This window comes from Adlercreutzia sp. ZJ304 (assembly GCF_011039075.1).
Taxonomy (GTDB): domain Bacteria; phylum Actinomycetota; class Coriobacteriia; order Coriobacteriales; family Eggerthellaceae; genus Adlercreutzia_A.
Genome location: NZ_JAAKEG010000006.1, coordinates 1 through 115,343 on the forward strand (window position 1 = coordinate 1; position 115,343 = coordinate 115,343).

106 protein-coding genes, 2 tRNA genes and 3 pseudogenes (1 of these 111 running past the window's edge) are annotated in these 115,343 nt (G+C 46.9%); 32 read left to right on the forward strand and 79 right to left on the reverse strand.

The window, feature by feature from the left end; translation table 11 throughout:
• Positions 1-650: pseudogene (locus G7Y46_RS04235) on the forward strand (hypothetical protein); the annotation flags it as partial.
• 165 nt (positions 651-815) lie between these two features.
• Here G7Y46_RS04235 and leuB read toward each other — a convergent pair.
• The 5 genes from leuB to G7Y46_RS04260 are packed head-to-tail and all read right to left on the reverse strand — an operon-like array spanning position 816 to position 6,213.
• A complete protein-coding gene (gene leuB, locus G7Y46_RS04240) occupies positions 816-1,922 on the reverse strand; it encodes a 3-isopropylmalate dehydrogenase (protein WP_165062385.1) in 1,107 nt (368 codons plus the stop codon).
• Positions 1,919-2,413 carry a 3-isopropylmalate dehydratase small subunit gene (gene leuD, locus G7Y46_RS04245; protein ID WP_165062384.1) on the reverse strand — a complete coding sequence of 165 codons (495 nt, stop codon included), beginning with the start codon at positions 2,411-2,413 and terminating at the stop codon, positions 1,919-1,921. The genes leuB and leuD overlap by 4 nt, the downstream gene beginning before the upstream one ends.
• A gap of 55 nt (positions 2,414-2,468) precedes the next feature.
• Positions 2,469-3,734: a 3-isopropylmalate dehydratase large subunit gene (gene leuC, locus G7Y46_RS04250; RefSeq protein ID WP_165252721.1), complete on the reverse strand. Its 1,266-nt coding sequence runs from the start codon at positions 3,732-3,734 to the stop codon at positions 2,469-2,471.
• Between the two features lie 52 nt (positions 3,735-3,786).
• Positions 3,787-5,724 carry a PH domain-containing protein gene (locus G7Y46_RS04255; protein WP_241157045.1) on the reverse strand — a complete coding sequence of 646 codons (1,938 nt, stop codon included), beginning with the start codon at positions 5,722-5,724 and terminating at the stop codon, positions 3,787-3,789.
• Complete coding sequence (locus G7Y46_RS04260) at positions 5,725-6,213, reverse strand: PH domain-containing protein (RefSeq protein ID WP_165252723.1); 489 nt, start codon at positions 6,211-6,213, stop codon at positions 5,725-5,727. It abuts the gene before it with no gap.
• A gap of 112 nt (positions 6,214-6,325) precedes the next feature.
• Between G7Y46_RS04260 and G7Y46_RS04265 the strand changes: the two genes are divergently transcribed.
• A tRNA-Leu gene (locus tag G7Y46_RS04265) sits at positions 6,326-6,409 on the forward strand.
• 25 nt (positions 6,410-6,434) lie between these two features.
• On the opposite strand, the gene G7Y46_RS04270 is transcribed toward G7Y46_RS04265, so the two are convergent.
• The 11 genes from G7Y46_RS04270 to G7Y46_RS04320 all read right to left on the reverse strand — a co-directional run bounded on the left by G7Y46_RS04270 (position 6,435) and on the right by G7Y46_RS04320 (position 17,610).
• Positions 6,435-7,322 carry a peptidoglycan-binding protein gene (locus tag G7Y46_RS04270; protein WP_165252725.1) on the reverse strand — a complete coding sequence of 296 codons (888 nt, stop codon included), beginning with the start codon at positions 7,320-7,322 and terminating at the stop codon, positions 6,435-6,437.
• Between the two features lie 4 nt (positions 7,323-7,326).
• Positions 7,327-8,382: a polyprenyl synthetase family protein gene (locus tag G7Y46_RS04275; protein WP_165252935.1), complete on the reverse strand. Its 1,056-nt coding sequence runs from the start codon at positions 8,380-8,382 to the stop codon at positions 7,327-7,329.
• A gap of 34 nt (positions 8,383-8,416) precedes the next feature.
• Positions 8,417-9,364, reverse strand: coding sequence for a Ppx/GppA family phosphatase (locus tag G7Y46_RS04280; protein WP_241157046.1), 948 nt, complete (start codon positions 9,362-9,364; stop codon positions 8,417-8,419).
• A 107-nt stretch (positions 9,365-9,471) separates the two neighbouring features.
• Positions 9,472-10,275 (reverse strand): septum formation initiator family protein, encoded by an 804-nt coding sequence (locus tag G7Y46_RS04285; RefSeq protein WP_165252729.1) that lies wholly within the window; start codon positions 10,273-10,275, stop codon positions 9,472-9,474.
• Positions 10,276-10,375: 100 nt separating this feature from the next.
• Positions 10,376-10,756, reverse strand: a complete 381-nt coding sequence (locus tag G7Y46_RS04290) for a metal-dependent transcriptional regulator (RefSeq protein WP_165062377.1) — start codon at positions 10,754-10,756, stop codon at positions 10,376-10,378.
• A 59-nt stretch (positions 10,757-10,815) separates the two neighbouring features.
• Entirely contained in the window at positions 10,816-11,034 is a 219-nt protein-coding gene (locus G7Y46_RS04295) for a hypothetical protein (protein WP_165252730.1), read from the reverse strand.
• 23 nt (positions 11,035-11,057) lie between these two features.
• Positions 11,058-13,421, reverse strand: coding sequence for a ferrous iron transporter B (locus tag G7Y46_RS04300; RefSeq protein WP_165252732.1), 2,364 nt, complete (start codon positions 13,419-13,421; stop codon positions 11,058-11,060).
• A gap of 69 nt (positions 13,422-13,490) precedes the next feature.
• The gene (locus tag G7Y46_RS04305; RefSeq protein ID WP_165062374.1) at positions 13,491-13,724 is read right to left on the reverse strand and encodes a FeoA family protein; all 234 of its coding nucleotides are present in this window, start codon (positions 13,722-13,724) and stop codon (positions 13,491-13,493) included.
• A gap of 15 nt (positions 13,725-13,739) precedes the next feature.
• On the reverse strand, positions 13,740-14,018 hold the full coding sequence (locus G7Y46_RS04310; RefSeq protein ID WP_241156015.1) for a FeoA family protein: 279 nt from the start codon (positions 14,016-14,018) through the stop codon (positions 13,740-13,742).
• Between the two features lie 78 nt (positions 14,019-14,096).
• Positions 14,097-16,712, reverse strand: coding sequence for an HAD-IC family P-type ATPase (locus tag G7Y46_RS04315; RefSeq protein ID WP_165252734.1), 2,616 nt, complete (start codon positions 16,710-16,712; stop codon positions 14,097-14,099).
• A gap of 259 nt (positions 16,713-16,971) precedes the next feature.
• Complete coding sequence (locus G7Y46_RS04320) at positions 16,972-17,610, reverse strand: SGNH/GDSL hydrolase family protein (protein WP_165252736.1); 639 nt, start codon at positions 17,608-17,610, stop codon at positions 16,972-16,974.
• Positions 17,611-17,739: 129 nt separating this feature from the next.
• On the opposite strand from G7Y46_RS04320, the gene thrC reads away from it, so the two are divergent.
• Positions 17,740-19,314 carry a threonine synthase gene (gene thrC, locus G7Y46_RS04325; protein ID WP_165252738.1) on the forward strand — a complete coding sequence of 525 codons (1,575 nt, stop codon included), beginning with the start codon at positions 17,740-17,742 and terminating at the stop codon, positions 19,312-19,314.
• A gap of 16 nt (positions 19,315-19,330) precedes the next feature.
• Positions 19,331-19,669: a LysR family transcriptional regulator gene (locus G7Y46_RS04330; protein WP_165062370.1), complete on the forward strand. Its 339-nt coding sequence runs from the start codon at positions 19,331-19,333 to the stop codon at positions 19,667-19,669.
• 188 nt (positions 19,670-19,857) lie between these two features.
• On the opposite strand, the gene G7Y46_RS04335 is transcribed toward G7Y46_RS04330, so the two are convergent.
• From G7Y46_RS04335 to G7Y46_RS04395, 12 genes are all read right to left on the reverse strand, one after another.
• Positions 19,858-20,208: a DUF192 domain-containing protein gene (locus G7Y46_RS04335; RefSeq protein ID WP_165252740.1), complete on the reverse strand. Its 351-nt coding sequence runs from the start codon at positions 20,206-20,208 to the stop codon at positions 19,858-19,860.
• A 29-nt stretch (positions 20,209-20,237) separates the two neighbouring features.
• Positions 20,238-20,756 (reverse strand): hypothetical protein, encoded by a 519-nt coding sequence (locus tag G7Y46_RS04340; protein WP_165252742.1) that lies wholly within the window; start codon positions 20,754-20,756, stop codon positions 20,238-20,240.
• Between the two features lie 14 nt (positions 20,757-20,770).
• Entirely contained in the window at positions 20,771-21,223 is a 453-nt protein-coding gene (locus tag G7Y46_RS04345) for a hypothetical protein (RefSeq protein WP_241157047.1), read from the reverse strand.
• Entirely contained in the window at positions 21,223-23,280 is a 2,058-nt protein-coding gene (locus G7Y46_RS04350) for a molybdenum cofactor biosynthesis enzyme (RefSeq protein WP_165252744.1), read from the reverse strand. Before G7Y46_RS04350 ends, G7Y46_RS04345 begins: the two co-directional genes overlap by 1 nt.
• Before the next feature lie 95 nt (positions 23,281-23,375).
• A complete protein-coding gene (locus G7Y46_RS04355) occupies positions 23,376-23,876 on the reverse strand; it encodes a TadE/TadG family type IV pilus assembly protein (RefSeq protein WP_165252746.1) in 501 nt (166 codons plus the stop codon).
• Complete coding sequence (locus G7Y46_RS09130) at positions 23,860-24,321, reverse strand: hypothetical protein (protein ID WP_241157048.1); 462 nt, start codon at positions 24,319-24,321, stop codon at positions 23,860-23,862. Before G7Y46_RS09130 ends, G7Y46_RS04355 begins: the two co-directional genes overlap by 17 nt.
• Positions 24,322-25,257 carry a type II secretion system F family protein gene (locus G7Y46_RS04370; protein WP_165252750.1) on the reverse strand — a complete coding sequence of 312 codons (936 nt, stop codon included), beginning with the start codon at positions 25,255-25,257 and terminating at the stop codon, positions 24,322-24,324.
• A gap of 5 nt (positions 25,258-25,262) precedes the next feature.
• The gene (locus G7Y46_RS04375; protein ID WP_165062364.1) at positions 25,263-26,231 is read right to left on the reverse strand and encodes a type II secretion system F family protein; all 969 of its coding nucleotides are present in this window, start codon (positions 26,229-26,231) and stop codon (positions 25,263-25,265) included.
• Entirely contained in the window at positions 26,204-27,532 is a 1,329-nt protein-coding gene (locus tag G7Y46_RS04380; protein ID WP_165252752.1) for a CpaF family protein, read from the reverse strand. Before G7Y46_RS04380 ends, G7Y46_RS04375 begins: the two co-directional genes overlap by 28 nt.
• Entirely contained in the window at positions 27,529-28,914 is a 1,386-nt protein-coding gene (locus tag G7Y46_RS04385) for a P-loop NTPase (RefSeq protein WP_165252754.1), read from the reverse strand. Before G7Y46_RS04385 ends, G7Y46_RS04380 begins: the two co-directional genes overlap by 4 nt.
• A gap of 1 nt (position 28,915) precedes the next feature.
• Entirely contained in the window at positions 28,916-29,719 is an 804-nt protein-coding gene (cpaB, locus tag G7Y46_RS04390) for a Flp pilus assembly protein CpaB (RefSeq protein ID WP_165252756.1), read from the reverse strand.
• Between the two features lie 314 nt (positions 29,720-30,033).
• Positions 30,034-30,108: transfer RNA gene (locus tag G7Y46_RS04395), tRNA-Val, on the reverse strand.
• Positions 30,109-30,524: 416 nt separating this feature from the next.
• Between G7Y46_RS04395 and G7Y46_RS04400 the strand changes: the two genes are divergently transcribed.
• On the forward strand, positions 30,525-32,288 hold the full coding sequence (locus tag G7Y46_RS04400) for an MFS transporter (RefSeq protein ID WP_165252758.1): 1,764 nt from the start codon (positions 30,525-30,527) through the stop codon (positions 32,286-32,288).
• A gap of 129 nt (positions 32,289-32,417) precedes the next feature.
• On the opposite strand, the gene G7Y46_RS04405 is transcribed toward G7Y46_RS04400, so the two are convergent.
• Complete coding sequence (locus tag G7Y46_RS04405) at positions 32,418-33,071, reverse strand: hypothetical protein (protein WP_165062358.1); 654 nt, start codon at positions 33,069-33,071, stop codon at positions 32,418-32,420.
• Between the two features lie 112 nt (positions 33,072-33,183).
• On the opposite strand from G7Y46_RS04405, the gene nagA reads away from it, so the two are divergent.
• Positions 33,184-34,338 (forward strand): N-acetylglucosamine-6-phosphate deacetylase, encoded by a 1,155-nt coding sequence (gene nagA, locus G7Y46_RS04410; protein WP_165252760.1) that lies wholly within the window; start codon positions 33,184-33,186, stop codon positions 34,336-34,338.
• A 305-nt stretch (positions 34,339-34,643) separates the two neighbouring features.
• Here the strand turns inward: nagA and G7Y46_RS04415 are convergent, their stop codons facing one another.
• The 7 genes from G7Y46_RS04415 to coaD all read right to left on the reverse strand — a co-directional run bounded on the left by G7Y46_RS04415 (position 34,644) and on the right by coaD (position 40,685).
• Positions 34,644-35,570 carry a pyridoxal kinase gene (locus G7Y46_RS04415; protein WP_165252762.1) on the reverse strand — a complete coding sequence of 309 codons (927 nt, stop codon included), beginning with the start codon at positions 35,568-35,570 and terminating at the stop codon, positions 34,644-34,646.
• An 11-nt stretch (positions 35,571-35,581) separates the two neighbouring features.
• The gene (locus G7Y46_RS04420) at positions 35,582-35,809 is read right to left on the reverse strand and encodes a DUF6724 family protein (RefSeq protein WP_241156012.1); all 228 of its coding nucleotides are present in this window, start codon (positions 35,807-35,809) and stop codon (positions 35,582-35,584) included.
• Between the two features lie 21 nt (positions 35,810-35,830).
• Positions 35,831-36,478 (reverse strand): hypothetical protein, encoded by a 648-nt coding sequence (locus G7Y46_RS04425; RefSeq protein WP_165252764.1) that lies wholly within the window; start codon positions 36,476-36,478, stop codon positions 35,831-35,833.
• 57 nt (positions 36,479-36,535) lie between these two features.
• Positions 36,536-37,903 (reverse strand): histidine kinase, encoded by a 1,368-nt coding sequence (locus G7Y46_RS04430; protein WP_241157049.1) that lies wholly within the window; start codon positions 37,901-37,903, stop codon positions 36,536-36,538.
• A gap of 14 nt (positions 37,904-37,917) precedes the next feature.
• Positions 37,918-38,817, reverse strand: a complete 900-nt coding sequence (locus G7Y46_RS04435) for a sulfite exporter TauE/SafE family protein (protein ID WP_165252766.1) — start codon at positions 38,815-38,817, stop codon at positions 37,918-37,920.
• 33 nt (positions 38,818-38,850) lie between these two features.
• The gene (locus G7Y46_RS04440; protein ID WP_346773615.1) at positions 38,851-40,122 is read right to left on the reverse strand and encodes a glycosyltransferase; all 1,272 of its coding nucleotides are present in this window, start codon (positions 40,120-40,122) and stop codon (positions 38,851-38,853) included.
• A 74-nt stretch (positions 40,123-40,196) separates the two neighbouring features.
• Complete coding sequence (gene coaD, locus G7Y46_RS04445) at positions 40,197-40,685, reverse strand: pantetheine-phosphate adenylyltransferase (RefSeq protein ID WP_165062353.1); 489 nt, start codon at positions 40,683-40,685, stop codon at positions 40,197-40,199.
• 103 nt (positions 40,686-40,788) lie between these two features.
• Here coaD and G7Y46_RS09135 point away from each other — a divergent pair.
• Positions 40,789-41,019, forward strand: a pseudogene (locus tag G7Y46_RS09135) (HypC/HybG/HupF family hydrogenase formation chaperone); the annotation flags it as partial.
• A 130-nt stretch (positions 41,020-41,149) separates the two neighbouring features.
• On the forward strand, positions 41,150-42,244 hold the full coding sequence (gene hypD, locus G7Y46_RS04455) for a hydrogenase formation protein HypD (RefSeq protein ID WP_165252772.1): 1,095 nt from the start codon (positions 41,150-41,152) through the stop codon (positions 42,242-42,244).
• A 66-nt stretch (positions 42,245-42,310) separates the two neighbouring features.
• Here hypD and hypF read toward each other — a convergent pair whose 3' ends face one another.
• Together hypF and G7Y46_RS04465 are read right to left on the reverse strand one after the other, a co-directional pair.
• The gene (gene hypF / locus G7Y46_RS04460; RefSeq protein ID WP_165252941.1) at positions 42,311-44,833 is read right to left on the reverse strand and encodes a carbamoyltransferase HypF; all 2,523 of its coding nucleotides are present in this window, start codon (positions 44,831-44,833) and stop codon (positions 42,311-42,313) included.
• Positions 44,826-46,622 (reverse strand): glucose-6-phosphate isomerase, encoded by a 1,797-nt coding sequence (locus G7Y46_RS04465; RefSeq protein ID WP_165252774.1) that lies wholly within the window; start codon positions 46,620-46,622, stop codon positions 44,826-44,828. The genes hypF and G7Y46_RS04465 overlap by 8 nt, the downstream gene beginning before the upstream one ends.
• A 121-nt stretch (positions 46,623-46,743) precedes the next feature.
• Here G7Y46_RS04465 and G7Y46_RS04470 point away from each other — a divergent pair, with 121 nt between their 5' ends.
• The 3 genes from G7Y46_RS04470 to G7Y46_RS04480 all read left to right on the forward strand — a co-directional run bounded on the left by G7Y46_RS04470 (position 46,744) and on the right by G7Y46_RS04480 (position 48,985).
• A complete protein-coding gene (locus G7Y46_RS04470) occupies positions 46,744-47,472 on the forward strand; it encodes a flavin reductase (RefSeq protein WP_165252776.1) in 729 nt (242 codons plus the stop codon).
• A 172-nt stretch (positions 47,473-47,644) separates the two neighbouring features.
• A complete protein-coding gene (locus G7Y46_RS04475) occupies positions 47,645-48,559 on the forward strand; it encodes a helix-turn-helix domain-containing protein (protein WP_165252778.1) in 915 nt (304 codons plus the stop codon).
• A gap of 63 nt (positions 48,560-48,622) precedes the next feature.
• Positions 48,623-48,985 (forward strand): nitrous oxide-stimulated promoter family protein, encoded by a 363-nt coding sequence (locus G7Y46_RS04480; protein ID WP_165252779.1) that lies wholly within the window; start codon positions 48,623-48,625, stop codon positions 48,983-48,985.
• 267 nt (positions 48,986-49,252) lie between these two features.
• Here G7Y46_RS04480 and G7Y46_RS04485 read toward each other — a convergent pair whose 3' ends face one another.
• From G7Y46_RS04485 to G7Y46_RS04520, 8 genes are all read right to left on the reverse strand, one after another.
• The gene (locus G7Y46_RS04485) at positions 49,253-49,591 is read right to left on the reverse strand and encodes a 4Fe-4S dicluster domain-containing protein (RefSeq protein ID WP_165062346.1); all 339 of its coding nucleotides are present in this window, start codon (positions 49,589-49,591) and stop codon (positions 49,253-49,255) included.
• A 12-nt stretch (positions 49,592-49,603) separates the two neighbouring features.
• Positions 49,604-51,850, reverse strand: a complete 2,247-nt coding sequence (locus tag G7Y46_RS04490; protein ID WP_165062345.1) for a molybdopterin-dependent oxidoreductase — start codon at positions 51,848-51,850, stop codon at positions 49,604-49,606.
• A 112-nt stretch (positions 51,851-51,962) separates the two neighbouring features.
• Positions 51,963-53,258, reverse strand: a complete 1,296-nt coding sequence (locus G7Y46_RS04495; RefSeq protein ID WP_165252780.1) for an MFS transporter — start codon at positions 53,256-53,258, stop codon at positions 51,963-51,965.
• 302 nt (positions 53,259-53,560) lie between these two features.
• Positions 53,561-53,857, reverse strand: a complete 297-nt coding sequence (locus G7Y46_RS04500; protein ID WP_165062343.1) for a ferredoxin family protein — start codon at positions 53,855-53,857, stop codon at positions 53,561-53,563.
• The gene (locus G7Y46_RS04505; protein ID WP_165252781.1) at positions 53,854-55,146 is read right to left on the reverse strand and encodes an FAD-dependent oxidoreductase; all 1,293 of its coding nucleotides are present in this window, start codon (positions 55,144-55,146) and stop codon (positions 53,854-53,856) included. The genes G7Y46_RS04500 and G7Y46_RS04505 overlap by 4 nt, the downstream gene beginning before the upstream one ends.
• Positions 55,147-55,268: 122 nt before the next feature.
• The gene (locus tag G7Y46_RS04510) at positions 55,269-56,756 is read right to left on the reverse strand and encodes an FAD-dependent oxidoreductase (protein WP_165252782.1); all 1,488 of its coding nucleotides are present in this window, start codon (positions 56,754-56,756) and stop codon (positions 55,269-55,271) included.
• A gap of 55 nt (positions 56,757-56,811) precedes the next feature.
• A complete protein-coding gene (locus G7Y46_RS04515; RefSeq protein ID WP_165252783.1) occupies positions 56,812-57,717 on the reverse strand; it encodes an electron transfer flavoprotein subunit alpha/FixB family protein in 906 nt (301 codons plus the stop codon).
• Positions 57,718-57,763: 46 nt separating this feature from the next.
• Positions 57,764-58,498, reverse strand: a complete 735-nt coding sequence (locus G7Y46_RS04520; RefSeq protein WP_165252784.1) for an electron transfer flavoprotein subunit alpha — start codon at positions 58,496-58,498, stop codon at positions 57,764-57,766.
• Between the two features lie 234 nt (positions 58,499-58,732).
• Here G7Y46_RS04520 and G7Y46_RS04525 point away from each other — a divergent pair, with 234 nt between their 5' ends.
• Positions 58,733-59,632, forward strand: coding sequence for a LysR family transcriptional regulator (locus tag G7Y46_RS04525; RefSeq protein ID WP_165252785.1), 900 nt, complete (start codon positions 58,733-58,735; stop codon positions 59,630-59,632).
• Between the two features lie 144 nt (positions 59,633-59,776).
• Here G7Y46_RS04525 and G7Y46_RS04530 read toward each other — a convergent pair whose 3' ends face one another.
• Positions 59,777-60,115, reverse strand: coding sequence for an oxidoreductase (locus G7Y46_RS04530; RefSeq protein WP_165252786.1), 339 nt, complete (start codon positions 60,113-60,115; stop codon positions 59,777-59,779).
• Between the two features lie 15 nt (positions 60,116-60,130).
• On the reverse strand, positions 60,131-62,362 hold the full coding sequence (locus tag G7Y46_RS04535; protein ID WP_165252787.1) for a molybdopterin-dependent oxidoreductase: 2,232 nt from the start codon (positions 62,360-62,362) through the stop codon (positions 60,131-60,133).
• A 485-nt stretch (positions 62,363-62,847) separates the two neighbouring features.
• On the opposite strand from G7Y46_RS04535, the gene hdcA reads away from it, so the two are divergent.
• Together hdcA and G7Y46_RS04545 are read left to right on the forward strand one after the other, a co-directional pair.
• Positions 62,848-63,798, forward strand: coding sequence for a histidine decarboxylase, pyruvoyl type (gene hdcA / locus G7Y46_RS04540; protein WP_165062335.1), 951 nt, complete (start codon positions 62,848-62,850; stop codon positions 63,796-63,798).
• Positions 63,799-63,861: 63 nt separating this feature from the next.
• Positions 63,862-65,466 carry a basic amino acid/polyamine antiporter gene (locus G7Y46_RS04545; RefSeq protein ID WP_165252788.1) on the forward strand — a complete coding sequence of 535 codons (1,605 nt, stop codon included), beginning with the start codon at positions 63,862-63,864 and terminating at the stop codon, positions 65,464-65,466.
• 157 nt (positions 65,467-65,623) lie between these two features.
• On the opposite strand, the gene G7Y46_RS04550 is transcribed toward G7Y46_RS04545, so the two are convergent.
• The 4 genes from G7Y46_RS04550 to G7Y46_RS04565 form a co-directional block, all read right to left on the reverse strand.
• Positions 65,624-65,809 carry a hypothetical protein gene (locus tag G7Y46_RS04550; RefSeq protein WP_165252789.1) on the reverse strand — a complete coding sequence of 62 codons (186 nt, stop codon included), beginning with the start codon at positions 65,807-65,809 and terminating at the stop codon, positions 65,624-65,626.
• 21 nt (positions 65,810-65,830) lie between these two features.
• Positions 65,831-66,274: a helix-turn-helix domain-containing protein gene (locus G7Y46_RS04555; protein ID WP_241157050.1), complete on the reverse strand. Its 444-nt coding sequence runs from the start codon at positions 66,272-66,274 to the stop codon at positions 65,831-65,833.
• Between the two features lie 78 nt (positions 66,275-66,352).
• A complete protein-coding gene (locus G7Y46_RS04560) occupies positions 66,353-67,087 on the reverse strand; it encodes a DUF6179 domain-containing protein (protein WP_165252791.1) in 735 nt (244 codons plus the stop codon).
• Complete coding sequence (locus G7Y46_RS04565; protein ID WP_165252793.1) at positions 67,071-67,637, reverse strand: DUF6323 family protein; 567 nt, start codon at positions 67,635-67,637, stop codon at positions 67,071-67,073. The genes G7Y46_RS04560 and G7Y46_RS04565 overlap by 17 nt, the downstream gene beginning before the upstream one ends.
• A gap of 235 nt (positions 67,638-67,872) precedes the next feature.
• Between G7Y46_RS04565 and G7Y46_RS04570 the strand changes: the two genes are divergently transcribed.
• A complete protein-coding gene (locus tag G7Y46_RS04570; RefSeq protein WP_206214169.1) occupies positions 67,873-68,439 on the forward strand; it encodes a CDP-alcohol phosphatidyltransferase family protein in 567 nt (188 codons plus the stop codon).
• Here the strand turns inward: G7Y46_RS04570 and G7Y46_RS04575 are convergent.
• Positions 68,417-69,781 carry a sigma 54-interacting transcriptional regulator gene (locus tag G7Y46_RS04575; protein WP_165252795.1) on the reverse strand — a complete coding sequence of 455 codons (1,365 nt, stop codon included), beginning with the start codon at positions 69,779-69,781 and terminating at the stop codon, positions 68,417-68,419. The two genes, G7Y46_RS04570 and G7Y46_RS04575, sit on opposite strands and share 23 nt — an antisense overlap.
• A 15-nt stretch (positions 69,782-69,796) precedes the next feature.
• Positions 69,797-71,137, reverse strand: coding sequence for a sigma 54-interacting transcriptional regulator (locus G7Y46_RS04580; RefSeq protein WP_165252797.1), 1,341 nt, complete (start codon positions 71,135-71,137; stop codon positions 69,797-69,799).
• Between the two features lie 447 nt (positions 71,138-71,584).
• Here G7Y46_RS04580 and G7Y46_RS04585 point away from each other — a divergent pair, with 447 nt between their 5' ends.
• The 11 genes from G7Y46_RS04585 (at position 71,585) to G7Y46_RS04635 (ending at position 84,641) form a co-directional block, all read left to right on the forward strand.
• Positions 71,585-72,856: an MFS transporter gene (locus G7Y46_RS04585; RefSeq protein WP_165252798.1), complete on the forward strand. Its 1,272-nt coding sequence runs from the start codon at positions 71,585-71,587 to the stop codon at positions 72,854-72,856.
• An 84-nt stretch (positions 72,857-72,940) separates the two neighbouring features.
• On the forward strand, positions 72,941-75,271 hold the full coding sequence (locus tag G7Y46_RS04590; protein ID WP_165252800.1) for a molybdopterin-dependent oxidoreductase: 2,331 nt from the start codon (positions 72,941-72,943) through the stop codon (positions 75,269-75,271).
• On the forward strand, positions 75,264-75,599 hold the full coding sequence (locus G7Y46_RS04595) for a 4Fe-4S dicluster domain-containing protein (protein ID WP_165252802.1): 336 nt from the start codon (positions 75,264-75,266) through the stop codon (positions 75,597-75,599). Before G7Y46_RS04590 ends, G7Y46_RS04595 begins: the two co-directional genes overlap by 8 nt.
• A gap of 237 nt (positions 75,600-75,836) precedes the next feature.
• The gene (locus tag G7Y46_RS04600; RefSeq protein WP_165252804.1) at positions 75,837-77,246 is read left to right on the forward strand and encodes an AMMECR1 domain-containing protein; all 1,410 of its coding nucleotides are present in this window, start codon (positions 75,837-75,839) and stop codon (positions 77,244-77,246) included.
• A 38-nt stretch (positions 77,247-77,284) separates the two neighbouring features.
• The gene (locus G7Y46_RS04605; protein ID WP_165252806.1) at positions 77,285-78,667 is read left to right on the forward strand and encodes an MmgE/PrpD family protein; all 1,383 of its coding nucleotides are present in this window, start codon (positions 77,285-77,287) and stop codon (positions 78,665-78,667) included.
• A 34-nt stretch (positions 78,668-78,701) separates the two neighbouring features.
• Positions 78,702-79,013, forward strand: a complete 312-nt coding sequence (locus G7Y46_RS04610) for a zinc ribbon domain-containing protein (RefSeq protein WP_165252808.1) — start codon at positions 78,702-78,704, stop codon at positions 79,011-79,013.
• Between the two features lie 34 nt (positions 79,014-79,047).
• The gene (dctP, locus tag G7Y46_RS04615; protein WP_165252810.1) at positions 79,048-80,136 is read left to right on the forward strand and encodes a TRAP transporter substrate-binding protein DctP; all 1,089 of its coding nucleotides are present in this window, start codon (positions 79,048-79,050) and stop codon (positions 80,134-80,136) included.
• A gap of 45 nt (positions 80,137-80,181) precedes the next feature.
• Complete coding sequence (locus tag G7Y46_RS04620; RefSeq protein ID WP_165252812.1) at positions 80,182-80,748, forward strand: TRAP transporter small permease; 567 nt, start codon at positions 80,182-80,184, stop codon at positions 80,746-80,748.
• Positions 80,749-80,826: 78 nt separating this feature from the next.
• Complete coding sequence (locus G7Y46_RS04625) at positions 80,827-82,137, forward strand: TRAP transporter large permease (protein WP_165252814.1); 1,311 nt, start codon at positions 80,827-80,829, stop codon at positions 82,135-82,137.
• 1,693 nt (positions 82,138-83,830) lie between these two features.
• On the forward strand, positions 83,831-84,040 hold the full coding sequence (locus G7Y46_RS04630) for a hypothetical protein (protein ID WP_165252816.1): 210 nt from the start codon (positions 83,831-83,833) through the stop codon (positions 84,038-84,040).
• Between the two features lie 64 nt (positions 84,041-84,104).
• On the forward strand, positions 84,105-84,641 hold the full coding sequence (locus tag G7Y46_RS04635) for an ORF6N domain-containing protein (protein WP_206214170.1): 537 nt from the start codon (positions 84,105-84,107) through the stop codon (positions 84,639-84,641).
• Positions 84,642-84,685: 44 nt separating this feature from the next.
• On the opposite strand, the gene G7Y46_RS09210 is transcribed toward G7Y46_RS04635, so the two are convergent.
• The 3 genes from G7Y46_RS09210 to G7Y46_RS04650 all read right to left on the reverse strand — a co-directional run bounded on the left by G7Y46_RS09210 (position 84,686) and on the right by G7Y46_RS04650 (position 86,416).
• Positions 84,686-84,799 carry a hypothetical protein gene (locus G7Y46_RS09210; protein WP_241157056.1) on the reverse strand — a complete coding sequence of 38 codons (114 nt, stop codon included), beginning with the start codon at positions 84,797-84,799 and terminating at the stop codon, positions 84,686-84,688.
• 164 nt (positions 84,800-84,963) lie between these two features.
• A complete protein-coding gene (locus G7Y46_RS04645; protein WP_165252820.1) occupies positions 84,964-85,182 on the reverse strand; it encodes a hypothetical protein in 219 nt (72 codons plus the stop codon).
• Between the two features lie 133 nt (positions 85,183-85,315).
• Complete coding sequence (locus G7Y46_RS04650; RefSeq protein ID WP_165252822.1) at positions 85,316-86,416, reverse strand: hypothetical protein; 1,101 nt, start codon at positions 86,414-86,416, stop codon at positions 85,316-85,318.
• Positions 86,417-86,583: 167 nt separating this feature from the next.
• Here G7Y46_RS04650 and G7Y46_RS04655 point away from each other — a divergent pair, with 167 nt between their 5' ends.
• Positions 86,584-86,931: a hypothetical protein gene (locus G7Y46_RS04655; RefSeq protein ID WP_165252824.1), complete on the forward strand. Its 348-nt coding sequence runs from the start codon at positions 86,584-86,586 to the stop codon at positions 86,929-86,931.
• A 24-nt stretch (positions 86,932-86,955) separates the two neighbouring features.
• On the opposite strand, the gene G7Y46_RS04660 is transcribed toward G7Y46_RS04655, so the two are convergent.
• From G7Y46_RS04660 to tnpA, 7 genes are all read right to left on the reverse strand, one after another.
• Positions 86,956-87,534, reverse strand: coding sequence for an AAA family ATPase (locus G7Y46_RS04660; protein ID WP_165252826.1), 579 nt, complete (start codon positions 87,532-87,534; stop codon positions 86,956-86,958).
• Between the two features lie 21 nt (positions 87,535-87,555).
• Positions 87,556-87,741 carry a hypothetical protein gene (locus G7Y46_RS04665; protein ID WP_165252828.1) on the reverse strand — a complete coding sequence of 62 codons (186 nt, stop codon included), beginning with the start codon at positions 87,739-87,741 and terminating at the stop codon, positions 87,556-87,558.
• A complete protein-coding gene (locus tag G7Y46_RS04670) occupies positions 87,738-88,271 on the reverse strand; it encodes an AAA family ATPase (protein WP_165252830.1) in 534 nt (177 codons plus the stop codon). The genes G7Y46_RS04665 and G7Y46_RS04670 overlap by 4 nt, the downstream gene beginning before the upstream one ends.
• 122 nt (positions 88,272-88,393) lie before the next feature.
• On the reverse strand, positions 88,394-91,654 hold the full coding sequence (locus G7Y46_RS04675) for an N-6 DNA methylase (protein WP_165252832.1): 3,261 nt from the start codon (positions 91,652-91,654) through the stop codon (positions 88,394-88,396).
• A gap of 5 nt (positions 91,655-91,659) precedes the next feature.
• Complete coding sequence (locus G7Y46_RS04680) at positions 91,660-93,501, reverse strand: N-6 DNA methylase (RefSeq protein ID WP_165252834.1); 1,842 nt, start codon at positions 93,499-93,501, stop codon at positions 91,660-91,662.
• Positions 93,498-95,261 (reverse strand): DNA methyltransferase, encoded by a 1,764-nt coding sequence (locus G7Y46_RS04685; RefSeq protein WP_165252836.1) that lies wholly within the window; start codon positions 95,259-95,261, stop codon positions 93,498-93,500. Before G7Y46_RS04685 ends, G7Y46_RS04680 begins: the two co-directional genes overlap by 4 nt.
• Before the next feature lie 745 nt (positions 95,262-96,006).
• Positions 96,007-96,462: an IS200/IS605 family transposase gene (gene tnpA, locus G7Y46_RS04690; RefSeq protein WP_165252838.1), complete on the reverse strand. Its 456-nt coding sequence runs from the start codon at positions 96,460-96,462 to the stop codon at positions 96,007-96,009.
• 244 nt (positions 96,463-96,706) lie between these two features.
• On the opposite strand from tnpA, the pseudogene G7Y46_RS04695 reads away from it, so the two are divergent.
• Positions 96,707-97,824: pseudogene (locus G7Y46_RS04695) on the forward strand (IS1249 family transposase).
• A gap of 591 nt (positions 97,825-98,415) precedes the next feature.
• Here the strand turns inward: G7Y46_RS04695 and G7Y46_RS04700 are convergent.
• The 6 genes from G7Y46_RS04700 to G7Y46_RS04725 all read right to left on the reverse strand — a co-directional run bounded on the left by G7Y46_RS04700 (position 98,416) and on the right by G7Y46_RS04725 (position 103,336).
• Positions 98,416-98,898, reverse strand: a complete 483-nt coding sequence (locus G7Y46_RS04700; protein ID WP_165252840.1) for a restriction endonuclease subunit S — start codon at positions 98,896-98,898, stop codon at positions 98,416-98,418.
• Complete coding sequence (locus tag G7Y46_RS04705) at positions 98,888-100,813, reverse strand: N-6 DNA methylase (RefSeq protein ID WP_165252842.1); 1,926 nt, start codon at positions 100,811-100,813, stop codon at positions 98,888-98,890. Before G7Y46_RS04705 ends, G7Y46_RS04700 begins: the two co-directional genes overlap by 11 nt.
• 67 nt (positions 100,814-100,880) lie before the next feature.
• Entirely contained in the window at positions 100,881-101,276 is a 396-nt protein-coding gene (locus tag G7Y46_RS04710; RefSeq protein WP_165252844.1) for a hypothetical protein, read from the reverse strand.
• A gap of 66 nt (positions 101,277-101,342) precedes the next feature.
• Positions 101,343-102,053, reverse strand: coding sequence for a hypothetical protein (locus tag G7Y46_RS04715; RefSeq protein ID WP_165252846.1), 711 nt, complete (start codon positions 102,051-102,053; stop codon positions 101,343-101,345).
• Positions 102,054-102,092: 39 nt separating this feature from the next.
• Positions 102,093-102,293, reverse strand: a complete 201-nt coding sequence (locus G7Y46_RS04720; RefSeq protein WP_165252848.1) for a hypothetical protein — start codon at positions 102,291-102,293, stop codon at positions 102,093-102,095.
• A 386-nt stretch (positions 102,294-102,679) separates the two neighbouring features.
• Entirely contained in the window at positions 102,680-103,336 is a 657-nt protein-coding gene (locus G7Y46_RS04725) for a hypothetical protein (protein ID WP_165252850.1), read from the reverse strand.
• Positions 103,337-104,061: 725 nt separating this feature from the next.
• Between G7Y46_RS04725 and G7Y46_RS04730 the strand changes: the two genes are divergently transcribed.
• Positions 104,062-105,363: a site-specific integrase gene (locus G7Y46_RS04730; protein WP_165252852.1), complete on the forward strand. Its 1,302-nt coding sequence runs from the start codon at positions 104,062-104,064 to the stop codon at positions 105,361-105,363.
• Positions 105,364-105,498: 135 nt separating this feature from the next.
• Here G7Y46_RS04730 and G7Y46_RS04735 read toward each other — a convergent pair whose 3' ends face one another.
• A complete protein-coding gene (locus G7Y46_RS04735) occupies positions 105,499-106,359 on the reverse strand; it encodes a nucleotidyl transferase AbiEii/AbiGii toxin family protein (RefSeq protein ID WP_165252854.1) in 861 nt (286 codons plus the stop codon).
• Positions 106,356-106,955 carry a type IV toxin-antitoxin system AbiEi family antitoxin domain-containing protein gene (locus tag G7Y46_RS04740; protein ID WP_165252856.1) on the reverse strand — a complete coding sequence of 200 codons (600 nt, stop codon included), beginning with the start codon at positions 106,953-106,955 and terminating at the stop codon, positions 106,356-106,358. Before G7Y46_RS04740 ends, G7Y46_RS04735 begins: the two co-directional genes overlap by 4 nt.
• Positions 106,956-107,508: 553 nt before the next feature.
• On the opposite strand from G7Y46_RS04740, the gene G7Y46_RS04745 reads away from it, so the two are divergent.
• Positions 107,509-108,000, forward strand: a complete 492-nt coding sequence (locus tag G7Y46_RS04745; protein WP_165252858.1) for a hypothetical protein — start codon at positions 107,509-107,511, stop codon at positions 107,998-108,000.
• Positions 107,975-108,247 carry a hypothetical protein gene (locus G7Y46_RS04750; RefSeq protein WP_165252860.1) on the forward strand — a complete coding sequence of 91 codons (273 nt, stop codon included), beginning with the start codon at positions 107,975-107,977 and terminating at the stop codon, positions 108,245-108,247. The genes G7Y46_RS04745 and G7Y46_RS04750 overlap by 26 nt, the downstream gene beginning before the upstream one ends.
• On the opposite strand, the gene G7Y46_RS04755 is transcribed toward G7Y46_RS04750, so the two are convergent.
• From G7Y46_RS04755 to G7Y46_RS04765, 3 genes are read right to left on the reverse strand one after another with little or no spacing between them, the layout of a single operon-like run.
• Positions 108,244-109,023 (reverse strand): glucose 1-dehydrogenase, encoded by a 780-nt coding sequence (locus G7Y46_RS04755; protein WP_165062932.1) that lies wholly within the window; start codon positions 109,021-109,023, stop codon positions 108,244-108,246. The genes G7Y46_RS04750 and G7Y46_RS04755 overlap by 4 nt on opposite strands.
• Before the next feature lie 38 nt (positions 109,024-109,061).
• Positions 109,062-109,673, reverse strand: a complete 612-nt coding sequence (locus tag G7Y46_RS04760) for a VOC family protein (protein WP_165062931.1) — start codon at positions 109,671-109,673, stop codon at positions 109,062-109,064.
• A gap of 35 nt (positions 109,674-109,708) precedes the next feature.
• A complete protein-coding gene (locus G7Y46_RS04765) occupies positions 109,709-110,215 on the reverse strand; it encodes a hypothetical protein (protein ID WP_165062930.1) in 507 nt (168 codons plus the stop codon).
• Positions 110,216-110,443: 228 nt separating this feature from the next.
• Here G7Y46_RS04765 and G7Y46_RS04770 point away from each other — a divergent pair, with 228 nt between their 5' ends.
• Entirely contained in the window at positions 110,444-110,659 is a 216-nt protein-coding gene (locus G7Y46_RS04770) for a hypothetical protein (protein WP_165252862.1), read from the forward strand.
• Positions 110,660-110,751: 92 nt separating this feature from the next.
• Here the strand turns inward: G7Y46_RS04770 and G7Y46_RS04775 are convergent, their stop codons facing one another.
• The 4 genes from G7Y46_RS04775 to G7Y46_RS04790 all read right to left on the reverse strand — a co-directional run.
• On the reverse strand, positions 110,752-111,204 hold the full coding sequence (locus tag G7Y46_RS04775) for a VOC family protein (protein ID WP_165252864.1): 453 nt from the start codon (positions 111,202-111,204) through the stop codon (positions 110,752-110,754).
• A 34-nt stretch (positions 111,205-111,238) separates the two neighbouring features.
• Positions 111,239-111,820 carry a TetR/AcrR family transcriptional regulator gene (locus G7Y46_RS04780; protein WP_165062927.1) on the reverse strand — a complete coding sequence of 194 codons (582 nt, stop codon included), beginning with the start codon at positions 111,818-111,820 and terminating at the stop codon, positions 111,239-111,241.
• A 76-nt stretch (positions 111,821-111,896) separates the two neighbouring features.
• On the reverse strand, positions 111,897-112,697 hold the full coding sequence (locus tag G7Y46_RS04785) for a 4Fe-4S dicluster domain-containing protein (protein WP_165252866.1): 801 nt from the start codon (positions 112,695-112,697) through the stop codon (positions 111,897-111,899).
• A gap of 1 nt (position 112,698) precedes the next feature.
• Positions 112,699-115,343, reverse strand: the 3' portion of a protein-coding gene (locus G7Y46_RS04790; RefSeq protein ID WP_165252868.1) for a molybdopterin-dependent oxidoreductase. Its footprint extends 25 nt past the window's final position; 2,645 of the gene's 2,670 nt are visible here — the last part of the coding sequence; its start codon lies off the right edge, out of view; its stop codon occupies positions 112,699-112,701.

Genomic DNA, 115,343 nt, shown 5'->3' on the forward strand with positions numbered 1-115,343 from the left:
TTCAACAAAGAGCAGATATCGCTAGGAGATATAGATATTATCAAGCATCTATTGATACTACATCGCTTGATAAAGGAGCAGACTACGATAAGCTACCCACAAGCTATATTATCTTTGTTTGCAATCACGACCCTTTCAAAGCAGGACTTCCAATTTATGAAATAGAACCAATATGTAGACAAGACACATCTTTAGATATAGACAGCGGTATACACTGGATTGCCCTTAACTGCAAAGACTATGCAAAGACAAAGGATAAGCACCTACTTTCTTTTATGGAGTATGTCTCCACTGGTAAAATAGACCATAGAGACAAACTAGTTACATCTATTGCTAGTGCAGTAGATAAAGCCAATAAAGATAGAGAGTGGGTGAATAAGGTGTTTTCTGTAAGTACAATAGGAGAAGATTGGGAGCGAGAAGTACGTATAGCCCGCAGAGCTGCTCTAAAAGAGGGAGAAGAACGTGGGTTAGAGCGCGGAATCTTGCAAGGACGTGCTGAAGGCTTACAACAAGGGCGAGTAGAAGCTGAAATGCGTTATGCAGAACTCACTAAACTACTTCTCTCTAAAAAGCGTGAAAACGACCTATTCAAGGCATCCGAAGACCCAGCCTATCGTGAGCAACTTTTTACCGAGTTTAATATATAGAACAATTTATCAACATAGACTAAAAACTATGTTTGACCGCGAATTGGCTGCTATTTCTTAGCAGCTATTAACCTGATTGATTGCTTTTAAACGAGAATGTGCTATAGCATGCTAGGCACGCTATAGCACATTCTGCTATTGGTAAATTATGCCTAGTAGAGCCTATTAAATGGCAGCTATCACCAAATCTCCCATGCGTTCGGTGCCTACTATTTGGTCTTTCGGGGTATCGGCATCGGCAATGTCCCCCGTGCGCCAACCCGCATCCAAAACCGCCGTAACAGCACGACGAATATCGTCTGCAGCATCCTGCATATCGAAACTGTAGCGCAGCATCATTTCGCACGAAAGTATTTGCGCAAGCGGATTCGCTATGCCCTTGCCCGCAATATCGGGAGCGCTGCCGTGGCTAGGCTCATAAAGCGCAGTACCGTCGCCCAAACTAGCACTTGCCAACATACCCAGCGACCCAGTAATCTGCGCCGCCTCATCCGACAAAATGTCACCAAACATGTTCTCGGTTACAACCACATCAAAATCGGCTGGACGGTTTATCAACTGCATTGCCGCATTGTCCACCAAAATGTCTTCCAACTGCACGTCGGCATAATCGCGGTCGTGTATGTCGTGCACAATTTCGCGCCACAGGCGGCTAGTCTCAAGCACATTCGCCTTGTCAACCGAGTGCACGCGACCGCGCCTTTTGCGCGCTGCCTCGAACGCCTGACGCGCAATGCGCTCTATTTCGTACTCGCGATATTCCAGCGTATCGTAGGCGCGTTGCCCGTCAGCGCCGCCCACACCCGCGCCCGCCTCATCATAAAAGCGTTCGCGCTTGCCAAAATACAAACCACCAGTCAACTCGCGCACTATCATCATGTCCACGCCATCTATAACTTCCGGCTTTAACGTAGAAGCCTGCGAAAGCGCGCCAAAAATTTGCACAGGACGCAAGTTCGTGTACAAACCAAGCCCCTTGCGAATTCCCAGCAAACCCTGTTCCGGGCGCGGTCTATTCGGGTCTGTAGTATCCCACTTCGGACCACCCACAGCTGCCAACAGCACAGCATCGCTTTCGCGCGCCACCTTAAGCGTTTCCTCGGGCAGCGCAGTATCGCATGCATCAATAGCGCAACCACCTATAAGCGCCTCGGTATATTCAAACTGCACGCCGTATTTCTGACCCACAGCATCAAGCACTTTCACGCCCTCGGCAATAATTTCTGGTCCAATGCCGTCGCCCGGTAGAAGACAAATTTTATAGGATGTCATTTAGCCAACTTCTCCTTCCAGCGGTTCACCAGCCCGCCCTTCTCTATTATTTCGGCAATGAACGGCGGGAATGGCTGCGCTTGGAAAACTTGACCAGTAGTCTCGTCGGTTATAGTGCCTGTTTCTGTGTCTACGCTTACTGTGTCGCCTTCGCTAATAGCATCTACCGCTTCGGGGCATTCCAAAATTGCAAGCCCAGTGTTAATAGAATTGCGGTAAAAAATGCGCGCGAACGACTTTGCAATAACCGCATCAACGCCCGCAGCTTTTATGGAAATAGGTGCATGTTCGCGTGAACTGCCGCAACCAAAATTTTCATCAGCCACAATTATGTCGCCCTGCTTTACACGCTGCACAAATGTTGTGTCCAAATCTTCCATGCAGTGAGCCGCTAATTCTTGCGGGTCAGACGTATTCAAATAGCGCGCAGGAATTATTACGTCGGTATCTACATCGCGCCCGTAGCGAAAAACTGTTCCTTTGAATTTCACCTTAAATCCTCCAAATCAAATTCGGATAGCCGAAAACAACCAAACGACCCAGCCGCTAGTCTAAATCTTCGGGAAGCCCAATGTGCCCCAGTACAGCGCTTGCTGCTGCCACCGCAGGAGAAGCTAGATACACCTCGCTAGTTGGGTCGCCCATGCGTCCCACAAAATTGCGATTAGTGGTAGCTATGGCGCGTTCTCCAGCCGCCAAAATTCCCATATAGCCACCAAGGCATGGTCCACACGTAGGTGTGCTTACAGCGCAATTTGCATCTAGGAAAATATCGGTTAGACCCTCTTCTATACACTGTCTATACACCTGTTGGGTAGCCGGAATAATTATGCAGCGCACATCGGGGTGAACCTTGCGCCCTTTAAGCACAGCCGCAGCCTGACGCATGTCATCAAGCCTGCCATTCGTGCAGCTGCCTATAACTGCCTGATCTATCTTCACGTCGCGCGCTTGCGCCACAGGGCGCGTATTGCTAGGCAAATGCGGGAAAGCCACAGTGGGAACTATGTCGGCAGCATCTATTTCTATTACTTGCGCGAACTGCGCATCGGGATCGGAATAATACGCCGTATATGGACGCTCAACACGGCTGTCCATATATGCACGCGTAACATCGTCCACAGGAATAAGCCCTGCTTTGCCACCCGCCTCTATAGCCATGTTGGAAATTGACAGGCGCTCATCCATTGGAAGCGCTTCTATGGCGCTGCCGGTAAATTCCATTGCTTTATACAGCGCACCGTCTACACCGATTAAACCAATTATGTGAAGAATAACGTCTTTACCAACAACGCCCGGTGCCAGCTTGCCATTCACTACAAACTTGATGGTTTCGGGAACCTTAAACCACGCCTTACCGGTAGCCATGCCCACGCCCGCATCGGTAGAACCCACACCGGTGCTAAATGCACCCAGCGCGCCGTATGTACATGTGTGGCTGTCGGCGCCAATAATAAGATCGCCCGCGCCCACAACGCCTTGCTCGGGCAAAAGCGCATGCTCAACACCCATGCAACCCACTTCGTAATAGTGGCTAATACCCTGCTCACGTGCGAAATCGCGCACAATTTTCGCCTGTTCGGCACTCTTAATATCTTTATTGGGAACGTAATGGTCGGGCACTAGCACCACGCGGTTTGCATCGAAAACCTTGTCGGATATTTGCTTGCTAGTTTTAATAGCAATTGGCGCCGTAACATCGTTTGCCAGCACTATATCCAAATCACACTCGATAAGCTGTCCGGGCTCCACTTCCTCAAGCCCGGCGTGAGCGGCTAAAATTTTCTCAGCCATAGTCATAGCGCGCGCCATAAGCAACCTCCATTTTCGCTGTAATTCGTGTTGGTGATTGTATCACTTGATACTACTGCAGCGGTTGTGCCGACTGCACCTGCGAAGGATGCGGCTGTAACCAATTCAGCCAATCATCGGCATCTTCACACGCAACATCTTTCATGTCTACGCTGGTTCCACCCACGCCCGCAGCAGTACGTACATTGATAGTAGCTACATTAGATATGCGTTGGAATGGATTTGTCTTAGTAAACCCATACTGAATCTTATTGCGCGGGAAACTGCGCTCTTCGCGCGACAGCCCACCGTTTATCATTTTCATAAAACGCTCGTTCACCGCAAACCCCGATTCGCGCGCCCACTTCACAGCGCTAATCGCCTCAAGAACAAACACCACAGCCGCTATAACATAAAGCCCTATAGCTATCGCGTTTGTAAAATTTAAAAATGCAATGTCGTCCGAACTAGACGCAGCACCTGACACAAACGACAAATTTATTGCTATTTGAACTATTGCTGTGCAAACCGCCAACCAAAAACCGCCACCCTGCCAAATGCAGCGCCGTATTATGGCACGGCGAAGTGCCACAGGCGCAACAGGCGTGCGACCCTGCGGCACAGCAGCATATTCGGGCACTATCCCCTGCAAAATTCCGGGCACATCTGATAGCTTGCAGAACGGATGAATAACCACACCATGCGTATTCAGGCTACTATTCTGCGAAGTGTCATCGGCGCTGTTGGTATCTATCTTGTCTAGCGACACTTCGCAATAACCTATAAGTCGTCTAATGACCGACTGCTTCACCACAACAGCCTGCACGCGCTGAATGCTTATGCTCTGGCGCGTATGTTGCAGCAGCCCCCGCTCAACCTCGACACGATCGCCTATGCGGCGCGCGCGGAAACCACCAAAACTGATGCATTGCCCCGCTGCAGCAATTATCCAAATAACAACTAGAAACCCTACTATTCCCGCAATGGATATCGCAATGCCAAAACCAAACATGGGGTTTACAACCTGCGAAGTGAACGAATTTATCGCCATGTCGGTCTGGCTTGGGAAAATTTGCGACGCTAGCCCTACTATCTGACTGATAATGCTAATAAAACCAATTATCAACAGAACAAACGACGTATTATTTGAAAGCCCTGCCAAGAAAAGCTGCTTATTCGTAAGACCATATTGGAATGAAGGCCTCATTTCGACTTGAGGCACCTGAGACTCGTCGGCGAACACTCCCCCAATTTCATCCCAAGCCTGCTTGCCCACATCTAGCACATTGCCCTGCTGGTTGTACACAGGCGCAGCAGAAACAGCACCAGCCGCAGATGGCACTTGCGCCGCTTGCGGCTGCAAAGCCTGACGCTTGCGTGCATACAGTTCAGATGTTAACCACTCCGCCTGCGCTTTTGTTAAGTACGGCACCGTAACTGCCTTATTTGCCGCACCACCTGCCGTGTCTATAAAAACATTGCGCACTCCAAAAAGGCGCTGTATCAAACTTGCGCGCGCGTCTACAGATTGCACGCGATCGTAGGGAACATGAACACGCTTCTTGGTTATTATTCCGCTATATAAACTGAATTCATTCGGTCCAAGTGTGAAATAAAGCCGCTTATAAGCTAGAAAATGCACAAGCACAATAACGCCTACCAGCAATAAAAACAACAACCCTATACCGCCAACAATGGCTCCCATGGTTGCTAGTTCGAAAACTCCACCATCTTCAATAATGGATATCAAAGATGAGAACATGCTAATAATTAGTACAAACAATATTGCCAATGTACTGCGTATAGTACCTAGCCATATATAGCTATGGTGTACTCCGTAGTGCTGCAATTCTGAACTTGCAGGCGTTGCAGCCGTTGCAGACACGGCAGGTGTTGCAGCCGCGGCAGGCGCGGCAGGCGTTGCAGCCGTTACAGGCGCGTCAGGCGTTACAGCCGTTTCATTTGCTGCTTCAGGTGTATTCATATTGGGTGTCTCTGTTGTAGGTTGCATTTATACGTCCTCGCGCGCTATACGGGCAAGTTCAGCCGCGCGGTCACGCAGCTGCTCGGCATGCTCGGTGTTTATTCCGGGAATCTCGTGTTCGCCAGCAGCTGTAGCCACGGTAACACTGGAAAGTCCAAACGCGCGCAAAATAGGCCCTTGGCGCGTATCGGTATTCTGCACACGTATAAATGGAATAACATAGCGCTTGCGCCAAACGATTCCCTTTGCAATGTCAAGAAAATCGTCGTTTAGTTGATAACGCCAACGCATGTAGCGAATGGGCGGAAGCACTATCAAAAATATAACCAGCAACGCCAAAAATACTATAGCTTCAACTGCAAGTACCATAAATACCCAACTTGCAGGCTCTACTGCTGCCACAATAGCAAATGGTACAAAGCAGCATAAAAACGATATTACGATCCAAATGGCATCGTTTATTCGCCAAACGCTTTTGATGCGAGGATCTAATTGGCTGGATGGAAGTTCACGCATTTTTATCCTTTGATCGAATACTATCTGCCAAGATTCTATCATTGCAACCGTAAGCAAGGAACAACTCTAGCCATTAGCTTTGAACCTGCTAAAATATGGGTGCTGCTGAAGTGGGAGTGTGGTGGAATGGCAGACACCGGGGACTTAAAATCCTCTGCCGCAAGGCGTGCGGGTTCGAATCCCGCCACTCCTACCAGCTTTTCAGAAGTCGAAATTGCAAGCTACAAAACAGCACAAAGCGCGTCTAGCAGCGTTATAGCAAAGTGCTGGGCGGTACGCTCTTCACCCGCATCCATCCAGCTTCTCCCGGGAAGAACTACCTTTATACGCAGCGGTTTGTTAGCCCGCGCCGCCTGAATAGCGCCCGACAGGCGCCTCTGCAGCGTTTCCTCGTTTTCATAATCTACAACCGGCACAGTATCTTCCGCCGCGCTTAGCGCCACTTCCACAAGCAGCATATCTTCGCTAGGCGCAACCGAAAGAGTGTCGGCACTTACTATGTGTGAAGCAGGGTTTGTGGCTATAGCCAAGTTCGACATACGCTGCGCCACCGACCGGGTGAATTCGCACGTGCCATACAAACATAGCGCATTGGCTTCCAACACATCTGCCGCACGCGCAAAACCAAGATTGCGCACTTCGTGCAGCGGCTCTTTGCCCGCCCAAGAGTGCTCCAAATTGCGCAGCGCTGCAAACGTGTAGGCACCTGCTATGCCATCCGATGGCAGACCCAAGTTCACCTGAAACTTCCGCAGCGCGTTTTCGGTATGTGCACCAAATATGGCATCTTCCGATCCGCTGGAAAACCCAAGCGCGCCTAAAGCCTGCTGCAATTCCAAAACATCGTTACCGTGCAAGTAAGGCATGCGCAAATACAGCGTGCGGTCACCCATGTGATACGATGCGTCAACCAACGCCGACCACACCTTTGAATCGACCTCGTCGCTTGCTTGCATACCAGCCTGTTCGCAGAACTTCCGCAGCGCCACCAGCGTTACGTCATCAAAAGTGCCCGACACATCACTTTCGTCTAAAAGCCCAAGCATCGCCAAGCGCTCTTGCACATCTTCAACAGCTGCCCCAGAATCGCCTTTTCGAATGGAGTTCATATGTCTACATCAGCCTCCGCACAAACCAATCAGCCATCGACTCTAACATGTCGCGCGCTTGGCTAGGCGAAATAGTTTCCTTCAAACGTTCTTTTGCGGCGCTAGTCAAGTTTTCGGCGAAATTGCGAGCGTATTCTATAGAACCCGAATCTTCCATCAATTCAACCGCTTCGGCAAGCACTTTAGGGTCGCGCTCTTTTGAAGACAACACTTCAATTAAGCGGACGCGCTGATTATCCTGCAAATTCTGCAACGCATGTACCACCATAAGCGTGCGCTTACCCTCGGTTATATCGCTGCGAAAATCTTTATTCGCAGATTCTTCAGCACCTATCAAATTCAGTAAATCATCTTGAATTTGGAAAGCAAGACCGGTGTCTAGACCATAGTCGCGCAGCGCCTGTATTTCGCATTCCGTACCGCCACCTATAATTGCGCCTATAGCCAGTGGCACCGCGCCCGAATAATGCGCGGTTTTATGTATTGCCATAACCAAATAATCTTCAGGCGTAATGTCGTAGCGCTCATCGCGCGCCCATCCTATGTCTAGCGCCTGACCTTCTACCGTGCGCCGCGTCATATTAATAAGCTCTGTCACCACGCGAATTTTTGTAGCGTCATCTAGCGTAGAGTCGTTCATAACGGTGCCATTTACCAACGCAAGAGCTAAGTCGCCCATGTTGATAGCCAGCCCCGTGCCCTGCGTTAAATGCAAGCACGGCTCGCCGCGACGCAGCGTGGCTTCATCTGCTATATCGTCATGAATTAGCGCTGCAGTATGAAAGTGCTCCATAGCTGCCGCTGCCGACATTGCCAAGTCTACGTTGCCACCAACAGCCAAACATGCCGTAAAGCAGATAAGCGGACGATGCCGCTTACCACCATTTTGGCTATATGTCAGCAATGGGTCGTATAGATACTTATTCATATCGGGGTGCGTTCCCCTAGGAATGTAGCTGTTAACTAAATCGCCTACCTTACCAGCGTAGTTGTCCAGATATTCCTCAAACGACACCACTTGGCTATCTACCGACTTTAATATTTCGCTGATCGTTTCCATTTTCTCCAACTTATGCGGCTTATACGCCTTAGCCTTATGCAGCATTGGCGCAGCGAATAACAATGCCACTAAGTATATCCGATTCGCTAACGGTAAACGCCGTTTGTCGGGCGGCGTGCATAACCTCTTCCAGAATAAGCATTCCTGCCACTATAACCGGCGCACGATTAGGATCTAAGCCAACTACTTGCTGCCGCTCTTGCAAAGGCAACGCTTGCAGGCGGGTAGTAATTTCGCGAAGTTGAGCTAGCGTAACGCAAGCCATATCTACCCTTGAGGAATCGTATTCACGCATAGCTTCGCGAATGCTTACAGCAGTTGTGGCAGTACCGGCTACCGCTATCATTCGGTCGAGCGGCTGGCAGATACAAGCCTGCACATTGCGAAACCAATCGCAAAATTCATTAGACATCCATGCGCGCGCAGCTTCTATTTCTGAGGGTGCCGGCGGATCGCTAAGTAAAAAGCGCTCGGTAGCGCGACGGCATCCTACGTTAAACGAATGCGAGAACTTAGGCTTTTCGCCCGCCAGTCCAATGGATATTTCAGTAGAGCCGCCTCCAACATCTACAACCATAACATGCTGATGCACAAAGCGCGAAGTAGCGCCCGCAAAAGTTAGCGCCGCCTCTTCTTCGCCGCTGATAACTTGCAATTGCAGACCCAGCCCAGCTAGCATATCGTAAAATTCTGCTGCATTTTCAGCGTCGCGTGCAGCTGATGTAGCCACCACCATTGTTTGACGCACGGGATTTTCGGATGTATCGAAATTTTCACGAATAGAAAGAAAGTTTGTAAGCGCAGCCTTCACGCGCTGCATTGCCTGCGATGTCAAAATATGAGTGGCATCTACGCCTTCGCCTAAATTGGTTATGCGGTATTCCTTCGCAAGTACATGAATTTGCCCCGCGCACACGTCGGCTATCATCATTCGACACGTAACCGTGCCTATATCTATAGCAACATAACGCCCGTCGATCATTTTGTTTTCACCGTGTTTGTTCATTAACCGCGTTCACCCATTAACCGCATTCGCTAATTAACCACTTTCGCCACTAACAGCGTTCACCCATTAACAGCATGCGCCCATTATTTCGAGTAGAAAAATATAGTGTCTAAAACATCGGAATACCAAGTATCGGGTGCAGGCACACTTCCCGGAGTTATATTCGCGGTGAAATCAGACGATTGAGAAACGTCTATCCCCGATACGCTGCCCGCGCTTTCCCCCTCTTTCACCATGCCGTATTCGCTATGAGCCTTGTCTTCTATACCAGAAGCGCTCTGAAGATTCTGCACGGAATTTTCTAACGCAGCATTGCGCTCTATTACTGCATCATATTCGGCTTGAAGCCTGTCGCGTTCGCGAATTTGCTGGTAGCATTGCTGCGCCGGGGTATACAGCATGAAGCAAACAAACACCACACAGACGATGGAAAATAGCACACGCAAGGTCTTTCGGGGCGCGTGCTGGAAGCTGGGCAGATGAATAGACCCGATAAAGCCCGAAACTGCCGATTGCATTTTCGAACCTTCATGTGTAAGCGCCGTAGCTGCCTTGCGATGCTTCGAGCCCATCTTGCCTTTATAAACAGCTGCGCGGGGGGAACCCTCTGCGGGAATATCCGCCGAACTGCCACCATATGCGGCATCAAATTTTCGCGCTGCGCGGGTTTTGTTGCGCTTGCGCTTTGCCTGCGCGTGGCGCGATTCTAAGCGCGAAGCCAGTTTTTGTTTGGCTTGAATTTCAGTTTCAGTTTCATCTAACGTGCGCGCTTTATTGGACGGTGCGGAAACAAAGTTATCTTGGATAGCAGTCGTTTTGGCGCCGCTGCGTTTTCTTGCTGAGCGACGCGCGTCTTCAAAAGAGACGATGTTCGACTGTTTTGGCAAAATGCTCCTTGGCACTAGTGTGTTTAAGGTTTGTTTTTGGCTTCAAGAGCACTAACTAGGTTAACATGCGAAAAGCGTTCCGTGAACTAGAAATTAGAAATTAACGGATATCTAACTTATCTATGAAAGCCAGCCACTTCTCAAATGAATCATCGCTTATAGCGTGCTCCATTAAACATGCTTCTTCTTCGGCGGTGTGCTTATCTATCCCTAACGCCTTGTTTAGAAAAAGCGTTAATGCGCAATGCCTATCTAGCACCTTCGTACCATATTCGCGCCCGTCTTCTGTAAGAGTTATATCGCCATAAAACGGCTGATCTACAAAACCCTTTTCCTTTAGCACCGATATAGCTTTGCTAACTGAAGCCTTAGAAACGCCTAGCTTTGTGGCAACATCTACGGCGCGCACCGGAGCAGTAACGCCGCCCAACATAACTATAGCCTCAAGATAGTCTTCATGTGATTTTGAGATTTTTTCCATCAGCTTCTTCCGCCGCTGTTTTGGTATGTTCAAGCCATTGTGGCTAGACCCTCATGTTATCACAGACTGGATTCCATCTTCGCTACCATATCCTTCACGGCGTTGCATTCAGCGCCGGGTTCGCAATTTTTTGCGCAATGTGCGCAGCCCTTGCTTTCGCAGTTATCGCCACAGTCGCACATGCCGCGTCTGAGAAGCCGCCGGACAGCCAGCGCAGCGCACGCTACGATAACAAGCAGCAATACTACAGTTGACGGCGTTATAACTAATTCTTCCATGCGGCTTCTCCTTTCCTTTAAATTTAAGCAACTCCCTTGCTTGCGCTAAGTTCATGTTGCATTTCTGCATCTTTGTCTTTGTTGTATTTCGGCATAGGGCGGAACAGCTGGAACAAAATAGCCGCCAGAAGCAGTACCGCTATTACTGTCCAGAAGTTAAATGCCACTTCACCAGTAACAAGACCACCTAACTGGTAGATGATAAGTCCTACAACCCATGCGAATGCGCACATATAGCCAATAGTTGCCCATGTCCACTTTGCAGAATTCATTTGGTTGCGGATAGCGCCCATAGCTGCAAAGCACGGCGCGCATAGCAGATTGAACGCGCAGAATGCCATAATAGCCACACTTGAGCCGCCCATCATAGCGGCAAACGACATCCAGATATTCGGATCGTCTTCGCCAATTTCGCCAAGGCTGGTTATGATGCCTACCGTTGCCACCACATTTTCTTTTGCCACAAGACCGGTAATAGATGTAACAGTAGCTTCCCAATTGCCAAAGCCAAGCGGCGCGAAAATCCAAGCCAAAACATTACCTAACCCAGCCATTAAGCTGTACTGGATATAGTCGTCCATTTCGGTGTCAAGCAGACCGAACGCGCCTTCGTACACACCAAAATTCAGCAGGAACCAAATGATGATTGAGCTTAGGAAGATAATGGTTCCGGCTTTTACCGCGTAAGCCTTCACGCGCTCCCACATGGAAAGCAGCACGTTTTTCACGGTAGGCAGATGATACGCCGGAAGCTCCATGATAAACGGAGCGGCATCGCCCGCAAATGCTTTCAGTTTCTTCAGCATTATGCAGCTGATTATGATGGCAGCAAGACCCAAGAAGTAGAACAGCGGTGCCACCCACCAAGTGTCTTCGTAGAAATTGCCAGCTAGAGCGCCAAATACAAGCGCTATGATTGGCAGCTTCGCGCCGCAGGGAATCATAGTGGTGGTCATAATTGTCATGCGGCGATCTTTTTCATTTTCAATAGTTTTTGTAGCCATAACAGCCGGCACACCGCAACCAGACGCAATAAGCATTGGGATGAACGATTTACCAGACAGACCGAAACGGCGGAAAATGCGGTCCATAATGAACGCCACGCGCGCCATGTAGCCGCAACCTTCAAGAAAACCAAGCAGCAAGAACAGCACGATTAGCTGCGGGATAAAGCCGATAACAGCACCAACACCGGCAATTATGCCATCTACAATAAGACTTTGCAGCCACGGTGCGCAGTCAACAGACTCAAGCCACTCTCCTACAACAACTGGCACGCCCGGATGCCATAATCCGAACTCTGCCGGGTCGGGCTCTTCTTCGGCAAGCACCGCAAGCTCTTCATCAGTTGCGCCACTTTCTTCAGCTAGCGCAAGTTCCTCTTCCCACGCGCCCACAGCTTCGTCGTATTGTTCGGTGTTGGTATATAGCCAACCGTCGCCGAACAGACCGTCGTTAGCCCAGTCGGTGACAAGCGTGCCCACAGTAGATACACTTATATAGTAAACAAGCGCCATAATTACGATAAAAATAGGAATACCAAGCACGCGGTTAGTAACTATACGGTCAATCTTTTGTGTAGTAGTCATGCCTTTTGTGCCGCGTTTTACAGTATCGGCGCACACATCGGCTATAACATCGTAGCGTTCGTTCGTTACGATAGACTCAGCATCGTCATCTTCCTCAGCTTCAACCGCTTCGCGTATTTCGGCAATTTTCGCCATATCCTCTGCGGGAAGATTTAGTTTTTCTACCGTCAGCTGTTCATTTTCAAACAGCTTAACGGCGAACCAGCGCTTATCTCGTGAAGGAACTTTATCGCCAAGAATGTTGGCAATTTGTAACAGCGCCGCTTCCACATCGTCGGTGAAATGAAGTTTTGACTCAGATGCCGCGCCGGCAGTTGCCAGTTCGCGCGCCTTCTCTATAACTTGCCCGGTACCGCGGCTTTTTAAGGCGGATATTTCCACTATGGGACAACCTAGTTTATTGGAAAGTTTTTCAACATTTATGGTGTCTCCATTTTTCTCCACCAAATCCATCATGTTTAGCGCAATTACAGTGGGAAGCCCCAAGTCGAGAATTTGGGTGGTTAGATATAAGTTGCGCTCAAGATTGGTTGCGTCAACTATATTCACAACAACATCGGGATTGCCGCTCATAAGGTAGTCGCGCGTTACAACTTCTTCGGATGTATAAGGGGAAAGCGAGTATACGCCGGGCAAGTCTGTAATAGAAACTTCCTTGTCGCGCTTATACTTGCCTTCCTTCTTTTCCACCGTAACACCCGGCCAATTGCCGGTGTATTGGTTTGCGCCGGTCAAATCGTTAAACAGTGTGGTTTTACCACAGTTCGGATTGCCAGCAAGAGCAATGTTGAAACCCATCTCGTGTTTCCTTCTTCGTCGTTCTAAGTTAGCCCGGGCTAACTTACCTGCAAAAAAATTTGGCCGCTCTTAGTTGACCAAAACATGTTCGGCTTCGTCTTTGCGAAGCGAAAGTTCAAAACCGCGTACCGTAATCTCGATAGGATCGCCCAGCGGGGCTACCTTATGAACCTGAAGCTGTGTACCTTTTGTAAGCCCCATATCCATAATGCGCCTCTTTACGGCACCGTCGCCTGTAAGCTTGCGCACTACTGCGCTTCCACCTACCGGGACATCCCGTAAAGTTTTCTCCTGTTCTGACATGCTTCTCCTTAAACTTTAAGCTGCGATAATCTTTGAAGCAGCCGATTTATCCAACGCCACTTGGCAACCTTTTATCTCGACTATTAGATTTCCAGCTTGCTCAGTTACCACACGAACAGGAGCACCAGCTACAAAGCCAAGATTTTCCAAATGATGATGAATTTCATCTTTCCCGCGCACCTTGATTACATGCGCAGTTTCGCCAGCATGCATAAACGTAAGCGGCATTTGATGTGCGCTTCGCGTTGCGGGGGTGGCGAAAGCCGTATCTTCAGCAACCATCGCGTTTTGCATATTACATCTCCATCAACCAAGTTAACCTAGGGTAACATCAGGAATATAACACAATGGCAACAAGAATGAAAGCCTTGGTTAACTTTTTTGTATTCTTCGCATACGGAGACGATCAAATGCGTTATAGAGCAGCTGGAACACAACTAGATTTACCGCAGCGGCTATGCCAATAATTAGCCACATTGTTGATGTAAATGGCGCTATGTTAAACAGCGGTCCCAGCAACGTTGAGCCCAATAATAACCCGCCAACAATAACGACCAACAGCGCTGCGCGAATAGCGTTGTACGGAATAGACAGCCTTATAACCAGCATAACGCCTATAAATGCAAACAACAGCACACAAAGCGTAGATACCTGCGCATAATTCAGCCCAGCGCCATAACCCGTTATGCAAACTGCGAGTACTGTTAAAACGGCACAAATGGCACCGGGAATGGAATGCACTACGCAATTAGACAGGAAGCGCCCGCGAACACGCTCATGGTTCGGTTCTAGCGCAAGCACAAACGATGGAAGTCCTATGGTAAATGCACTTATCAGCGTCATCTGAATGGGCACAAACGGATATTGCCAAGGCAGGAAAATGAATAGTACCGCCGAAGTTATAGAGAACAGTGTTTTTATCAAGAAGAGAGATGCGCTGCGTTGCAAGTTATTTATAGAGCGCCTACCCTCTGCTACAACCTTTGGCATGCTGGCGAAATCGTTATCGACCAACACCAGTTGTGCCACGTTGCGCGCAGCATCACTACCACTTGCCATAGCAACACTGCAGTCGCTTGCTTTCAGCGCAAGCACATCGTTCACGCCGTCGCCTGTCATGGCTACGATATGGCCTTGCGCCTGCAATGCCACAACGAATGCTTTTTTCTGCTCGGGTGTTACTCGCCCAAAAACACTGTATTTGTTTATGGCTTCAACTATTTGTTCATCGGTTTTAAGCGTAGTTGCATCAATATAATTTTCCGCCCCCGGTACGCCTACTTTTTGCGCAATGCCAGATACCGTATGCGGATCGTCACCACTTATTACTTTAAGCTGCACGCCCTGTTCGATGAAGTATCCTATGGTCTGTGCTGCTGTAGAACGTATCTGATCGCGCAGCATTATAAAACCAACAGGTTCAGGCTGACCTAATATGCCGCCTTCTTCAGTGAACCCGTCAACACGAGCCAACAGCAATACACGATTCTCAGCCGCCAATTCATCTAACTGCGGCTTTATATCGCGAAGCGCTTGCGCATTTGCAGCCAACACAAACTGTGCCGCACCCATAACGTAAGCCCCATCAGAAAACTCTGCGCCCGACCATTTTGTTTCCGAAGAAAACGGAATTGCACGAACAATCTCGCTGCAATGCGGCTGTTGGGATGCGGAGTGAAGGCTGCGCAGCTTCTGAGCAGAGCATTCAGAAGTCGCATCATAGCGCGGCTGCGTCTCAGAGCGTAGTGAAGGCTGCGAAGCTTCTGAACGAAGCTCTGAGCGAGCCGCGCCAGTTGGCAATTCTTCACCACAATGCGGCTGCGTCTCAGAGCGGAGTGAAGGCTGCGTAGCTTCTGAACGTAGCTCTGAGCGAGCCGCGCCAGTTGGCAATTCTTCACCACAATGCGGCTGCGCGTATTCAATTATTGCCCGCGCTGTATCGTTGGGGTCTTCATCCGATGCTGCAATGCTGGCAAACAAGTGCACGAGTTCATCTTCTGAAACCGCATTGTTATGCGCCGCCACCACGCCGGCAACTTCCATACCACCTGTAGTTATGGTTCCCGTTTTGTCCAAGCAAAGCGTATCTACACGAGCCAGTGTCTCTATGCAATAAAGCTGCTGCACCAATACTTTATGACCCGCCAGCCTTATAACCGCCACAGCCAATACTGTAGAGGTTAGCAATATTAGTCCTTCAGGAATCATCCCAACAAGAGCTGAAACAGTACTTAAAATTGCCGAATCGGGTGCCACGTTATGCAAAAAATGAGTGCTGCCAAACAGCAGCAATCCCACAGGCACCATAGCCAAACTGACAAACTTAATTATGCGATTCAAGCTTGTCATTATTTCGGAATTTACAGCTTTGTGCTGCTTGGCTTCAGCGGTAATTTTGGCGGCGTAATTATCGGCACCCACATGCACAACACGCGCCCACACCATACCAGAATTTAAAAACGATCCACTCATAAGCGCATCGCCTGCAGCCTTTGCAACCGCTTTACTTTCGCCGGTAAGCAGGCTTTCATCTACACGACACGCGCCCTGCACAACAACAGCATCAGCCGGAACCTGATCGCCTCGACCTAGGCGTATCACATCGTCTAGCACCAGCTGATCTACCGACAGCTGCACCTGCTCGCCGTCACGCGCAACATCTATAAGCGATGCCGCCACAATGGAAAGCTTGTCAGTAACCATTTTTGAGCGAATCTCTTGCACGATGCCGATAATCACATTCACCACAATGATTATCATAAACAGCATGTTTTTATACGACCCGGTAAAAAACACCAGCGTCGCAAGCACCACATTCACAAAATTGAATAGCGTGCAAATATTGTCTCGGAATATATCGCCGATGGAGCGTGTTTTTAAGCCAGTATCAACATTTACCTTGCCAGCTGATATGCGTTCAGCCACTTCAGCTGCAGTTAGCCCTTTAATGCTTGTATCAACCAAATTGCCAGCTACGTTTTTAGCCATGTTTGATATAACAGCTCTCCCTTGCGCATCGTAATTTCAAACAGAGTTAAGAATAATGGAGAAATGGGACACATCGAACAACAATGCAACATTATTACATTTTTATAAGGTTGCCTAGATGGGTTTTGCCATGTTTGTCATCGCTTTCCCAAACCTATGCATCAGCTATGCACCCAGCAGCCAGCAGGCAGCAGTCAGCAGCCAGCAGCCAGCAGCCAGCAGCCAGCAGCCAGCAGCCAGCAGCCAGCAAGAATACACATCAGCACCCCATAAGAAAAGTCTGGGCTAGTTGCTGCATCCCCAATTTTGTAGGATGCGTGCCATCTAATGTATCGAATGGCTTACCTAAATTTGCCATATCTATTAAATGCGCACCATACTTCTTAACTACGCATCTTATTGCCTCATTATAGGATTCAAGATTTTCGCCTTTATATTTCGCGCGGAAAAATTCCACATCGTGCTCTTTTGAACGACCCGGCAAAAGCGTCATGCAAAACATCTCCGCATTGGGTGCCATCTCGCTAAGATTCGTCAGCATCTCTGCATAGGCTTGCTCAAATTCGCACAAAGATGAACCTTCTCCGTAATCGTTTATCCCCATATATATAAGTATGCAGTCGGGCTGCTGACCAGACGCTCCTATTACTTGCTTCGCCCGCGCAACCGATCTACCTGCCGGAAATTCACTACCAGTAACTAAGCTTCCCGAAAACGACCCATTTGCCAGAAGTTCGCCTTCCAGCGACTCTATTACTTGCATCCACCAAGTATCAGCAGGCTGCGTAACGCCGTTTTGCGCGCATAAATCATCTTCGTAATACACCTTATTTTCCGGCGGAATAAACCCATGGAAAGTAGATATAGAATCGCCAAATACTGATATTCTTTTGCCCACGATATTCCTCTCGCAAAGCATCCTGCACCCCATGCAGAAAAACAGACAAGTTGGCAGAATGTATCCATTAACATTTCAGATAAGTATATGGTAGAACCGCTGGGAATATATGCGCAAGGAGGGAATACAATGGGCGATGTACTCGACCGGAAAAGCTCGTTTGGCGAAAACCGCTATATTGATACACGCGCAGCCATAGATGAAGCCGTGCCATTCACTCAAGCTGTAATAGACGGGCTGGCTCCCAGTGGGGGTTTGTATGTTCCTCAAAGCATTCCGCGTTTTCCTTTAGAGCGCATATTGGAACTTGCCGATTTGCCCTACAGCGAACGCGCGGCGGATATATACAGCGCTTTCAATATAGATATTCCCGATACAGATATTCACGAATTGATGCACAAAAGCTACGGAGACAATTTCGATACCGTAGATGTGTGTCCAATTCAAAAACTTGATGAAGATGTGCATGTCTTAGAACTTTGGCACGGTCCTACTAGCGCGTTTAAAGATATGGCTTTGCAATGTCTGCCCAACTTTTTTGCAGCTAGCGCCGATGTCTTGCGTGAACGCGGACAGCTTGACAATAACTTTTGCATTTTAGTTGCCACATCGGGCGACACTGGAAAAGCTGCACTAGAAGGCTTCAAAGGCGTTAAAGGCGTGAATGTAGGCGTATTGTTCCCCGATGGAGGCGTTAGCGATATACAGCGCAAACAAATGGTGACGACCACCGGCGACAATGTTTGCGTTTGGGCAGTACGCGGTAATTTCGATGATTGCCAAACCGGCGTAAAAAAGGTATTCGGCGACGATGCTTTTGCGTCCCAACTAAAAAGCGATGCAAATGTAGCGTTATCTAGCGCCAATTCGATTAACTGGGGACGACTGCTTCCACAAATTGTTTATTACGTATCAAGTTATGCCGAGTTAGTAGCTGAAGGGAATGTAAGCGCAGGCGACCCAATAGATGTATGTGTACCTACTGGCAATTTTGGCAATATATTAGCTGCTTGGTATGCCAGACAAATGGGAACACCGATAGAAAACCTGTTTTGTGCAAGTAACGAAAACCGGGTTCTTACCGATTTTATAAACACTGGCATATATGACATATCTGATCGCGAATTTGTTCTTACACCATCTCCTTCCATGGATATATTGGTATCTTCAAATTTAGAGCGACAGCTTTTTGAACTGTCCGGGCGCAATGGTCAAGCCATTTCAGAATGGATGACCAGCTTAAATGCTGAAAAGCGTTTCCAAGCCGACCCCGACACAACAAAAGCTATGCAGGCTGTGTTCAAAGGCGAATCGGTTAGCAACAACGACTGCCTTAACGCTATAAAAAGCGTATTTGACAAGTATGATTACCTAATGGACCCCCACACCGCTGTCTCTTATACTGCCGGAATGAGGCTACGCAAAGATAATCCGCTACTAATAATCAGCACTGCACATTGGGCAAAGTTCGGCGATAATGTATACCGCGCTTTGCATGGCATAGCACCAGAGCAATCGCTACCGCAAGATATTGCTTCTCTTACCGGCTGTCAGCTAAACGAGCTGATTGCAAAAGAAACCGGCAAGTGGGGCATACCTAAACGTCTGGCAAACTTAGATGCTATGCCTATACGGTTCTCTGAGGTTATCGACGGTAATCAGAGCGCCATAGAGCAAGCCATAGCAACGTTTCTAGAACACTAAAGGAGATATGGTTCTAATGAAACTTAATAACTTGCAAACAAACATTCGCCTTTCCATAGTTAACCCCGATTCTCAAAGCAATTCTGTTTTTGGGCGCGGAATCGCCAATTTGTGCATGGGTGTACGCGAAAAAGGCTCTCTTAATGCTGCCGCCAAAGAAATGGGCATGGCGTACAGTAAAGCTTGGCGCATTATTAAAGACACAGAAGCGGCTCTAGGAATGCAGCTATTAATTCGCGATGGTGCACACGGAAGCGAACTTACCGAAGATGGCAATAAACTCCTAGATCTGTATTGCTCTATTAACGAGAAAGTCTCTCAGGAAGCGCTCGAACTCTACAAGGAAATGCTCTAATAAGCTGCTGGTGTTTGTTTCTGAAGTCTTTTCAATATGCTCTGCGCAATGCATGCTTGTACTGCTTGAGTTTGCTTGTTCGGCATTGGCAAACTCAACAGAGCAGGGTTTATTATCGAACTGATACATACAGCCATAACATACGTCCATATCGTCAAATATTGATGTATTGCATACCGGGCATTGCTTCATTTTTGTTCTCCCCTTCGATATGTATTGTTGCCATGCGGAGTGCCTAATTTAATAACGTCCCCCACACATAGCCAATCTCCGTCACGCGAAAATCTTTCTGCAACCATAGAAGCATGTTTATTTTTCAAGCGTTTCCGTACACCAACTCCTCTATACACTTCTAACACTCCACCATCTTTAGTAATGAAAGCTATATCTAGTGGATGCCGCATTCCAAAAGTATGCACATCGTGACATGGCACTAATAAGCGTGTTACTTCATCTGGGTCGCGAAACAACATGCCACGAAGACGCTGCGTAGTAGTTGATGCCAATTCTATAGGCTGCGCCTCGCCGCTAACATCCATAAACCACTTAGTCGTACCCTCATCTTTTGTTAATCTTGACGAGTATGCAATACCACACTTCCCAATTCTCCTGTCTGTGCAAACTCCACCATGATCCATTTACACGCACCTCCATCTTTCACATAGGTAGATACTCCCTCTTCTCCAGAAGAACATTCCACCCATCCGTTTTTACTAAGTTCAGTCTTTATGTAAGCTTGCAATTCACTAGCACGAGAATCGCAAATTATCCCTATCACAGACCAATCATTTACAATCCAAATATCCCAGCCCTGTTCGGGCTGTGCAATCTCATCTGAAAACCAATTTGGCAATTCATTGCAGGACACAGACTTCAAATTAGTTTCCTGCAAAACATCCGTAATACTTTTATCCTCTTTTAGCCCGTCCCAAACATGTTCTACAAACGTGTCTTCTAAGCCCTCAGCCTCAGCCTTTGAAGACAGCATGCATGCTGCAATAAAAACCATCGCAAGCACCGCTATAGCTATAACTGCATTTCCCGCACGCCTTCTTTGGGCTGACATTAGCTCCATTTCTTTATCCATAGTCTTCGCTTTCTCTAAAGCAACATTCCGGGTTTGTATGTGCTTATCACCAATGTTGTAGCGTGGCTTAATTTCGGTAAGCCAATTCCAAAAACGCTTTGCTGTAGACCCATTCCAAACAAAGTCGGCGAATACTGCATCGTTGCGGTGTATTTCGAATGTTCACCGCTTTGCTCTACAACTACCCGACAATCGCTGCAAACAGAACCCATCTGCGACTCTATAGCAGCCTTAATTCTGTCAACCGATTCTGCTGCTGTTTGTTCATATGCAGGAGATGTTGCAACTGTACGAATAGCATTTCTGCTAACGCGATCAAATTCGGCGCATTCACTAAAAAATGTGCAAGCATTCACAGCTATAACTGCAATTATCAGCACTACCGGAAACACAGCAGCTAGCTCTACAGTCATTTGCCCGCGCGCATCTCTTGCAAGCATCAAAGTTCTTGGAAGTATAGAAGCCATTACTGCCACGACCTTATTCCCGCAATGCTAGCTGCAGCACCAGCGACTGAATTTATACAATTAGCCACCATAGTTGCACCTTCTTGTTCCGTTTCTTGAGGCACAGTAATCTTTATGGGAATAACTACATCTCCCACTGGAAACTCTATGTCGGCAATTGCTATTTCTCCATCCGCTATTCCGCTTGCATCCATCTGCGCATTTGCCCCAGCTGCAAGAGCTGAAAACAAGTCGGTTGAAGAATTTGAAGCCAAAAGTGCCGATTGTTTTATTTGGGAATACCTAACAGCAAATTGTCCCGTATCACGCGCCGCTACACTTCCCGTATTAACGAGTATCGGTTTAAGAGAGTCAAGTTGAACAGGTTCAAGCCCGATAGCCTGAAACACGCTACTAAGTTCGCCTGCTGCCCAATCTCCAAGCCCACTAATCGTGGTCGTATGAATACTATTTAATGCCCGAGACACCCCATCGCTTAAAGCCGATTGCCCATCTTCAAAAGCGCGCAGCAAAGTTGACCAACTATCTAATACAACCTTTCCAACGCCTACAGCTGCACTATCAATATCTGCAACACCATCCAATAAAGATGTAATAACAGATGAAGCGCTATCGGATGAATCGCCAATTAACGTTGCTCCAGATACTGCTGCCCGTGTTCCAAAAGTTTGCCCAGATGCTATAAACGTATTTTCAAAACCTGCAGAAGCGTCATTAGATGCAGTATTTACTACCATCGCTATAGCGCCATATCGTCCGGGCGGTAGCGCGTGTATCCGGCGAGATTCAGTATCGGCAATAACATCAGCAATACCCTGAAATAAATTCTTCGATTCTTCCTGCACCTGAGTTTTTAGAGGTTCAAGTTCTTCCATTACCTCGTTATATTCATCACATGCCCGCCGTACCTCTTGGTAGTGATATTCAAACCCACTAGATACATTAGTTGTAGCAGAAGCTATATTAGCTATCGACTCTATGGTGAAATGGCATCTTTCGCATTCCGCATAGTTTGCATTCTCCATTTCTCGCACAGATACCTCATACGTATAACCATCAGCTGCCGAACACGCACCCCACGCATGCACAGTTTCTGTATCGTCACTTTCTGTTACAGGAAAAAGCTGCTTGGTATACAAGCTGGTTGAGCGCATTTCCTCTAGATTTCTAAATAGTTTTGGAAAAGTACAGCGCTCGTCACTTGCTTCAAAATATGCTTGTCTTATTTCCGTATAAGCATAATCATAGTAATACATGCGCAAAACTGAATCTGACGCATGCTCGTCATGATCGTCCCAATAATAATCTTCGTTATCGTATCGTTCGGAATAATAGTACTTCGCTCGCAAAAGCGCAGTTTTGAAGGACCACGTATCTGCACTTTCATAAAGCGGGTTATACTCTGCGCCAAACCCTGCCAAACTGTTGAACCGCTCATACATACACGCCGAAGGATTACGCCCACAATCCGCTTCATACCCCGCGCGTTTCGCTTCGTCTGCCCTCTGAGCTAAATGTTCTACCTCAGCTGATTTTTCCCTAATATCAGGCACTAAGTCTTCAACATACTGCCCCGTTTCTAATAAATTGTCAGAAACTTTTCCTATGGGTTCTCCTTTAGCGGGAACAAGCATTGCTAAAGGAAAATAACTTGAATACATATCGCCATCTATATTATTTGCTTTCCCAATCTCTGCAGCAGCCGCAGCACTTAAAAACGGCAGCATCTGTTGCAGTCTATTAAGCCCCTCAGCTGCTTTTTCAGAAAACTTATCGCGCGCCTGTGCGGTTTTTGTAGCCGCATTTATTATGTTTGCAGATAGTTCAGACAGCGGCGGTATACACGCAGTTACTATTCCCACTCCATATAAGGTACCCGCAAGAAGCGTCATACTTAGCACTATCGCATCACACGTATTGGCGGCAATCATGAACTCTGCCACTTCGTTTTCAGCCGCCAGCGATGCAACGTCAGCCACTTCTTGAATATCTGCTGCAGCACTTTGTATTTTGTAAAGTTGCGCTGCCGAAAAAATAAGTGCAAGTGATAAAAACATGGACACAGCCATGCTTACTGTTGTTATTCCCCTCTCGTCCCTGAAGACACAGACCGCCCTGCATTTTTGCCACCATCGAAAACCGCAACGCCGCATCAGAACCACTCCCCAACCATATCTTGTGGTGAAGATCCATCCATGCTGGCAATCGCCCAATCAGGCTGCGTTTGTTGTTCACATTCCACATGCACTTCCAAATTTCCCGAAGCATTTACCAATCCCAACAGCGAAGCTCCCGCATCTAGTAAAGGCAGCGGACGTATTTGATTTGTTATGGTTACTTTTGCGATTGATGAGCCATCTAACCCCTGCAAGCCTATATCCCAAGAACAGCCACTACTGTGAACATGAAATATATCTACCTGTGGAACAGCGGACAGTCTCCGCCTTATGAAGTCTTCACATATTTGGCTATCTGCCGAAGATGATGTAGCCAGTAACCTACACCCTTCCGCTGCGGCATTCTGCATCACTATACGATCGTAGAGCACTATGCTTGGTTGTAACAGCAAAAGAGCCAGCAACATAAGAATGGGCAGAGCAAACGCCGCCTCAACCGTTGCCTGACCTTTGCATTTATCAGAAGCAGAAAACATCTATGGCACCCCCGACCGATCCCTGAACGTTATGAGATGCAGCAGCTATAGAATGCTGGATGAACACTCCATCACTTACCACAGATGAAAGAGCACCCAAAACAACAACGATACATAAAATTGCTCCAAGCACCACGGCATATTCCACGCTAGATTGCCCGCGCACGCTAGCTATAAGCTGTTTATTCCGTCGGAAATAGCCGCCCACAATTCTTCCAATTTTGGACGGAATATGGTTATTGCCAAAATCGCAATTACTACCAAGACCCCCACAAGTATTGCGTACTCTGTAGTGCCTTGACCTCTCTCGCAAACTAGCTTCGCTTGCGCACGACTTACTAAATTGCGCATACAATCTTCTAGCTGTCTTTGCGCTGTATGCATCCTGCACTTTGCGCTTTGTACAAATCTGTTCATTCCATACATAAACGTTCTCCTTTCCCATCTAAAAACCGCCACCTATCATCTCTAGCAAAACAGGTCCAAGCACCATGATTAACATGGCAGGAAGAATCAATGTTCCTGTAGGAACCATCATCTTTACAGGTGCTTTTGCGACCTGTTCTTGCTTATTTGATCTGTATGTAACGCGCGCCTCTCGTGCTGCGGCTTCCAAGCTTTCCACCATTGAAGTTCCAAACCTAATAGAGCGCACAATTGTCTCTACCACTCGCATAAATATGATTGAGTTATACGACTCTGCTAATTCACGCAAAGATTCATCGCGACGCTGTAGCCCCGATACCCATTTCTTCTCGGCAAGTGTAAATTCGCTAGCCAAAATTGTGTTAAAACGCGCCGAATAAATTTGCAGGCTACGATCGAAAGAAAGCCCACTTCGCATTCCTATAGCAACAACATCCAACATTTCTGGTAGATGTCTTTCCATTTCACTTGTGCGCCAATCAACTCTATGCTTCAAAGCGCGTTTCGGTGCTGTAGCACCTAAAAAGCAGCCAACTATCCCCAACACTATGGCAAACGCCCCAGAAACCATTACCCCTAAAAGCGCCCCTAGCAAAGCGCATGCGACAGACAATTTCACACGCGCAGCGCAAAAACCACCTTCACTTATAGCTCCTTGAAATCCAGCAAAAGTAACGTTCCGCTCAAGCCAGATTGACTTCGCGAATATATTTGGCAAACGTAAAGTGGCACCATTTGTTTCGCTTATCGTTTCGCGGCGCAATAGTTCAATCACTTTTACATCTATAGCTGAGCCGCCCTCCGCTATATTCAAATTGTCGTTTTCCCGAACTCGCACTTTATCTTTATGTCGAGAACGCTGCTGAAGATGCTTCACGAAAATATATGCGTTATAGCCAGCTCCGCTGGCAAATCCCATCGCAGCACAAACCGTAACGGCTGATAAAGTAGACACCTAAATTACCCCCTACCTATCTGAAGCATATGCCTTACCGTCAGCACGCCCACAAGCTGCATAATTAAAGCCACCGCAAGCAAACCCATGCCCGCTAAACTGGTGAAAAATGGTGTTAGAAATCCCGGACTTACCAGCGAAAAAATTGCTACCAATACAAACGGCATAACAGTTACTATACTGGCGGACAGTCTTGCTTGTGCTGTTTGCACCCGAAGCGAACGCATCAAATCCAATTCATTTACAACCGATTCACGCGCAGTTTCCAAAACAGGTGCAATGCTGCCGCCGCTTTGATGCTGCACATCTAAAGCAACAGCTACAAACGACAATTCAGGTACATGATCGCTAGACCGCATAACAGACAGCGCTTCTTCAACAGATGCACCCATCTGAAGCCTTCGTGCAGCTACGCCAAATAGCTTTCCTAGCGCTCCACTGCATTCTTTGGCCGTTTGCTGAAGTGTTTGCGAAAGAGACAACCCCGACCTAAAGCACACCCCCATGCATCTAAGTGCATCTGGTATCTGTTCGCGCATCGCCAAACTACGCTTCTCAAAACGGTTACGCACATACACAGATAAAGCCACTACGCACAAACACGAAACCGCAACACCGCACACGACAGACATTGTAATTAAGCCAGCCAACACACCCACACCAGCCACAACAACCAACATCAGCGAAATCAACGCCTGCGGCGTAGTAGGAATATCGCGCCCTTCTAACAATTCAACACTTTCTTCAGCTACCTTTTTAATACTGGGAATACCAACAATTTTTGCCGCCAACGGTCTAAAAGGTTCAATTCCTTTCGATATGCGCAACAAAACGCGCTCTCGTCTATTCGGCGCTAATGCACTAGCAGCCGCATTCCTCCTGCGCCAAGCGCCATCCAAAATTAGACCTAGCGCCACACCGCATGCAGCCGCCAAAACAATTGCCGCTATTCCACACGCGCCATACGCTTCCATCGCTGCACCTCCTTGCTGTTTGCAATGTTGTTTTGCACCACTTCATCCAATATCTGTGGCTTGTATTCCCACACACCATCTGCATCGGGTGCCGATCTGTAAAACAAGCGCCTTATACTGCAAGTGCGCGATTCGCGGGCATAACTAACCTCGGACACAATCGACAAAAACCTAGAACCATCACAGTGCCTACTAACCTGTACTATGTAGTCGAAAGCATTTCCTATCTGGGCTTCTATAGCATCTACCGGAAGATCTACGGCATACCTAACCATGGTTACTATTCTGTCCAGCACATCTTCAGGCGAATTTGCATGCAAAGTGGTTAAAGACCCATCATGTCCAGTATTCATGGCTTGCAACATATCTAGCGTCTCGCCCGATCTGCACTCACCGACAATTATTCTGTCTGGCCTCATACGCAGCGCATTTACCACTAAATCACGTATTGTTATTTCGCCCTCGCCTTCCGCATTCATCGGGCGCGCTTCCATACGCACCACATGAAGCCCCGGGCTGAATTTCAATTCCGCAGAATCTTCTATTGTTATAATTCGCTCGTCTTTAGGAATATGGCACGACAGTGCATTCAGCAGCGTAGTTTTCCCACTACCGGTACCACCTGATACCACTACATTTTTACGGCTAACCACCAGCCATTTTAGAAAAATACCCATGCATTCATCGAATGATCCGCGCTGTTCCATCTCTTCAAGCGTCATTACATGCCGTGTGAATGCTCTGATTGTTAAATGCGGTCCATCTGGCGTTATAGGAGGAATTACAGCATTAACACGATGTCCCTGCGGAAGCCTAGCGTTCACCATAGGTGAAGATTCATCTATGCGCCTACCAAGCGGTCCAATTATGCGATCAATCAGAACGCGCACTTGTTCATCGCTATCGAAATGCAAGTCGCATTCAATTAATTTGCCGTCGCGTTCATAAAAAATGCTATACGCACCGTTAACCATTATTTCAGTAACACTCTCATCGGCAATCAGGCTCTCTATCGGACCCATGCCAAATACAACATCTATAAGCTCTTCTGTTAGTAAACGTTTATCGGCACCAGAAAAAGCGTCCCACTTCGATTCAGAAAGTGCATGACGACATGCCGTGCGAAGCTCGTTGCGCGCGCGTTGCGGATTATCAGCCATTATTGCAGCTATAGTTTCAAACGAAGTCCATTCACGCACATCTTCGCGCAAATCTTCCACTGTTAAGCGCTGCAGCGCACGCCCATTAGCTGTAGCACTATTTACATCGGCAACCGCGCGTACACGTTCCATAAGGCTCATGCGCGTACTCCTTTACCCACATGCGATCTATGCGGTGCAGGCAGCTCTAATGCATTCTCGGCATATGAACGTCTACGAGAAGTGCGTTTGCCTACTTTTGTAGTCTTCATTTTTACGGTCTTCGCATTAGATGCTTTACTTTTGCGTATGCGTTTTTTGTCATTGCCGCTAAGGCTGCTAGGCAGCATTTCGTCTAGCATTTCAGACACACTTGCGCAAAGAGCATTTTTACTGGCTAATAAATCATGTGAACTACCAGCACCCAAAAGCTCTTCAACATCCACTCCGCCATCTTTAAGTTCATATACATGAGCACCTTGCATGGCACATGCAACATCCATAGATGTAAATAAAGCGCCGCGCTTGCATTTATTTATTGCGTAGGCGAAAGTTCCTGAAGCTATACCTAACCTAGAGCACAGTTCTACTGCATGCCTACACGCGCGAACACTAGATGCCTTCTGATCTATAAGAAATAATGCACAATCGCTATGTTCAATAAGCGAAACGTGATACTCAGCCCAACTAGCACCGGTATTCACAACTACCATATCGAATAATTTAGATGCCTCGCTTAATATATCCGATATATGCGCGCCCACAACTTCTGCCTGCTCAAGCCGCTTAGGTGCAGCCAGCAATGCCACACCACCTTCTTGCACTTGCAAAGCTAAAGTTTCCAGCATCTGCATTTCAGACAAAATGTCGTCAGCCGTAATAGGCTCATTTGCTCCTGTTAGATAAGCCAAATCTCCAAACTGTAAGTCGCAGTCAAATAGAAGCACTTTACAACCCTGAGATGCAGCCACATCTGCAGCCACAGCCGAAACCGTACTCTTCCCAGCGCCACCGCTACCCGAAAGCACAGTTAACACATAAGCATTGCCTTCTGCTTTTGACTTTTGTTGTTGTGCGGCAATTTGTGCATTTCTGTGCTGGGCTTCAAAAGATTGGTCAGAACACAATTCAGTCGGAGTAGACGCATTCGCCTCTAAACTCTTAGCTGAATCCAGCAAGCGCCCGCGCGTATCGCGCTCTTCTAAAAACCGCTGCACTAAATCATCTAGCGCCAAAACACCACTTAACCCTGCAGCTTTAGCCCTGCTGCACAAAGACCCGCTGACGCTATCCGCCACTACATATACTGGCAACTGCAAGTTATCTGTGCGCATAGCCGCTGCTAGATTTATAGCTTCAACATCATCGCTTCCGACAATCCAAACCTTACACACATCTTCTGAATTGCGTGCAATATTGCGCGCTGTCTTAGCATCTGACTCTAACAACAGCCAATCTATACTACTTAAATTTATATCCCCGAATCCTAAAATCTCAGGATGCAAAAACACTTCAGCAGGTGCGCATAGAAGAATACGACTCATCTTATGCACCGCCGTTCCGTTTGTCCGCCGATGCAGCGGATGACGATTTACTGCTAGAACTAGCTTTACTAGATGAAGACGCATCCGAAGACAACGCTGCAGAAGATGAATTTCGCGCTGAGGTTGCTGCCGAAGACGAGCTTGAATTTGACACAACGCTTTCAGAAGGCAAAACGAAATATAGCTCTGTATTTTCAGCAGCGCTAACCATTTCTGGTACCTTTTCTGGAGGTAGCGCCAACGTAATCCAAGTGCCCGAGTTAGAAGACCCACTAGAAGATCCATCGGCGCATGTCTCAAGTACCTTGACAAAAGATGCTATCTTAACGGTAGAACTAGCCCCAACCGCATACACGTCAACACTCATTCCCGGACCAAGCGCGCCACCAACAGCTTGCACCGCCCTAGCAGGAACGCTTAACGCTACCATGCCATCAGGGACTTCTATGCTAGATGACTCAAATCCAAATCTTGCCGAAGACACAACTTCACCAGCCAAGATTGCAGAGCCTACCTGCTGCCCTACTGCGTCCGCCTTAGATGTTATGGCATCGGCAGGCAACAGTGTTGCAATCCACATTTTTGATTCTAAGTCACCATCAGTTATAGTCTGACCAGCTGCAATATCACGCTTAGCTACACATACCTCTACCTGATCGCCACCATAACGCGCCAGCATTTCATCCTGTGCTGCATGTGCCCGCTCATCAACCTGCAACACATACAGCGCCACACATATCGCACATAGCACGCCGCACACTATGGCTATTAATGCCGATCTATTTCGTCTTGTTGATAATTTCACTTGTCACCTCACTCGCCTTCAGCTTTCGCCTGCAAAACAAGTGTGGCTATTAAATCTGTCATGCACATATCAAAATTGCGACATTGAGCTACATAGAAAATCGCTGCGTAATGACTTTTTTGAAAGTTCAATTTACTTCGCAATCTTTATATTTGCGAAATCTATTCCTATCTATATGTCACAAAAATCTGGCATCAAATGATCAAGAAGCTTGCAAAAACCTTGCAGAAATCTTGCTGAATATGCAAGGTTCAAATCTATGTGGATATTTCCAAACATGAAAAACGCCCCGTTGTAGGGGCGTTGATTTTTAATGGTGGTCGAGGAGGGATTTGAACCCCCGACCTTGTGCTTGTAAGGCACCTGCGCTCCCGCTGCGCCACTCGACCATGTATGTTGATGACTATTATAGCAGTATTTTTGTCAGTAAAAAATCGTTGACCCAAAAAGGTTCATCACATATCCTACACACAGGGCGATTTACGATTGCGTGATGTAATGCGGATATGTATTACCCCACGTGTTCGCAAATCGTAAGGGAAGAAGTATGAAAGGAGGATCACGCGCGGTCGTTTCTCCCGATTGTGTCGTTAGTCCTGAAGGGATGCGGCGGACTGGTCATCCTCTGCATTGTTTATTACAGGTACCTCAACAACCCTAGATATTTGAGGCACACGTAATCCTTACTATGAACACGTCACATTCCGGTCTTGCTACTGCGTTTGGACAATCCCATTCATTTTCTAGGCAGCGTTGCCTTAATCCATCGGGCACGCTTGCAAATTCACTCATCTAGGGGGTATTGATGGACGGTAAAGAGTTCACAGTATCTGAAGTTATTGACCGTGCTGGTATTTCCACTCACACATGGATTGTGTTTGTTCTTCTAGCATTCGCCATGATCTTTGACGGTTATGACTTCATGATCGTAAATTCAACTAACACTTATGTTGCACCTACATTCTTTGCAGAGCAGATCGCTTCTGGTCAGCCTATTGCCGCACTTACCGGCTCTCTGACCACTTGGGGCTTGCTAGGCATGGTTCTTGGCGGCGCAGTCGGCGGCATAATGTCCGACGCTATTGGTCGTAAGAAGACTCTAACTATCGCAGTTATCTTCTATGGTCTATTCACGCTGCCTCAGGCATTTGCGCCCGACTACACGTTCTTCTGCGCATTCCGCCTGATCGCCGGCTTTGGCGTAGGTTCCTGCATCCCGGTTGTAACCACCGTGTTCTCCGAGAGCATGCCTTCTAAGCAGCGCGGCATCTTCGTTACTATCGGCATGGCTGGCATGGTTGCTGGCTGGGTTATCGCCGGTCTGATTGCTGCACCTGTATGCTCTAACCCTGTTTCTATGATTCCGGGTCTTACCGACGGCACCATCACACTTGCTAATGGCACCGAGGCTAACCAGAACTGGCGTCTTTGCTACCTGATTGGCGCTCTACCGGTTGCATATGGCATCGTGCTGTTCTTCTGCATGCATGAAACTCCGCACTGGTATGCCAACCATGGCATGAAAGACAAGGCTTGCGCACGTCTTACTCAGATCGTGTCTGCCACCCGTCACGTTGACGTAGAGTTCGATCCCAACCTGCTGATCGTTCCTCCGAAGCCTGCTAAGAGCGGTCCTGCAGTTCTGTTCTCCAGCAAATTCATTGTTGCTACTTGCGCTGTATGGTCTGCATACTTCGTTGGACAGTTCTGCGTTTATGGCATGAACGCTTGGATCCCCACTTGGTTCCAAGGCAATGGCTTCACCGCTGCTGAGTCGGTTACTCTGCAAACTTGGAACAATGTTGCTGCTATCGCTTCGAATGTTGTTTGCGGCTTCATCTCTGACGGCATTGGTCGTAAGCGCGCACTATGGATCGGCTGGGTAGCATGTATCGTAGCTATCATTGCTTGCTCCGTGTTCGTGCCTATGTTCCCGGGCGAAGCTCCTGTAAATGGCGCACCGCTGGCTGGCGCTGCTGCTGGTAACTTCGTACCTTGCATCTTCCTGATGCTGCTGTTCGGCTTCTGCCTGAACTACGCTATTACTTGCGTACAACCTCTTATGCCTGAGGCATATCCCACCACGCTGCGCAACACTGGTACTTCTTGGTGCCAAGCGTTCGCTCGTTTCGGTGGTTCCGGCTCCTCCATCGTTCTTGGTGCTGCTGCTGGTCTAGCAATGTTCCAGCACGACGTAAACGGCACCATGACCAACAACTGGTCGATGGTTGTTCTTGTTCTTCTGATCCCGTTCGTTCTTGGTCTAGTTTGCACATTGCTGTTTGTTAAGAACACTGGTGGTAAGACCATGGACCAACTGCAGAAGATGCAAGAGGAAAATCCGCTTTCCGAAACTGACGGCAATGCACGCTTCTGGATAATGATCGCTGTGGTTATTATCAACTTCATCGGCTGCATCATTTGCCCGTTGGTTATTCCCGGATTCTCCAAGACTGCTATGGCTCTGCCTATCATGCTTGTTGCTATGCTTCTTCCGTTTATTTACTTCTTCGTTTTCGGTATCCAAGGTCTGTCGAAAGAGAAGGCTGCTGGCGTCGAGAAGATGTAAACAAATTTCAGGAAAGCGATTTGAGCCACTGGTTCAATCTAAACCTAAAAAGAACCCCTCCATCCGGAGGGGTTCTTTTATTGCCTGAATAAACTAGAAAAGGAAAAGAATTCAAAAACCCTTAAGAAACTAAACGTTATCCATCGGACGACCTTGCGGCTTAATAACTTCCACAAGAGGCGAACCTTGACGCTCTAGTTCTAGCACTTGCTCGTAGGTATAGCCTTTATTCTCAAAAACGCGATTCTTCAAGCGCTCCATCCAAGTAGCGCCACGCACTTCCTCGCATTCGCTTAGACCTTTCCACTCCTCTTTAATAAGTATAGCCACAAGCGCAATAACCGCCACACGAAGCTTCGTCAAATCGGGCACATGTATTTCGTAGCAAAGCCCCTTATTTTTGAACAGGCGCTCCTTCACATGCACATCTTTTTTGTTGTAGCTAGTCTTTGTCTCGCAAACGAAGTCGAACGGCGGCTCGGCAGCCGAACCGTATAAATCCCACAGCATTCCCTCAATGTAGTAATGCTTAAATAGCACATAGGGATGCATTATGTATTCGTAGCGCTCAAGACGCAGAAAGTAATTCAAGCAGCGGTTATCCGGGCGAATTAGCCCGTTTTCGCCACCCATACGCCCTATAACAGATACTTTATCTTTCTCGCTTTTCCAGCCATTTTTATTTTCAAACCTATAAAACCTCTCGCCATCTTCATACCATGTGTCGAAATCTTCATGGCGTGCAATAGCGTCTTTCTGCAAATAAATCTTGTTAAATTTCAAAAGACTACCCCCGACCGTTACGAAAAATCTTATCTATTATTTTACAGTGAAACATGAACGTACAAGCCGTAATATGAACCAAACAAATTTTTTGAAGCGAATAGGAGATGACATGAGCAACACCGCACAAACCGCAACAGCTATCTCCGCTATAAAAGGCGGCTTAATATTTACCGGATCTGACTTTACCAATAAAGATGTATACATTGAAAACGACCACTTTACAGAGAGCAACAACTCTGCCGGCGAAGCCATAGACGCAAGCGGCTGCTATGTTATTCCCGGTCTGATAGATTTGCACTTTCATGGAAGCGCTGGTGGCGATATAAGCGATGGCAGCCTTGAAGGACTACACAAAATGGGTGCCTACGAAGCCTCGCGCGGAGTATGCGCAATGTGCCCCGCAACCATGACTTTGTCTGAGGCGCAACTAGCAGATGCCGCGAAAGCCGCCGTCGAATATACACCTTCGCCATTCGAAGCCGACTTGGTAGGCATAAATATGGAAGGTCCTTTCATATCGCCCAGCAAAGTTGGTGCTCAAAACCCCCAACACGTGCGAAATGCTGGTGTAGAGGAATTTCAACGTTTGCAAAAGGCGGCGGGCGGATTAATTAAGTTGGTGGACATAGCTCCGGAAGAACCCGGCGCTGATGCCTTTATAGAAACCCTAAAAGACGATGTACGAATATCAGTCGCACACACCTGCACCGACTACGACACAGCAGCACACGCATTCGATTTAGGTGCAAAACATATAACGCACCTGTATAACGCAATGGATCCTATGCACCACAGAAAGCCCGGTCCTATTCCTGCCGCTGCCGAACGCGACAACATAACTGCCGAAATAATAGCCGACGGCGTGCATATTCATCCATCTATGGTGCGCTTAGCATTCAACATGTTTGGCGACGATCGCATGATACTAATAAGCGATACGCTGCGTGCAGCAGGCTTAGGCGATGGTGTATACGACCTAGGCGGACAAGATGTAACAGTAAAAGGATACGAAGCGCGAATAGATAACGGTGCGCTGGCTGGCTCGGTAAGCGATCTTATGCGTTGCTTCTATGTAGCCGTGCACGACATGAACATACCACTGGTAAGTGCCGTTAAAGCAGCCAGCGTAAACCCTGCACGCGTCCTAAATATAGAAGAAAGTTACGGCAGCTTAGAGCCAAACCACGTAGCTAACGCTGTGTTATTAGATAAGGAAACCCTAGAGGTAAAGCAAGTAATTTTGCGCGGTAACGCCATTCTGTAGAAAAGAAGTGCGCAGAACACTTTTTACGAAAAAATGGTCAAAACTTCCGACTTTCCACGATGGAAAAGGGCAAACAACCCCTATTGGTGCATAGGTGGAAGCTGTTTGCCCAGTGTTCTCCACAATTCAGACTGGTCATGCGGCAATCCGACCATGGAAAGTCGGAAGTTTTGACCATTTTTCTGACTTTTTTAGACCAAGAAGCCCGAACCACTCTATTTCTTCGGCGAGAAAATAGAGTGGCAACAGCGGCAACAACTGTAGTTGCTACGAACAAGATGCCGAACCGAGAGCGGCATACAGACTTAACTCAATAGCTCGGTAACTTCACCAAGAATAAGCTCGAAACTTACACCGCGATCGCGGAAATTTGGCTGCTTGCTTGAAACAATCATCGCGTCATGCACAAAATCGCCAGCAAAAGCTGCCGCCTCAACAAGAGAGCGCCCCGCCATAATTGCACCCAGCACACACGATGCGTACACATCGCCCGTACCATGCAACATATATGGCAAAAATTCGTTAGAAACTTCCACTATTTCTGGCATATCAACGCCACCAACAAAATTGCGGATAGTGTTTTCGCCTTCGCGCTGAATACCTTTCAGTACCACATGTTTTGCACCACGCTCCAGAAGCGCATTCACTAAACGCTTGGCCTCAGCATCGTCTATGTTGGCACCAGCCCATTTATCGCCTATGGGCTCGCCTAATATTATGGCAGCCTCAGTAAGATTCGGTGTAAGTACATCAGCTTCGCATGCTAGCTGCGCCATAGCCTCGCAAAGTTGGGGTGTATACGTAGGATAAACCACCCCATGGTCTGCCATTACCGGGTCTACCATGCGCAATGCTTTGGGGAATTGCTTATACAGCGAACGAATAACTTCAACCTGCTCAGGAGCGCCAAGAAAACCGGAATAAACAGCATCTATCTGCACATCTATGCCGCGCCATGCATCTAAGTAGTCGCTAAGTATGTCGGTAGTATCGTGCATATACCAACCGGGGAAAGCCGTATGCGACGAAAACAAACCCGTAGGAACCGGACACACATCGCACCCTGCAGCCGAAAGCACAGGTATAGCCACCCCAAGCGAACATTTGCCGTAACCGCAAAGGTCGTGTACAGCAGCTATGCGAGGTATATAGTCAGATTCGCGTTTATACAGAAAAACATTATCAGCGGCGCAATTAGCATTTTTGTTTTGACAGCCCAATTCATTCTCCATTAGTTATCTTGTTATCCTTCCTTGCCAGTTTCTTCATCATCGTTTTCGTTCTCGTCGTCTAAAAATGCCCATTCGTCATCTTGTTCAGCTTCATAATTGCGAAAACGCTTGCGGGTTTTAATCTCAAATATAAAACAACAAATTATGCTAATAATTAACCCAGCACCAACCATCACGCCTATACCGGGAATAGTCTCGAATAGAAAATGGTATATCTCTCCGATGTCAATATTTTCCATAAGAACCCTTCGAAACGACTATTAGCGCCTATGCGCATTGCCTGACGAACGACTACGATCTGCCTCTAAGCTTCTTGTATGCTCTTGCACTATGCTTTCAGCCCTACGGCGAACTTGGTCTTGCCTGCGCTCTTCGCGCCGCCGCCTAGTATCATGCTTAATTGATTGACGACCCTGCGGCGCTACAGGCGCGCTGCGCACGGGCGGATTTGCCTCGGACTCGCTAAGCGATACAGGCGCAGACGGTACAGTCTTCGCTGCACTATGAACTTCGTTAGTAGAAGGCTTTGCCTCGCCATATGGAATTACCGGCTGACGCTTTAAGCGGCGCGATTTGGTTTCACGGCTTTCATTTGTTCGCGCCGCAGCAGATTGCTTAGAGGGGCTCACCCGAGATGCAGGCTTTGCAGCTTTCGCCTGCGTCAAATTCGCCGAGCTTATTGGCTCGTCTTCACCTGAATTAATAGGAATCATGTCGCGCTTCGACATGTGCGAAAGATAGTCTTCCACATGCGCTAGGCGCTGCTCCATTATCTCCGCTTTTGCGCGTTCTTTGCTGGCGCGAACGCTAATAACTACCAACCAAATAGCCAAGATTACAATAAGAACCGCCAGAATTCCTACCCCGGCTAGGATAAAAACATTCTGAGACGACAAAAGGTTCGACAAGAGAAATCCTAACTTCGCTTTGCGGTCAAAAATTTCGCGCTGCTACTCGTTTTTTGATTATACATTTTGTAGGCAGTCTGGGAGACGCAAAGTTATTGTTGTGCCGCATCCGGGCTGACTTTCAACCGTCATATTAGCATTTGAACCAAAGAAGCCACGAAGCCGGTCGTGCACATTCTTTGCAGCAATCCCAAGACCGGTTTGCGATTCGGGATGCATTATGCGAGCACGCTCGTTTTCAGTCATGCCTGTGCCGTCGTCAGCCACAACCAGCAATACATCTGAACCCTCGACGCATACACGCAGCGTCACCGTAAGTTTTCCCTCGGCAGGCATTGCGTGCTTCACCGCATTTTCCACTAGAGGCTGCAGCAAAAACGGCGGCACCATTATGCTGCCCCCACGCGGAGAATTCAGAACCTCTGGAACCGACTGACTGCCAGATAAAACTCCAACATAATTTTCCGACTCTAGCACCATTTCCAGACGCTCTTCGCCAAAACGCGCCACCTCAAATGCAAAATAGCGCGCAGTTTGTTGTATCTCGCGCTCTAACGGAATGCGATCTTGCGAATCTTCCAAAGTTGAACGATAGAACACAGCAAACTCGCGCAACAATGTGCGCGCTTTCATCGGATCGGTACGAATAAAAGACGCTATAGTATTTATTGTGTTGAACAGGAAATGCGGGTTTATTTGACTTTGCAGCATTTTTAGTTCCATAGCAGTAGCCAGTTCGCGCTGCGTTTCCATTTCTACTGCCGCAATTTGCGTAGAAATTAATTTGCCAAAACCCTGCGCAATAGATTTCTGCGTTTCTGTAATTTTTTTCGCACTTCCAAAATAAAACTTCAAAGTTCCGCGAATTTCGCGCCCAGCAATAAGCGGCACCAAAATTGCCGCCTTTATATGTGTGGAAGTTTGCGGAAAACCAATCTCTTGCTCCGTGTACATTACGCGCGATTTACCATCGGCAATAGTGTCGTGCGTGGCTTGCGTGCGAATGCGCGCCCCAGCAGGGTTTTCTGCCTCTAAATAGCCAGCATAGCCCTGAATATTTTCGCGATCGGTTATAGCTACAGCTATAGCAGCAGTACTAGGCAACAGTAATTCGCAAATGCTCTGAGCGGCTTTGTCGGTCATGCCATCCTGCATTAAGTCGATCATCTGGCTGGACAGCTGCAACATAGATTCGGTTTGGCGGGCGCGCACGGAATCGGGGTCCATAACCATACGAACTATTACAACTACGCAAAGCGTAAATACGATGCCAGCCACAACCATAATAGACACCATATGGACCTTCGATATTGTTGCCCAGACCATGGCGCATGCAGCCAAAATTGCAACAAGCACCGCTAACATTTCAATACCGCGTGCACTTGGCGTATACCAACGCTTACGTTTCCTATCTAGCGTTTCCATTCAAACCTCTTCTCCTACAATGCGTACAGCTGATCCACCAATAACAAAATAGCAGCCACCATAAGAAAGCCACTAAAAAGAAAACGTAGCGCACGTTCGTGAATGCGATTGATTAAACGGGCACCAATAAAAGCGCCCGGCACAGTGCCAAGAGACACAAGGATTCCCGCTATCCAATTCACATTTCCATAAAACCCTTGCATTATTACGCCGGGAATAGGCAAGATCATAACTGCCAGAAGCGATGTTCCCGAAGTAAGGCGCATCGGCAGCTTCAGCAGCTGCATCAGCATGGGAACCATTAGAAAACCGCCGCCTATGCCCACATAGCCAGAAGCCACACCAGCCACAATACCTATGCACACACCTATTGCCATTTCGCGCGCCGATATTGCAGGGTCGGCAGTAGATTCATCTGCGGCAGATTCAGCGGCAGCAGATTCGCTAGCAGATTCATCCGCAGCAGATTCATCCGCAGCAGATTCGCTATCAGAAGGTGCAGAAATTTTAGCGTCTATTTGCCCCGCCTTAGCAGGCTTCATCTTCCAAGCCTTCTGAAACATCGTTATAGCCGAATACGCTATAACCAAAGTTGCCGCCACCATAATTGCCCAATCGGGCGATATAGCACCAAGCCATACTCCAAGCGGTGAAGTTGCCGCGCCGCCCAGCCCTAGCGCCAATCCTAACTTAGGCACGCACGTTTTATTGCGTATATGAGTAATGCTGCCCGAAATTGCCGTAAGAACTACGGCAAATAACGATGTAGCTGCACACATCGCTGGTGCCATGCCGAACCCCAGCTTAAAAACAGGGATCATTATGGTGCCACCACCTATGCCTAGCATGCCCGAAAGCACACCGATAACAAGCCCAACAATAAGCGAAGCTAGTATGGAAACGGCAGAAATCATCCTAAGCTAATATTCTCACTATCAATGTTTACACTATTCCGCTATATCTAGCCGAATTTCACTGGTTAGTCCCGCATCTATCGGATGTGCTTCGGAAAGCCCGTGCTCTAAACTAGAATTCACCACAGCCGATGTAAGCGTTCGGTCAGAATCTAGCGCACTTATAATGTCGGACCAAATGTATTGGAATTCAAAATACTTGGTGCAATTTTCCTGCGCATAACGTGTAGCTTCGCCTGCCGCCACACGCGCAGCTGCCCTGTAAGCCTTTTTATCAGGTCGTCCAAAACTTCTTAAAATTGCAGTTAGGCGAATGCGCCTGCGCAATCCGTTTTCAAGAAACGGACCCGGATAAGGCAAAAGCGACTGCGCTGTTATTTTTTGTAGGTCAATAAGCGAATTGCTGTATTCCATTTTGTCGTGCTCGTACATCCAGCGGAAAATATCTTGCCGGAAGCGATTACCTTCGCTTTTGCCCGAAGGCGGCAAATGGCGAACTTGCCACTGATTGTCAAACCATATATCGCTACCGTACATGCGAAGGTTTAGCATGTAGTCCAGATCTTCGCCACGCGGAATCCACGGATCGAAGGAAAGCCGCTTGAAAGCCTCCTTATGTATAGCCAAACAGCCACCGCACACATGGTTACTGCGGCTAATGCGCGGTCCTTGCATGGCGCTACGAATCCATTGGTTAAAAACCCTGCCTTGTTGCCAGAAGCGGTTGTACCACTTATCTTCCCACTTCGACAAAAAACTTCCCTGATCGTTTAAGTAATAGCCCGTCTTCGCCAGAATAGGAATGCCCTTTTTTGTAAGCTTACCCAAGCCATACATTGCCTTTTTCAAGAAAGCCGGATCGTCAATTATTTCATCATCGTCAACAAAAACGACAGCATCAAAACCAAGCACATCAGCCAGCACAAGACCGAAATTGCGTATTGCGCCATAACCGCGCAAACCCACTTGCGTTGTTACGCCATCTATTCCCAGCTGATCCATCCGCTGCCTAACAAGCCCCAGTTCAACCGAACCGGCAACAACCACACTTAACTGCGGGTACTGCGCTACCGTATTGTGAACTTTCTTCACTGCATCGGCTTCAATATTGTGGTCTGCTGCCACCAGCACTATAACCACGCCTAAATCTTCCACATTTTGCAACGACTCTAAGCAGCGCCCCAATTCACCGGGCTCGTTTATATCGGTGGTATGGTCGTAGTTAGCCACAACGCCTTTCACTTCACCGCGCCGCCGGCTTGATGTTATAAAAGTTGGCACAATAACTACAGGATTCAGTTTCATATACGCTTTCCTCTTGCATCGGATTGCAGAGTGCACATGTCAATTGTACTCCAGCAACGACAACACTACTGCAACTACTGCACCGCAGAAAATTTCTTGCGCAACGCTTGCTGCACGCATTCGGGTACGAACTGCGCCACATCTCCACCTAGCGATGCCATTTCGCGCACAATGGAAGATGAAAGATACATAAATTCCGGCGGACTCATTATGAATATAGTTTCAAGTTCGTAGTAAAGCTGATTGTTTAGCGCATTCATCTGAAACTCGTACTCAAAGTCGGTTATAGCGCGCAAACCCTTTACGATAACCTTCGCATCGCGTTCACGCGCAAAATCGACCAGCAAATTCGAAAATGGCTCTACCTTAACATTGGGAAGATGACTAGTGGCTTCGCGTACCAGCCGCGTGCGTTCTTCTAAACTGAACAGCGGGTGTTTTCCAGCAGATGCCGCTACCGCCACAATAACCTCATCCATAAGCGATGATGCGCGCGTAATAATATCTAGGTGCCCATGGGTTATAGGATCGAACGTTCCCGGCGTTATTGCGCGACGAGTCATTTAACTTCCTTTCCGACTTATGCCGATTTATAAGCGTAGTCATTCTACCAATTCGGCGATTGAGGCTATCATGTATTAAACAATGAATGCAGGAGGATAGCGTATGTGTCTTGCAATACCGGCAAAAGTTACACGGCTAGATGCAGATAGGTTAGCCGAAGTTGACATACTTGGAGTGCAGCGCCAAATATCGCTCGATCTAACCCCGCAAGCCAATGTGGGAGACTACGTGCTTGTACACGCAGGTTTTGCGATAGAAGTTGTAGACGAGCAATTTGCACAAGAAACAATAGATTTAATTCGCGAATTCCCAGAATTGGCAGCTGAAGATTTAAGCGCGGAAGCATCTGGCGGCATTGGCATTAGCAATGAAGACAACAGCACCGGCACCGTTGTGCACGGCGCAAGTTTGGCTATGGAATTTGCAGCAGAATTCGGCGATGTTCCCAAACGTGGTGAATAACATGGACGATATGCAAACCGAACTAGCAGCATTCAAAGACCCGCAACTTGCACACGGGCTAATTGATGCCATTCGCGAACTAGCGCCAAAAAGCGGCGCAACACTAATGGAAGTGTGCGGCACACACACGGTTTCAATTGCGCGCAATGGCATACGCAATTTGTTGCCAGACGGGGTGAAATTGTCATCTGGTCCGGGATGTCCCGTATGCGTTACGTCAAACCACGATATAGACAAGGTAATAGCGCTGACGCGCGTACCGGGTGCAATAATAGCCACCTTCGGCGACATGACGCGCGTGCCGGGCTCTACAAGCAGCCTTTTAGCCGAACAAGCCGCCGGGCGCGATGTGCGTATAGTGTATTCCCCGCTTGATGCGCTGCGTCTAGCGCAAGAAAACCCAACTTCGCAAGTAATTTTTGTAGGCGTGGGGTTTGAAACCACAACACCGCTAACCGCCATGGCAATAAAGCGCGCAAAGGCTATGGGGCTTCATAACTTTACCGTGTACGGCGCACATAAAAATATGCCCGGAGCGCTAGAAGCCATAGTTGCCGACCCTCAGCTGCACATAGATGCCCTTATTTTGCCGGGACACGTTAGCACCATAATCGGCGCTGAACCGTACAAGTTTTTGGCGCAAAAATATGGAATACCGGGGGTTATAACCGGGTTTGAGCCAAATGACATTCTGCAGGGTATAGCTATGATTGTGCGGCAGCTGTACGAAGGGCGATCTGACATAGAAATAGCTTATGCGCGCGGCGTAATGTCTGAAGGAAATACGGTGGCGCTGGCAGCCATAGATGAAGTGTTTGAAACATGTACCGCAACATGGCGCGGATTAGGACCGATAGATGGCAGCGGCTATAAACTTCGCGACGAATTTGCGGAATTTGATGCTATGCAGCGCTTCCAGCCTGAAGTAGAGCCTACCGTAGAACATGCCGGATGCCGCTGCGGAGACGTGTTGCGTGCGCACATGCGCCCCGACGAATGCCCGCTGTTTCGCAAAGTGTGCACACCGGAAAACCCCATTGGTCCATGCATGGTTAGTAGCGAAGGAAGCTGTGCTGCGTACTATAGATATTACTAGTTGTTAGTGCGAATGAAATACGTCGCCTCATTCTGGCGCTTCATTCGCACTAGGCTAATACATTTGCTAACTCTTGCTTGCCACTATAGCCTGTCCAAGAGATATACAACCATCGTTTGGCGGTAAATCGCGATTGATTGCAACCGTAAAACCTTCACGCTGTATTGCCGCCAACGAATGCTCTATCAGATAGCGATTCATAAATACGCCACCCGATAACACCACAGTTTGTATGTCATAAGTAGCTGCTACAAGTTGCGCAACAGTTACAACCGCATCAACAATCGCATCATGAAAACGCCGCGCAATTATAGACACAGCAACGCCTGCGGCAAAGTCGTCCAATAAGGCGCGAATGGCGGGTTCGGCATCTAGCAAAACTACAGATGTGTCTTGGGCTGTACTTTGTGCTGTAGCTGTATTTTTAACAACTGCAATTTCATAAGCAGCGTTATCGGAATTTTCAGAGGTGGTGAAGTTTATTGCCGCCTCTAACATTATGGCTGGCTCACCTTCATAGGTAGGCTCGGTGCAAATTCCCAAAAGCGCACTTACAGCATCGAACAGACGACCGACCGACGATGTATAGGGCGTATTCAGCCCGTTTTCTATCATGGTTTCGCATACTTTTGCCTGTTCGGCGCCAAGCGCTTGAAGCGCAAATTGCGCCCCGGGGTGTTCCAGCAAATCAAATTCCCACAAAATACCGTATGCCATGCGCAGCGGATGCTTTACGCATGCCTGACCTCCGGGCATAGGCACATATGCAAAATTGGCGAATCGCTCAAATGCACTCAAATTTGACAACAACACTTCGCCGCCCCAAATGGCACCATCAGGTCCGTACCCGGTGCCGTCAAACGCAATTCCGCACACCGCATCCGACAAACCGTTTTCCGCCATAGCCGCTACTATGTGCGCATGGTGGTGCTGCACAAGCGTTAACGGTAAATCGCATTTTTCGGATTGCTCATGCGCCCATTTGGAAGTGATATATTCAGGATGCATATCGCATGCTAGCGCAGTTGCGGCAAGATCGAATAGCTTTTCATAGCGCGCCTTTGCTTGCAGCCATGCATCAAAAGTTTCCGCATTTTCCACATCGCCTATATGCTGCGACACGAATGCATCTGCACCGCGCACGAATGTGAACGTGTTTTTCTGCTCTGGTCCTGTGGCGAAAATTACCGAGTCGTCTTCGCGCGACGCTTGCGAAGGCGGCAGCGAAATAGGCATAGGAGCAAATCCGCGCGCTCGACGCACGAACTGTATAGCATCGGAATCGCCAGTATTTATGACGCGAACAACAGAATCGTCGAATCGCGATAAAATTTCGCGATTATTGCCAAGAAACGCATCGGCTATACCTGCAAGTTTTTCGTAGGCTTCTTCATCATTTATTACTATTGGTTCGTCATGCAGATTCCCGCTAGTCATAACCAACATGGGAACACTGGTGCCCTGCCCGCTGCGCTGCGCGCCTTTTGCTCTCAAACGCGAATAAGCTGCACAAAAATCATTCAGAAGAATATGCTGCACAGGCGTATAAGGCAGCATAACCCCTAATTCAGGCAAACCATCAGCTATGCCCTTAGGAGTTTTTATGCCGGGCAACTTGCGCAACAGCACTATTGGGCGTTGACTACCTTCAAGAAGTTTTCGTTCGGAGTCGTTCACTTGGCAAATTGCACGCACATCGTCTAGACGACTGCACATAACCGCAAATGCTTTGGCGGGACGCCGCTTGCGCCGACGCAATTCAGCAACAGCCTGCGCGTTATTTGCATCACACACCAAGTGAAAACCGCCCAAACCCTTTACAGCTAGTATTTTGCCGTCGCAGAGCATATCAACCGCTGCCGCAAACACCGCATCTGATGACCCAGAGGGGCGAAGTGAAGGCTGCGAAGCTTCTGAACGTAGCACTTCTGGGTTATCAGAGCCGAAAGAGTGAAGTGAGGGCTGCGCAACTTCTGAACGTAGCCCTTCCGCATCGCCAGAATCGGACAAGGGCACATACCATGAAACGCAAGGACCGCAATCAAAGCACGCATCAGGCTGCGCGTGAAAGCGACGATCAACCGGGTTGGCATATTCCGCAGCGCATTCATCGCACATTTTAAATTCACGCATGCTAGTAGACGCACGATCGTATGGAAGCGAGTCTATGATAGTGAAGCGCGGACCGCAATTCGTACAATTTATAAACGGATAACGAAAACGCCTATCTTCCGGATCAAACAATTCACGTTCGCAATCGGCACAAGTAGCTAAATCGGGAGACACAAGTGTGCGCTCCCCTTCCGCAGACGCATCCGACGTGCGAATTTCAAACGAATTGTAACCCTCTATTGGAACCTCGTGCATTTCTATTTCAGTTATTTGCGCGGCAGCGGGCGCGCTATCTGAAATAGCCAGCACAAATTCATCCACCAGCTTTTCTTCGCCCTCGGCGTGTATATGCACACCATCAGCGCTGTTCAGCACCCATCCATTCACAAGATAGCGCTTTGCCAACCTATAAACAAAGGGGCGAAAACCCACCCCTTGCACTATGCCTTTTACCCATATATCAAGCGCACTAAGCAAGCACATCAGCCTCCGCCGCATTTGCCAGCGCATCATCGGAAAACTCGTCTATATCTTCGGCGAATTCCAATTCGCGATTTACCAAAACTTCACCTATTACGTCAGCTATAACCGCAGCAAGCATACGAAGTGTAACCGCTGAATTATCGGGAAGATGCAGATGCACCACTCGCCTACCGCGATCTGCCAACGTAAGCGCATCGCCCACAGCTTGCGCCTTTGCCAAGCTGCCAAGTGAAGGCGCTTGCGAATCGGCGGGCAACTGAATATCCTTCAGTTCGTCAGCTGAAAGTATCAAAAACACGCCACAATCTGGACCGCCCTTTTGAAGCTGCCCCGTAGAATGCAAATAACGCGGTCCCACCTCTAAGCACGACACTATGCCAAACGCCTCAGCTATATCATGGCGAATGCATTCTAGCGCCTCGCGCCTACCTTCACCGGTAAACGGCAAAAACGCATTCAGAGCAAAATAGTCGCCCGGCAATATGCCGTCTATCAGACCATAAAGCGTGCTGCGCAAATGCGTGCGGCTTTTCAAGTTGTGCGACTGGCGCACTTCGACAAGACCCATATCTAAACCAGATGTGAAAGTTTCTACATAATCGGGATCAGAAATTCCTTCGTCAAGAATTTTCACTACCGCAGCTTTCGTGGAAGCCACGTCGGGCTGATCGAACGGACAAACGCGCATTAAATAGCCGCACATTGCTATGGCGTATTCCCACATCACAAAATGCTCAGCAAGTTCGTTCACATTCTTGATGCGGTAATTTTGACGCGGAATGTTCGGGTCGATGTAGGCTAAACTCATTTCGAAATTGCGACTTTCATCCCACAGATCGGTTTCGGTCTTGTACATAATTACCGACCTATCGCCCGGATCTTCCGTCAGAAGCAACGTGTCAATCTCGATATTAGGCAGAATGCCCTGTCCGCCCTTACCTAAGCTTTCCGCCACCAACTGTTCAATCCAAAGACCTAATACACGCCCGCGTTTAGGCGTAAGGAAGCTGAACTTGTTGCGCCCCTGACAGAAATTGTCAAACAAAAACGCCGCTAAATTAACAGCCGGATTGTCTATGGCATCTTCACTACAACGACGCTCGGCTTCGCATGCATGCGCCAAAAAATCGTTCAAATCTATACCAACCAGCGCTGCGGGCAAAAGCCCAAACACCGAAAGAGCGCTGAAGCGACCGCCAACAGACGGCTCGCCCAAAAATACCGCACGCCAACCTTCTTCGCGCGCCAGCTTTTCCAATTCGGTGCCCGGATCGGTTATAGCCACAAGATGCTTTGGGAAATCAGGCCCTAGCGCCTCGCTAAAATGTTCGCGAATGGCGCGTAGCTGCGTGCGCGGCTCTATCGTGCCGCCACTTTTGCTGCTTACTATGAAAAGCGTGTTCTTTGGATTGCACGATGCGAACATAGCACGCATACGCACAGGAGAATCGCTATCCAAGGTTTTAAACAACACTCGGTTATTGTCGGGCTTGTTGTATTTTGTAATGGTCATAGGTGCCTGAGTTGAACCACCCTGACCCAGCAACACAACCGACTCTATTCCCTCGGCAATTACTTCGTCAGCAAATTTCATAAGTTGCACGACATCGCACTGAGGCTTACTGCCCAAGCGCGCCCAGCCCATGAAATCGCCCGCACATTGCTGTGCGCTTTCAGAAAAGTCATACACGCTGCCATCTTGCTCAAAGATGCGGCTAGCTATATGTTCTTTCACCAGCGTTTTGGCTGACGGATACAGTTTTTCCATATCTCCGGATATCATTTGATTCGCTTTCCTTTCGAATGCATTTCAGCAGATTCTACCGTAAAATGCTAAAAAGAACTGCTAAGAGGGACACAAACAAGCCAACACTTAATAAGTTATGTAATTTCGGGAGGAAAATATGATAGATCGCAAAGCTTTCCATACTCTTAGCTATGGATTATTCATCATTTCGTCAAAAAACGGGGCTGGGCGTAAAGTCGGCTGCGTGGCTAATACATTTCAGCAAATTGCAAGCGAGCCGGCACTGGTGTGCGTTTCACTAAACAAGCTGAATGCGACAACTGCTGCCATTCAAGAAACTGGCATGTTTACTGTCAGTGTGCTAAGCGAAACTTGCACGATGGATCTAATAGGCGCGTTCGGATTTCACAGCAGCCTAGATATTGACAAGTTTGAATCTGCAGAATACGAACTTGATTCCAAGGAATTGCCCTGCATAACGCAGATGACCGTTGCCAATTTTTCTATTGAAGTGCAGCAAACTATTGATGCTGGGTCGCATCTGCTATTCGTTGGAAAGGTGAGAGAGGCGCGCAAAATATCTGACGATTCGCCCATAACTTACAGTTACTATCGCAATGTTTTGCGTGGGAAAACTCCGCCAAAAGCCGCTAATTATCAGCCCATCGAAAAGAAGACTGAACCGCAATCGCAGACGCAGGTGCAGGTGCAGGCGCAAGAGCCGCAAGAATCACAAGAGCCACAAGAACCGGCAAAAAGCACACGCCATGCTTGGAGATGCACATTATGCGGACATATTGAATATGTAGATGAATTGCCCGACGATTTCGTATGTCCAATATGCGGCGTTGATAAAAGCTTCTTTGAACGCATAGAAATTGAGTAAATATCAGCTGTTTTAATACAGTGCAGGAATCATGATAATTACCCCATAGTGCACCTACGCTGGGATTAGCAACCAATATTTGCTATAAAATTCCAACTAGAATTTATAGCGCAACCTATAACTTTTCGTCTAACCTTGCTTTTCGATGGCACAAACGGAAGGAATTTAGAGAATGAACGTAGACGTAGCGAACAGGCTAGCACGCAGACGTCGCGCAGCTGGACTTTCACAAGAAGCACTTGCAGAAAAGCTAGGTGTTACAAGACAAGCAGTTTCAAAATGGGAAAGATCGGAATCGTCTCCCGATACAGATAATCTAATAGCATTGGCAAATTTATATGGCGTATCGCTAGACGACTTACTATATGCAGAAATCCAAGATGCCGCCGTTGAAAACGACGATAGCATTGACGTAGATGCACATAATGAAAGCACAGAAAATGCGACTGGTAGCGCCGATACCGAAGCAGGCGAACCAAACGCACAAAGCGAAAACGAAAGCAAAAGCAATTCCGAAAATTCCGAAGACAAAAAGGACAATTTCCATATAGGTCCTGATGGAATATTTGTTCGAGACGGAAGAGATCACGTAAGCATAAGCCATGAAGGAATACATGTAATAGACAGCAAAAAGGGAGACACGGTACATGTTGGCTGGGACGGCATTCACGTCAACGACCAGCACTACGACAACTTAAAAGATTTTCACAAAGAATTTCCGCAGTACACCAACTGCAAAGGTGACAAAAAATCGCCCGTCGCTAAGGCGTGGATGCGCTTTCCTTTTCCTGTATTAGCAATTCTGGCTTATATACTTATCGGGCTTGCAACAAATATGTGGCTGCAGGGATTGTTTATCGTGTTCACAATACCGATCTACTACATAATAGGCACTTTTATAGGAACGCGCAGCATAAGTTCCCTAGTAAGCGGCTTATATTCAACAGGTGCCATAGCTTGGTTTTGCTACATGGCATTTGTGCTTAACCAGCCACACCCAGCGTGGGTTGTGTTGCTAACTATTCCTTTAGTGTGTGCGCTGGCTGCATGGGCAGGGCACGTTATTGGCAAAAGGAAGCCGTCATAGGGAGGCTTCCTTTTAGTTAGCTATCGGGCACGACCCCAAACGAGCTTTGTTATAATTCGCGACATGAATAATGCCCCACATAATAGCGATACGCCCCAAACGGCAAAGCGTCGCAAACGCGAAATGCGTACTATATCTCAAATGATTGCTATTTATTGCGCGAAGAATCACAGCGCTGCTATGCGCAGCAAAACCGCATACTGCGGCGAAGCAATATGTGCGGAATGCGCCGAGCTAGATGCCTATGCCGTAGCGCGCACGCAAAATTGCCGCAAGATGGATGTAAAAACTTCCTGTGAAAACTGCGAGAACCGATGCTATCAAGCGTCCGAACGAGAACGTATCTGCACCGTTATGCGCTTCTCCGGTCCGCGCATGATTTCCAAACACCCCATAGCCGCCATTCGACACTTGCTAGGAAAATAGCTTAGTTATCGAATGGGATGCAACACCTTGCAAACGATACAATAAGTATCACGTCAAAATGTCTGACATAAAGAAGACCCGCCAGTGTGCATACTTAAACAGGTCAGAAGAATTACCTTCTGACCTGTTACGTAATCCAATCACAGGGGATAAATCAATAGACATACGGTAAAATCAGTATCCCGCAACCTCAAACATTAGCAACCTCAAATATTAAAATGACGCAGCGTTGCTCTACTCACAAAATTGCACAATACAGAAACTATGCTACTTATTATTGAATAGCACCATACATTTCCCTTTAAGCTCAGCCGATTTTTTGAGAATCTCCTCTTTGGTTCCGAAATCCATAACCTCTGCCATACAATGATGAACGCACGCCGGCTTCTCTCCAGCATCAATTCGATCTTTGCACATATCACATAGATTAGTAGTAATGGGAACATAATCCCATTCCCAGTCGTTCTTTCCGTACTGCCAAGGACCTTGCTCCGTGAGCTTGATACCATATTTGCCAATAGGGAAATCATGCTCATTTCGACAAGCAACTTCACATGCATGACAACCAGTACACCACTCAAAATGAATTAATAGCCCATATTCCATTTATGGCTCCTCTTATTCCGTTTCCGCAAGATAAATTCGACAAGGAACACCACTCTTGTACGGAGCACCAAAACCGAGCTTGCCTATAACTTTGTGCGGAATGAGATTATTGATATTTGACTTCCAGTTTCCGTAAAGATTCGGCTCTTCACCATCTTCCTCTGGATACCACCAGCCATGCGAAGCACTAACAACATATGGCAAAACAATCGGTGAAACTTCAACGCGCTCTTTTGCACGTCCCCAATCGTTTTCAATCCAAATCCAATCCCCGTCTTTCAAGTGATATTTAGCAGCAGTATCAGGATGAATTGTTGCAATAGGATCTTCATCGATGGATCGAAGAGATGGAATCTGACGATGCTCGGAGTGGAAAGACGTGATTTTGCGTTTTCCTGTTGTCAAAGTCAGAGGATATTTTTTCGCTAGATCGGGGCGCGAAATCGGAGAGAATGCCGGTTCCATATAGTACGGTAGTGGATCTTCTCCAAAATGCTCGAAGATCGTCGAGTACAACTCAACTAGACCTGTTGGAGTATTAAATCCAGGTTGACCATCTGGACGCAAAAGACCTTTCTCGTGCTTACGATAAACCAAACCGGGCAAGTAATATGTCTGTTCTTTCAGCTGTTCGTAAGAGATATCCTCATCTCTAGCAAGTCCATTAGCCCAAAAATCCGTTGGCTTCTCTATCCCTTCCCATCCTTCAGGGTTAAGCATATGCCCCATGTGCAACATAATCTCAACATCAGATTTGCATTCATCAACGCTAATCGCCTTGTTAATAGCAAAAATACTACCGGGGTTCATCTCGTAGTGTGGTGCTACCATACCATCCTGCTCAAGAAACGTCGCAAGAGGAAGAAATAGATCTGCTAAAGCCATAGTTGTCGGAGTCATAAAAAGATCTGTAGCTACAGCAAACTCCATTTTCTGCTGTAAAGCATCATGCCATCGATGCGGCTGAGCAGAATTAGTCGGTGCAATTAGGTTGGTACTGTAATACCATGCCATACGAATAGGGTACGGTTTATCCGTTTCAAGACACTCAAGCATAATGTCAGGATGAGCGTTTTCCAATAACGCCGGCAGAGCTGGATATTCATCAACACCGACCGCTTTAGCCATCAACTCAGCTGGCAAACGTCCACCAACTTCATTGTTACGATCGTTGAATACGCCTACATAAGTACCGCCCGGAACATCAAAGTCTCCAGTAAGAGCAACAATCGCCATCATTGCATGAGCAGCTTGTTGCCCGTTTGGATTCTGATCCATGGCAAGACCCCATGTGAAACTATTTGGGTGCTCAGTTGCAAGAATACGCGCCACAGCACGAATATCTTCCGCATCGCATCCGGTAATCTCAGCAGCCCATTCAACAGAATGCTCATTTACACGTTCTACTAGTTCGTCAAAACCATAGCACCATTTTTCAACAAAATCATGGTCATAAAGATCTTCATTGATGATAACGTGCAGCAGTCCAAGACCTAGAGCAGCATCGGTACCGGGACGGAGCTGTAGATTATACTCAGCCTTCGTTCCCAGCCAACGTATACAGGGATCTATAGTTATCAGTTTAGTGCCACGTTTAGCCATCTCAACAATTGAATATCCCCAAAATCCATCGGCCAGAGACTCAAGAGGAGCCTTACCCCATATAGTGATGTATTTCGGCAAGACAAAATCCGGGTCATCGTAGCGAAGAGGAGTACCTCCTGCATAGTCTATCTCGGGAATGCCCGCTCCAAATACAAATCCGGTAATGGTAACTCTTGGACCATAACATGACCACCCACTCTGAGTGTACGCAATGTTTGGCGTGCCTAGAGTTCCAGTCGAAAACGGATGAATTGTCTTTGTGGGCTGGCGACCTGTTCCTTCAAATACAACAATACCTTCGGGACCGTATTTTTCTTTGATTCTTTCTGTTTCGGTTTTGATCAGGCTCCACGCCTCATCCCATGTGATGCGCTCCCATTTATCAAGACCGCGATCTTCACGTGCCCTTTTCATCGGATACGTGATGCGATCAGGATGATAGACATACTCTTTCAACGCAAGACATCTCGGGCACAAACGACCTTTTGTTATAGGGTGATTAGGATCACCTTCGATTTTTAAAAGTTTTCCATCTTTAACGAATGCCTTTATGCCGCATCCAACCGGATGACATCCGGGAGGCGACCATGCATTGGTTCTTATGACGGTAGTGCCATCGTCAAGAACCTCTTTCCATGGTTTATTTTCAGTCATCGACATACACCTTTCTTTCAAGCTAGAGCCGTATTTGCGAAAACGCAAATACGGATCAATAAGCATCAAAAAGTTATTAATATTGCAAACACCACGCTGTTCTCAACGTAGGTTAATCAGCATCCGCAGCTGAAGCCTTCTGCTCTTTCTGCTTCTTGTCTAGAACCATATAAGCGATACTTAAAACAATTGCCGAAACACCAAGTATTGCCAAAAACGGTGTTGCATTCATCCAAACAAAGGTCCCCGGCGTTGATTCAATCATCGCGCCTGTAACAGCTGGGCCAATCGCTGCGCCGATATTCTCAGCAAAAGTAAAGAGAGCCATCAGCACACCAACAACAGCAGGCCGATTCGCACAAGCCGGTGTCATCGTGAAAGTACAAGCAGGAATCATTTGGAAGATAAGACCAGCGACAATCATATAAAGCAATGCTGTCGCAGCAGTGAACATGTATTCTGTCGTAAAAGCAATAGCAGATAACACACAGCTAATCACAAGGATGATACCCCAATGCTTCTTGCCTTTGTTTAGTACCACACCCATAATGAATCCGCCAGCAATCATGGCAATATTCATGATACTGCTCAGGCTGTTTGCCGTACCAATTTCAATACCAAGTTGCAGATTCATAAACGTCGGTGCATAAGTAAGAATACTGCCAGAGCAGATAGCAAACACCGTCATACAAAGAATAACTGTCCATGCTTTAACATTCTTCAAAGCTTCAAAGAAATCCTTTGCAGAACCAAGTGCGGCATTTTCAGAATCCTTCATTTCGTGGATTTCGTCATCGTCCACATTGAAAGGAACTTTTGGCATACGAACATAAACTAAAAAGGCTATAGATACCACAGCAAGAATAATTGCTGAGAACCACCATACAGTACGCCATCCGCCGCCAAAAGTTGTCATAAGCGGAACAGCTGCGTTTAAGATGATGAGCATGCCAACACCAACAAACGTCGAGAAAATAGACATTGGAAAACCAAGTTTTTCTTTTGGAAACCATGGAGCAATAATTGCTGGCATGCAAATTGAAACAAGCGAAGTTCCAAGTCCCTCAAAAATACGTGTAGCCAGAAGAACTTCAAACGACGGCGCAAAAACTCCGACAATTGTCGAAACAAGCGTCACAACAATAGCAACTACAGTAATTTTAATAGGTCCAAACTTCAGCATAATCATGCCTGTTGGAATAGCTAGAATAATGCCGGCAAATGTAGTAACCGACATAAGCCAACCGCCAGCAGCCGTACCTATGTTAAATTGAGTCATAAGGTCAACCATTGTCGGAGCAACTTTAAAACGTACAGCAATAAATACAACAGCCATAGCAAAACAGATAAGCGCAACAGCCCAAGATTTTGCCGCAGAATAACGCGGCCTTTGAACATCTGTAGACATTTTTCCTCCCCGAAAATCGGCGGAGCACAATGGATGTTGCCGAGTTTGGAGCTGCCTCTCACCTCAACTCCAGCCCGCCTCGCGCGGCAGCAACAACGGCACCCCCGCATTACATGAATCCCCTGTTAGGGATGATTAAACAATAGCATCGTATTTGCTATCGCAACATAAGCTACTGTTATTTGATTATTAGCATTTCCAATATGAAACAAAACAAGTTATATTGCTGTAACCTATTTGAACAGCTTATCCTAAGCTGCTCTTAAATTAGGTGTCTATAAATATCGCATCCATTTTCTCGATTAGCCATATCGGTACTCTACGCCCATCCCTGATCGAGGATATTCCCACTTCTCTAAAATGGTATCCCCGCACACAACACGACAAGTTCCGCATTCAAGACAGCCAGAATAGTCAAAAGACTTCAAACCGTTATCTCTACGCTTATACAATGCGGCTGGACAAACACGAACGAGCTTATCAAACTCTTCGTCATCAGGGTCACTTGTAAGCACAATATGAGGATGATTGTTATCGACATCATATTTGTTTAAGCTCAAATATTTATCAATGTTTACATTTGAACTTATAACACTCATAAAGCCTTCAGAGCTCCTCTTGCATCTTTGAGAAGGTTAAATACACCAATTTCTTTCATTTCTGTCTTTACAATATCTCTAACATGACAAATTGGTTGTCCATCGATCACAAACATACCGTTCATAATATTGCCAATCATTGTGGGATATGCTGCAAACATGCGATTGAAACCTCCCATAAAAGTTGGGGCATTGCTGAATTTTTCAAAATCTTTCAAAACAAAAGAATCCTTTAACATATCCACGTAGCATTGCAATCCCGTTACTGAAGTGTCGCCTTTATCAATAGCTCTTACTGCCGCTTGACCAGCCATTTGACCTGCCGCAATAGCATAGTCCATACCGCGCACTACATACCCAAGATTAACGCACATCATTGCCGAATCTCCAGCCAACATAACGCCGTCACCAACAAGTGGAGGCATGCTATTCAGACCCCCTTCTGGCACCATATGACCAGAATGCTCAACCATTTCGCCACCTTTTATTAACGCAGCAATATCTGGATGCGCTTTAAAGTCTTCCATCATTTGAGAAATAGGATAAATACCACTGGCAACAGCTTCAATCCCTGCAACTATACCTAAAGAAATAGAATTTCTATTGGTATACATAAAGCCGCCACCAAACAGACCCTTTGTAGCATCACCGGCAAACAGCCACGAAGTTCCCTCCGTATCTGAAGCTGCCAAAACTCGATTTGTAATTACATCTGCAGGTAGTGCGAACACTTGCTTGATACCGACAGCAACTTGAGAAGTAGAGAGTTGACTAAAATCCACAGCTTGATGCGCCAATACCGAATTTACACCATCGCAAAGTATCGTTACCTCAGCAGTAATCTCATCATCCTCAGCACGAATTCCACATACTTTCCCAGATTCATCTTTAACAAGTTGTTGAACACCAATTCCATAAATATACTCGGCACCAGCTTCTTCAGCTTTCGAAGCCAACCACTGATCAAAAGGACCCCGCAAAACAGAGTATGAGTCCTGACCTTCAACTCCCATCTGATTAGAAGTGAAATCAAAAGTGAAATTAGAATCGGGTGCCATAAGCGAGATGCGCTCTCTTGTTATGCGACGTTCAACAGGTGCCTCCTTTTCAAAATTTGGAAACACCTTTTTGATTGAATGCGCATAGATGCGACCACCTGTCATATTCTTAGCCCCAGCGAAATTACCCCGTTCAACCACAAGAACAGTCTTTCCTGCTTTTGCCAACTCATATGCCGCAATCGGACCCGCACAACCAGAGCCAACGATAATGGCATCAAAATCAGCCATTGCGCTCTCCTCTCAATAATTACACTCCATGCATTGGGGCACACAAAAGAGCATAATTTACAAGCGAAGTGAAGGTGGTAGATCCACATTCACTTGCAAAAAACTCGCTTTATCAGCTAAACCTATGCCCCTATTTGACTAATAGCGTGGCGAGCAGCCAAGCGACCAGAAGTGTGGGCAAAACCATTGGCAGATCCCGGGCAATCCATGTTATATGTATCTCCATAAAGACCCGACGCGTCATTGCCTACAGCGTAAAGTCCCGGAATCGCTTCTGACTTTTCATTCACAACTTGGAAATCTCCGTTTACACGAATTCCGCCACAAGTAACTAGCGGACCAACTCCTTGACGAATTGCGTAAAAAGGAGCAGTTCGAACAGGGTAAAGAAACTTACTGAGCTTATAAAAATCCCTATCATATCCTTCATCGCAATAGCCATTGTAAATGTCCACAGTTTCTTTTAGAGTATGCGGATCAATATTGAGCTTCTCAGCTAGCTCTTCGATACTATCAGCGCTGAATGCGGCACCATCATTTGAATTTACCGATTCTTCTATCTCTGTCTTTAGGCGGCTGAGCGGAGTATGATAATGCACGAAATCGCCAAGACCAATATCAGATCCTACCTCCATATAATATTGCAAGCAATCGGAATCCATAAGAACATATATAATGCCATCATCGCGTTGAGCAATAGTATTAGGGAAGTAAATATTATTTGCAGCAAGACCCTCATTAGCAAAACGTTTCCCAGTAGTGTCTACCCAAAGAACAGGTTGGCAACCCCCACCATTGAGATGAGAATCTGGCGTTTTACCCCAAGCGCAATTCCCAATAATCATCGTTCCGATATTTCGAGTATCACCACCAGCAGCTAGAGCCATATTAACGCCATCGCCAGTGTTCTCAAAAGTCATGGGACAATACCAAAAATCGGGAAGATGGGGTGTCCATGAATATTCCCTCACCATATCGGGATTATTACCAAAACCGCCAGTCGCAATAATGACTGCCTTCGCTCCAATGTGCAACAATTCTCCATCAGCATCTTCAGCAATAACCCCTACAACTTTACCGTCCTCAATAATTAATTCCTTACCCGGAGTCTTGGTGAAGATGTCAACACCTGCATTCTCGCAGGCACGTAGCAGTAATTCTTGTACACGAGCCCCCAAGCCATCAGGTCGATGAAACGTATATAGCTCATTTGGCTGATCATAAGCATAGATGCTCACATCTGTATACTCCACACCAAGCGACTTAAGAATGTCAATCGTTTCTGCTGAATTGTAAACAAACGCTTTCACAACATCAGGATTAGCGCGATAGTGACTAAATTCCAAATAGCGCTTCGCATGCTCTTCACATGTCGGAAAGTGAGCACCCTCAGGCAATTCGCCGGGATAATCAGGAACTTTACGCGCTTTGGCTTCACTCGATTCCGAAGCAGCATGCCCTTCTGCAAACACAGAAGTTCCTCCTGTCACCTCACGTTTTTCAAGAATAGCAACACTAAGATCGCTCTCAGAGGCAACGGTGTAGGCGGCGGATTTTCCAGAAGCACCGCTTCCAAGTACGACAACATCATATTCAACATCGAATTCCATGATTTCTCCTACCTCAAATTACCATCTTCCTTGTTTCCTTAAAGTCCGTAATGGACTATGTCAAAGCCGAAGTAATAACTGGCACAACTTCATACAAATCACCTACGATGCCGTACTTACTGAATCTAAATATCTCAGCATCTGGATCATTATTAATCGCCACAACAACTTTTGCATCACGAACACCAGATGTATGGTTTGGCGAGCCAGATATCCCAATTGCAAAGTAAAGTTCGGGAGCAGCAGTATTGTGAGATGACCCCAATACTCTGTCCGATGAGCACCAGTGAACGCTATCCGAAACCGGAAGCGTACACGCAACCTCACCTTCCAATGCTCTTGCTAGTTCTTCTATGATGGCAAGATCATCCTTGCTTCTAAGCCCCATACCAACACCAACAATACAATCCGCAGTAGACAAACCGGTTTTACCTGAACGGTTATTTTCGATAACCTTATCTCCGGTACCTTCGCTCATAATTGTCTCTATATTGGCTTCTGTAGCTATATTGACTTCCTTATCAGGGCCATTAAAAATTAGTGTGATGGCACCCGACACCTTAATGGTTTCAATAGCCTTTCCATTGGCAATCTGGCATTCTGCAACAATGTCATCGCCCTCGCGAGAGATCCTCTGAACCGCGCTTAAAACAGAGGAATCGATTGCACCCGAAATATGCCCCAATATGACTCGCGTTGAGGGTGAATCATTTCCAAGAACAAGCCTAGGCTTTTCAATTAACGCCTTACTTGCAACATCCGGCGCTAAAGCCTCCGGAGGAACTTTTTCTGGCGTAATAAATAGTTCTGCATGAGAAAAACCCATCGTAATTACTCTCTGAGCTAAATTCTCATCCCCAATGACTATAGCGATTGGCTCTGTACCGGCGGATTGAGCAGCCGCCAACATACCACCCGCTCGACGTAAATCTGTTACGATAACCCAACTCTTGTCAATCATATCTTCCTCATTTTCGGAGATGTTGTCGAAACTTATAGTTCGGCATTTATTCCAGAACCCCTTCATCGCGTAGAGCAGTAAGCAACCGATTCACAGAAGTAGCTAAGTCATCTTCATTAAAGATAGTGGCTGCTTTGTTCTCGGAAAGACGGGTCCCAACTGAAAACGCGCTACTTGAAAACTCGATATCTAAATCGGAAACCGAGAAGCTCTCAACCGGTTTCTTTCGAGCCGCCAATGTCTGTTTCATTCCGGGAGGGTTAACCTCTCCACTCAGTGCTTTGGCGATTATCAAAAGAGGCGTTCTGGTTGTAACAACTCTAACACCATCAACATCCTTTGTAGTAAGTTTGATTTCCCCGTTATCCACAGCAGCGTCGATTACTCCCGCATAAGCCGTCAATCCAAGCTTTCCAATAAGAGCAGTTGTAACCGAATAATCCCAATCTGAGTCCCCTATTACCACAGCGTCCACGCTGGGTATACGCTTAATCGAAGCCGCAAGAACACTTGCCATAACTGCACCGTCAACGTCACTGTTAACATCCTCAACAACGACCGTACTATCGGCACCACGCGCTGCTGCCCAATCCTTTTTCCCATCACCTACTGTTAAGCCCACAATTTCCGCTTCTGACGACAAGGCTTTCGCGATTTGCATAGCAGCTGGATCGTCATCTGATGCCGACATCTTTACGCCATCCCAAGACACACTTCCGTCTGATAGCACGCGAGCATCTTGCGGATCTCGGCACCATTTGAATACAACTACTGTTTTCATATTTCTTGATTTCTCTTATGGGTTAAATTTTCTGGAACTCCTCTTTACAGAGTTCTTTCTAAAGATACCATCCGTGTTGACAGCACAAAATAAACCATATTTATGTAACTATTCTTGTCTGTTATGCATAGATAAAAACAGCCCGAAAGCTTTCACTAGCTGTTAAAATATTTATATATTTCACGTGTTGCTATGATTTCAAAGCGCAATTTCTCAACTGAAGGGTGCAGCCACATGATTACTATCGAGCAACTCGAATGCTTCATGCTTGCCAGCGAAACCCTTAACTTCACCATAACTGCAAAAAAGCTTTATATGACCCAACCAGCGGTCACTCACCAAATGAAAAACCTAGAAACGGAAATAGGAGTCGAACTTTTCAAAAGAAATGGACATCGTCTCTCGCTTACTCCTGCAGGAATCGAGCTTAGAGAAGGCTTTTCCTCCATTCTGCCCTCGCTCAAACGAACAATAGAACAAGTCCAACATTCGAAAGCCAGACCGTTTACTATATTTTCACTCGGATGCAGTCCGTCACTGATATCGAAATGGCTCAGCATTGCAATAGGAACTTACAATATACAGCACAAAGAAGGCAAAGTTGTTATTCGAAGCGATGATGCTCTAGCTCTCCCCGCACTTGTGGAGACACATGCTCTTGATGCAGCCATTTGTATCGAAAACGAATTGGAAAATTCTGAAAATTTAACTTTTACTCCAATTTTCAGTACACCATTTCGTTTATTTTGTCCTGCTTTCGATACACTTACATCCCATGACATCATATCTCCAAGGGATCTTGAAGACCGCAGCGTTATCGTCTATGAAGGTGGTGGCGGAGTTCGCAAACAGCTCGGCAAAGGCTTCTCTTCAGTTGTGAGCGGAGGCATAAAGTTCTCTGATATTTTACCTGTAAAAGATGCAGCAACGGGCATTATCATGGCAGCCTCAAATCTTGGTGTATATATAGGGTTGGAAGCTGAAGAAGAATATGCGAAGTCGTTTTCCCTCGAAAGTCGTCCGCTGAAGCTTAATCTTCCTTCCAGCATAATTGGACTTGTTTTCCGCTCAGATAATAAGAATCCAATTATCCCTGAGATTACTACACTATTAGGAAAAGACCACATTAAATAGCTACATAATATTGCTTTTTGTTCATCCTGATATAGTTTTGACTAATCAAAACATGAGTCTCGTCTCCATATAATCATGTCAACAGAAACGAGACTCAATTTTTGTTTCATTAAATTAAGGCAAGTGCTAAAAAGAGCATCTATGTTATATGAGATATATGGCGCTCTTCTTTAAGCCTCTATCCTTGACTCTTTTTACCAAATCTTCTGCAGGACCATATTCAATAACCGAAGCAAGGCAATGAAGCGCGCACGCGGGTTTTGCGCCCTCAGCGACACGATTTTTACAAAGTGTACAAAGCTGCGTGGGAACAGCGACATAATCCCACTCCCATTTTTCATTATCAATTTGAAATGGTCCAACTTCAGTAACCTTGATGCCCCATTGATCAGCAGACAAACCCAATTCATTACGACATGCAATCTCGCATGATTTACACCCAGTACAATAGTCGTAATTGACTAAAAGCGCATTCTGATGCATTTCTCCTCCCTTCATCTAATCAGCCAGCTCAATAGAGCAAATCGTACTTTTGTAGTTGGAGCCAAAACCAAGATGACCAATTTGTTTATGAGGCATAAGACTATTGACGTTTGATTTCCAATTACCAAACAAATTCGGCTCCTCCGGATCCTCTTCGGGATACCACCAACCGTGCTGGGCATGAACCACGTTTTTATTAATGAGCGGCGTTAGATGAGCCTTCTCCCGCGCCTCGCCAAACATGTTTTTAATAAGAACCCAATCGCCTTCCTTGATACCATACTCATCCGCCGTTTCTGGATTTATCTCCACAATGGGATCGGGAACCAACCTGCGAAGGCTCGGTACCTGCCTATGCTCTGAATGAAATGACGCAAAAGTCCTTGCACCAGTTGTCAGAATCAGAGGGAATTCTTTTGCTAGCTCAGGTTGCGAAACAGGACTATATGGTGGCTCAGTATAGTACGGCAGCGGATCCTCGCCAAAACTCTCAAACACAGTCGAATACAATTCGATTTTTCCGGTAGGAGTGTTAACTCCCGGTTGTCCATCTGGTCGAATAAGACCCTTTTCATGCTTCTTATACTCTACCTGAGGCTGATAAACACCCATCTCTCTCAGTTTCTCAAATGTAAGCCCACCTAGTTTTGCATTAAGCACTTCCTCTGGTGTTTTCCACGGCCATTCATCTGGATTCAACCGCTTTGCCAAATCGAGCATCACCTCGATCTCTGACTTGCATTCTCCCATGCTCAATGCTTTATTAATCGGACCTACAAAAGATACATTGAGGCCGTAATGAGTGAGAACAACACCATCACCCTCGGCATAACTTGCTAGCGGCAACACAACATCTGCACAAGCCATGATTGTAGGATTCATAAAAGTGTCCAGCGCAAAAATAAAATCTAGTTTTCGCAAAGCGTCTCGCCAACGTTTCGGCTGAGCACACGCCGTTGGAGTAAGAAGATTCGAGCTTTCGAAGAATCCTACATGAAGCTGATATGGATCTCCCGTCTCTAACGCATCTAGCACAAGGTCGGGCTGACATTGTCCGAGAACATTGGTCAATGCAGGATATTCCTGCTTACCAATCATTTTATTTCGTGTCTCATCTGGAAGGATCTCCCAACGGTTTAGAGACTGGAGCGGTTCAAGATTGTTGTCGCGCATGCCAACAGAAATACCACCCGGAACATCAAAATTACCAGTAATTACCATGAGCGCCATAATGGCATGACCAGCTTGAACACCGTTCTTATTCTGATCGATGGCAAGACCCCATGCGATGGATGACGGAGTATTCTTCGCATAGATTCGAGCTACTTCACGAATCTTATCTGCTTTGACCCAAGTTATCTCCTCTGCCCATTCTGGAGTAGCATCTTTTACTCTTTCAGCAAGTTCATCGAACCCATATGTCCAGTTCTCCACAAAGTCATGGTCGTAAAGATCTTCGCCAATTATCACGTTCAGCATGGCCATAGCGAGAGCAGCATCGGTGCCCGGTCGAAGTTGTAAATGATATTCAGCCTTCGTTCCGATCCAATTAATACGAGGATCTATGCTGATAATCTTCGTCCCGCGCTTCATTAGGTCGATTATCGAATGTCCAAAAAAACCATCCGGGTTCGACTCAAGCGGTGCCTTACCCCATAAAATAATATAATTCGGTCGCTGCCACCCCGGATGATCATATGTATCCGGGAACCTGCAAGCATTGTCAATTTCAGGATACCCAACACCCATAACGTATGCTGTCGCAACTGTACGGGGTCCATAGCATGAATATCCACTCTGCGAGTAGCAAACATTGGGCGTTCCAAGAATTCCGTTTGCGAACATCATGCAATACATAACAGCTTGGCGCCCAGTACCAGTGAACTCAACAATAGACTCTGCGCCATAAGTTTCTCGCGCCCGAACTACTTCATCAGTAATCAGATCAAGTGCCTCATCCCACGAAATACGCTCCCAAGCATCTTTTCCTCGATCCTCACGATTACGCTTCATTGGATAGAGAATCCTGTCGGGGTGATTTAAGTACTCAGGCAATGTCAGGCATCTAGGGCACAGCCGACCCTTCGTAACAGGATGATCCGGATCGCCTTCTACCTTAACGAGTTTTCCATCTTTAACGAAAAGCCTTACACCGCATCCCACAGGATGATCACCCGGAGGCGACCAAGCACAACTTCTGGTAACACATGTCCCATCTTCGAGAACGGTTCTCCATTCTTGATCCATACGTCCCCCTTCTTTGATTTACGTGTGAGAGGTAAAATCAATACGAGACTGGCACCTCGAATGGTAACTGCCACACAATCAGGTGCTAATATAAAGTTCTTATGCCTTTATTCAAAAATACGATGTGCGGCGATACGAAGTACTGGCAACATTCGCCGATAGCTTAATTTCCAAACCCTCCATTTATTCACCAGAGTACTGGCGGAAGCTATGCAAGCGCTTCGGGCTAATGGTGGGAGGTCTTGCCCGAACCTGTGCAAAATTTCGTAGCATATTTTCCACTCACTCAGGGAATAATTCAGAATCACTTCAGAAATACAGGCTTTATAAAGTAGGGGCAGCTTGCGCCATGCTTCGCTTCAATCGCATAACGTTGCGTTACCAGAAAGGCAACAATGCCGCCCTCTCTCTCGCAATTATGACAAGCGAAGGTTAAATGACCTTACAACAGAAAAAGCATCGCCTTTTGAAAGGATGATATCGACATGGTTTCTGAAAAACGAGATAACAGAATGATTGCAACCGCAATTGGCAAGCATAAGGAAATGCGCAGACCCCACATCGACAGGACCGCCATAAGCCCTTATGACCAGTGGTGCGACGGCTATGGCATGCCCGGCGCTTACGGTAACGGCTATGTAAACGTGTTGAAAGTCTCTTGCGGCGCGGTTGACAAAACCAAAGACGCGCTAATCGACGAAATCGTTACCTACGACAAGGGCGAATGCGCCGATGCCTACGTCGGTCAGATAAATATGCTAACAGCAAGTTCGTTCAACGGTATCCAAGGGCAAATATGGGGGCACGACCTTGCCATGCACGACGACATCAAGAATGGCAAGATTCAGCCGCTTTTCGCCGAAAAGCAATTCGACGGCTCAAAGCTTGAAGTCTACGACGGTAAGCCCCTCATCCATGCGGGCATTGAGCTGTTCGGCACCGATTCCGACCGCCGTTATCATCCTGCTCCGGGCGCGCACGTTATATGCGCTAACAAAGGAGTAACTGCTTATCGCCCAAAGGAAGACCGACCTCTCAAAGACGGCGAGGCTTATGGCGTGTGGTGCTTCATTGCTATATCGCTGACAACCGACCCCGATTATGCAGCAAATCTATTCATAGAAGACGCTGGTGTATGGACCGAAAACGACAACGAGCAAGACTTGGTAAATTTCCTTGATCAGCACCAACGCGAGATTGTCTGGTCCGTCGTGGAATGCGGAAACGATTCCGGCGTGCTCTTCGATCGTACCTATATCTCTTACAACTATTTGATGATGGAGCCGAACCAGATCGGCAATGCTATCACGGTAGGTCCTTACGTCACGTTGGCGAAAGACGCTATCCCAGCTGAAGGATTCAGCAAGCTAAACGATATGACCATTAGCGAATGGTTGAAAGATCAGCAGTTCGAGTCACTGACAGGACTCAAGTAAGTTTGGTTTTGTGCGGTGCGACCAAGCGGTCGCACCAAGCGGTTTCGATGTTAGGAGATTACCATGGCTGAAACAAAATCAACCACGGTCGCCGCCCCGGCATCACCTTCCAGCACCCCGGCATCACCTTCCAACGCCCCGACAAAAGCGCCAACAGCTTCAATCGGAACAGGCAAAAAACCGGCTAAGAGATCAGCTGACGCAAAGAAAGTCGGGCTTATCGGACTGATCGCGATCGTCATCTCGGCTATGGTGGGCGGCGGCATATACGACTTGCCGCAGAATATGGCAGCAAGCGCGTCAGCGGGAAGCCAGATTATCGCTTGGGCAATCACCGGCGTAGGCATTTGGTTCATCGCGAACACCTTCCGCGTGCTCGCGCAAGTGAAACCCGACCTGAAGAACGGTCTGTACACCTACGCGGAACGCGGGTTCGGCAAATTCGTGGGCTTCCTTATCGCCTATGGATACTGGATCTGCAACTGCTTTGCACTCGTAGCTTACGGAGTGCTTATTATGTCCACTATGGACTATTTCTTCCCGGGAATGTTTGAGGGAGGCAATAATTGGCCATCTATCATCGGCGCCACGGTTATTACATGGGCGATGCTTTGGCTTGCGCTGCGCGGATCTAAAAGCGGTGCGTTCATCAATATTATTGGCACCATCGGCAAGATTTTGCCCGTACTGGTGTTCCTCGTGCTCATCATAACCATTTTCCAATTCGGTATGTTTGTGGATGCCTTCTGGGGAGTGGCGAAAGACGGACATGCACTTACGTTCAATTTCGGCGATGTTATGAATCAGGTATCGGGTACGATGCTTGTAACTCTTTGGCTGTTCATTGGAATAGAAGGCGCGGTTGTTGTATCGGGCGAGGCAAGAAGCCAAAACGATGTGGCGAAAGCAACAACTATCGGATACCTCGTCATATTAGTGCTGTATGTGTTAGTGTCCCTTCTTCCACTGGGTGTCTACACTCAAGCCGAGATTGCAGGCATGTCGGACCCGTCCATGGCGGCTATCATGCAGCAGAAGTTCGGTGCTTGGGGTGCTGTCATGGTAAATGTTGGCGTTATTATCTCGGTGCTGTCATCATGGCTTGTATGGATGCTTATGCTGGGTCAGATGCCGCTTTTCGCAGCGCGCGACGGAATCTTCCCCAAGAAATTCACGAAGCAAAACTCGAAGGGCGCACCGAGTTATTCTCTGCTTTGGACCACCATAATCATTCAGGTGCTGCTAATCCTGTGCCATTTCACAAGCGGTAATGCTTGGAACACTATGATATCCATCACGTCAGTTATGGCTATGCCCTGTTACCTAATTTGTGCGCTGTTCTTATGGAAGGTTGCTGTTAAGGAACCGTGGAAGAAGGGCGAAAACAGAGTGCGCTTTTCGAAGACCAACGGACTGGTTACGGGCATCATTGGAACGATTTTCGGGTTGTATCTTATTTATGCAGCGGGCTTGAATTACCTGATGATTGCAGCCTTCGTGTATGCCATCGGCATTCCAATTTTCATTGTTGGTCGTTGGCAGGCAGGTCAGAAGGGCAACATTCTAAAGATGTTCACCACGCCCGAGAAGATTCTTTGCGCCATCGTTATTGTTTTGGGCATCGTCGGAATCATCTACAGTATCTCAAGCGGCGTGTTCACGGCGTAGCGCGCTTGGTAGATGCATTCTTGGCTTCGCTTATGACTTTTCAAAGGACTGAACAATGAAAGCGAAAACACTGCATAGCGATGCGCCGAAAAAGAGCCGTCGGAAAATCTATATAGCCATTGCTATACTGCTGGCGATTGTTGTTGCCTGCGGATCATCAAGCTTTCTGGAAAACCAAGTCGATGACAAGAGTCTTTCCCGTGGGTCCAAACTTCACGGGAACAAAGCCGCAGTAGCTGTAGCCCTTTGCTGCCCATTCTTTTATGACAGGCTTATATCCTTCGAGTTCGGCGTTCCATGCGGGGTTGTTTTCCATGTCCATAGTTACGAATTCGGTCTGCATGATATGGTTCCTTTCGTGTAGTCAGTCAGAGATTCTCTCGCTTATGGCACGACCGAAGTTTTCCAACTCGGCGATGGCGTCCTCCACGCGCTGCAGCGCAAGCCCTTGCGACTCGTCACCCAACACGAGTAGCTCGCTTCCGGTGTTAAGGTCAAACACGTCGCGGGCTTTCTTGGGGATGACAATCTGCCCGCGTTCGCCCATGCGCACAACACCGAAGATGTGCAGCCCGCGCGGTGGTACAGGGTAGCCAATTTGCTCTTCATCGTGATGAACGAGCGAATCAATGCTTACGTCGAATATCTGAGCGAGACGCATCGCGTTGTCTAGGTCGGGAATAGCGTCTCCCGCCTCCCACTTCGCGACGGTCTGCCTTGCCACGCCAATCTTCTGGGCTAGTTCTTCTTGAGTTAAGCCCTGCCTTGTTCTGAGTGCGAGAATGTTCTGATTGATCATATCTTTCATACCTCCCGGTTAATTCTATGGGGCTTTTTCTTGCGAATCCACCAATTGAAAGTTGCAGCACTTCACCATTCTTGTCACCTATAAGTGACATTCTACATTCAGCGCCATCTCAACATCCATATTGTGATGGTGCGAATACTTCGAACCAAGCACATCGCGTGCATCGCGCGCCTTACATGCAACGGGCGCCAGTTCGTCCTTGTGGGGAAGCAGCAGATCGTAGAGGTTCACGTGCAAGCCGCGGTAGTCGGGACAAATTCTCTCAAGCACAGAGATGCAACTGCTCACTTCGAACTGCGCGATCCAGCGCACCTCGGCGAGAAGCTGTGCAAGCCACGCCTCCACGTAGTCGATGCCTATGAGGTTTGAGTTCACGGGCGCGCTCAGCTGATAATCGATGTCGCCGGGGACCTCGTGCGCGGCGAAATATACGTCGTAGCGTCTCTTTATCTCGCCCAGACTAGCCAACGTATCCCTCAGGGCGATGTTGCGAATGGGCGGCATGGTGGTCACAGCCTTGCGCCAGAGGATGAGCGCATCATCCATCCGTCTTTCCAGCTCTCGAATAGCTTCATGCCAGAGCGCAACGGGGTCGTCCGCGTTAAGAACGCAGGCGGCTTCCTCGGGCGTGGCGTCTGCGATGCCCAGCGCGTAGACCACCGACGTTGCCAGCTCGTGTGCCTCGTAAGCGGATATACTTGATGTTCCACCTGCGCAGTACAGATCGACTACGTGCATCATCAGGCGAGCGAAGTTTTCCCTTGCCCTGTCAATGTCGGGGGTGAGCCCATATCTGCTAATCGTCCCAACCATCAGCCCACCTCTCTCCATCCCATCCGTCGGCTTGCTCGTTGTAGTCCCATTCGGCGGCATCGAATGTATACATGCGCCCTTCGTTATCCACTATGCAGTACGCCTCAGATCCTTCTGCTTCAGCTGCCCGCACATATTCAGCAGAAAAGCCCATGACCTCATCCGCCGACATCGAAGCGACCATAGCGGCATCGCCCCATTCGTCTAGGCAGCCGCGCAGAGCTTCGGTAATCTCCGCGTCGGGCACGTCAACCGGCAGTTCGTCCCGAAGTGCGTAAAACGCATCCTGCAGGTCGGCAAGCGTGTCCACCACTACATCTTGGGCGATACTCGGAGAGGAAGCAACAGCCTCAGCGATCGCAAAAATGGCGGGCGTGCCGAACTCCACACGCTCTGTTTCCGCAAGAGACTCGGCTCTACGCTCCGCCAGAATACGAACATCCTCGCCCGTGATAGCCATATCGCTTACGGCGAGCCGCCTGTTCAACTCGTCCAGCATATCCTCTGTTCCACCCACCATCCTCATGGCGAGCCAAGCGTTTGCGCCCATACGCACAGCCCCTTCCCAAATCGCGGTCAATGTCTAATACCGCGAAGAGGTACCCAGTTCAAGACTGCAAATCCAGACGAAAATATGGTAATGTGAGACTCGTCAAGAAGCACTTCTCCACAAAAACTTACGCAATGGTCAAATACCCGCCGCCCCCGCCGCGCCAATCCTGAAGTACATATATGCGCAAATCGTTGCCAGCGAAAAGCTGTATGCCCGCGTCATAAACAGCCCCGTGCCGTACAATATTGAGAAGATCAAGGTAAAAGTTTGGAAGGCGAGGGGTTTGGCGAACGCGCTCACCATATGCAGGATCGCGCTTAGCGTCGCGCTGCTAATACCGGTCGCTCTCTCGCCCGCCTTCCTTATCATCTACACCATTGCCGGTCTAACGGACATGCTCGATGGTTTTGTGGCAAGAAGGACGGGTACGGAAAGCAAGCTTGGCGCCATGCTCGACAGTGTTGCGGATCTTATTCTCGTCATCGTTTGTCTGGTTAAGATACTGCCCGTTGTCTCGATGCCGCCGTGGCTGTGGATTTGGGTCGCAGCGATAGCTGTTGTGAAAATAGCAAATGTGATAAGTGGCTTTGTGGTGGCAAAGCGCATGGTCATGCTCCATACCACCGCCAATAAAGTTGCAGGGCTCGTAACGTTTCTTGTGCCTTTCGCCATCCCGTTCTTTGGCATTGTAGCCCCGGCTATCCCCGCGTGCGCCGCAGCAACATTCGCGGCAGTCCAAGAAGGACACTTCATTAGAACAGGCTCTGCCGTGATTATCAACATAAACCATAAGATTTAAGGCGTCGATATATAGTTGTTTTACTCATACCAAGAATTTGAGCAGCCTGAACCATATCGTGACCGGCTGTTTCGTAGGCCCTGATAATCTGTTCGCGTTCTTGTTCTTTAAGCGATAGCAACTTTAGTTTAGATTTATCTGTTCGAGATTCAGCATAGATGATATGAGTGGGTAAATCTTCTTGGGTAATTATTTCCTCTTCGCATACGCGACATGCATGTTTAATAGCAGATTTAAGCTCATGGATATTGCCAGGCCAATCATAAGAGAGTAGAACTTCTCCTGCTTTTTCAGATATAGCTAATGGCTTTTTCCCTCTTTTTGCAAGAAACTGTTCTGCAATTAATGTTGATAAAGGCAATATATCTACCGGACGATCTCGAAGAGGAGGTAACAAAATAACTTCATGCGCAATGTGATAGTAAAAGTTATCGCGTGCCTTTTTATTTATTTGCCTGTTCATAGAGGTAATTAATCGAAAGTTAGCGGGAATTGAATGTGTACTTCCAAGAGGTCTAATGAGATTTTCATCAAATATCTGTATGAAAATTGGACGTACGTCAGGATCTAACATATCAACATTGTCTAGATAAAGAGTACCTCCATTAATTTTTGATAAAGCCCCAAGATGAGTAATATTATTTTCTTGAAACCCAGCAAGAAATCTTATGGCATGTTTTGCATTCAATGAGGCACAATTCACTTTAAGGAATAGCCCTGCAGGATTTGAAGCGGTGTGAATAGCCTCAGCAAAAAGTTGCTTTCCAGTACCCACTTCACCAACAATTAAAATTCGTCTATTTGTGGGAGAAAAAAGAAGAGATCTTGTGATTGCTGAAGACAAGTTTGGACTGGTGCCCACAATATCAAAAAACGTGCTTAAATTTGAATGATCAGGATTAGACTCATTTATCATATCTGGACCGGTTGATAATTTAAGACCGGATGGTTCAAAGTCTATATACTTAAAAGCAGATCTAATTAATACAAGAGATACAAAAGATTCATCAGACTCTTTTTGCAGTATTGGTCTACTTGAAAATCGATACGGAGGAATCTTTCCGTATAACACAATATTACTTATGGGGTAACGTTGAAGTACAAGAGATACCAATTCAGCTTTCATATTGGGAAGGTCTTGAATTCTATTGACTTTATTAAATGACTGATCCTGTATTAAAGAAGATCCAAAATTATGTCTAGCTATTACATTTCCTCTAGAGTCAACAAGAAAAGCTAAAACATCCATTGATCGACCAAGAATCTCAAAAAGACTTAACCATAGTGAAGATACACCATCATTTTCTTGCTTGTATTGTTCTAAGTAGATAGATTCTTGCATTTGTTAAAAACCTCTTTAAATTCGTTTTTTAAGATATTTGTACAAAGTCGATCTTCCAATACCAAGAATTTCAGCAGCTTTGCTTACGTTATTACCAGTTGACTGCAATACACTAGCTATATGTTTATCCCTCATTTGAGCGATATTAATATTGCTCATAAGTGATTGCGAATCAGCTTGACCGGCATAATTATCTCCACAAACATAGTCTGGTAGATCATGGGTAGTAATAATATTGTTTCGGCAAATAGTGCTAGCTGAAGTAAGCACTATTTCCAATTCTCTAATATTACCAGGCCAAGAATACTTCGTAAGAACCTGAAGCGCGGAATCGGAAATAGTTGTTGCTTGAGAATGTTTTGAAGGACGATGATTCATAAGAATTTGCTTGCTAAGCAACGGGATGTCATTTCTTCGTTGCGAAAGAGAAGGAATCATAATTTCATCTTGAGCTATGCGATAAAACAGTTCTGGCAAAAAATCGTTTTTCTCGTTATTTAGCGCAAAGCACGATCTAAGTTTTGTAGATGCGGTCGCAATAATTCTAAACTTGGTAGGTATTATTTTGAAATCCATATCACGAACAATTTCATGGTGGTCTAAAGCTCTAACGAAAAGAGGCTGGAGGTTCAGAGGCAATTCATCAATGTTTCCAAGCAACAACGTGCCACCGTTAGCTATTTCCAATAATCCTCGCGTCGCTTTTCCGTGATTCATACTTCCAAAGAGATATTCGACCGGATCAATAAGATGTAACGTCGAACAATTGCACGCCACTAAAGATGCATTGGGCGCAGTTCCATTGCAAATTGCACGCGCAAATGAAGTTTTCCCTACTCCAGAATCGCCCATTATCAAGATGTTCATAGATGGTTCAGTGCACAATGATTGCGCACGTTCTTTAGCAGCCATAAAAAGGTGGTTTTGACCTATTAATTCATCAAAATTGTTTTTTGATCGATATGCATTATCTGGCTTAAGTGCTTCCTCGGATGCAGTAATAAAACTAAATGCGATAAAAGATCCTGATAGGGATGCATCATTAATTAAAGATGCATTTATACGCAAAGAACTTGCATCAGAGGTTTTATTTACAAATTCAAATTCTACATTCTTCAGTGTTTTACTACTAAGAATTTGATCGATAAGAGCACCGCAATCTTTTATAAATGACCGTATATTTTGTTGCTTAGGCGAATTATTATTATTATTTATTAGTCTTTGGGCAATTTCATTTGCAGCGACAATTGTTCCATAGGAATCAGTAATTACCAGCCCGAACTCCACCATAGAAAGCATAGTCTTAACTAAAGAAGAAGCTTCGATTGTAGGTTTTGAACGAATAGAATTTGCCAACAAAGTCTCCTTAGAATTAACAACGCTCTATTAAATATGAGGCTGAAATATGCCTCTCAAGCGCAATCACTCGACCCCATTGAATTACTATGGACATAGTAATTCAAAATGAGACAAAAATATCTATAAACAATAGTTAAGTCGAAGTTTTATCTCATAAGTTTCCAATAAGCGCAAATCAAATATTCATAATGAGACATTTTTCAAAAACATTCTCAAAAACTTTTTTATTAAAAAGTGTGAATCTTTAAATCTAATTACCATTTGCTTAAAGATCAGCTGATTAGAAGAGAAGCCTACTGCTAATCCTAGGCTAGGCAGGAAAGCTTAATAGTCTTTTTAGTGAAAGGGGGAGATTTCTAAGTCGCTCAGTATCCATAAATATTTTTGAGTACTGAGTTGACAGGTTAAGTAGATATTTCCAGTTATATTGCGAAAGGTTTACAAATGCCAGAAGACATAAAAAGGAAAGTATCTTACTATGCTATTGCAGTAGCATTTGCAGGCATGCTGACCCAATTTACCTTAATTTTTTGTCAAAGTTCGTTCTCGCAAGTTATACCTGACTTCCTAGAGAGTACAGGATTAACAAAAACAGATTCAGGTGTTATTACTTCAACTTTCGGTATCGTATATGCTCTTAGTGGCATAGTCTGGGGTTGGGTAAATGACCGAATTGGCTCGCGTTCAACGTACGCCATTATGGGTCTTGGTGGCTCTTTATTCATGATTCTGTTTGCATTGCTATCCACGAATCTTTTAGTTGCTACTTTGCTATACAGCATCATGGGATTTATGATTGGCGGCATGGCCGCTGCATCATTGCCGAAACTTATTGGTAATTGGTTTACACCTTCCCGCCGTGGTTTTGGCATGACCATTGCTAATGTTGGTGGCGTTCTCTGCGGCGCACTTATTGGCGTGTTGGTCCCGCAAATTCTTATTGCTACAAACAGTTGGCGTACCACGTTGACTACTGTAGGCATAATTGCTGCGGTAATTGCTGTTGTTTATATCCTTATCATGAGGAATAAACCATCCGATAAAGGGCTTCTTCCTTTTGGTCCAGAAGAAGAAGTACGTGCTCAAGTTGAAGATCAAAAGAAAATAGAAAAAGAAAAGAAGCCAGGAATTCGTGCCTATCTTGATGCGCTCAAGCTAAAAAACATCTGGATTCTTGGAATCATGTATATTTTCTTCCAGTTTGCATACTCCGGAACTAATTCCTACCTTGCTACATCTTTCCGCGAATTGGGTCAAGATGCGGTAATGGCTGGTTTCGCTGTAACCATCTATAACATTGCACAATTCATTGGTCAGCTTTTCTGGGGTAACTTATCTGACCGCATTCCTCGTAAATGGGCTATGGCCGGAGCATGCTTCACATGGGGAGTTTTTGGTGCCGTATTCTGCTTTACCTATGGTGCAGACATCATAATCATGTACGTTATAGTGTTTTTCATGGGTATTGGTCTGGGTGCCATGTCAGTTAAAAATGCCATCAACATTGACTATATTCCTGGAGAAATCAGAGGCACAGGCGCAGGGGTGGTAGCAACCTATGCGGTTATTGGTCGCTATCTTGGCCCAATGCTTACTGCTGTTCTATGGGAATCTGTAGGACTCCAATGGGCGTTCTTGGCAATGGGTGGTGCAATGATATTAGCTGGTTTAACCGCTTTGCTACTTCCAAAAATTACAAAGAAAGAAGCAATTTAGTTGAAAAGCCAGCTTCGCGATGAGCAAATATAGATGTCTATAAATATGTTTTTAGGACATTGAGGAGAAAGAGATAACAGAGATATGGATATAGATCTTAGTAAACCTTATGTTTCTGGTACTCAAGATGATTATGTGGTGAGATCATGTGCATGGTCTCCTCCTGGAGATCATCCAGTTGGATGCGGCGTAAAACTGCACGTGAAAGATGGAATGCTTATTGATGTAGAAGGTGACGAAGCGCATCCGATTTCTCAGGGTCGTTTGTGCGTACGCTGTCTCGATCTTCCAGAGTATGTTCATAATCCTCAACGCATTATTTACCCAATGAGACGTGTGGGAGAACGTGGAGAAAACAAATGGGAGCGCATCACTTGGGATGAAGCAATTGATGAAATCTATGAAAAGACCAAGGCGCTTCAAGAAAAATACGGAAAGCAAACTGTAGTAGTTTTTGCTGGCACTGGTCGCGAAGCTACCCTTTATTATTGCCCATTAGCTTTTGCCGTGTTTGGAACTCCAAACGCATGCTTTGCTATGTCTGGATTTGCTTGTTACGGTCCTCGCCGTTCTATTGCGTACTATCTGTTTGGAACTGGCTATCCAGAGGTCGATTTTGCGGGGTATTTTGCAGACCGCTATGATCATCCCGGTTACGAAGTACCAAAATATATTATTTGCTGGGGAAAACAACCACTTTATTCAAATCCTGATGGTTTTCCCGGATTCTCTATCATTGACATGATGAAACGTGGATCCAAGATCATCTCTATTGATCCACAAGTCACTTGGTTGGCAGCACATTCTGAATATCATGTGCAGTTAAGACCTGGTACTGATGCTGCATTAGCTTTGGCTATGCTTAATATCATCATCAATGAGGATCTTTATGATCATGACTTCGTAGAGAACTGGTGCTATGGTTTTGAAGATCTTCGTGAACGCGTACAGGAATATACTCCTGAGCGTGTAGCTAATATTTGCTGGATAGATGAACAACTCATCTATGATGTAACGTATGCTTATGCAAAGAACCATCCTTCCGCTATTCAATGGGGACTCGCTTTTGACCAGACTTCCACTGGTGGACAAGCAGGTCAAGCAGTACTTTCCTTGATGGCAATTACCGGTAATTTGGATGTCCCGGGCGGACAAACACTGGGGCCACGCACCGTATTCTTAGGCAAATGGCGCTTCGATACCGCACAGTATCTTGATGAGGGTATGTTTGATCAAGTTCGTATTGGTCAAAAGTACCCCGGATTCTTGAACGCTATGAGCACCGCACAACCTGACGAGCTGCTTAAGACCTTAGAAACCGATGAGCCTTATCCTCTGCGCATGGGATTTTTCCAGAGCTCAAATTTCTTGACTGCTACTTGCAACGTAGCGCCACAGCGTTGGTATAAGGCTTTACAGAAACTTGAGTTCAACGTAGTAACCGATCTATTCATGACACCAACTGCCGTTGCTTTAGCAGACATATTCTTGCCATTAGCATCGCATGCAGAGCATGTGGGTGTAGTTACTCCACACTTTGGACGCAATCTACATTTCATGGGTGCAATGAATAAGGCTTTACAAGTTGGCGAATGCAAGTCTGATATTGAGGTATGTATCACATTAGGAAAACGTTTCAACCCTGATGCTTGGCCGTGGGATACTGCAGAAGAGTTCTTTGATGAGCAGTTAAAGTTAGCTTTCCCTTTCGGTTTGGATAAACTTCAGCATGATATTACGTATTCACCGGATCTTACATACAAAAAGTACGAGACAGGCGGATTGAGATCAGACGGAAAACCAGGATTTGAAACCACAACTGGTAAGTGTGAGCTGAAATCAACTATTTACCCATTGTTTGGTGAAGATCCACTGCCGTTTTATAAAGAGCCTCATTACAGCCCTTATAGCCAACCTGAATTAGCTGAAGAATATCCCTTGATACTCACAACAGGAGGTCGTAAGCTCACCTCTTTCCACTCAGAGCATCGTCAGCTAGAAACACTGCGTGAGATTGATATGTATCCAGTGGTAAGCATCAATACGGAAACTGCTGCTGCGCATGGTATTCAAGATGGTGACTGGGTTTGCATTGAAAACATGTTTGGTCATGCTATTGAAAAGGCCCGTGTCACTCCTTTGATTCCTGAGAGAATTGTTCATGCATCTCATGGTTGGTGGTACCCAGAGCAAGAAGGTGCCGAACCTAATTTGTTTGGCAATTGGAAATCTAATATCAATACATTACTTCCAAATAGCTGCGTAAGTGCTCTTGGATTTGGATCCATTCATAAGGATATGATTTGCAAAATTTATCGCGTAGATAGCCTCGATGAATTTGGACCTACTGGTGGACTTTTTGAAGAGGGTCGTTGGTTATATCCGGAGTATGGAGAGGAGCACCTAAATGGATAACGCTCTATTAGTCAATTATGAGTATTGTTTTGGTTGCCATTCCTGCGAAGTTGCATGTAAAAAATCGCATAATTTGCCTCTAGGTGAATGGGGAATCAAGGTGCAAGAAACTACTCCTCAAAAACTCGAAAATGGGCGCTGGATGTGGGATTTCGTTCCCTACATTACTGAGAAATGTGACTTTTGCGCAGATCGCGTAAAAGAAGGAAAAAAGCCTTCCTGCGTACAGCATTGCTTGGCTTTCTGTATCGAATATGGAACTATTGAAGAAATGGTCAAACGTCTTGGTGAAGTAAAGGGCAAATGCGAGATCCTCATTCCACGTTAAGGTAGTCAACCTAATCTACAAGGCTTGTGGGTCAGTATATAGGTACTGACCCACAGCAAAACAGGAGGAAGTATCGTGGAGTTTTGGCAAATAGTGCTGATTGGTATCATTCTGGTGGTTATCAATGCAGCTGTACTGACTGCGGATCTTCGATTTTGGAAGAAATTCTTCGAGACGAGAAACAAACGTCACAAGCATATCAAGACTAATCGTTAGTTTGCTATTTAGGAATCTGTCATGAGAACCATCGTTGGGCGTTTTATAATGCCACATAGTCCCAATACTATTCCATGGCTTAGCAAAGGCCATTATAAAGAAGCGACACAAACTACTACTGCTTGTGAAGAAATTGGTAGTAGGATAGGACAGCTAAAACCAGATACAATAATTGTTATCAGCGCTCATGCCCCATCAGTAGGAAATTATTTCTACGTTCCTAAGCGGAAAATTATGTATGGAAATACGGGGGAGTTTTCCTTCCGTCAACATATGATAAAAAAAGAACCAGCGTGGAATTTTATAGATAAACTCGTAGAAGTTGGTAAGAGAAATAGTTGCCCTATTACCACCTTTGAAAACAATCCAAGACTTCGTCGTAAGCACAAGCTTAACGGAAGCTTCGATCTTGCTACCTATATCCCTCTCTATTTCGTAGAACAGTTTTGGCAAGATTATCGACTGGTAACTATTTCTCTTAGTGATCTACCTCCTTCAGATCATTATCTCTGCGGCACAGTTATCGAACGCACTATTCAACAGCTAGAAGGAACGTATGTAATCATCGCAAGTGCCGAGCTATCCCACAAAACAACAGAAGATAGTCCGTATGGTTATGTTGAAGATGGTCTAATTTTCAATGGATTAGTGTGTCAGTCGATACTGGATGGAAATGTAAATAAACTACTCTCTTTAGATTACGCAAGAAGGAATCATGTGGGTCAGTGTGGAGTAGATGCCATCGCTATGCTCTATGGAACTGGCAATAGCATGAAGTTCTCGGGTGATATTCTTTCTTACGAGCATACTTTTGGTATTGGAATGGTGGTTGCTTCACTTACTCACACTAACAAGAAAAGCAAGACTACCAATTCAGCAATCAAGGCACGTTCTTTGGAACTTACAGCGGACAAAAGATCGCGTGAATCTGAACCCGTACGTCTTGCTCGAAAGGCCATCGATTACTACCTTAGAACTGGAGAAACTCTCGATGACCCGCCTCCTTCATCTATTCCAGCTCTTATGGAGCCTTCGGGTGTATTTATTTCATTAGTAAAAAATGGAAAATGGAGAGGATTTTACGGCAACCCTGATCCCACAGAATTCAGTGCAGCTCACGACATCATAGATTATGCGTTGACGGCTGTTATCGAAAACGATATTGGTCCAATTAGTAGAAAAGAACTCAGAGAAATAGATATTGTAGTGGAATTGGTTACCTCTATTGAACCAGTTTCAGATATGAGCATGTATGACTGTAATAGCTACGGAGTGCTTGTAAAGTATCGCCAAACAGAAGGCATTATTGTCGCCAATGCGCCTAGCATTGCGAATACTGAAAGGCAATATGAGGCAGCATTACGAAATGCTGGTGCGAAGAAAAACAGTAAAGTTCGACGATATAGATTTACTACTGAACGTTTTGAATAGCAATCAAATTTCAATCGTTTTGAAAAGGCTGTGATTATATGAGCGAAAATCAAAAAATCGCAATATCACGAAAAATTGCACGATATGTTACGAACATGAGAATAGACGATGTGTATGAAGGAGGCGTTGAACGAGCGAAACAATGTTTCCTTGATACGTTAGGATTAGCTCTTGGCGCTAAAAATGAGCCTGCTGTCCGGTTAATGAAAAAGACTATCGACGAGATGGGGTCCACTGGTCCATCTCTTGTTCTGGGTTTTGATGAACATATGGCAACGGTTTTGGCAGCACGAATTAATGGCGTAGCGGCTCATGTTGCCGACTATGACGATAATTCTTCTTTATCAACTACACATCCTTCCTGCGTACTTGTTCCGGCATGTTATGGAGCAGCAGAGTATGTGAATGCAAGTGGAGTAAAAATGCTCGAAGGGTTTATTGTTGGCTTTGAAGTTAGTTGCTCGCTTGGGCGTGCAGCTGGCTGGGCTCACTATAACCTAGGATGGCATCCTACATCTACCTTTGGCACTTTAGCAGCCACTTGCGCTGTGGCTAAGATTATGGGGCTTTCTGAGAATGAAATCGTAAATGCATTTGGAATTGCAAGTTCAAGTGTTGGTGGTATTCGCCAGAATTTTGGAACAATGTGCAAAAGCTATCATGCGGGCAATGCTGCATCTGCAGCATTATTTGCTTGTATTTTGGCAAAAAATGGCTATGACGCTGCAGAAGATGCCATGGAAGGTAAGAGTGGTTATTTCAGTACAATGAATTTTACTGACGGCACCATGGAAGCGTTTGATTGGCTTGGTCGAGATTATACAGAAACACTCGGTCATCAATTCTTTAAACTTTATCCTTCATGTGCGATGGCGCATACTCCGATCGAAGCTGCTCGACAATTGGTAAAAGATAACGGAATTGATTTTGATTCAATTGAATCTATTGATTGTTATATGCGTCCTGTTGTACCAACACAGCTTATTTACTCAGATCCAAAAACAGGATTAGAAGCAAAATTCAGCCTTGAATACAATGTTGCGTCAATGTTGATAACTGGCGAATGCTCACCAGTTTCTTTTGAAGATGAAAATGTAGGAAATCCAAAAGTGCGCGCTTTTATGCCTAAAGTACATATGCACACTGATGAGCGTCTTGAAGATATCGTAAAACAAAAGGGAATATTGGCTCCTTGCATAGTCAAAATAGCCTATGATAACGGGAAAACAGTATCGCTTCTAAAAGAAACCGCTAGTGGTGGTTTTGATGATCCAGCTACATGGGAAGACCTTGAAATCAAATTCCATGCTGTGGTATGCAAAGTAATTGAAGATGAGCAAGAAAAGCAAATTGTACGTCTCTGTAAATCACTCGATCAAATCGAGATTAATGAATTACAGAAGGCCTTGGAAATTCATTAATCTTAATAAAATTCCAATAGAAAGGTGCTTGCTTGTGAACGGGACACCAAATGAATGCATAGGAACGTGTGCAAATACAGTTTGTGAAAAAAAGCATATTCCTAATACAAAACCAACATTTCACATGAAGTGTAATAACTGCGAAGCAGAGTTCGATATTCTATCCTCCTATGCTGAATTGGATAAAGAATTATGCCCAGAATGCGGTTCTAATGACGTAAAAGATATTTTTGTTTCTTATCCATTGGATGGTCCCGGATTTCAAGAAGGTTATAGCACCGAGAAGCTTTCTGTCTGCGGAATGGAAGATATAAATAACGAGCTTTGTCTTTTAACAGACCGTTAACAAGTGGATGCGCTTGTTGAAAGAAGGAATGATCATGCACAGACAATCTAAAAACTTATTTTTAGTATGCATGCTTGCAATGGCAGGCTGTCTCTTGATCCTGCCTGGATGTGCTGCAACTTCAAGCGACCGCATAAAAAACATGGAGGAAAGCAAAGATACTGTCTATAACCTTGCGTACGCTACCAATAATTCCTCCACCTCAGAGATGTATCAGAATGTTGAGCATGAACTTCTGGCAAGAATTACCGAAGCCACAGACGGTCGGATAGTATTTACAGAATACCTCGCATCGTCATTGGTTAAATCTGGTGAAGGCAAGGAATCAGTTCTCAACGATATTGTCGATGTGGTATTTGATTCTCCGTCATGGTATGGAGGAGCATTCCCTCTTACTACAACTACGGAACTTGCCTTGGGTTTAGAATCGGGCAAAGTAATGTCTTATGTCTATAGGGATCTTATAGAAGAATTTCAACCTGAAGAATATAAGGGTCTCAAAGTTTTATTGCCCATGTCTTCTGGATCACGCTTAATCATATCAACTGATCCGATTAAGTCGTTAGAAGATTTACAAAACAAGCAAATCCGCGCAAGTGCGACAACCAGCAAGTTGGTTCGTGAGTGGGGCGCAGTACCTACTACTATCAGCAGCAGTGATGTATATGAAGCTTTACAAAACAATCTCATTAGCGGTGGTGTATTTTCTTATGAGAGCATGATAGAGAGTAGGTATTACGATATCTGTGATTTCATTACTGATCTTGCGGCAACTCAAACGAATACTGTTATCTACATGAGTCAAGATAAATTTGATGCACTACCTGAAGACATTCAACAAATTATCGAAGAAACTGCTGATGAGTTTTTCGAAGAAAAAGCCTCAGGATGGTGGGCATCGTTTAGAGATGAAGCTCTTCGCATTGCTAAAGAGAACAATCCAAATATTGAGTGGATAGAGTTGGACGATGAAGAGGTAGCACGATGGGTAGCAGCAGCAGATGATTACACTCAGGAGTATGCAGAGCAACTCGATAGCTTAGGCTATAATGGTCAAGAAATTCTTAACTGGATAAAAGAGCGCTATGCTCATTATAAACAACTCTATCCGGATTCTCTTTAATAAATATCTACTGTTATATCCAGTCGTAGCTGAGTAAGGAAATACATGAATGCCGAAAAAAACATAGAGAAGGTTTTTAGCGTTCTTGAAAAGATTGCTGGCACTATCATTTTACTTTTAGCCGTTTTGACTGTTGTTAATGTAATCATGAGACGACTGTTTAATTTACCAATATTTGGAGTGACTGAAATCGTTGAGTATGGAACATTGTTAGCAATGTGCTTAGCAGCAGGCAATTCTTCTTTCAAACGAGTTCATCCTTCAGTAAATATTCTTGTCGACCGACTCAAAAAGAGAACTCGTTATATAGTGTCTGCATTTGTTGATGGGATTTGTGCACTTGTTATGAGCTATACCGGTATTGGTCTAATCCCGAATGCTCTTACCTCAATTAGTGAAAGCCGAGTCACAGAATCGCTAGGTATACCATATTCGATCGTGTATGGACTTATCATTATTTGTGTACTTGCAGTTGCTGTCGCCTATTTGCTGCTTGTTTTCTTTGATATAAGGGCTTTTGCGAAAAAGGAGCCGAATCTAAATCTAATTGAAAAGAATGGAGCAGATATAAATATAGACTCAACGCTCGGTGATAAACATAAAACAAACTAAGCAAATCTCATTTAAGCAATGATCAAAAATATGGAATGAAATTCGACAAACGTGCGAGCATGACAGAGAGGAGCTCTCATGTTTGAAATCATGGTAGGAATTGCGGGTATTCTTATTTTCTTAGCACTTCTAATTACAAGTTTACCCGTTGCTTTTTCAATGCTATTAGTAGGTGTGGTTGGGGTTATTGTACTAAGATCACCAGTAGCAGCCATACATATGATTAACACAAGTTTTATTAGCTCTTTTGCTGCGTATACCACAACGGTAATACCAATGTTTATTTTAATGGGTGCTATTGCGGGATATTCTGGCATTAGTTCAGGATTGATTAATGCTATTAGCACCTGTATTGGTCACTTAAGAGGCGGCGTTGCCATGGGGGTGCAAGCAATTTGCGCTGCCTTTGGTGCAGTCTGCGGTTCCATACCAGCAACATTAGCAACGGTAGGAAAAATTGCATACCCAGATATGGAGAAACTAGGATATGATCAAAAGCTTTCAACGGGTGCACTCTGTGCCGGATCAACTCTGGCAGTACTAATTCCTCCGAGTATTACTTGTATAACGTATTCTATGGTGACAACTGAATCTGTTAGCTCTCTGTTTCTTTCTATCATCATGGCTGGCATTGTTATGACGATCATCTATATGGTTTGTATAAAAATTTGGGCTACAGTAAAACCAGAAGCTGCACCCCGAAGCAAGCGTTATAGCGGGAAAGAACGTTGGAATGCTATTAGAAATGGTAATTTTGTAGAAATTCTTGTGATATTCGTTATCAGCATGGGTGGTCTTTTCACCGGACTGTTTACCGCAACTGAGGCAGGAGCTGTCGGCGTAATTGGTGTCATAATTGTTACGTTTATAACAAAGAAGATTACATGGAAAAAACTTGTTGAGTCAATGATTGAAACACTCAACCTTTCGATTACGATTTATTTCTTATTAGCATGCGCTTCTGTTTTTGGAAAATTTGTATCAATATCTGGCATACCCTATGCTTTGGCGCAGTGGGTTACTATGAGTGCATTTCCAGCCGGAGTAATTTTGCTTCTTATTACGTTAACCTTTTTGGTGTTAGGTATGGTAATAGATGGCACAGCAATGATATTGCTGCTTGTTCCAATATTTTATCCAATTATTACAGGACCATTAGGACTAAACGGGTTGTGGTTTGGTGTCTATGTAGTAGTAGTTTTAGGTCTTGCGATGATGTCTCCGCCAATTGCAATCAATACTTATATTATGCAAAACATATCGGGTGTTCCTCTTCAAAAGATTTTTGTCGGAGTGGTTCCGTTTATAATTTGCAATTTATTAATGTGTGTATTGTTGATTCTTTTTCCAGACTTCTTCTTGCTTGTTCCAAATCTTATGGGAATTTAAAGAATGGAGTGAATGATTAAACAGTCTGAACTAAAACAGTACGCCCTAAAACATTCGAAACTTACGCCTTTTATGTTTGCGATGCTAAGGAATGTCAGATAAGTTCATAAAAGAACTAAGGAATGTACGAGTTTGTTAACTCTCGTAATTAGAAACAGGTTACAGAGGTACTTAACCTAGCAGATCGCCTTTTGTAACCTGTTTTTAGGATTTTCCTCATTTTTCTATTGTTTTGACAATTTGTGCGTTCCCCTCTTGGATTAGAATCTTACTTCCTTTCAAAGCTATGAAAATTTGACAGTCGAAGACGTAATGTGTGATTCTAATGTTTCTAGAAAAAGAATCCTATAGCACTTGGAAGAAAAAATGTAATTGAAGTAGATAGTACCTACAGTTTATATAAGTTACCAGTTCAGAATACGTATTTAAGTGATTTGCCAACACAATTTTAGCGAATGCTGTTTTTGGAATTGAATAATTAGTAAGATGCAATACGAAATTTAAAGTTTAAATTTTCAATTACTCCACATGTCAGCTCATACATATGGTCTGACAAATTATACTGAAGGTGGCTTTGGCGCTGATGGCGCACATGGTGCTGAGGGCACACTTGGAGCTGATGGGTTTGGTGGCATATTACCTTTAGCAGCTTGTTCAGTGAGTTCAGATAGATCGGTGCCGCAATATGGACAAATCGGAGGATACAAGCTGCCAATAGGACTAATGGAACCACCACATTCTAGACATTCTACAGGAATGGCCACTGAAGCAGGTCTAAAGCACATAAGTACCTCTTTTCAATAGGAAAATCTTTATTCAAATATAAAGCGTCAAATAAGGTCGCTTACTTGATTTCAGAGATAAACAAAAATTGAACGATAGATTGTCTCAATTTGAAAAATAACAATGCATCAATTAAGAAAGTTGATAGGATGGTATTTATTCGTTGTCGGATTTTTCCAAAGTCTCAGCTTTACGTTTTCTCCAATCGTCTATAGCTTTTTGTTTATCAACTTCTGTGAATTTTCTTCCGCAAGATACACATTCATTCATTAGCAAAAAAGCGCGGTTTCCACAACTTTCGCACCATATGAACTTTGGTTTGCAATTATCGCAACCTGGCAAACACACATAACACATAGTCTCATCACCTTTCTTAATAATTAGATAGAAAGATAATACTGCGTAAGAGTAAAAATGTTATTGAATTAAAATAGGGTTAAAAGGGATACAAGGAGAGTCTCAAATTGAAATCAGGTAATCTATATCTAATTTCTGTGATAAGGGATGTCGTGTTATGAGTTCTTATGAGTTCTCGCCCATTCTTTACTCCAGATGGAAAACCTTTCGATACTTCGAAAACCATTTGTCCTGAATTTGAAGAAAAAGAAGATAAATTTTTAAGTATAAAGTGAATGCCTTTATACGGGCGGTTCGGTCGCCTTTGAATAAAACGCATAAATAGAATTCTTTATTTGGCGTTGGTAAGAAAAAACAGTATCAGACAATCAGACGGCAAGTTATGAATAGCTCGCCGTTTTTGTTTTCGTTTCGAGGCTTTACTTAATTAAAATTTTCTGCTGCAGCTCTGATGTCAATGCCTTGCATTGACCGTAGTATATATCGTTACAACGATATATATAACCAAGATAAAATAACCGCACCGTCCAATCTTAACATTCAGGAACGCGAGATGAATACCACACGAGCAGTTGCCGATGTGGATTACGACGCCAAGAAAGCCGCGGTCTCCAAAGTGCAGGACTGCTTCGACATGGACTTCGATATGGAAGACGAGCTCGCTCCTACGGCTCTGCCCACGCCCGGCTTAAGCTTTACCGTTGAGCAGCTAGAGGCCATGCTTGTTCAGGCTAAGACCCGCCAAGCGACTGCAACCGAGTAAAACCGACGGGGAAGGCGCTTTTTCCATAAGTGCTTTCCCCGCTTGATACAATCCATCCAACCAAATGCAGAACGAAAGGGCGGAAGCTATTGCAGGAAAAGAGAAGGACCTATCCGCCGAACCCATGGAAGCAGAAGAGGATGCATCGGTCGCAATCGTTCCTGCGAATGAGCCGGCCATACGCGACCTCATATATACAGTGCGCGGGGTGCAGGCAATGGTGGACAGCGACCTGGCCACTCTGTACGGAGTGGAAACAGGCAATTTGAACAAAGCCGCAGGAAGGAACGCCGAGAGGTTTCCGAGCGAATTCCGCTTCAAACTCACTTCTGACGAATGGGCCTCTTTGCTCTTCCAAATTGGAAGAGCAAAACCCGAGGGTCGCGGCGGCAGACGAACACCACCTTACGTATATAGTGAACAAGGCGTGGCGATGCTCTCGGCAGTTCTTAAGAGTGAGACAGCCGTGCGTGTGAGTGTGCAGATTATGAAGTCTTTTGTCGAGATGCGTCACTTCATCGCCAGCAACGCCTCCATGTTCGAGCAGGTGCGTGGCGTAGAGTTGGTGTGTGTGATCCTCTCGCGTCTCGAAAGACCGTGAACGCCATCGGTTAAGGTCGCAGATTGCGACCTTAACCGAAAGCCCTACGCCAGCAGCTCGTTTACGCGTCTCTGCACGGATGCGTAGCTCGAACCCAAACGCCGCTTTCGCTCTTTTCCGTTGCCGTAGTCGCCATTGATTACGGCACGGGCAAGCACGTCGATGTCAGCTGAAGAACCAGAAGAGCCAGAGGGCAAACCAATGCTAAGGATCTCATTAACACGACTCTGGACGCCAGAATACTTATCGCCCAAAGCCGCCCTGCACCACCGTGCGGAGCAGACGCCACTGCCAGTCGTTGCTCGTCAGAAATTCGTCCATGTCATGCCACCTTCCCCTTGATCTCCTCGATGTCGTGCTTGGTCACCGCCATGTCCTGCTCCAGCTTGTAGGTGCGCTCCAAGACCCGGTTATACTTCTCGACCTTGGCCGTCAGGGCGTCAAGCTTGACCTCCATGACGGCCCTCAACTTGGAATTGGAGAGGATCACCCCGACGAGAGTCACCACCCCCATGATACACGCGACGATGATTGACTCCATAAAGAACTGCCTCCCGAGATCGACTTTCCGTCTTCGGGAGGCAGTATCAGTTGGTGTCATAAGTACGTGGTTGTTGCCCTATTTCCGCGACTGGAGCCTGCAAGATTAACAGTAGTGGAGACGTAAAGAAAATCTAGTAATCCTCAGATGTCATGAGCACTTTGGGCGTGGCTTCTTCGCTTGGCACCATTTTCTTCACCAAAGCGAAGCATTCTGCGAAGTAGTCACTTGACAAATAGAATTCCCTCTGTCTTCTGGATCCGTCGAGATACGTGACGCCGAAGGTAGTAGCGCCTACGTCAATGGCAGAGGCCTCGTCTTTCTGCTCCAGAAGAATATCTGCAACTATTTGAACAAGCTCGTCAAACAGCAACCTGTGATCTTGGCTGCTTGACTGGTAAGCCCACCTCAGAGGCAAGTTGCTTGCCGAATACTCTTGAGGTTCGTACTTGTAGCGTATCGAATTGGGCGTAATAGTGACACAATCCTTATAGACTTCATCAACGCTGCAGTGCCCCGAAGTTCCGCCGATAACGATACGGGTCATTGCAGGCAAACTGACCACAGGTAGATGCTTGTACTTCTCCTCAAACGAACTTGCATAGTTATCATCGGGTTCAGGCGCATAAACCTTTACAAAATCCCGTTCCTCAAGATACTCAAGCATCGCATCGATCACATCGCCTTCGTCTTGCCAGCCCATCGTTTGGAAGTACTCAAGGTCTTCTACTGGTTTGGCTATCGTGGGAAACCAGTGATGAAGTATCTGCGTTGTGTATCGGTCAAGGGTCTGTTCGAGCTCTCGCCTTTGACTCCAGCTAAGTTTTTTGAAATCACCTTCTGATATTCCATGGATTAGCAGCGTGTCCATCAGCTGTTTGTTGACCCCAATCCTTTCCTGCTCTACAAGCTGATATGGGAACTGTTTGGGGTCTAGGTAATTGCCGCGCCAGTAGTCGCGAACGCTCTCATTGTTCATGATTTCTAGCTCCAGAGTCCATGCATACTTGCCTGCAAGGTAATCAGGATGGACGTCGAGTTTCTTGGCGATTTCATCCAGAAGTGCGTACGAAATCGACCCCCTCTTAACAGCCCTTCGTATGGTTCTTTCAGTCTTGCTTATTTCTTTGTCACTGCCGAGCTTACGGATGCTTGAATCCTGCCTATGGATAACCCATTTAAACCAGTCAGGTTCTATCTTCTCGTAAACGGCATCGTTTCGATCAACGGACATATTGCCTCCTGTATATATGCGGACATTTATCCCCACTCATGACACTATCCAAAGCACAATACTTCGCACTACCATGCATTATGTGGCCACAAGGTGCGGACATCAAGCGCACAATCAATACGGAATATTAGCAGGCCTCTAATTGGCCCGAGAATGGAGAATGAACAATGGAGACCAACACGTTGGCAGCGCATTTTAACGACAATGTCATGGATCGGAAGGCCTTTGTTGATTATGCCAAGCAAAGCCTGAGCAAGGTCATGGATATCAACCATTCCATTGCCATGCGTCAGATAGAAGTCTTGAGCATGCAGACAGATGAGACGCAGACTCTGCTCCAAAGCGGCAATCTGACCGATGAACAGTTCGATAAGGCATTGGAGGAATCTGAGAAGATCAGGCAGACGATGTCTGACACCACGATGAATCTGAACAAGTCGAACTTCGAGTTGGTCGTAGGCACATGTGTCATATCGCTCATAGGTAGTCTGTACATTGGCTTGCGTGCTGCCTAGCAGGAATGCACGAGGGGGATGCAATCATCGCCCCTCGCATTGGTTTCGCGCAGCGGTGATGTATTCAGGCGTGCTTGCGGTGCCGATGCGGAAGTGCGCGTACCCCGTATTCGAGCTCGTCCACGCCGTGCCGGCGCCGTCCAAGCGGACAATACGATATTTGCCGTCATCGGTCACGGCAAGCTTGAAGTTGGTGAACCCAAATTTCAGTAGTAGTGCGTTTATTGCATCTGCTGTCTCTCTGACGTTGGTCTTGCTTCTCTCTGCTGCATCGAGTTCTTTTTCTGCTGTGTGTATCGATTTGTCAAGCCCTTCGATGCTCTTCTTAAGACCGTCGATTTTGCTCTGCGCCTTCAAGCGGCTTACATCAAATGCGCCAATGCGAGACTTAGCAGCTATAGCCGCATATAGCCATAAGTCGGCTATGATCTGTCTCTTTTGTTCGCTTCGATGGCTAATTATGTCGTTGTGTTGAGCGACTGCGACGCTTGCTTCGTTCAACAGACTCTCGAGAGCCTCGCATATATTAGCGGCACTTTGAAGCGTGATCAGGATACTCGGCTCGACGAGCTTTTTATCAAGCAGTGATTTGGTTGCCTGCACGTTAGTCTTTAGGTCGGCAAGTCAGGCTTCCATTGCCGGCATGTCGATAAAATCCTCGTGGGTTTTCATTATTTGAATTATCGCATCGATGATTGCAGTAGCGTTCTCAGCGTATTGATCTGCTAAAAGTCTGATTTCGGCTTTATCGGTCTCGTAAGTCTCGTCAAAGAAGGTGCTTATTTCTTCTCTGAACTTGTCAGTTATCATGGTTGTTGGCAGAATGGACAGATGTCACCCTCGGTAGCATAGTCAATACCCTGCGAAACCCAATCACTGTTCTCGAGTTTTTTAATGAGCGCCCCTAAAGGTAAGTCTTCCCTTCCGACGATTTTCTTCTGCAAGATAGGCTCATCTTCGTAATCGACAAGTTGCGAGAGTTGGATTGTGGGTATTTCAGGTACCGTATTTGCGTTATCGTCAAAGACAATCGCGATTCGTCTCTCTATGTCTCGCAAATCTGGTTGAATGTCATCGGGCTTGATGGCGGCGATTCTTGGTAGAAGCTCATCGCGGAAAGAATCTTTTCGTCCGGTGCCGGTCCAAACCTTCTTAACGTCATCTGGGATTTCTGTCCTAAAGGTCCAACATGCTTCGCGAATACCGTTCTCAACGTCGGTCATCTCGTCGTATGCTTGGCGTAAATTGTCATTCGCCTTCTGTATCTTTTCCTGATCCTTCTTTATTTGGTTGGTGAGACGATCGATGCTACTCTGTGTGTCAACAGTCTCTTTACCCATGGCGAATACGCCAGGCACGATCGAGATCATCAATCGTTACTTGTTCGTGGTCGAAGGGCGTTCTTAAAGGCAGTCGTATGCTTGTAATCATCATACATCCTGCAGCATTCGATCACACTGCCTTAAATAGCTTCCATACACGCCACGTTAAGACGCTCGAATTCCTGAAGGGTTCTATAAAACTGCTGGAATCTTCTCCGTCGACTACTGAGAGCACCGTTTGCAGGATCTAGACATGAAGCAAGACGCGGATCCTCGGCACAAGCCCTCTTAATCCTGGCTTGCAATAGCTTCGTTGCTTCAACGACTTTGGCGTGTCTCTCATCATTCGGGTCGTATTCGCTAATAAGGCTAAGGGGCAGCGTGTGGATATGACGCTTCCCGAAGTTGCCTTCGGGTTGAAATTCTTTTATTGCGTCGTTGATGGCGTCGCTGTTGAGAAGGCCGACATAATAGAGGGCTTCATCCTCGCTGTTTGCCCCTCGCCAGTAGAGAGTCTGGTCAATAGCCAGCTTATGTGCCCTGCTGATTTCCTCGCAATTAACAGCCGACGCACTAATGTTGCTGCCGCCGGCGCCGTACAAGACACGCCATTTTGAAGTGTCGTGCAGTGTATGCGAAAGCTTGTTTCTCGTGTCCAGATATGCGAGATAGCCGCCCTTTTCCTGGTAGAACTCAACACCGCCTTCCGTGCAATGTTTGACCTTGTCAGCAAGTACTTTGTTACTTCTTCCAAGCAAAGCAAGGTCTCGATCGGATAGCTCGACGGCTCCTTGTCCGGGGACGTACTTCACAGGTAGGAAAGCCCTTACAGGCTGGACAGGCGCAAAGGGCATGACCTGGTTAGATGTAATCATTTCATAGAGCAAACTGCCGTCAATATTTGCGACCGTGCCGATGCTGAAATTCTTACATTTCTTGCCATCCTTTATGGCAAAAGATAGCGAGTCGCCGTTTGCTGGAATCGAGCTAACTGTCCAGAGGTGATTCTGTTGCTGCTCGCATTTGAAGATAACAGCCGTTCGCGGCATTCCATCAAAGCCCTGGTTGAAGTTAACGGCGTCTAGGGCTTTCTCAACATTTTGGGTGCTGTAGGAAAAGGCAGTTGCCTTTCCGTTAGTTATAAGCTTGTATGTGACTTGGGTCTCATCGAGGCTGCTATCGAACACAATGCCTGCAACTTCTCTGCTCGCAGTATCGGTGTGCTCCTTTTTGGCAAAGATGACTGCAGCGCGATTATTGAAGGCTTCCTTTGGTAGTTCCCAGATTTCGGTTAACTTAAATTCGGTTGTTAGCTCTGAACGAAGGTAGCCCCCTGTCCTGAAAGACTCTTCATGCCTACCGTTAAGCATCGAGTGAGGCATGATGCATGCTATCACGCCGTCATCTGACACGTATCTTCGTATAGATGCCACCAAGAAAATGGTTGCAAGTTCAACGTGGGGGAAGGAGCTGCCGTGTGGCATTATGCCGTGCGAATTCGCCAGCTTAATAAGCGCGTCATGATATGGGTTCCCGCGCAGCCTGCTGAGCGCAAGCCAAGGTGGGTTGGATACGATGCCGTTGAAGAACGATGTGGCAAATGCGGGCTTGAACGAGTTGCTCAGAACAAAAGGCCAGATGCCATTTCTGTCTCGGTTGCGCAAGTCACTCAGCACTCGGATAAGAGTGGCAAACGTAGCTGCGGCAGAGTGATAGTTGTTCTCATCGAGTTCCATCCCCATATGCGTTACCAAGCTGGCGAAAATCCCATCCGTATCTGCGGTGTCGACCTCTTGTTCCTTTTTTGAGTAGTCGGCAGCGACGACGTCGGCTTTGACCATCATCTCGTCGAACAGTTGCCTATAAGGCCTGCTTATGAGGAACTGCGGAATCGAAACCGATCTATCGTGAAGGTGGGCAACAAGTTCGTTGCTGCTTGTATCATCGTGCGTGCTCACGGGTGTGCGCGTGAATAGGGAGTCGGCATGGTACACTGGAATATGTACGGGTCCCGCGAAAAAGCCAAGGTACTTCTTCATCACGAGCACCCAGTTGACTTTCGAAAGGATGACGGCAAGCGGGTCAACGTCGAAGCCATATATGGATTCGCTGAGCATAATGAGCTCAGTGTCTTCTAGGCTTGCCGGATTGCCCATGTTGTCGATGAGCTGTGACAGCGTTTCGACAATGAAGATCCCCGATCCGCAACACATGTCAACGAGATGGGGCGCTCGCCCGTTAAGGTTTTCTATAACCTTGCTGACCATTCTTGCAGCGATGGGCTGAGGGGTTGGTGCCTGACCGAGAAGTATTTTCTTGTCGACTCCTGCCATCTGAGAGATGAGTCCACCAAACAGGTCCGTTGTTGCCACGTTTGCGAAGTCGTAGACCATGAGGTCTCGCTGCAGTTCGATTGCGCAGTCGATAAGATCGTCAATGTACGGGTCTGCGTTCAGCCAGCCGAAATAATCGTATTCAACGAGGTTTTCGATGCCCAAACTCACGAAGTAGCTACCTTCAAGAATCTCTCGTATCTGCCCTGCGCTTCTCTCTGGCGCACCACCGTCAAGTATGTTTGCCGCTATAAGCTTTGCGAGGGTGATGATATAAAGCTCATGCGAGTAGTCTTCCGTGAACCCCGAGCCTACCCCAGTTACACCTTCGACGAAGTTTGACCATAGGCCCTCAACGAGCTTCGCGTACCCAGGATTCTTTTTACAGGCGGTAGCGACTAAATCTCGTATGGCATCAGTCCTGGTCTTAGTGCTTCCGCTGTACAGGCCGAAGTCAGACACAAGCGCTTTCGGGGTGAGCTCTTTCGAACCGATGCGTCCGTAATATTTGTTGATGAATTTCTCGAATCTCCCCAGGTTCTCGTCGGAAGTGTCTGTCATGTCGAGTCGATCGATTTCACAAAGCTTTAGGTCATCCCGGCCCCAGAGGCCGTTCTCGGCCGTGGGTCGTCCGTCATATTCGATGTCAACTCGATAGGCGTACCAGTGCACGGTGTCGGAAAGGATTCCGACGATGTTGTCACGATCGACGTTTTTGTTAAGGAGACCCGCGCAATAGTCTTCGACCTGCTCGTATCCGTGATCGAATATGCTGCTTTGCGCTAGGTTCTTTTCGTATTCGACGGCGGTGTGGCCAATTAGCACGTCGGCAAATCCGCTCCTTTGCGTATTGTCGACGCTGTACGTTTCATTCGCTTCTGCTCTTCTGGCATGCTCGTCAATCCACCAAGGCTTGCTGGGGAACATTGTCGGCAACCGTGTACAGAAGAGGTAGCGTAAGGGGTCTTCCTTTGACCTGTCCTGTATGTCGTGACTTGCCTGCGTGAAGAAGTCTCTGGCGGCCTCGTAGTCGAGCTCCGCGCGAAGCTCGTAGTCTTTCATATCCATAGTAGTCACTCGTTCCTTAGCTTCAGCCTAATGTCAAGCTCTTCCCTCCATCGTGCAAGCAGGACACTGGCTTGTTCGTTCACGGCCATCACGTGCGCAATATCGCTGTCGATACTTGTCTGGATGGCCGTTGCCTCATCGATGGTGCGAGCTATCGCAAGCTCGGCTCCGCGCCGGCTCAGTGCCTCTATCAGTTCGCTCTTTGGTTTAGGCAGCTCCAACTTGCGTAACGACACGGCTTCGCACTTCAAAGCCCCGCCGCCCAGTACGCTGCAGTGGCGCTCAAGCTCGAGCCTGACGTAAGTTGAGTTCAGCAGCGCGAGCGCGGCGTGCGCCATTTTGCGGTCCTTGCCGCTAACCCAAATCGTGGAGAAGTTGGCATCTGCTACAACCTGTCTGCCACCAGCAAGTAGGTAGGCGCGCACGACGCCTCCATTGATGCGGGGGATCACCAAGTCTGGCAGGTGTCTGTCTTTGAGCGCGGGCAGCATGTACCAGTATCGATCTACGTCGGGCGTGCTACTGAGGGGTCCGTTTGTCCTAACAGCCGAAAGGCTTGGTATATGCTGGCGTCGTCCACCCTGGACAACATCATGCTCTTCGCAGTAATCGATATATTTCCTCAAGCTTGTCAATTCTCGCTCTGCAATATCGGGGCTGTTCTCGATGGGCTTGCTGATGAGCAATAGCCGATATCCAGTTTTGCGTGCTGCTACAGTGTACGCATCTCCGATTTCGTCCTGGTAGCGCAGTGCCGGCATAAGCGGAAGGCGACAAGCGTTGGCAGGCTCCAATCCGGCACAATTCTCCCAAATACTGTTGCTGACCCGTCCGTCCTCGTTCTCCATCAGGTAGAAGAACCCGTTTGCACCTGTGCGCAAGCCTTGGCCAACGTTAAGCCTCCAGTCGCGAAGAGATACCGTTCTCGTTTTGGCTTCTGGACACGATGCGTATGAAACACGGCTGAGGTCTTCACGTCGTGCCCATACGAAGCTGTTCGAGAGATTCACTCCGTTTCGGCATAGATCAACAAACACCTCGTCGCCAGCATGTCCCTTGTACGCTAATGCGCCGGAAAGAGAATGCTCGCTAGCTGCCCGCTTCGACAAGCCTATATGATGCACATGCGTGTTATCTGGTGTCGTTCTGCTGTCATTGCGTTTGGTGGCAATAAGGAGGTTTGTCTTGACCTGCGCATCCGGGAACCAGGTGCGGCTTTCGTCAATGATAATCCGGTCAATCGTGAAATCAGTGTTCAGAACGTCATAGATGACGCTGGCATACTCTCTCTTCAGCCAGGCATCAGGCAGCACCATTGCAAGCTTGCCGCCGGGTTTAACTAGGCATGCGCAAAGAATCCAGCAAGGCACAGCGAGGTCGGATAGCCCCGAGTACGATCTAGCTGCTTCGAGATACGGTCGCTTTGATCTCGCGGCATCGAGCGCCTCAAGGGTTTCGATGAGACGTTTGCGTATGGTCTCTACCGAATTCTCGCCGTAAAAGGTGTCGAGGGCCTGATACCTGACATAGGGCGGGTTCGTTATGACCAGGTCCCACTCATGTGAATTGTACAAGTCGGTAGCCGATGGGCTCAATGCATCGCACTTAAGAAAATAGCTGTTTCCTAGCCTTGCCTTTGCAGCATTAACGGCATCGCCGTCGATATCAATCCCGTATAGCCGTTCTGCGTGCGCTCCGTGTTGCTGCAGGGCTACGAGCATGTCTGCCTGCCCGACCATAGGATCGATGGCGTAAGTAGATTCGATATCGGCGATCTCTGCAGCGAGCACAAGAAGATTGGAGACTCTGGGTCCCGAGAAGAATTGGCCAATTTCCTTGTTGCTCATGTTATTGCCCCGAATGATGTAAATCTCTCGTAGGCATCGCGGGCGTCCAGCTCTACCCGCAATCCGTTTTCGAGGCAATGGTTTACGTATGAGGCATATGCTTCCCGCGGGTTGTTGGGGCATTCGTAAAAAACAGGCTCTGCTTCCGTGTCGACAGATGTGCCTGACTTATGCTCCGTCTTGCCCAGCAGTATAAGAGAGTCACCTCTCACGCCACCTGCTGAGACCACCTGCTTGAAGCTCTCTTGGGACTTTGCGAGATGCGTGGTTGTAACCACATCGAGACCTGCGTCTTCTATTGCCGAAGCGAGCGCTTGCCACACATCCGCTTTTGATGAGTGGAACACGAGCGTCATGAGTCCGTCGTCTTTTAGAACGCGTTTGGCCTCAGCCAGTGAAGCCATAATCATATGACCGTACTTATTGGCATCCTTATCTTGAGAGGGGCTGATGATGACCTCATCTGAGCGATCAGTAGTCGCGTCCAGCCAAAGCTCGTTGATCTGATTAACCTCCGCATAGGGGATGAAGTCTCCAAACGGCGGATCGGTGAAGACGTATGAAATCGTCCTGTCGTCCTCTTGAAGTCTGTCACTGCTTTGGTTGACAACCTTAACATGTCCGGTGCACCCATTTACGTAGGAGAAGGCCCTTGCGAAGGGCTTTATTTTACGTTGTAGACCCTTAAGGATGTTCTTCTCAACAGGTAGGTTGCTAACGTATAGCACGCCGCTTTGGGCGCCTGTCAGCACGAAATCTGACGAATTGTGCTTGGCGACCACTCTCGTCATGAGAGTTGCGTGCGTGGCGTTGTAGCTGAGTATTAGGAGGCGCAGCGCGTCCCGAACGTCGCTTTCGTAATCTGCAGCCTTTTTCCAGAGTGCTTCGATAATGAGAAAATTGCGCTTCGTGTAGAAGTGGTGCAGGTGAGAAATCCCGCTGTGATACCCAGCCCTATACAGCTCACCCCATTCAATTGGCTGTGGCTTTGTGTCCTTCGGATAGGCGAGAGCTTCGATTCTGGTTACACCATCGAGGTCCGTTGTATTTGCGGCACGTCGCCAGTTTCGCCCATTGGTTTCGCCATAGACCAGAACCGGAATCCTACGACGGCTACTTATGCTCTTGTCGAGCAAGGCGTCGTATTTCGTTTCCATTGAAAACGCGTTATCGCCTGTCGTCACTCTCGCACCGCAGTGAGGGCACTTGCCATTTGAATCGATTCTAAGGGGGTCCCAACTGACCATGCCTTCATAGAACGTGAAGTCACGGTCGCATTGCCTGCATGTTAGGACGCTTGACCAAATAATATGGCGAATAGTGCCAACATGCCCTTGGTCATCCTTAGCCTGATACAGATGGCCTAGTTCGACGTCCACGTCACGAATTAGTTTCTCTGCTGACTTGACGAAGAGATCCGAAGAGGGGGGGTTCGTCATCACACGAGTTGCAAAGGTGCCGTAAGTGCTTATGTCGTAGAGAATGGCGTTTCTAGGACCCCATTTGGGATCTACGCCGAGCTTCTCAGCAATGCTCAACATGCTTTGAGTCGGGTGCTCGCACATCTGGGCGGCTAGCCCCGTCGCCCCGCTCCCTGAGAACAAATCGAGGACCGTGTCTCCAGGATCAGTATGCGTGGCGATGTAGACGGCAATCGATTCTGGCGCTATCTTAGTTGGATACGCGTAGGTATTGAAGAAGACACCCGAGCGGAACGACGGCAACGCCTGTCGGTATAGTGTCGAAAGGTTGTTTTGCATAGCTCGGATGTTGCTCCAAATCAGGCTAGATAGTTGCGTACAGTACAACCGAGTTATTTTACAATCTAAGCGGTTCTCTCAAGTCTAGGTCCTTGTTTTTGGCGACGTAAAAACATATTCGTTCTGACGAGCGGCTCGTAGTCCATTATTTATGCGATATGCCGTTAAGGATGGTTTTCGAGTGCTCTAGCGTTCTCCTAACCCGTTAATGATTCTTTGTTGAGAATCGCCGAATCCGTTAGCCCCACGTCGTCGAATTTTTCTGTGCCGCCATCCCCGGTCGCTGACCTGGTCGCGCGGTGCGTCGTCTGCTCTCCAGATACATCCACTCATGACCATGGAGGCGCCCACTCCAGCAGCACAGCCGCCCGCACTCCGGGTGTGCTGCTGAGCCGTGCGAGCCACGCGGCAGCCATGGCGCGCGCCACGGACTCATCCTCGCCGCACCAGCGCCCTTTGCGGGGTCTTGCCCTCTGGCCGCCAAGCCGCTTCGCTTCTCGGCTCTAGCTGCGCATGCCAGCAAGCTGTCATGCTCCGCAGCTCCATAAGCCTTGCCGTCAATGCGCAAATCATGAACCACCCCTCAAAGGGGTGGTTTGCTCTAGGTCTATAAGGTCAAAGGGTGCCGACAGCGTCTAAAGGCGCTTGCCTTTCACTTCGTTCAAGCCGTATCGCCTTTGACGCTTAGCAAGCCGCTGAAAGCGGCTTTTGTATTACAGGGCTGCCCCTAAAGGGGCTTTAGCTATCATTTCTTGAATGGATCCTCGTACTCTTTGACACTCAACTTATCGAGCGCTTGGTCATGGGCTTCCTGTTCTCTGATGTATTTAGCGATAGTAGCCTCATTCAACCCGACGGTCGATACATAGTAGCCTTCAGACCAGAAGTGACGGTTTCCGAACTTGTACTTCAGGTTCGCATGTTTGTCGAACATCATAAGGGCGCTTTTGCCTTTCAGATACCCCATGAAACTCGATACGCTGTACTTGGGCGGAATCGCAAGCAGCATGTGCACATGATCGGGCATAAGATGCCCCTCGATTATCTCCACGCCTTTGTAGCCGCAAAGTTTCCTGAAGATATCCCCCAAAGACTTCCTGTATTCGTTGTAGATGAGCTTTCTCCTGTATTTCGGAGTGAACACGATATGGTATTTGCACATCCATTTCGTGTGAGACAAGCTGTATGATTTATTTGCCAAAATGACCACCTTTCCCAAGAATGATACGACCTGAACAATCGCATCATATTCCTTGCCGGGTGGTCATCTGGTCTTTCAAGGGCAAAGCCTTCAATGCGCACCCGCATAGCGGGGACATACAGGCAAAAAGTGTGTAGGATTCTCACTTGACATCCCTGTTCAGGCAAGCTTTTTCCAAGAAAAAGTCAGTTATGGGCAGGGGTGAGCAGTGTTTACTAGAAAATGTGCAATCTGCGGCGGCAAGATGAAGAAAAAGGATTTACAAAAGCAGGAAGGCAGAGGTGGAGATGTAGCTTATGCGGAGGCTCTAGCGTTAGGAAAAACGATACCACCGTAAGATGGCTTAAAGTGTTTGTTGGATGGCTTTTGGGTAAACTTACTCAAAGCGAACTTGGAATGGCTGCAAGAACCTTTCGAGACAAGACATCTGTATTCTGGTCGCTTTGGCCAATCCTTCCCATTTGCGATGAGGTCCATCATGTCATCTATATGGATGGCATATGGCTCGTTCGCAACAAGGCGGTAATCCTTATAGCCTTAGCCGAGAGGCATGTCGTCGGCTACCATCTGGCGAAGTCCGAAAACTCCAAGGACTGGGGATGCCTCATGCAGAGGATCGCCGCTCCAGACGTGCTGGTTTGCGACGGGACAGGCGGCATCAGAAAAGTCATGCACGCCTTCTGACCTAACACCCGAATGCAAAGGTGCACCTTCCATGTGTTCTGCCAGGTCAAAAGGTGCACCACCGCGCGCCCGAAGACGCAGGCAGGGGTCGACCTGTACGCGATCGCCAAGGATCTCATACATGTCAAAACCAGCACGGAGGCGGCCGTATGGATGGCGCGCTTCCAGAGGTGGTGCACAGATTATGAAGAGTTCTTAAAAGAGAGATCTGAGACTGACCACAGAAAGTACAAACACGAAAAGCTCAGGAAGGCGAAGCACATTCTCACAGAGCATTGTAACTCAGGGATGCTTTTCACCTATCTGGATGAGGATGTGCTCACCGAAGGTCCTGTTTCCTCAACATCTAACAGAATAGAAAACCTAAACGGACGCATAAGGCGCATGCTATCTACACATCGCGGCATGAACATAGACCATCGTATTAAAGCTGTGTTTTGGTTTTGCTATATGGAATCAGAAGAACCGATTCCCTTCGCAAGAATGACCAAAGAATTCCCAACCGATGAAGATATCGCCAGATGGCGATACCAAGCCGCAAGACAGCTTGGCGATGATGGCAGCACACCAGCGAGATGGGGAGAAGGCCTGGTTTGGTCGGAGTTCCACAACAGCACTCCTACCCCTTTGCGATGGACTGAGCCTTACACACTTTTCTGCTTATATGCCCCGCATTAACCCATGCCTGTCACGTGTTGGTCAAAAAAATCCCCGACCCGTTTAACCAAGTCAGGGATTAAGTTTTTGGTCGCGGGGGCAGGATTTGAACCTACGACCTTCGGGGTAATAGGTTCATTATCTCCCGCGACCCCTACTATCAGGTATTTTGTGTATGTTTTCCCTGTTCGTCAACATATTTCAAAATCCTGCTTGTCACTCAATCAACAACCAATAACACCGATTTGCACGCGATTAGTATTACTTTTTGTATTGCTTTTTCACGGGGTTTACGCTGGGCATATAACCTGTGATGCTTCGCTTGCGAATCAACCCGATTATACCCGGTAAGACCCATGCGCAAGCGACCACCCCTTAAACCGTCATAGAACGGTTCAGAGCCGTTCTAAGCCTTTTTAAGAGGTTCGAGTGGAAAGATACCCACTCATACAAAAACAGGGGCTTAAATCGCCCCTGTTTCAGTCTTATTGCGTTGGATTCGCTTATTCATCGTCTTTGATGAAGTTCTTCGCTTGGTTGCCATCCTTTGTTCCTTTCCTTTGTTTGTCTTGATACCTAACAAATCCTTTTTGCTTATCCACTTGTTCCGAATCAGGCAAAGAAAGAGTTCAAGCGATTCGAAAATAACGACTTCATATAGTTTTCCATCCACTCCCAATCAGGCTCTCCTGATGCAGTACTTGGAAGTAATATTTTATGTCGCTTATAGTCTTTCTGACGATATTGTCTTCCATAGCTAAAACGATACTTATCTTGCAGTAGAACACTCACTATAAAATTACCTGATAGTTCGTTAAGTTTTTCGTTCTTTAAGACAAGAATATTGTCATCGCATTTGAACTTGCCTTTTTGATAAAAGGCATTACAAAACATATCGATAGTAATCGCATCAGAATGTGTTGTGGCTTCGGAATTAGAAATATAAGAAGAGATTCCATGGTCGCTTTCCCCTGCGGTAACAAAAGGTATATCACCTGGCTCTCTATCTTCTTGCGTAATTCTAGTTCCTCTTACAGGGTCACCAAAAAGGTCTTTCAAATCAAATTCTTGCCACGTTGATATATCAAGATTCATAGACTTGCCCTTCTTTCATCAAATAAGCTAAGTAATTGTTTGTGGTATTCAGAAAATCGGTTTCAGTCAGAAGCATATAGTCTGTTTCCATATATGCTTCTGCCACCCATTCCTCTTTTCCTTTAACTTCACACATCGCACTATACCCAGCTTCTACTTTTTTATTTTTGTACAGGTCAAGCCATTTTTCCTGAATCTGTTTCCAATTACTTTGTCCTTCGTCGTTAAACTGCTCGACACGCCCAAGATTCTTTTTCTTAATGAATCCATCGTCCTTGTAAAACCCGAAAAAAGTTTGCTTTCTCGGCGTAACACCATCTGTTTCGTAATGAGAGCGGTTCAGTGTGAATACCATGCAAACAGCCTGAACAGCTGCTCCTGGATAAAATATATCGGGAGGCAAAGTAAAAACGGCTTCGAGCGTGTTGTCCTGAAGAAGTCGTTCTTTAATACCGCCAACTCTTTCTTTAGTACCAATCGCAGCAGCCATAGGAAGTAGTACGGCAAGACGCACCCCGTCCCAGCCTTCTTCTTTGGCAATATCAGATAGATACTTAACAAAAACCATTCCCTTCGTAGGGTCTGATTTACCGTTCTTTTCTGAAGCTGTCCAATCGGTTTTGTATCTATCAGGAATAGTTCTTGGTTTTGCGTTATACGGTGGATTCATCAGCATTACCGTAGGCTTCGCGTCAACGATAAACTTCTGCTTATCGAAGCAAGAACCGAACTCAACATTTGAATTACCGTCACCATGAATAAGCATGTTCGTAGTGGCTAATCCGTATGCTTTTTCCTCGTTCTCAATTCCAAAGATATGCTTCTGCTTGATTTCATCAGCAAGCTCTTTGAATTGCACTTCAGTATGTCCGCGCCTTGCATCTGCAAGCTCTTTAACCATTGCTTGAACTAAGAACGAGCCACTGCCGCAGCACTCGTCAAGCACAACATCTTTGAAAGTAACGTCTACGACTTGACACATAAAATCGGTGATATGGTCAGGCGTAAATGCTTGATTCTTATCTGCCTTGCCAACGTATTTGTTAAACGTAATGAAGAACAGATTAAGAATGTCCTGACCTTCTGAAGAATCAGCGTCAATATAGCGATAGATATTCATAAGAATATCAGTTAGGACTTCAATCCACTCTTCCTGCGTAAGTGCTTTAACCTTTTGGTCGTTCAGAACGTCTCGCTGAAGCAGCTTAACTTTCAATTCTTTGTTCTTGCTACCGTCAAGTAGACCTTCAAGAACTTCACCAATAGCAGAGCGAATTTGTGTAGGGGTAAACTCACTCCAACGCTCTTGCAATTTCTTTTTCATTTCATCAGTAATACGTCCACCATGTCCGTATTTCTCGACTTCGCTCTTGATAAACAAAAGACAAGTACCGACAAACTGGCTACGGTTGCGCTCGTCAATATCTTTTCTATGCAACAACTCATTCAGTGCATAAGTATTACGCATGACTTTTTCTCGGTCGTTCTGACGCTCGACAGAGAAAAGCTTTTTGTAATGCTCCATGCTGTCCAAAACTGTTTCATCGGGAAGAAGATGCTCGCCATCAACTTCTGACTTCCAAGCACGAATACGGTCATCGTTTGTGTTCGCCAAAATTGCAATGATTTTAGTTCCTCGATGCAGCGCATATTCTTCTTCAATATACGCTCTTAATTGTTCTGCATCTTCGTCTCTAAAGTTCTGCTTTGTTTCAATCAGAACTGCATAATCTCCCGTATCGTCACTATCTGCAAATCGAATATCAAGCTTGAAACGTTCAGGTGTTTCACCACCGAGTTTTGCTGTCAAAGTTGCCATATCTCCAGCATCTTTAACGTAGCTCCACTCTCCACCTTCTATATTCGATTCGTGGTATTGAGAGCCCACGGTTTCAACCATATTGTGACGGTTCATATAGACCTACTTTCCTTCCTCAAAACTCATTATGCCATTGGAGAACCGATAGCGGATTGACTATCGGTTATTCTCTAAATTCTCTTCTGTCTTGAAACTGCGAATCAAACGAAGAATCAACCCTGTTTACTTGTTCACGCTGCTGTTGCTTCACAATTTCCTTATACACTGTGTTACGCAGAAATTGGTGCAGCAGCTTTAAGAACTGTTGAACGGCTTTGTTCTTTGCAGCAATAGTTTTGTTTATGATTTGAACGAAGTTATCAAACCCCTCGTCCAACTTATCGTAATCTTGTTTGAAGCTATGAAGACCTTCAATCTGTGATTCTGTTTCCTTCAACTCTTGCTTCTTTTCTTCGTTCGCTATTTCGAGTTCTGATGATTCTTTCTTAGCATCGGAAACAATCGAATCTGCTTTCTGTTTTGCATCAACTAACATCTCGCTACTTTTAGCTTTTGTCATGTCAGCTATCTGCTTTGCAGATTGAAGATTTGCTTCTCTAAGCTCTTCAGCTTTTTCAACTTCTTTTTAAGTCTCTTCGAGTTCCGTAGCTGCTTTTTCGTTCTCTTCTTTGAGCTTTTGTCTGTCTTTGAGTTCGCGGTAATGCCTAAACTCTGTCGGCTCCATGTGTGGACACTTTGAACGGTTTTCATCATCAAGAATCAAACCTCTTTCATCGCACCAACTATGGGCATAACTTTCAGCTACAGAGCGAAGATTTGCGGTGAACGTAACCTTCGGAGAGTTCTTCTGTTCGAAGTAACTATCTTTCTTATCTTCAAGTTTCTTGACATTAACTGCTTTCTGTTTCTCGGAAATATCTGTTTTTGCTTTCTCTTTTTCAATGAGCAAAGTTTGATATTCTTTCGTGCTCCCAAACGGTGCATAGATATGATGTTCAAGAAGAGTATTCTTAACGTCAATCTTTCCTTTATTGATCATCGCAAAACGAATATGCAGATGCGGAGAACCTTGAACTCTGACAGCTTCATTACTCGAAATTTTTCGTTCTTCAGTCGTTACATCTTTGACAAAATTTTCAGGGTCTTCTGCTTCATCGTTGTGCAAGCCCCAACTCAAAACAACTCCACCCGAACGCTCAATTTCTGCTTTGATTAAATCAGCTACACCAAGACAAAAAGAATCATCTACAAAACCGTTCTCAAAGTCCTCATGCGTTCCAATTTGTAAAATCATTTCTTGTGGCATGTGCTTCTTGTGATAGTCAACCATAGTCATAAGTCTTTCTTCGTGGCTTGAATCTATGGCTCTTTGGTTTTACGCATCGAGCGTTTCTCTAAACGTCTTCTCATACCATTCAAGCTCTGATTTGTGCGAGTTCCCCATGCCCATAACGTCATAGTGAACATTCTTTCCTCGCATCTCGTACCCATCCTTATGCATTGAACGGTCGTTGTGTCTTGCTGTATCTTTAGCAGTCGCAATATGACAACTAACTTTCACTGTATGTCCGCTCATAATTTCACCCCTTTCTAAGACCTCTAAAACCTGTGTTCAACGTCTGTTTCGCCAGACGTAACTCAATACGTCCTGCCGGACATTTCGCCCCTCACACGCCGGGGTGCTTCGTTCGCCTATCGGCGAAATGAGAGAGGGATAACGCTCCCTCTCTCAAACTCTCTCTTCTAATAAATAGGACGACCTGTCATTGGGTCAATTCTTTTAGGTATCTAGGTCGTCTTCGAGTTCTGGCATAAATGCTCTCGCAAGCATTCGACTAAACAAGCTCTTGCCAATTCCCGAGCCATGTTCTGAATCGCGAAGGCAAATATAGAAGTTGATTCGATGGTCTGGAAGCGGTGCGGCATCAGTCAGATATACCCCTCGTAACTGCTGCAATTTATTCAAATCATCGGCATAACCCAAGGGTCATATTTGCGTGCCTCGCGAAGCGTCATACCCTCTTCTTGAACCTTCATACGAAGTTCTTGTTTCGGGGTTAAGTAACGCTTTCCACATTTTGCGATTCTTGCCTGTAAAGCATCGACTTCTTCGCGGGGGTTGCAATTCTTTGTGTAAACAACAGCACTTTCATCGTAATGAGTTTTGTTTTGCTCTATAGCAGATGTTGATTCATGAAAACCGTACTCTAGGCAATCTTCAAACGCTCCATGCCCCTTTTTGATTTCGACATATTGAGGATCAACATCGAACCATTTGGCGATAGTTTTTACTCCTAACGCCTTATCTGATTTCAAATAAATATGAAGATGCTCTGGCTTTGCCCAGCCTGCAACATTTATAGGATTATTCCGCTCATCTTCCTCTGTGTAACAGTCATTTGAATGCGCGAAGATTGCAGCTCTTTTTATGGTTGCGTGATCCTCGCACGCTTCAATAGCTTTTTCTTTTGTAATCAAAGGCTTGTCATCAGCAAATTCAGGAAGCAATTTCCCTGCTAATTCGCTGTCAGCGTTACGCTCCAAATGGTGCGGATGATAAAGGTAATACATCACTTCAAAAAAGCGTACCGTAGGTTCTGTTGGGGTCTTATTGCTCATGACAACCACCCCCAAAATGGGTACAGTTGGTACAGTTGGGAAATCGCCCTAAACACAAGCCCAATATAGGGCGATTTCCCAGTTCAGAGGGAATCAGTTTTGTATTTAGATACAGTTGGTACAGTGGTTTTAAGAAAACTTTTTTGTAGGTGTCTTTTTGCATCAGAATCACCCACTACGCTTCGAGAGCGTCTGCCCACTTTTTAAGGTCTGCCAGTTTATATCGAGCAGGAGAACGACCGTTACCCTTTGAGTAACGTACAAACTTTGGACCTTTACCAGCATTACGCCAGTTTCGCGGTTTTATCCTCATGCCTTACAATGCGTTTGGTGCCAAATTGGTGCCAAGGATGGTGCCAACTTGGTGCCAAGACGATTCAGGGCATGTTTGAACGATGAGTGTTTTGACAAAGAAAAAGCAGGTCAGACAACTTTTTCGGATTATCCAACCTGCTATTGAAGTTGGTCGCGGGGGCAGGATTTGAACCTACGACCTCCGGGTTATGAGCGATTCAAACCCTGTTAGCAGGTTTAATCAGGCTTTCCGCGCTTACTGCAAATAGGCCCTTGACCTTGAGTTTATTGTATCAGGCTTTGTCACGCATTTTCATGTTCTCCAACTTTTTTGACGCGTTTTGGTGGTCATTTGGTGGTCACTAAGGTGATCATTTGGTGGTCACGATTTCTCCACCGTGCATTGTTGAAAGCGCTGGAAAGGAATCATCATGCAATACAAACCGAAGAGCCTGAGACGCCGCAGAGGCACAAACAAGTGGGAATGCGCCCTCACGCACGACGACCCCATCTCGGGAGAAGAGGTCATCACTTACCACACCGTTGAGGGCAAGACCAGAAACCAGGCGGTACAGGCGAGATGCGACCTCATCATCAAGCTGAAAACCGAAGGGCTCGCCGCATCCTCCGATATGACCGTTCAGCAGTTCATGGGCTGCTTTCTGGAATACAAGGTGCGGTCAAAGACGATAGAGCCCTCTACCATCCGCGGCTACAGAGGCGAAACGAAGATGATCTGCCGCTACATTGGCTCCGAGGAGCTATCCAAGCTGACGATTCCCGTCGTCAACGCGTGGATGGCCTCCATGTCGCAGGATGGGTACGCGCCGAAGAGCGTCTCCAAATGCTTCCGCCTTCTCAAGCAAGCGCTCAACTACGCCATCGCCCAGGACCTTATCAAGAAGAACCCCTGCAACTTCTGCAAGCCGCCCAAGAGGGTGAAGACGAAGATCAACGCGCTGTCACGCGAGGAGCGCAGTCGCATGCTCGATCTTACGAGGAGGGCGCAGCCCAACGCCCTTGCCGTCGCCATAGAGCTTATGCTCACGACGGGCATGCGCAGAGGAGAGGTCTGCGCGCTCATGTGGGACGACTTCGACGAGACAAAGCGCGAGGTCGCCGTCTCTCATTCCCTCGGCAACGGAGAGGGCGGCTTCTATCTGAAAGAGCCCAAGTCTGGGAGAACGCGCACCATTCCGCTCACGGAGCACACGTTCAACATGCTCAAGGGGATGCAGGACGACGTGAAGTGGATGTGCGCGAAGCTGAAGGTGAAGCTGGGACAAGCCTACATTCTCGGCACCCTCGAAACGGAAAGCCGTCCTTACAACCCGACCCAGCTCGGCAAGGATTTCGCGGCGTTCTGTAAGATGAACGGCTTCGAGTGCACGCTTCACGATCTGCGCCACACATTTGCGACCTATATGATCGCAGAGGGTGCCGATGTCCGCACCGTCTCCGACTACCTCGGCCATGCGAACCCCTCCATGACGCTCGACATCTATGCCGATGTTGACCCGGAGGCGAAGCGCTCCGCAGTGAAGTACATCGAAGGCGCGTTCGATGACGCCATGAGCGTTTTCCAACGTGACATCGAGCGCCGGAAGGCCGATCTTGACGGTTCGGAGGCGCAGTCATGTCCGGAGAGGATCTCTGGCGTCTCGCCGGAATCCATCCCGTTTTCCATAGAAGAGCTCGAAGAGATGATAGCCGTGCTGAAGAAGGCGTCGTAAGGGTCAGCGATACGTCCACTGGGACAATTTGTCCCAGTGGACAGCTAACAGGCGGGCCCTCTGCAAGTCACCTGCCATGCATTGGGCGCAATGCGTTTCGAACGGCGGCGCTTGAAGGAAAAGGCCGTGGGGCGATTAGGGGTGCGTGTTTATGCCCGCAAATCTGAGAAGCTCGCTTGCAGCATCCATGGCCTGCTCGAAAGACACGCCAACAGCGTAGGACGCGTCTTGGACATAGGAGTCCCATACGCCACTCATCGCATCAGACGAGCGAACCTCCTCCACAACGCTTTCCCAATCCTCCATCGCATCCAATGACCCGCGCCTCTCGCAAGTGGATTGCAGCGCTTCGCTCAGCTCTTCGGGATTCAGCTGGTCGGCTACCGTATGACGCAGGATATAGAGGTCGTAGTAATCCCTTCCGCGCGTGTTCGCAGTTCCCCGGCTGATCACCGTCTCCAGCTTTTCCGCAACGACCGTAGCCAAATGGTATGAGAGAATCTCCAACGAACCTTGATCGAACATGAGCGCATAGGGATAGCTGATTGCCCTCGGTCGCAAGGCGTCTCCGGTCGTAATGTCGATCTTGATGGGAGCGTTAATCTTGCCGTACCGCACATTGATGTGGGCTCGCCAGTTGGCGTACTCGTCATCCTCGCGAATGGGCTCTATCCTCACGAATTCGTAAGCCATCCCATCGCCAACTTCGATATCGCAGATCTTCTCGATTGCGGCTCTCACAGTTTCTTCATCCATGTTCATGCCTATGACCGTCGTGTCCATGTCCATGGTCGTACGCTGGACAACCCCCGTAATGGCGGATATGAGTAATCCGCCCTTGAGTACGAACTTGTCAGCATATGGGCTTTTCTCTAGCCTCATAAGCAAGTGCTCGAACAGATACATCTGGAGAACCTCTTGGGGCTTGAGCGCATGGTCTTTTGCGAACTGGCGTATCTTGCCTTTCAGGCTCGCATCGCTTTTGATCTTGTTCATGTGAGCACCTCCAGGTAGGTTTGCAGCTCGTCACGCACCCCTAACGCCTCGCTCATCTTGGCGAGTTTGGGCAGGTCGCGGTCGCTCTTCCTGAAATACCCCACCAAGGCGTCTCTGACGAGTTGTGGGTTCACAGTGCCCTTCGCCCTCTCTTGGATGATGTCGGCTATGGAGCGCTCCGCATCGTAGGCGGGCACGACGATGCCCATGGGGTCCTTCACCGTGGTCCTGCCCAGTCCGTAGAGCTTGTCGCCCTCGCGGTAGATCCTCATGTCCGGATGGGTGCGCCTCAGCTCCTGCGGATTATATCCCCGCGGGACACTTACGCTCAGGTTCCCGGGCACGCGGTCGGAGAGCCCCAGCAAGTACAGCGCCGTGCCATGCGAGAGGATGCACTTCGGCCAGCGCATCGTGACGGCCGCGAACTCGTCGTCCAGCACGTCGAGGGAGCAGTAGACGCCACGGGTGAGACGGTCGATCCTGCCGCTGCTGAAGGCGTGCTCAATCACGCCGGGCGAGAACCCGGCCTCCTTGAGCTGCGCCGCGGTCGCCACGCCCCCCAGCTCCTCGATATGCTCCGCTACCGACCTTGTCACTTGAACTCCTAGATTTTTAGACACATATTTTATTGTATTTGTGTCTATAAGTCTAATTCCATTCAATTACCGCGACCCCCTATGGCAGACCACCTTCCCTTCAAGCGAAAAAACTTGCCGAGAACCTGAATGCACGCAAGGACCGCGAAAACTTTTTATGTAGGTGGCTCATTTCTTACACCGCCATAAAAACTCGGGCCCTCACGGGTTTCGCGTTTCTCCCTTGCGTGCACGACGGAGCCCCGGCGCCCCTCCGCTCGGAAGGCGAAGGCATAGGGCCTCGCCGAAGATCAGGAGGTCGCAAACCATGGGAAATCGAGCCGTCATAACGACCAAGGACCGCAAGCTCGGCGTGTATGTGCATTGGAACGCACGGGCAAGGCGTACGTCGGGCGCTACGGCTCAGATGGCGACTACTCGCAGAACCCGAACAACCACCCGCAAGGCGAGACGTGCCGCATCAAGCCCCGCAGATAGGCTCGCCCCCAGCGCCGTCGGCCTACGCCGCTGGCGGCGCTTCCCCCAAACCATCATCGTCACGAAAGGAGCTTCGATGCCCCACTCAAAGAAGACCTTCACTCCGCAAGATGCCGATCTGCGCCGGATCACGGAGGCCTTTTCGCGCCTGAAGACGGCGGGAAGGGACGATCGCGACATCTGGTCCGCCTTCGTCACGATGGCTGCAGCACCCATGGCCATGGCGGCTGGCTGCGCACCCGGCTCGCTCGTCGAGGACGCCGAAAGGCGGTTCAAGAGATACGATGGGCTCACAGACGAGTTCGACGAGATGCTCTCCGCTCTCACCGACGCGCTTGAGGCGGATTCCGACCGCGATGTCATGGGCCACGTATACAACGCCCTCGGCCTTCCGATGCGCTCCCGCTCACAGTTCTTCACGCCCTATGGCATCTCCAGGATGATCGCGCGGATGATGCTTTCCGACAGCGCGAAAGCCAAGGAGAAGGGCTACGTCACGATATGCGACCACCCGCGAGGGCTACGAGCGTATTTGCAGGCGCGTGGACGAGCTGAGCGAGGGCCGTGACGCCTATCCGCTCATCGGCACGGAGCGGGAGCCTGAGTTCTTCGAGGAGCAGGACGGCTCAGTGGTGTTCGGCTGGGACTGGGTCAAGTGGTACGACGGGCAGCTTGCGGACGTGACGGACGTCTCCGATGCGCTTTCCGAGATCGCGGATGACGGCATCGCTTGCGCGCGGCGTGCCCGACCTCCGGATAGCCGGCGTGACAGATCGGGCTGCCAGCGAGATCTGTCACGCCGGATTCCCCTTTAAGCCATTTCTCCACCATCGATCAAAATGCTGGAGCCTGTCACCCACTGAGAAGCATCTGATGCTAAATACAAAACTCCATTGGCGATATCTTCAGGCTGACCCAATCGCCGTAAGGGGATCCTTTGTGCAGCAGGGGCCACGAATTTCTCGAATTGCTCGTCCATTCCTTCTGGATGAGTCATCTCTGTCTCGATAAGGCCCGGTATAACAGCATTGACGCGAATCTTTTCCGGTGCGAGCTTCTTAGCGAAGAACTTGGTCCATGCCTTGATCGCACCCTTCGCTGCTGTATATGCAGCGCTACCAGCAGCATGAAGACTGGCAAGGGAGTTGACAAGTATGATTGAGCCATTATCCGATTTGGCACATTCTTTGTGTCCGTACTTGAGCATGTAGAAAACGCCATCTAGGTTTATATCCAATACATTTCTGTAGTTCTCCATGTCGAACTCGTCATCGATGGTTCGTCCATTTAAGCCATTAATGCCATGGGCAAGGACGATGACATCAAGTCTTCCAAAACGACTGACGCACTCTGTGATCGCTCGCTTGCATTGTTCTGGATCCGAGACATCAATGGCGCAATATCCGGCTTCAACGCCGTAGGCTTTGATTTCCTCTACAGCCTCAGCTAATCGATCTTCGCGTCTCGCTATCAAGAAGACGTTAGCCCCTGCTTCTGCTAGCACTCGAGCAGAAGCTTTGCCGATGCCCTCACTGCTTGCTCCGGTAATAAGCGCAACGCGCCCTTCCATACTGAATTGATCTAAGTTCATTCTTCTCCTTCAGCAACTTATCTAACACACGTTTCTTACTAACCCATTTCCCTTATGAAATCGGTTTCACCATCCCAATCTTTACCGGCATTGATCACCATGTCGTGAATGAATTTCGCTCCATCATCAATAAGTTGAACCATCATTCCTAATTCCTCGGTCATGTCTACGACCATGAATCCGATCTTGTTCTCATCCAAGCCTAGCGTTGAAGGATCGATCCCCATCGCTTCGCATTTCTCCAATGCTCCTGAGATGTCGGTATACCCAATAACGACAATCGGGATACCAAGTTCCTCACATGCCTCTTTGGCTTCTTCGAGACTTTCGACGAAAACATGAAGATGATTGATCCCAGGTTTATCCATATCGTTGTAATCGGTATACATGGAGTCGCCTGGGGTTAATTGCTGTACAACTTCCACAGAATGACTTCCCCATGCGCCGTAATACGCCCGAAGCTCAAAAGGGTTTTCAAGCTCTTTCCCTCGATAGATCACCTTGCTGAATTTGTTTACTGTTGTGAAATAAGGGCCTGAGCCGAATAACCTGTTGTGCTCTCTAGCAAATCGTTCACCATCTGGGGCATAAAAGCCGATCTGATGAACAAAGTCTCTGCCCTTGAAGTAATTTTGATACCTGCTGCTCATCGTTCTCCTCCTTTTGGATCGAATTCCAGACCGTATTAATTCACGTTATTTATCATTCGCTCTAGATTCTCGTACCCACCTTGTAATGGTTTTTGCGTAACGATGTCTTTTGCGCCGATCTTTATCAGATAGCCCAAATCGTTCTCCACTGACTGAATCCTTGAATCCAACGGGCCATTTATCAAGGTCATCCATGTATGGGACTCGTCCTTCAAAAGCGGAAGTAACAATTCGAGGATTTCTTCAGATCCTGAGACATCGAGAACATAGGCGATCAGAAGACCTAGCAGCCTTCTTTGCTCAATGGTGCATGGGTCGTCAAACAAGGCTGAAACATCAAAGAGCGAAGCGCCTAGGTAATATCTGATCTGATTTAGAATTCCATAGTAATCTTCAGCAATTTCTAGGGGAACTTGCACTTCATTGGCGGCATTTCCAAGCAAAACCAAATCATCTTTTGGAATTCCATCTGAAGAGAGCTTGAGGATAAGGTCTCTGGTAATAAGGAAATTGCTAAAGGGGGGTATGATTCCGTGTGCCATTATGTCTCCTTGAGTATCCTTATCTTCAACTTTAATTGCTTCGGATTATTTCGCCATTCACAAAAAAAACTGACTGCATTAGACCTATGAACAAATCTTAAGAATCATTCATTTTAGGGTTGCAATTCCTAAAAATGTAACCTTGATCTCGTCATCCATTAAAGCTGTGAATTGAGACTAGGCGCAATATTCGCAATTATGGAATCACCCGATAGAAAGAGGTGACCCATGGCTTTGTCGGTAAAAACAAAGTTGAAGGAGATCATGAAGCGCGAGGATGCAATGGACGTTCTCGAAGAGTACGTACCAGGTGTTAAGGAAAATCCGAAGCTTAAACTCGGTGCTTCAATGCCAATAGACATGCTTGCGAAAATGGCACCTGACATGCTTCCGCCAGACAAGATCCCTGAACTGGATGCTGCACTTCAAAAGCTTCCAGATTAAATCTTCTTAAAGCTGGAGACTCTGTACCTAGAAAAATGACCCTGGCAATATCAGGGTCATTTTTAGTTTGTGAATAGCTGAGAACTATGTCTTTATTCTTCGACGGGCATAGGGAAATATTCCAGAACCGTCCCAATATCATCACGGAAATCGTAATACTCCCACTCAAATGGAATGCCCTTTTGATAACCCGCCAACAAGAGCTTATGACCTGAATTCCTTAGGTCGTCCTCATCATCAGTAGAGACGCTAATATGATGCAGAGAAATCCACGTATCGAGCTTGTCTAACCAATGTGCATAGTCTGAATGATCATCGAGTGGCTGAATCAATTCTATCTCGATGTCCAATTCAGAATCTGTTGCGCAAAGGAAAGCATAGTCCTGTTTCTCTCCATCACAAATCATCCCAGTAAATTCTTCGTTTGATACTTTGGTTACAGGACTCCAATCCGTAAGTCCCACCTTGGTGAAGTTCTCTATTGCCTTCTCTATGTCCCTTGTAACGAAACCAAGTTGCTTTATTTCTGTAATATGATTTGCCATATTATGTCCTTCTAACGAATCAAAATCTCACGGATCAAAGGTCTGCGAGTTTCATCCAATAGTTAATGCTCATATCGTTGAAAAGCTTCGAAAGATTGCTTGCGCTCACTTGCTGGCCGTCTTTTAGCCATCTTTGAATCAAGACTGCGTTGCCTGCAGCAAAATAGTAGCTAACATATTCTTTGCGCCAATCCGAATCATCCATGCCGAGATTGGAGAGTATCTCGGTATTCAATATTCTGATGTTCTTGATCAGAGCTTCCACTAAGGGGCTATCTATGTCTCCAGCTTTGCAGCAGAGACGAGAATAGAATTCGAAATCTTCGCTGATCTCTTTGTAGATCATCTCGTTTACAGCAGTCGGAAAAGTGGTTCTAAGCTCCGGATTCTCCATCATAGACATTACGACATCAGATAACTGAATCAATGGTCGAATCAATTTCTCATGCACCAATTGATCGACAATGTCGTATTTACTCTTGTAGTGAACGTAAAAGGTCTTTCTAGACACGTTCGCATTGTCGCAGATTTGGTACACAGCGACTTTGTCATAAGAAATCCCTTTATTCACAATGAGATCTCTGAAGCTCTCTGCAATGACCTCTTTTGCGTTCATGACCTTTTCCGAAACGACAATAGGTAGGATAAGTCTTCTTATCCTACCTATCTAATTTTACACTCTTGATACTCGGTTATTTGAGCGCAATGTTGCCCATTCCGATGGATTTCTCCTTAGTAGAAACATTTCCTTTGTAGGACTTTCCTCCACCATGGATGGTGAGCTCTAGCTCCTCTTCGGGAAGATTTCTGAGCCAGAAATCTCCAAAAGCATCAGTCTTTACCGTCCAGCTCCCACTTGGACTTTTAGCGGTAACCGTAGCACCTGTTACTACTTCTTCGATTTCAGGATCATAAACTTTACCAGCAACGAATCTCTTTGGAAGACCGCGATAATAAACGCGGGTCTTGAGGCCAAACTCAGGCTTTAGCCTCTCTGTATCCGCAAGGTCCAGCTCAGATTCTTCGCCGAATTGAATTGCATCAAGGTGGCAGTTATCAACACACCTAGGAACACTGATCGGATGGCCACGATCGATAAGATGCGCACAGCCGGTGCACTTCTGCGGAATCTCAAGCTCTTCGTTCCAGAAGATTGCCTTGTAAGGGCAAGCATCAACAATCTGCTTTTGACCCTTTGCCTTCTCAGGATCGATGATCACTAGACCATCTTCTCTTTGATATACTGCATCGTCTTTCGCCGCCTTGATGCAAGGAGCATTCTCGCAATGCTGGCACATGACAGGAACATAAGAAACCTTTACATGAGGGCGTGCGCCATGTTCGGTTTCGTATAGGTGCAGCCAAAATTGCCCAGTGTCAGGCTGTGACTCAGCGTAGGGCATCCAACAATTGCCGCAATGCTCATCTTTGCAGCCAATCTGGCAATCGTAGCATCCTACGCACTTGTTCAAATCAACAAGAAAGGCTTTCATATTATTCGACTCCTTCTACCCAGCCATCATAATGAGAGCCAGATGCAGGATCGTATGCTCTCTCGAAGGCTTCAGGATATTGTTTGACCCATCCAGCCATCTCCTCGTCAGAGACCTTCTGAACGTCTACAAGATAGCCACTAACCGCAAAGCCATAGCAATGCTTAGAGATTGGTCCTGCAGGGCTGATCAGATTGATATTTCCTCCGCGGTCGAATTCACTAGCTATTGGATCTGAACGTGAACCCTTGTTCACCATTACTGACTGAGGAAGGATTCTCTCTGAAACCTTAGCTCCGCAAAGAACGGTGCCACGCTCGTTATAAACCTTAACGATATCGCCATCCTCGATGCCCTGCTTCTTCGCATCCTCAGGGGACATCCAGCAAGGCTCATAGAGGTATCCATCCTTACCAACAACCTTTGCTGTTGGGATCTCGCGATGCCAAGTGATATCGTCGCATTGTGCATGGAAGCGCCAACGTCCAGTGCAAGCATTGACCAAGAATGGATACTTCTTGGCTCGCTCGCCCGCAAGGGTTTCATCATGAGTCCAGCCCTCTGACTCAGGACCGCCTACGATCCATTTTGCGAGCGGCTGACGCTCTTTGTCATCAGGGAAATTCTCTTCGAGCTGATCAGAATAGAACTCGATCTTTCCAGAAGGCGTGCCAACCGGGAAGCTCTCAGGATCTTCGTAGAAGAGTCGAGCATTTGGCTTGTAGTCCTTTGCGTATGGATCCTGTTTCGGTACGTAGAAACCCTTAGCCTTTAGCTCTTCCCAACCGATTTCACTAACAATTGGCGAACGTTCATATTCAGACTTCTTCTGCTGTTCGATTGTGAGTCCGAATGCCGGCTCACCCTCGATGCGACCTTCCGCCATCTGTTTAGGAAGCTCAGGGTCGAAACGCTCTGCTATCTTCAGGGAGATTTCGTAGTCAGACAGCGACTCGCCGACAGGTGGGATCGCAGCGTCTTGGACAGCGACCACCTCAATAGAGTCGCCCATGCCTGATCCTACGATATCCGATTCTTCAGCAGGGGTGGTTACAGGAAGAACAAGGTCTGCAAAAAGCGAGTCGTTCTCAAGCCAAGGATGATTCGTGATCACACACTCTAGATCCTTGTTGCGCATCGCCTCTTGGAATTCGAATCCGCCATTCCAGCAAGTTTGATTACAAGGCTTTTCAGACCAGAGCATATGGACCTTAGCGCCGCCCTCATCTTCCTCGATGGGATAGAAATTATGCTCGAATTGCTCGTCTGGCATCGCGAAGATGATCTGCGGGCTTCCCCACCAATCCGAATGTCCATTCTGAATCGAGCGAGCAACCAAGGTTCTCGGGATTGTCTGATCTGCTGGATAGAACTGCATAGCATGCATTTCTGAGAACATCATAGGGCCGTAAGGAGTAGGACGAACCGCCTGCTTGCCTCCGCCATACGAGAACAGATGGATCTGCTGTACGCCAGGAGCGCCAAAGCCCTGCAGAGCGAGTTTGTATACCTCAGTGCGTCCAGGCTCATGGCTGTATGGCCCACGAACATGGCAGCCGCAGTAGTGCAGAATAGAGGTTGTCTTAGTGCCCCATTCGCGTGCGAGTGCTTTAATTGTCCAAGGCTCTACTCCGCAAATCTCAGAAGCCCATTTTGGAGTCTTAGGAATACCATCTTCTTCGCCTAGGACATATGCCTTCAGCTTATCGAAGCCATATGTATGGGTCTCCACATAGTTGACGTCATAAAGGCCTTCCGTAAGCCAAACGTACATCATGCCGTAGTCGAGAGCGACATCAGTATTTGGAAGCAGCGGGATCCATGTGATCTCGTCATGGCAAACAGAGGTGTATGTGCAGAATGGGTCAACAACTACAAGCTTGATGCCGATATCCATCCAGAAGCGCATGACGCGACTCATCCATTGGCTGGCATAATTTTGGGTGGTCTCAAGGTCGCCCGCCTGCATGATGACCATGTCGGCATTTTTGGTGACATCTTCGATAACGTTCCATCCGTTATCGAACATTCCCAAACCAGCTTGCACCTGTGCGCCCCAAGCGAACTTGGCTCCCCAGTAGAATCCCTCAACTGAGTCTGGGGTTCTGACCTCACGAGTGAAACCGCCGGTTCTCATGAGCAAGTTGATGTGATTACCACCAACCATGTGGATGATCTTCGATTGGCAATGTCCATCTTCGCCGACTGCAAGTACGGAATTCTCACCGTAAGTCTTGCGAACACGTTTGATCTCATCGGCGATGATATCGCATGCTTCATCCCAGCTAATGCGAACGAATTTGGATTTGCCGCGGTTCTCGGCGTTGATCTTGTCGGGGTCTCCGCCTGGTTCCCAGTCAACGCGTTTTAGTGGATACTTTACGCGATTCTTCGAATAGATGCGCTTCTTGTATGCAAGCGACTGATAAGGTGGAGCGGTTTTCACTGGACATTTCAGCGTCTTTCCTCTTGCCGTGAAAGACCAAAGGCTGTCTTTGAGCTCATCCATCGAATACTCATCGGTATATCGAATAGGACGAATTCTGACTACCTTGCCGTCTTTCGAATCAATGGCTGATAGTTCACCGCCTGTGCCACCGCAAGCCATCCCACGATAGATCGTAGTTTCTGGTTCTTGCCATGGGC

What these genes read in the sequence shown, in the direction of transcription:
- leuB (WP_165062385.1), bottom strand. Translation starts at nt 1,922, where the DNA reads ATGACATCCTATAAAATTTGTCTTCTACCGGGCGACGGCATTGGACCA.
- leuC (WP_165252721.1), bottom strand. Translation starts at nt 3,734, where the DNA reads ATGGCGCGCGCTATGACTATGGCTGAGAAAATTTTAGCCGCTCACGCC.
- G7Y46_RS04255 (WP_241157045.1), bottom strand. Translation starts at nt 5,724, where the DNA reads ATGCAACCTACAACAGAGACACCCAATATGAATACACCTGAAGCAGCA.
- G7Y46_RS04260 (WP_165252723.1), bottom strand. Translation starts at nt 6,213, where the DNA reads ATGCGTGAACTTCCATCCAGCCAATTAGATCCTCGCATCAAAAGCGTT.
- G7Y46_RS04270 (WP_165252725.1), bottom strand. Translation starts at nt 7,322, where the DNA reads ATGAACTCCATTCGAAAAGGCGATTCTGGGGCAGCTGTTGAAGATGTG.
- G7Y46_RS04275 (WP_165252935.1), bottom strand. Translation starts at nt 8,382, where the DNA reads ATGGAAACGATCAGCGAAATATTAAAGTCGGTAGATAGCCAAGTGGTG.
- G7Y46_RS04280 (WP_241157046.1), bottom strand. Translation starts at nt 9,364, where the DNA reads ATGATCGACGGGCGTTATGTTGCTATAGATATAGGCACGGTTACGTGT.
- G7Y46_RS04290 (WP_165062377.1), bottom strand. Translation starts at nt 10,756, where the DNA reads ATGGAAAAAATCTCAAAATCACATGAAGACTATCTTGAGGCTATAGTT.
- G7Y46_RS04295 (WP_165252730.1), bottom strand. Translation starts at nt 11,034, where the DNA reads ATGGAAGAATTAGTTATAACGCCGTCAACTGTAGTATTGCTGCTTGTT.
- G7Y46_RS04300 (WP_165252732.1), bottom strand. Translation starts at nt 13,421, where the DNA reads ATGGGTTTCAACATTGCTCTTGCTGGCAATCCGAACTGTGGTAAAACC.
- G7Y46_RS04305 (WP_165062374.1), bottom strand. Translation starts at nt 13,724, where the DNA reads ATGTCAGAACAGGAGAAAACTTTACGGGATGTCCCGGTAGGTGGAAGC.
- G7Y46_RS04310 (WP_241156015.1), bottom strand. Translation starts at nt 14,018, where the DNA reads ATGCAAAACGCGATGGTTGCTGAAGATACGGCTTTCGCCACCCCCGCA.
- G7Y46_RS04315 (WP_165252734.1), bottom strand. Translation starts at nt 16,712, where the DNA reads ATGGCTAAAAACGTAGCTGGCAATTTGGTTGATACAAGCATTAAAGGG.
- thrC (WP_165252738.1), top strand. Translation starts at nt 17,740, where the DNA reads ATGGGCGATGTACTCGACCGGAAAAGCTCGTTTGGCGAAAACCGCTAT.
- G7Y46_RS04330 (WP_165062370.1), top strand. Translation starts at nt 19,331, where the DNA reads ATGAAACTTAATAACTTGCAAACAAACATTCGCCTTTCCATAGTTAAC.
- G7Y46_RS04335 (WP_165252740.1), bottom strand. Translation starts at nt 20,208, where the DNA reads ATGGATGTTAGCGGCGAGGCGCAGCCTATAGAATTGGCATCAACTACT.
- G7Y46_RS04340 (WP_165252742.1), bottom strand. Translation starts at nt 20,756, where the DNA reads ATGGATAAAGAAATGGAGCTAATGTCAGCCCAAAGAAGGCGTGCGGGA.
- G7Y46_RS04345 (WP_241157047.1), bottom strand. Translation starts at nt 21,223, where the DNA reads ATGGCTTCTATACTTCCAAGAACTTTGATGCTTGCAAGAGATGCGCGC.
- G7Y46_RS04350 (WP_165252744.1), bottom strand. Translation starts at nt 23,280, where the DNA reads ATGTTTTTATCACTTGCACTTATTTTTTCGGCAGCGCAACTTTACAAA.
- G7Y46_RS04355 (WP_165252746.1), bottom strand. Translation starts at nt 23,876, where the DNA reads ATGTTTTCTGCTTCTGATAAATGCAAAGGTCAGGCAACGGTTGAGGCG.
- G7Y46_RS09130 (WP_241157048.1), bottom strand. Translation starts at nt 24,321, where the DNA reads ATGGGAAAGGAGAACGTTTATGTATGGAATGAACAGATTTGTACAAAG.
- G7Y46_RS04375 (WP_165062364.1), bottom strand. Translation starts at nt 26,231, where the DNA reads ATGGAAGCGTATGGCGCGTGTGGAATAGCGGCAATTGTTTTGGCGGCT.
- G7Y46_RS04380 (WP_165252752.1), bottom strand. Translation starts at nt 27,532, where the DNA reads ATGAGCCTTATGGAACGTGTACGCGCGGTTGCCGATGTAAATAGTGCT.
- G7Y46_RS04385 (WP_165252754.1), bottom strand. Translation starts at nt 28,914, where the DNA reads ATGAGTCGTATTCTTCTATGCGCACCTGCTGAAGTGTTTTTGCATCCT.
- G7Y46_RS04400 (WP_165252758.1), top strand. Translation starts at nt 30,525, where the DNA reads ATGGACGGTAAAGAGTTCACAGTATCTGAAGTTATTGACCGTGCTGGT.
- nagA (WP_165252760.1), top strand. Translation starts at nt 33,184, where the DNA reads ATGAGCAACACCGCACAAACCGCAACAGCTATCTCCGCTATAAAAGGC.
- G7Y46_RS04415 (WP_165252762.1), bottom strand. Translation starts at nt 35,570, where the DNA reads ATGGAGAATGAATTGGGCTGTCAAAACAAAAATGCTAATTGCGCCGCT.
- G7Y46_RS04420 (WP_241156012.1), bottom strand. Translation starts at nt 35,809, where the DNA reads ATGGAAAATATTGACATCGGAGAGATATACCATTTTCTATTCGAGACT.
- G7Y46_RS04430 (WP_241157049.1), bottom strand. Translation starts at nt 37,903, where the DNA reads ATGGAAACGCTAGATAGGAAACGTAAGCGTTGGTATACGCCAAGTGCA.
- G7Y46_RS04435 (WP_165252766.1), bottom strand. Translation starts at nt 38,817, where the DNA reads ATGATTTCTGCCGTTTCCATACTAGCTTCGCTTATTGTTGGGCTTGTT.
- G7Y46_RS04440 (WP_346773615.1), bottom strand. Translation starts at nt 40,122, where the DNA reads ATGAAACTGAATCCTGTAGTTATTGTGCCAACTTTTATAACATCAAGC.
- coaD (WP_165062353.1), bottom strand. Translation starts at nt 40,685, where the DNA reads ATGACTCGTCGCGCAATAACGCCGGGAACGTTCGATCCTATAACCCAT.
- hypD (WP_165252772.1), top strand. Translation starts at nt 41,150, where the DNA reads ATGGACGATATGCAAACCGAACTAGCAGCATTCAAAGACCCGCAACTT.
- G7Y46_RS04465 (WP_165252774.1), bottom strand. Translation starts at nt 46,622, where the DNA reads ATGATATCCGGAGATATGGAAAAACTGTATCCGTCAGCCAAAACGCTG.
- G7Y46_RS04470 (WP_165252776.1), top strand. Translation starts at nt 46,744, where the DNA reads ATGATAGATCGCAAAGCTTTCCATACTCTTAGCTATGGATTATTCATC.
- G7Y46_RS04475 (WP_165252778.1), top strand. Translation starts at nt 47,645, where the DNA reads ATGAACGTAGACGTAGCGAACAGGCTAGCACGCAGACGTCGCGCAGCT.
- G7Y46_RS04480 (WP_165252779.1), top strand. Translation starts at nt 48,623, where the DNA reads ATGAATAATGCCCCACATAATAGCGATACGCCCCAAACGGCAAAGCGT.
- G7Y46_RS04485 (WP_165062346.1), bottom strand. Translation starts at nt 49,591, where the DNA reads ATGGAATATGGGCTATTAATTCATTTTGAGTGGTGTACTGGTTGTCAT.
- G7Y46_RS04490 (WP_165062345.1), bottom strand. Translation starts at nt 51,850, where the DNA reads ATGACTGAAAATAAACCATGGAAAGAGGTTCTTGACGATGGCACTACC.
- G7Y46_RS04495 (WP_165252780.1), bottom strand. Translation starts at nt 53,258, where the DNA reads ATGTCTACAGATGTTCAAAGGCCGCGTTATTCTGCGGCAAAATCTTGG.
- G7Y46_RS04500 (WP_165062343.1), bottom strand. Translation starts at nt 53,857, where the DNA reads ATGAGTGTTATAAGTTCAAATGTAAACATTGATAAATATTTGAGCTTA.
- G7Y46_RS04505 (WP_165252781.1), bottom strand. Translation starts at nt 55,146, where the DNA reads ATGGCTGATTTTGATGCCATTATCGTTGGCTCTGGTTGTGCGGGTCCG.
- G7Y46_RS04510 (WP_165252782.1), bottom strand. Translation starts at nt 56,756, where the DNA reads ATGGAATTCGATGTTGAATATGATGTTGTCGTACTTGGAAGCGGTGCT.
- G7Y46_RS04515 (WP_165252783.1), bottom strand. Translation starts at nt 57,717, where the DNA reads ATGATTGACAAGAGTTGGGTTATCGTAACAGATTTACGTCGAGCGGGT.
- G7Y46_RS04520 (WP_165252784.1), bottom strand. Translation starts at nt 58,498, where the DNA reads ATGAAAACAGTAGTTGTATTCAAATGGTGCCGAGATCCGCAAGATGCT.
- G7Y46_RS04525 (WP_165252785.1), top strand. Translation starts at nt 58,733, where the DNA reads ATGATTACTATCGAGCAACTCGAATGCTTCATGCTTGCCAGCGAAACC.
- G7Y46_RS04530 (WP_165252786.1), bottom strand. Translation starts at nt 60,115, where the DNA reads ATGCATCAGAATGCGCTTTTAGTCAATTACGACTATTGTACTGGGTGT.
- G7Y46_RS04535 (WP_165252787.1), bottom strand. Translation starts at nt 62,362, where the DNA reads ATGGATCAAGAATGGAGAACCGTTCTCGAAGATGGGACATGTGTTACC.
- hdcA (WP_165062335.1), top strand. Translation starts at nt 62,848, where the DNA reads ATGGTTTCTGAAAAACGAGATAACAGAATGATTGCAACCGCAATTGGC.
- G7Y46_RS04545 (WP_165252788.1), top strand. Translation starts at nt 63,862, where the DNA reads ATGGCTGAAACAAAATCAACCACGGTCGCCGCCCCGGCATCACCTTCC.
- G7Y46_RS04550 (WP_165252789.1), bottom strand. Translation starts at nt 65,809, where the DNA reads ATGCAGACCGAATTCGTAACTATGGACATGGAAAACAACCCCGCATGG.
- G7Y46_RS04555 (WP_241157050.1), bottom strand. Translation starts at nt 66,274, where the DNA reads ATGAAAGATATGATCAATCAGAACATTCTCGCACTCAGAACAAGGCAG.
- G7Y46_RS04560 (WP_165252791.1), bottom strand. Translation starts at nt 67,087, where the DNA reads ATGGTTGGGACGATTAGCAGATATGGGCTCACCCCCGACATTGACAGG.
- G7Y46_RS04565 (WP_165252793.1), bottom strand. Translation starts at nt 67,637, where the DNA reads ATGGGCGCAAACGCTTGGCTCGCCATGAGGATGGTGGGTGGAACAGAG.
- G7Y46_RS04575 (WP_165252795.1), bottom strand. Translation starts at nt 69,781, where the DNA reads ATGCAAGAATCTATCTACTTAGAACAATACAAGCAAGAAAATGATGGT.
- G7Y46_RS04585 (WP_165252798.1), top strand. Translation starts at nt 71,585, where the DNA reads ATGCCAGAAGACATAAAAAGGAAAGTATCTTACTATGCTATTGCAGTA.
- G7Y46_RS04590 (WP_165252800.1), top strand. Translation starts at nt 72,941, where the DNA reads ATGGATATAGATCTTAGTAAACCTTATGTTTCTGGTACTCAAGATGAT.
- G7Y46_RS04595 (WP_165252802.1), top strand. Translation starts at nt 75,264, where the DNA reads ATGGATAACGCTCTATTAGTCAATTATGAGTATTGTTTTGGTTGCCAT.
- G7Y46_RS04600 (WP_165252804.1), top strand. Translation starts at nt 75,837, where the DNA reads ATGAGAACCATCGTTGGGCGTTTTATAATGCCACATAGTCCCAATACT.
- G7Y46_RS04605 (WP_165252806.1), top strand. Translation starts at nt 77,285, where the DNA reads ATGAGCGAAAATCAAAAAATCGCAATATCACGAAAAATTGCACGATAT.
- dctP (WP_165252810.1), top strand. Translation starts at nt 79,048, where the DNA reads ATGCACAGACAATCTAAAAACTTATTTTTAGTATGCATGCTTGCAATG.
- G7Y46_RS04620 (WP_165252812.1), top strand. Translation starts at nt 80,182, where the DNA reads ATGAATGCCGAAAAAAACATAGAGAAGGTTTTTAGCGTTCTTGAAAAG.
- G7Y46_RS04625 (WP_165252814.1), top strand. Translation starts at nt 80,827, where the DNA reads ATGTTTGAAATCATGGTAGGAATTGCGGGTATTCTTATTTTCTTAGCA.
- G7Y46_RS04630 (WP_165252816.1), top strand. Translation starts at nt 83,831, where the DNA reads ATGAATACCACACGAGCAGTTGCCGATGTGGATTACGACGCCAAGAAA.
- G7Y46_RS04635 (WP_206214170.1), top strand. Translation starts at nt 84,105, where the DNA reads ATGCAGAACGAAAGGGCGGAAGCTATTGCAGGAAAAGAGAAGGACCTA.
- G7Y46_RS04645 (WP_165252820.1), bottom strand. Translation starts at nt 85,182, where the DNA reads ATGGAGTCAATCATCGTCGCGTGTATCATGGGGGTGGTGACTCTCGTC.
- G7Y46_RS04650 (WP_165252822.1), bottom strand. Translation starts at nt 86,416, where the DNA reads ATGTCCGTTGATCGAAACGATGCCGTTTACGAGAAGATAGAACCTGAC.
- G7Y46_RS04655 (WP_165252824.1), top strand. Translation starts at nt 86,584, where the DNA reads ATGGAGACCAACACGTTGGCAGCGCATTTTAACGACAATGTCATGGAT.
- G7Y46_RS04665 (WP_165252828.1), bottom strand. Translation starts at nt 87,741, where the DNA reads ATGATAACTGACAAGTTCAGAGAAGAAATAAGCACCTTCTTTGACGAG.
- G7Y46_RS04670 (WP_165252830.1), bottom strand. Translation starts at nt 88,271, where the DNA reads ATGGGTAAAGAGACTGTTGACACACAGAGTAGCATCGATCGTCTCACC.
- G7Y46_RS04675 (WP_165252832.1), bottom strand. Translation starts at nt 91,654, where the DNA reads ATGGATATGAAAGACTACGAGCTTCGCGCGGAGCTCGACTACGAGGCC.
- G7Y46_RS04680 (WP_165252834.1), bottom strand. Translation starts at nt 93,501, where the DNA reads ATGAGCAACAAGGAAATTGGCCAATTCTTCTCGGGACCCAGAGTCTCC.
- G7Y46_RS04685 (WP_165252836.1), bottom strand. Translation starts at nt 95,261, where the DNA reads ATGCAAAACAACCTTTCGACACTATACCGACAGGCGTTGCCGTCGTTC.
- G7Y46_RS04700 (WP_165252840.1), bottom strand. Translation starts at nt 98,898, where the DNA reads ATGAATCTTGATATATCAACGTGGCAAGAATTTGATTTGAAAGACCTT.
- G7Y46_RS04705 (WP_165252842.1), bottom strand. Translation starts at nt 100,813, where the DNA reads ATGAACCGTCACAATATGGTTGAAACCGTGGGCTCTCAATACCACGAA.
- G7Y46_RS04710 (WP_165252844.1), bottom strand. Translation starts at nt 101,276, where the DNA reads ATGACAAAAGCTAAAAGTAGCGAGATGTTAGTTGATGCAAAACAGAAA.
- G7Y46_RS04715 (WP_165252846.1), bottom strand. Translation starts at nt 102,053, where the DNA reads ATGACTATGGTTGACTATCACAAGAAGCACATGCCACAAGAAATGATT.
- G7Y46_RS04720 (WP_165252848.1), bottom strand. Translation starts at nt 102,293, where the DNA reads ATGAGCGGACATACAGTGAAAGTTAGTTGTCATATTGCGACTGCTAAA.
- G7Y46_RS04725 (WP_165252850.1), bottom strand. Translation starts at nt 103,336, where the DNA reads ATGAGCAATAAGACCCCAACAGAACCTACGGTACGCTTTTTTGAAGTG.
- G7Y46_RS04730 (WP_165252852.1), top strand. Translation starts at nt 104,062, where the DNA reads ATGCAATACAAACCGAAGAGCCTGAGACGCCGCAGAGGCACAAACAAG.
- G7Y46_RS04735 (WP_165252854.1), bottom strand. Translation starts at nt 106,359, where the DNA reads ATGAACAAGATCAAAAGCGATGCGAGCCTGAAAGGCAAGATACGCCAG.
- G7Y46_RS04745 (WP_165252858.1), top strand. Translation starts at nt 107,509, where the DNA reads ATGCCCCACTCAAAGAAGACCTTCACTCCGCAAGATGCCGATCTGCGC.
- G7Y46_RS04755 (WP_165062932.1), bottom strand. Translation starts at nt 109,023, where the DNA reads ATGAACTTAGATCAATTCAGTATGGAAGGGCGCGTTGCGCTTATTACC.
- G7Y46_RS04760 (WP_165062931.1), bottom strand. Translation starts at nt 109,673, where the DNA reads ATGAGCAGCAGGTATCAAAATTACTTCAAGGGCAGAGACTTTGTTCAT.
- G7Y46_RS04765 (WP_165062930.1), bottom strand. Translation starts at nt 110,215, where the DNA reads ATGGCACACGGAATCATACCCCCCTTTAGCAATTTCCTTATTACCAGA.
- G7Y46_RS04770 (WP_165252862.1), top strand. Translation starts at nt 110,444, where the DNA reads ATGGCTTTGTCGGTAAAAACAAAGTTGAAGGAGATCATGAAGCGCGAG.
- G7Y46_RS04775 (WP_165252864.1), bottom strand. Translation starts at nt 111,204, where the DNA reads ATGGCAAATCATATTACAGAAATAAAGCAACTTGGTTTCGTTACAAGG.
- G7Y46_RS04780 (WP_165062927.1), bottom strand. Translation starts at nt 111,820, where the DNA reads ATGAACGCAAAAGAGGTCATTGCAGAGAGCTTCAGAGATCTCATTGTG.
- G7Y46_RS04785 (WP_165252866.1), bottom strand. Translation starts at nt 112,697, where the DNA reads ATGAAAGCCTTTCTTGTTGATTTGAACAAGTGCGTAGGATGCTACGAT.